At 38.9% G+C, this 115,343-nt stretch carries 104 protein-coding genes, 2 tRNA genes and 1 pseudogene (1 of these 107 cut by a window edge); 58 read left to right on the top strand and 49 right to left on the bottom strand.

The window, feature by feature from the left end:
• From rpsG to rpsJ, 3 genes are all read left to right on the top strand, one after another.
• Window positions 1–377, top strand: the 3' portion of a protein-coding gene (gene rpsG, locus B3600_RS12160; protein WP_046671863.1) for a 30S ribosomal protein S7. 91 nt of this gene lie to the left of the window's left edge; only the last 377 of its 468 coding nucleotides appear in the window; its start codon lies off the left edge, out of view; the stop codon is at window positions 375–377.
• 131 nt (window positions 378–508) lie between these two features.
• Window positions 509–2,632 (top strand): elongation factor G, encoded by a 2,124-nt coding sequence (gene fusA, locus B3600_RS12155; RefSeq protein WP_046671862.1) that lies wholly within the window; start codon window positions 509–511, stop codon window positions 2,630–2,632.
• Between the two features lie 78 nt (window positions 2,633–2,710).
• Window positions 2,711–3,016: a 30S ribosomal protein S10 gene (gene rpsJ, locus B3600_RS12150; protein WP_028070501.1), complete on the top strand. Its 306-nt coding sequence runs from the start codon at window positions 2,711–2,713 to the stop codon at window positions 3,014–3,016.
• A 132-nt stretch (window positions 3,017–3,148) separates the two neighbouring features.
• On the opposite strand, the gene B3600_RS12145 is transcribed toward rpsJ, so the two are convergent.
• The 3 genes from B3600_RS12145 to B3600_RS12135 all read right to left on the bottom strand — a co-directional run bounded on the left by B3600_RS12145 (window position 3,149) and on the right by B3600_RS12135 (window position 5,711).
• The gene (locus tag B3600_RS12145) at window positions 3,149–3,763 is read right to left on the bottom strand and encodes a porin family protein (protein WP_286753128.1); all 615 of its coding nucleotides are present in this window, start codon (window positions 3,761–3,763) and stop codon (window positions 3,149–3,151) included.
• A gap of 86 nt (window positions 3,764–3,849) precedes the next feature.
• Entirely contained in the window at window positions 3,850–4,986 is a 1,137-nt protein-coding gene (locus tag B3600_RS12140; protein ID WP_286753127.1) for an AI-2E family transporter, read from the bottom strand.
• 116 nt (window positions 4,987–5,102) lie between these two features.
• Window positions 5,103–5,711, bottom strand: coding sequence for a porin family protein (locus tag B3600_RS12135; protein ID WP_286753126.1), 609 nt, complete (start codon window positions 5,709–5,711; stop codon window positions 5,103–5,105).
• A 457-nt stretch (window positions 5,712–6,168) separates the two neighbouring features.
• Between B3600_RS12135 and B3600_RS12130 the strand changes: the two genes are divergently transcribed.
• Together B3600_RS12130 and B3600_RS12125 are read left to right on the top strand one after the other, a co-directional pair.
• Window positions 6,169–6,239: transfer RNA gene (locus tag B3600_RS12130), tRNA-Cys, on the top strand.
• A gap of 33 nt (window positions 6,240–6,272) precedes the next feature.
• Window positions 6,273–6,452 carry a spore protein gene (locus tag B3600_RS12125; RefSeq protein ID WP_286753125.1) on the top strand — a complete coding sequence of 60 codons (180 nt, stop codon included), beginning with the start codon at window positions 6,273–6,275 and terminating at the stop codon, window positions 6,450–6,452.
• Window positions 6,453–6,485: 33 nt separating this feature from the next.
• On the opposite strand, the gene B3600_RS12120 is transcribed toward B3600_RS12125, so the two are convergent.
• Window positions 6,486–7,232 (bottom strand): copper homeostasis protein CutC, encoded by a 747-nt coding sequence (locus tag B3600_RS12120; protein ID WP_286753124.1) that lies wholly within the window; start codon window positions 7,230–7,232, stop codon window positions 6,486–6,488.
• Between the two features lie 159 nt (window positions 7,233–7,391).
• Window positions 7,392–8,408: a hypothetical protein gene (locus B3600_RS12115; protein ID WP_286753123.1), complete on the bottom strand. Its 1,017-nt coding sequence runs from the start codon at window positions 8,406–8,408 to the stop codon at window positions 7,392–7,394.
• A 245-nt stretch (window positions 8,409–8,653) separates the two neighbouring features.
• Between B3600_RS12115 and B3600_RS12110 the strand changes: the two genes are divergently transcribed.
• Window positions 8,654–9,073, top strand: coding sequence for a hypothetical protein (locus B3600_RS12110; protein WP_286753122.1), 420 nt, complete (start codon window positions 8,654–8,656; stop codon window positions 9,071–9,073).
• A gap of 45 nt (window positions 9,074–9,118) precedes the next feature.
• Entirely contained in the window at window positions 9,119–9,412 is a 294-nt protein-coding gene (locus B3600_RS12105; RefSeq protein ID WP_286753121.1) for a hypothetical protein, read from the top strand.
• Between the two features lie 42 nt (window positions 9,413–9,454).
• On the opposite strand, the gene B3600_RS12100 is transcribed toward B3600_RS12105, so the two are convergent.
• Window positions 9,455–10,435, bottom strand: a complete 981-nt coding sequence (locus tag B3600_RS12100) for a 3-keto-disaccharide hydrolase (RefSeq protein ID WP_286753120.1) — start codon at window positions 10,433–10,435, stop codon at window positions 9,455–9,457.
• A 1,096-nt stretch (window positions 10,436–11,531) separates the two neighbouring features.
• Here B3600_RS12100 and B3600_RS12095 point away from each other — a divergent pair.
• Window positions 11,532–13,907, top strand: coding sequence for an ABC transporter permease (locus B3600_RS12095; RefSeq protein ID WP_286753119.1), 2,376 nt, complete (start codon window positions 11,532–11,534; stop codon window positions 13,905–13,907).
• Window positions 13,908–13,952: 45 nt separating this feature from the next.
• Here B3600_RS12095 and B3600_RS12090 read toward each other — a convergent pair.
• Window positions 13,953–14,026, bottom strand: a tRNA-Pro gene (locus B3600_RS12090).
• A 342-nt stretch (window positions 14,027–14,368) separates the two neighbouring features.
• On the opposite strand from B3600_RS12090, the gene rplS reads away from it, so the two are divergent.
• The 5 genes from rplS to B3600_RS12065 all read left to right on the top strand — a co-directional run bounded on the left by rplS (window position 14,369) and on the right by B3600_RS12065 (window position 20,601).
• Window positions 14,369–14,716, top strand: coding sequence for a 50S ribosomal protein L19 (rplS, locus tag B3600_RS12085; RefSeq protein ID WP_046671854.1), 348 nt, complete (start codon window positions 14,369–14,371; stop codon window positions 14,714–14,716).
• A gap of 295 nt (window positions 14,717–15,011) precedes the next feature.
• Window positions 15,012–16,097 (top strand): carbohydrate-binding family 9-like protein, encoded by a 1,086-nt coding sequence (locus B3600_RS12080; protein WP_286753118.1) that lies wholly within the window; start codon window positions 15,012–15,014, stop codon window positions 16,095–16,097.
• A 123-nt stretch (window positions 16,098–16,220) separates the two neighbouring features.
• The gene (locus tag B3600_RS12075) at window positions 16,221–17,831 is read left to right on the top strand and encodes a CTP synthase (protein WP_046671852.1); all 1,611 of its coding nucleotides are present in this window, start codon (window positions 16,221–16,223) and stop codon (window positions 17,829–17,831) included.
• Window positions 17,832–17,870: 39 nt separating this feature from the next.
• Window positions 17,871–19,697 carry a membrane protein insertase YidC gene (gene yidC, locus B3600_RS12070; RefSeq protein WP_286753117.1) on the top strand — a complete coding sequence of 609 codons (1,827 nt, stop codon included), beginning with the start codon at window positions 17,871–17,873 and terminating at the stop codon, window positions 19,695–19,697.
• A 118-nt stretch (window positions 19,698–19,815) separates the two neighbouring features.
• Window positions 19,816–20,601 (top strand): META domain-containing protein, encoded by a 786-nt coding sequence (locus B3600_RS12065; protein ID WP_286753115.1) that lies wholly within the window; start codon window positions 19,816–19,818, stop codon window positions 20,599–20,601.
• A 112-nt stretch (window positions 20,602–20,713) separates the two neighbouring features.
• On the opposite strand, the gene B3600_RS12060 is transcribed toward B3600_RS12065, so the two are convergent.
• The gene (locus tag B3600_RS12060) at window positions 20,714–22,063 is read right to left on the bottom strand and encodes an acyl-CoA dehydrogenase family protein (RefSeq protein WP_286753114.1); all 1,350 of its coding nucleotides are present in this window, start codon (window positions 22,061–22,063) and stop codon (window positions 20,714–20,716) included.
• A 328-nt stretch (window positions 22,064–22,391) separates the two neighbouring features.
• Here B3600_RS12060 and B3600_RS12055 point away from each other — a divergent pair, with 328 nt between their 5' ends.
• From B3600_RS12055 to B3600_RS12040, 4 genes are all read left to right on the top strand, one after another.
• Window positions 22,392–22,616, top strand: a complete 225-nt coding sequence (locus tag B3600_RS12055) for a hypothetical protein (protein ID WP_046671848.1) — start codon at window positions 22,392–22,394, stop codon at window positions 22,614–22,616.
• Between the two features lie 145 nt (window positions 22,617–22,761).
• Entirely contained in the window at window positions 22,762–22,986 is a 225-nt protein-coding gene (locus B3600_RS12050) for a hypothetical protein (protein ID WP_286753113.1), read from the top strand.
• A gap of 125 nt (window positions 22,987–23,111) precedes the next feature.
• Window positions 23,112–24,461, top strand: coding sequence for an adenylosuccinate lyase (purB, locus tag B3600_RS12045; protein ID WP_070563043.1), 1,350 nt, complete (start codon window positions 23,112–23,114; stop codon window positions 24,459–24,461).
• A gap of 72 nt (window positions 24,462–24,533) precedes the next feature.
• Window positions 24,534–25,088, top strand: a complete 555-nt coding sequence (locus B3600_RS12040) for a NifU family protein (RefSeq protein ID WP_070563046.1) — start codon at window positions 24,534–24,536, stop codon at window positions 25,086–25,088.
• Between the two features lie 124 nt (window positions 25,089–25,212).
• On the opposite strand, the gene B3600_RS12035 is transcribed toward B3600_RS12040, so the two are convergent.
• Entirely contained in the window at window positions 25,213–27,630 is a 2,418-nt protein-coding gene (locus B3600_RS12035) for a glycoside hydrolase family 3 N-terminal domain-containing protein (RefSeq protein WP_286753112.1), read from the bottom strand.
• 170 nt (window positions 27,631–27,800) lie between these two features.
• Here B3600_RS12035 and B3600_RS12030 point away from each other — a divergent pair, with 170 nt between their 5' ends.
• From B3600_RS12030 to B3600_RS12000, 7 genes are all read left to right on the top strand, one after another.
• Window positions 27,801–28,649, top strand: coding sequence for a transketolase (locus B3600_RS12030; RefSeq protein ID WP_070563052.1), 849 nt, complete (start codon window positions 27,801–27,803; stop codon window positions 28,647–28,649).
• 1 nt (window position 28,650) lies between these two features.
• Entirely contained in the window at window positions 28,651–29,604 is a 954-nt protein-coding gene (locus B3600_RS12025) for a transketolase family protein (protein ID WP_046671842.1), read from the top strand.
• Between the two features lie 21 nt (window positions 29,605–29,625).
• On the top strand, window positions 29,626–30,171 hold the full coding sequence (locus B3600_RS12020; protein WP_046671841.1) for an RNA polymerase sigma factor: 546 nt from the start codon (window positions 29,626–29,628) through the stop codon (window positions 30,169–30,171).
• A gap of 33 nt (window positions 30,172–30,204) precedes the next feature.
• Window positions 30,205–31,161, top strand: a complete 957-nt coding sequence (locus B3600_RS12015; protein ID WP_286753111.1) for a hypothetical protein — start codon at window positions 30,205–30,207, stop codon at window positions 31,159–31,161.
• Window positions 31,161–31,580, top strand: a complete 420-nt coding sequence (locus tag B3600_RS12010) for a hypothetical protein (RefSeq protein ID WP_231585177.1) — start codon at window positions 31,161–31,163, stop codon at window positions 31,578–31,580. The genes B3600_RS12015 and B3600_RS12010 overlap by 1 nt, the downstream gene beginning before the upstream one ends.
• Window positions 31,581–31,641: 61 nt before the next feature.
• A complete protein-coding gene (locus tag B3600_RS12005; protein ID WP_112375506.1) occupies window positions 31,642–32,829 on the top strand; it encodes an aspartate aminotransferase family protein in 1,188 nt (395 codons plus the stop codon).
• Between the two features lie 34 nt (window positions 32,830–32,863).
• On the top strand, window positions 32,864–33,625 hold the full coding sequence (locus tag B3600_RS12000; RefSeq protein WP_115046669.1) for an SGNH/GDSL hydrolase family protein: 762 nt from the start codon (window positions 32,864–32,866) through the stop codon (window positions 33,623–33,625).
• 69 nt (window positions 33,626–33,694) lie between these two features.
• Here B3600_RS12000 and B3600_RS11995 read toward each other — a convergent pair whose 3' ends face one another.
• A complete protein-coding gene (locus B3600_RS11995) occupies window positions 33,695–34,891 on the bottom strand; it encodes an MFS transporter (protein ID WP_286753110.1) in 1,197 nt (398 codons plus the stop codon).
• Window positions 34,892–34,956: 65 nt separating this feature from the next.
• Entirely contained in the window at window positions 34,957–36,144 is a 1,188-nt protein-coding gene (locus B3600_RS11990) for a class I SAM-dependent rRNA methyltransferase (protein ID WP_070563065.1), read from the bottom strand.
• A gap of 226 nt (window positions 36,145–36,370) precedes the next feature.
• On the opposite strand from B3600_RS11990, the gene B3600_RS11985 reads away from it, so the two are divergent.
• The gene (locus B3600_RS11985) at window positions 36,371–37,144 is read left to right on the top strand and encodes a hypothetical protein (RefSeq protein ID WP_139144922.1); all 774 of its coding nucleotides are present in this window, start codon (window positions 36,371–36,373) and stop codon (window positions 37,142–37,144) included.
• A 15-nt stretch (window positions 37,145–37,159) separates the two neighbouring features.
• On the opposite strand, the gene thrC is transcribed toward B3600_RS11985, so the two are convergent.
• From thrC to thrA, 3 genes are all read right to left on the bottom strand, one after another.
• Window positions 37,160–38,467, bottom strand: coding sequence for a threonine synthase (gene thrC, locus B3600_RS11980; RefSeq protein ID WP_115046666.1), 1,308 nt, complete (start codon window positions 38,465–38,467; stop codon window positions 37,160–37,162).
• 152 nt (window positions 38,468–38,619) lie between these two features.
• A complete protein-coding gene (locus B3600_RS11975; protein ID WP_046672011.1) occupies window positions 38,620–39,558 on the bottom strand; it encodes a homoserine kinase in 939 nt (312 codons plus the stop codon).
• An 87-nt stretch (window positions 39,559–39,645) separates the two neighbouring features.
• Window positions 39,646–42,093, bottom strand: coding sequence for a bifunctional aspartate kinase/homoserine dehydrogenase I (thrA, locus tag B3600_RS11970; RefSeq protein ID WP_070563074.1), 2,448 nt, complete (start codon window positions 42,091–42,093; stop codon window positions 39,646–39,648).
• Window positions 42,094–42,628: 535 nt separating this feature from the next.
• On the opposite strand from thrA, the gene B3600_RS11965 reads away from it, so the two are divergent.
• Window positions 42,629–43,210, top strand: coding sequence for a C40 family peptidase (locus B3600_RS11965; RefSeq protein WP_046671999.1), 582 nt, complete (start codon window positions 42,629–42,631; stop codon window positions 43,208–43,210).
• A 105-nt stretch (window positions 43,211–43,315) separates the two neighbouring features.
• Window positions 43,316–43,828 carry a phosphoribosyltransferase family protein gene (locus tag B3600_RS11960; RefSeq protein WP_070563077.1) on the top strand — a complete coding sequence of 171 codons (513 nt, stop codon included), beginning with the start codon at window positions 43,316–43,318 and terminating at the stop codon, window positions 43,826–43,828.
• Between the two features lie 9 nt (window positions 43,829–43,837).
• Here the strand turns inward: B3600_RS11960 and B3600_RS11955 are convergent, their stop codons facing one another.
• The 5 genes from B3600_RS11955 to B3600_RS11935 all read right to left on the bottom strand — a co-directional run bounded on the left by B3600_RS11955 (window position 43,838) and on the right by B3600_RS11935 (window position 49,706).
• Window positions 43,838–45,304, bottom strand: coding sequence for a LysM peptidoglycan-binding domain-containing protein (locus tag B3600_RS11955; RefSeq protein ID WP_286753109.1), 1,467 nt, complete (start codon window positions 45,302–45,304; stop codon window positions 43,838–43,840).
• A 183-nt stretch (window positions 45,305–45,487) separates the two neighbouring features.
• On the bottom strand, window positions 45,488–45,685 hold the full coding sequence (gene tatA / locus B3600_RS11950; RefSeq protein WP_046671996.1) for a twin-arginine translocase TatA/TatE family subunit: 198 nt from the start codon (window positions 45,683–45,685) through the stop codon (window positions 45,488–45,490).
• A 93-nt stretch (window positions 45,686–45,778) separates the two neighbouring features.
• The gene (locus B3600_RS11945) at window positions 45,779–47,083 is read right to left on the bottom strand and encodes a murein hydrolase activator EnvC family protein (protein WP_286753108.1); all 1,305 of its coding nucleotides are present in this window, start codon (window positions 47,081–47,083) and stop codon (window positions 45,779–45,781) included.
• Between the two features lie 108 nt (window positions 47,084–47,191).
• Window positions 47,192–47,995 carry a DUF4292 domain-containing protein gene (locus tag B3600_RS11940; protein WP_070563085.1) on the bottom strand — a complete coding sequence of 268 codons (804 nt, stop codon included), beginning with the start codon at window positions 47,993–47,995 and terminating at the stop codon, window positions 47,192–47,194.
• Window positions 47,985–49,706: a tetratricopeptide repeat protein gene (locus tag B3600_RS11935; protein WP_286753107.1), complete on the bottom strand. Its 1,722-nt coding sequence runs from the start codon at window positions 49,704–49,706 to the stop codon at window positions 47,985–47,987. The genes B3600_RS11940 and B3600_RS11935 overlap by 11 nt, the downstream gene beginning before the upstream one ends.
• Before the next feature lie 235 nt (window positions 49,707–49,941).
• Here B3600_RS11935 and rplM point away from each other — a divergent pair, with 235 nt between their 5' ends.
• The 6 genes from rplM to B3600_RS11905 all read left to right on the top strand — a co-directional run bounded on the left by rplM (window position 49,942) and on the right by B3600_RS11905 (window position 54,644).
• Window positions 49,942–50,385, top strand: a complete 444-nt coding sequence (rplM, locus tag B3600_RS11930) for a 50S ribosomal protein L13 (protein WP_046671993.1) — start codon at window positions 49,942–49,944, stop codon at window positions 50,383–50,385.
• A gap of 11 nt (window positions 50,386–50,396) precedes the next feature.
• Window positions 50,397–50,783 (top strand): 30S ribosomal protein S9, encoded by a 387-nt coding sequence (rpsI, locus tag B3600_RS11925; RefSeq protein WP_070563091.1) that lies wholly within the window; start codon window positions 50,397–50,399, stop codon window positions 50,781–50,783.
• An 18-nt stretch (window positions 50,784–50,801) separates the two neighbouring features.
• A complete protein-coding gene (gene rpsB / locus B3600_RS11920; RefSeq protein WP_070563093.1) occupies window positions 50,802–51,599 on the top strand; it encodes a 30S ribosomal protein S2 in 798 nt (265 codons plus the stop codon).
• A gap of 195 nt (window positions 51,600–51,794) precedes the next feature.
• On the top strand, window positions 51,795–52,631 hold the full coding sequence (gene tsf, locus B3600_RS11915; RefSeq protein ID WP_070563096.1) for a translation elongation factor Ts: 837 nt from the start codon (window positions 51,795–51,797) through the stop codon (window positions 52,629–52,631).
• Between the two features lie 188 nt (window positions 52,632–52,819).
• Window positions 52,820–53,683 (top strand): SDR family oxidoreductase, encoded by an 864-nt coding sequence (locus B3600_RS11910; RefSeq protein WP_286753236.1) that lies wholly within the window; start codon window positions 52,820–52,822, stop codon window positions 53,681–53,683.
• Window positions 53,684–53,822: 139 nt separating this feature from the next.
• Window positions 53,823–54,644: a helix-turn-helix domain-containing protein gene (locus tag B3600_RS11905; RefSeq protein ID WP_083295829.1), complete on the top strand. Its 822-nt coding sequence runs from the start codon at window positions 53,823–53,825 to the stop codon at window positions 54,642–54,644.
• On the opposite strand, the gene B3600_RS11900 is transcribed toward B3600_RS11905, so the two are convergent.
• Complete coding sequence (locus tag B3600_RS11900) at window positions 54,641–54,901, bottom strand: hypothetical protein (RefSeq protein WP_286753106.1); 261 nt, start codon at window positions 54,899–54,901, stop codon at window positions 54,641–54,643. The genes B3600_RS11905 and B3600_RS11900 overlap by 4 nt on opposite strands.
• Window positions 54,902–55,097: 196 nt before the next feature.
• Between B3600_RS11900 and B3600_RS11895 the strand changes: the two genes are divergently transcribed.
• From B3600_RS11895 to B3600_RS11885, 3 genes are all read left to right on the top strand, one after another.
• Complete coding sequence (locus B3600_RS11895) at window positions 55,098–55,481, top strand: hypothetical protein (protein ID WP_070563107.1); 384 nt, start codon at window positions 55,098–55,100, stop codon at window positions 55,479–55,481.
• A 158-nt stretch (window positions 55,482–55,639) separates the two neighbouring features.
• The gene (locus tag B3600_RS11890) at window positions 55,640–56,416 is read left to right on the top strand and encodes an ABC transporter ATP-binding protein (RefSeq protein WP_070563110.1); all 777 of its coding nucleotides are present in this window, start codon (window positions 55,640–55,642) and stop codon (window positions 56,414–56,416) included.
• Window position 56,417: 1 nt separating this feature from the next.
• Window positions 56,418–58,097 carry a hypothetical protein gene (locus B3600_RS11885; protein ID WP_286753105.1) on the top strand — a complete coding sequence of 560 codons (1,680 nt, stop codon included), beginning with the start codon at window positions 56,418–56,420 and terminating at the stop codon, window positions 58,095–58,097.
• 94 nt (window positions 58,098–58,191) lie between these two features.
• On the opposite strand, the gene B3600_RS11880 is transcribed toward B3600_RS11885, so the two are convergent.
• Window positions 58,192–60,108 carry a peptide-N-glycosidase F-related protein gene (locus B3600_RS11880; RefSeq protein WP_286753104.1) on the bottom strand — a complete coding sequence of 639 codons (1,917 nt, stop codon included), beginning with the start codon at window positions 60,106–60,108 and terminating at the stop codon, window positions 58,192–58,194.
• Window positions 60,109–60,673: 565 nt separating this feature from the next.
• Here B3600_RS11880 and B3600_RS11875 point away from each other — a divergent pair.
• From B3600_RS11875 to B3600_RS11860, 5 genes are all read left to right on the top strand, one after another.
• On the top strand, window positions 60,674–61,051 hold the full coding sequence (locus B3600_RS11875; protein WP_070563117.1) for an START-like domain-containing protein: 378 nt from the start codon (window positions 60,674–60,676) through the stop codon (window positions 61,049–61,051).
• 102 nt (window positions 61,052–61,153) lie between these two features.
• Entirely contained in the window at window positions 61,154–62,638 is a 1,485-nt protein-coding gene (locus B3600_RS11870) for an LptF/LptG family permease (protein ID WP_070563119.1), read from the top strand.
• A 71-nt stretch (window positions 62,639–62,709) separates the two neighbouring features.
• Window positions 62,710–63,924, top strand: coding sequence for a bifunctional 3,4-dihydroxy-2-butanone-4-phosphate synthase/GTP cyclohydrolase II (locus B3600_RS11865; RefSeq protein WP_070563122.1), 1,215 nt, complete (start codon window positions 62,710–62,712; stop codon window positions 63,922–63,924).
• Between the two features lie 141 nt (window positions 63,925–64,065).
• A complete protein-coding gene (locus B3600_RS25590; protein ID WP_353681989.1) occupies window positions 64,066–64,461 on the top strand; it encodes a thiol-disulfide oxidoreductase DCC family protein in 396 nt (131 codons plus the stop codon).
• A gap of 77 nt (window positions 64,462–64,538) precedes the next feature.
• Window positions 64,539–65,972: an NAD-dependent succinate-semialdehyde dehydrogenase gene (locus tag B3600_RS11860; protein ID WP_286753103.1), complete on the top strand. Its 1,434-nt coding sequence runs from the start codon at window positions 64,539–64,541 to the stop codon at window positions 65,970–65,972.
• Window positions 65,973–65,993: 21 nt separating this feature from the next.
• Here the strand turns inward: B3600_RS11860 and B3600_RS11855 are convergent, their stop codons facing one another.
• The 6 genes from B3600_RS11855 to B3600_RS11830 all read right to left on the bottom strand — a co-directional run bounded on the left by B3600_RS11855 (window position 65,994) and on the right by B3600_RS11830 (window position 70,813).
• Window positions 65,994–66,887 carry a DUF4476 domain-containing protein gene (locus tag B3600_RS11855; protein WP_070563131.1) on the bottom strand — a complete coding sequence of 298 codons (894 nt, stop codon included), beginning with the start codon at window positions 66,885–66,887 and terminating at the stop codon, window positions 65,994–65,996.
• Between the two features lie 76 nt (window positions 66,888–66,963).
• Window positions 66,964–67,503 (bottom strand): CopD family protein, encoded by a 540-nt coding sequence (locus B3600_RS11850; protein ID WP_070563133.1) that lies wholly within the window; start codon window positions 67,501–67,503, stop codon window positions 66,964–66,966.
• 171 nt (window positions 67,504–67,674) lie between these two features.
• Window positions 67,675–68,712, bottom strand: coding sequence for a uroporphyrinogen decarboxylase (gene hemE / locus B3600_RS11845; protein WP_070563136.1), 1,038 nt, complete (start codon window positions 68,710–68,712; stop codon window positions 67,675–67,677).
• A complete protein-coding gene (locus B3600_RS11840; protein WP_236560284.1) occupies window positions 68,712–69,230 on the bottom strand; it encodes a hypothetical protein in 519 nt (172 codons plus the stop codon). Before B3600_RS11840 ends, hemE begins: the two co-directional genes overlap by 1 nt.
• 10 nt (window positions 69,231–69,240) lie before the next feature.
• Entirely contained in the window at window positions 69,241–69,948 is a 708-nt protein-coding gene (locus B3600_RS11835) for a response regulator transcription factor (RefSeq protein WP_070563139.1), read from the bottom strand.
• Window positions 69,938–70,813: a sensor histidine kinase gene (locus B3600_RS11830; RefSeq protein WP_070563141.1), complete on the bottom strand. Its 876-nt coding sequence runs from the start codon at window positions 70,811–70,813 to the stop codon at window positions 69,938–69,940. The genes B3600_RS11835 and B3600_RS11830 overlap by 11 nt, the downstream gene beginning before the upstream one ends.
• A gap of 213 nt (window positions 70,814–71,026) precedes the next feature.
• Between B3600_RS11830 and B3600_RS11825 the strand changes: the two genes are divergently transcribed.
• Window positions 71,027–71,731 (top strand): YjjG family noncanonical pyrimidine nucleotidase, encoded by a 705-nt coding sequence (locus B3600_RS11825; RefSeq protein ID WP_070563144.1) that lies wholly within the window; start codon window positions 71,027–71,029, stop codon window positions 71,729–71,731.
• A gap of 32 nt (window positions 71,732–71,763) precedes the next feature.
• Here B3600_RS11825 and B3600_RS11820 read toward each other — a convergent pair whose 3' ends face one another.
• The 3 genes from B3600_RS11820 to B3600_RS11810 form a co-directional block, all read right to left on the bottom strand.
• Window positions 71,764–72,573, bottom strand: coding sequence for a 3-keto-disaccharide hydrolase (locus B3600_RS11820; RefSeq protein ID WP_083295832.1), 810 nt, complete (start codon window positions 72,571–72,573; stop codon window positions 71,764–71,766).
• 67 nt (window positions 72,574–72,640) lie between these two features.
• On the bottom strand, window positions 72,641–75,082 hold the full coding sequence (locus tag B3600_RS11815) for a TonB-dependent receptor domain-containing protein (RefSeq protein WP_286753102.1): 2,442 nt from the start codon (window positions 75,080–75,082) through the stop codon (window positions 72,641–72,643).
• A gap of 99 nt (window positions 75,083–75,181) precedes the next feature.
• Entirely contained in the window at window positions 75,182–75,463 is a 282-nt protein-coding gene (locus B3600_RS11810; protein ID WP_046671971.1) for an ATP-dependent Clp protease adaptor ClpS, read from the bottom strand.
• A gap of 78 nt (window positions 75,464–75,541) precedes the next feature.
• Here B3600_RS11810 and B3600_RS11805 point away from each other — a divergent pair, with 78 nt between their 5' ends.
• Window positions 75,542–76,588 (top strand): 3-oxoacyl-ACP synthase III family protein, encoded by a 1,047-nt coding sequence (locus B3600_RS11805; RefSeq protein WP_286753101.1) that lies wholly within the window; start codon window positions 75,542–75,544, stop codon window positions 76,586–76,588.
• Window positions 76,589–76,654: 66 nt separating this feature from the next.
• Here the strand turns inward: B3600_RS11805 and atpG are convergent, their stop codons facing one another.
• The 9 genes from atpG to B3600_RS11765 all read right to left on the bottom strand — a co-directional run bounded on the left by atpG (window position 76,655) and on the right by B3600_RS11765 (window position 84,863).
• Window positions 76,655–77,554, bottom strand: a complete 900-nt coding sequence (gene atpG, locus B3600_RS11800; protein ID WP_070563149.1) for an ATP synthase F1 subunit gamma — start codon at window positions 77,552–77,554, stop codon at window positions 76,655–76,657.
• A gap of 77 nt (window positions 77,555–77,631) precedes the next feature.
• Window positions 77,632–79,206 (bottom strand): F0F1 ATP synthase subunit alpha, encoded by a 1,575-nt coding sequence (gene atpA / locus B3600_RS11795; protein WP_070563151.1) that lies wholly within the window; start codon window positions 79,204–79,206, stop codon window positions 77,632–77,634.
• Window positions 79,207–79,260: 54 nt separating this feature from the next.
• Window positions 79,261–79,803 (bottom strand): ATP synthase F1 subunit delta, encoded by a 543-nt coding sequence (gene atpH, locus B3600_RS11790; RefSeq protein ID WP_201640117.1) that lies wholly within the window; start codon window positions 79,801–79,803, stop codon window positions 79,261–79,263.
• 29 nt (window positions 79,804–79,832) lie between these two features.
• A complete protein-coding gene (locus tag B3600_RS11785; RefSeq protein ID WP_112375495.1) occupies window positions 79,833–80,333 on the bottom strand; it encodes a F0F1 ATP synthase subunit B in 501 nt (166 codons plus the stop codon).
• Between the two features lie 96 nt (window positions 80,334–80,429).
• Window positions 80,430–80,618, bottom strand: a complete 189-nt coding sequence (atpE, locus tag B3600_RS11780) for an ATP synthase F0 subunit C (protein ID WP_021188666.1) — start codon at window positions 80,616–80,618, stop codon at window positions 80,430–80,432.
• Between the two features lie 34 nt (window positions 80,619–80,652).
• Window positions 80,653–81,849 carry a F0F1 ATP synthase subunit A gene (gene atpB / locus B3600_RS11775; protein ID WP_070563159.1) on the bottom strand — a complete coding sequence of 399 codons (1,197 nt, stop codon included), beginning with the start codon at window positions 81,847–81,849 and terminating at the stop codon, window positions 80,653–80,655.
• 106 nt (window positions 81,850–81,955) lie between these two features.
• Complete coding sequence (locus B3600_RS11770; protein ID WP_046671964.1) at window positions 81,956–82,342, bottom strand: hypothetical protein; 387 nt, start codon at window positions 82,340–82,342, stop codon at window positions 81,956–81,958.
• Window positions 82,339–82,554: an AtpZ/AtpI family protein gene (locus tag B3600_RS25585; RefSeq protein WP_070563162.1), complete on the bottom strand. Its 216-nt coding sequence runs from the start codon at window positions 82,552–82,554 to the stop codon at window positions 82,339–82,341. Before B3600_RS25585 ends, B3600_RS11770 begins: the two co-directional genes overlap by 4 nt.
• 83 nt (window positions 82,555–82,637) lie before the next feature.
• Complete coding sequence (locus B3600_RS11765; RefSeq protein ID WP_286753100.1) at window positions 82,638–84,863, bottom strand: helix-turn-helix domain-containing protein; 2,226 nt, start codon at window positions 84,861–84,863, stop codon at window positions 82,638–82,640.
• A gap of 197 nt (window positions 84,864–85,060) precedes the next feature.
• On the opposite strand from B3600_RS11765, the gene B3600_RS11760 reads away from it, so the two are divergent.
• From B3600_RS11760 to B3600_RS11745, 4 genes are all read left to right on the top strand, one after another.
• On the top strand, window positions 85,061–85,558 hold the full coding sequence (locus B3600_RS11760; protein WP_046671961.1) for a cupin domain-containing protein: 498 nt from the start codon (window positions 85,061–85,063) through the stop codon (window positions 85,556–85,558).
• Window positions 85,559–85,796: 238 nt separating this feature from the next.
• The gene (locus tag B3600_RS11755; RefSeq protein WP_286753099.1) at window positions 85,797–86,543 is read left to right on the top strand and encodes a hypothetical protein; all 747 of its coding nucleotides are present in this window, start codon (window positions 85,797–85,799) and stop codon (window positions 86,541–86,543) included.
• Window positions 86,544–86,553: 10 nt separating this feature from the next.
• Window positions 86,554–87,663: a hypothetical protein gene (locus tag B3600_RS11750; protein ID WP_112375490.1), complete on the top strand. Its 1,110-nt coding sequence runs from the start codon at window positions 86,554–86,556 to the stop codon at window positions 87,661–87,663.
• A 34-nt stretch (window positions 87,664–87,697) separates the two neighbouring features.
• Window positions 87,698–88,693, top strand: a complete 996-nt coding sequence (locus B3600_RS11745) for a hypothetical protein (protein ID WP_286753098.1) — start codon at window positions 87,698–87,700, stop codon at window positions 88,691–88,693.
• Window positions 88,694–88,765: 72 nt separating this feature from the next.
• On the opposite strand, the gene B3600_RS11740 is transcribed toward B3600_RS11745, so the two are convergent.
• Both B3600_RS11740 and B3600_RS11735 read right to left on the bottom strand, forming a co-directional pair.
• On the bottom strand, window positions 88,766–89,875 hold the full coding sequence (locus tag B3600_RS11740; RefSeq protein ID WP_286753097.1) for a zinc finger domain-containing protein: 1,110 nt from the start codon (window positions 89,873–89,875) through the stop codon (window positions 88,766–88,768).
• A gap of 23 nt (window positions 89,876–89,898) precedes the next feature.
• Entirely contained in the window at window positions 89,899–91,053 is a 1,155-nt protein-coding gene (locus tag B3600_RS11735) for an SPFH domain-containing protein (protein WP_286753096.1), read from the bottom strand.
• Window positions 91,054–91,220: 167 nt separating this feature from the next.
• Here B3600_RS11735 and B3600_RS11730 point away from each other — a divergent pair, with 167 nt between their 5' ends.
• The 3 genes from B3600_RS11730 (at window position 91,221) to B3600_RS11720 (ending at window position 95,816) form a co-directional block, all read left to right on the top strand.
• Window positions 91,221–93,074: a DNA topoisomerase IV subunit B gene (locus B3600_RS11730; protein WP_070563183.1), complete on the top strand. Its 1,854-nt coding sequence runs from the start codon at window positions 91,221–91,223 to the stop codon at window positions 93,072–93,074.
• A 37-nt stretch (window positions 93,075–93,111) separates the two neighbouring features.
• Complete coding sequence (gene purU, locus B3600_RS11725; protein WP_112375486.1) at window positions 93,112–93,954, top strand: formyltetrahydrofolate deformylase; 843 nt, start codon at window positions 93,112–93,114, stop codon at window positions 93,952–93,954.
• 83 nt (window positions 93,955–94,037) lie between these two features.
• Entirely contained in the window at window positions 94,038–95,816 is a 1,779-nt protein-coding gene (locus tag B3600_RS11720; RefSeq protein ID WP_286753095.1) for a hypothetical protein, read from the top strand.
• Between the two features lie 79 nt (window positions 95,817–95,895).
• On the opposite strand, the gene B3600_RS11715 is transcribed toward B3600_RS11720, so the two are convergent.
• The 3 genes from B3600_RS11715 to B3600_RS11705 form a co-directional block, all read right to left on the bottom strand.
• Window positions 95,896–96,801: a class I SAM-dependent methyltransferase gene (locus B3600_RS11715; RefSeq protein WP_070563192.1), complete on the bottom strand. Its 906-nt coding sequence runs from the start codon at window positions 96,799–96,801 to the stop codon at window positions 95,896–95,898.
• Window positions 96,802–96,908: 107 nt separating this feature from the next.
• Window positions 96,909–97,667 carry an ABC transporter ATP-binding protein gene (locus B3600_RS11710; RefSeq protein ID WP_070563195.1) on the bottom strand — a complete coding sequence of 253 codons (759 nt, stop codon included), beginning with the start codon at window positions 97,665–97,667 and terminating at the stop codon, window positions 96,909–96,911.
• A 9-nt stretch (window positions 97,668–97,676) separates the two neighbouring features.
• Entirely contained in the window at window positions 97,677–98,411 is a 735-nt protein-coding gene (locus tag B3600_RS11705) for an MlaE family ABC transporter permease (RefSeq protein WP_046671950.1), read from the bottom strand.
• Between the two features lie 246 nt (window positions 98,412–98,657).
• On the opposite strand from B3600_RS11705, the gene B3600_RS11700 reads away from it, so the two are divergent.
• Both B3600_RS11700 and ispG read left to right on the top strand, forming a co-directional pair.
• Window positions 98,658–99,605 (top strand): LiaI-LiaF-like domain-containing protein, encoded by a 948-nt coding sequence (locus tag B3600_RS11700; protein ID WP_112375482.1) that lies wholly within the window; start codon window positions 98,658–98,660, stop codon window positions 99,603–99,605.
• Between the two features lie 45 nt (window positions 99,606–99,650).
• Complete coding sequence (ispG, locus tag B3600_RS11695) at window positions 99,651–101,666, top strand: (E)-4-hydroxy-3-methylbut-2-enyl-diphosphate synthase (RefSeq protein ID WP_286753094.1); 2,016 nt, start codon at window positions 99,651–99,653, stop codon at window positions 101,664–101,666.
• 114 nt (window positions 101,667–101,780) lie between these two features.
• On the opposite strand, the gene B3600_RS11690 is transcribed toward ispG, so the two are convergent.
• Window positions 101,781–102,215, bottom strand: coding sequence for a T9SS type A sorting domain-containing protein (locus tag B3600_RS11690; protein ID WP_070563202.1), 435 nt, complete (start codon window positions 102,213–102,215; stop codon window positions 101,781–101,783).
• Between the two features lie 259 nt (window positions 102,216–102,474).
• Between B3600_RS11690 and B3600_RS11685 the strand changes: the two genes are divergently transcribed.
• Window positions 102,475–104,421: a KUP/HAK/KT family potassium transporter gene (locus B3600_RS11685; protein ID WP_046671947.1), complete on the top strand. Its 1,947-nt coding sequence runs from the start codon at window positions 102,475–102,477 to the stop codon at window positions 104,419–104,421.
• A gap of 77 nt (window positions 104,422–104,498) precedes the next feature.
• The gene (rlmF, locus tag B3600_RS11680) at window positions 104,499–105,410 is read left to right on the top strand and encodes a 23S rRNA (adenine(1618)-N(6))-methyltransferase RlmF (protein WP_070563205.1); all 912 of its coding nucleotides are present in this window, start codon (window positions 104,499–104,501) and stop codon (window positions 105,408–105,410) included.
• An 89-nt stretch (window positions 105,411–105,499) separates the two neighbouring features.
• Here rlmF and B3600_RS11675 read toward each other — a convergent pair whose 3' ends face one another.
• Window positions 105,500–107,194, bottom strand: coding sequence for an amino acid permease (locus tag B3600_RS11675; protein ID WP_286753093.1), 1,695 nt, complete (start codon window positions 107,192–107,194; stop codon window positions 105,500–105,502).
• A gap of 80 nt (window positions 107,195–107,274) precedes the next feature.
• Window positions 107,275–107,958, bottom strand: coding sequence for an ACP phosphodiesterase (locus tag B3600_RS11670; RefSeq protein WP_070563210.1), 684 nt, complete (start codon window positions 107,956–107,958; stop codon window positions 107,275–107,277).
• 103 nt (window positions 107,959–108,061) lie between these two features.
• On the opposite strand from B3600_RS11670, the gene tyrS reads away from it, so the two are divergent.
• Window positions 108,062–109,345: a tyrosine--tRNA ligase gene (gene tyrS / locus B3600_RS11665; protein WP_070563213.1), complete on the top strand. Its 1,284-nt coding sequence runs from the start codon at window positions 108,062–108,064 to the stop codon at window positions 109,343–109,345.
• Window positions 109,346–109,466: 121 nt separating this feature from the next.
• Here the strand turns inward: tyrS and B3600_RS11660 are convergent, their stop codons facing one another.
• Window positions 109,467–109,976, bottom strand: coding sequence for a GNAT family N-acetyltransferase (locus B3600_RS11660; RefSeq protein ID WP_286753092.1), 510 nt, complete (start codon window positions 109,974–109,976; stop codon window positions 109,467–109,469).
• Between the two features lie 275 nt (window positions 109,977–110,251).
• Between B3600_RS11660 and B3600_RS11655 the strand changes: the two genes are divergently transcribed.
• A complete protein-coding gene (locus B3600_RS11655) occupies window positions 110,252–112,987 on the top strand; it encodes an FtsK/SpoIIIE family DNA translocase (protein ID WP_286753091.1) in 2,736 nt (911 codons plus the stop codon).
• Between the two features lies 1 nt (window position 112,988).
• Entirely contained in the window at window positions 112,989–113,642 is a 654-nt protein-coding gene (locus B3600_RS11650) for a LolA family protein (RefSeq protein ID WP_112375477.1), read from the top strand.
• Between the two features lie 97 nt (window positions 113,643–113,739).
• Here B3600_RS11650 and B3600_RS11645 read toward each other — a convergent pair whose 3' ends face one another.
• Entirely contained in the window at window positions 113,740–114,552 is an 813-nt protein-coding gene (locus tag B3600_RS11645; RefSeq protein WP_112375476.1) for a lytic transglycosylase domain-containing protein, read from the bottom strand.
• Window positions 114,553–114,794: 242 nt separating this feature from the next.
• On the opposite strand from B3600_RS11645, the pseudogene B3600_RS11640 reads away from it, so the two are divergent.
• Window positions 114,795–115,343: pseudogene (locus B3600_RS11640) on the top strand (hypothetical protein); the annotation flags it as partial.

Here is a 115,343-nt window from a genome sequence, read left to right as displayed (position 1 = left end):
TGGATGGTAAAAAATCTATCGCTTATTCTATTTTTTACGATGCAGTAGAATTAGTAGAACAAAAAACACAAGAAAGCGGTTTAGAAGCTTGGAAAAAAGCTTTGAACAACGTTATGCCTGCTGTTGAAGTTAAATCACGCCGTGTTGGTGGTGCTAACTTCCAAGTTCCTATGGAAGTTCGTCCAGATCGTAAAATCGCTTTGGGTATGAAATGGTTAATTTCATACGCTCGTAAACGTGGTGAAAAAACAATGTTCGAAAAATTAGCAGGAGAAATCATTTCAGCTTCTAAAGGTGAAGGTGCTGCTGTTAAGAAGAAAGAAGATACGCACAAAATGGCGGAAGCTAACAAAGCGTTCTCACACTTCAGATTCTAATTTTGAAGACATTCAAAAAAATATGATTACACCGACCTCCGATAAAAACAATCTTTTATCAAGGTCGGTGTACTTATTTAACATTACATTTAAACACATAAGACCATTAAGGTCCGCTGCTTAAAAATATTATGGCAAGAGATTTAAAATTCACTAGAAATATCGGTATCGCTGCCCACATTGATGCTGGTAAAACTACAACAACTGAGCGTATCCTTTACTACTCAGGTGTAAACCACAAAATTGGTGAAGTTCACGAAGGTGCTTCTACAATGGACTGGATGGAGCAAGAAGCTGAGCGTGGTATCACGATTACTTCTGCTGCTACAACAGTATTCTGGAACTACCGTAACAACAAATACCAAGTAAACGTAATCGATACTCCTGGACACGTGGATTTCACGGTTGAGGTAAACCGTTCATTACGTGTACTAGACGGATTAGTATTCTTGTTCTCAGCTGTTGATGGTGTTGAGCCTCAATCTGAAACAAACTGGCGTTTAGCTGATGGGTATAAAGTACCTCGTATCGGTTTCGTTAACAAAATGGACCGTTCAGGAGCTGACTTCTTGAAAGTTGTAAAACAAGTTAAAGATATGTTAGGTTCTGATGCAGTTGCTTTGCAATTGCCTATCGGTGCTGAAGATAGTTTTAAAGGTGTAGTTGACTTGATCAACAACCGTGGTATCGTTTGGAACGAACACGACAAAGGAATGACTTTCACTGAAGTTCCTATTCCTGATGATATGTTGGACGAAGTTGCTGAATACCGTGAGAAATTATTGGAAGCAGTAGCTGGTTATGATGAGACTTTGATGGAGAAATTCTTCGAAGATCCAGATTCATTGACTGAGCGTGAGATCTTAAATGCATTACGCGCAGCTGTATTGGATAACTCTATCGTTCCTATGGTTTGTGGTTCATCTTTCAAAAACAAAGGTGTTCAAACTATGTTGGATTTGGTCATGGAATTATTGCCTTCACCGCTTGATGTAGAAGCTGTAAAAGGTACTAACCCGGATACAGGTGAAGAGATTTTCCGTAAACCATCTGTAAACGAACCTTTCGCAGCTTTAGGTTTCAAAATTGCGACTGACCCATTCGTAGGTCGTTTATGTTTTATCCGTGCTTACTCTGGTAAGTTAGATGCAGGTTCTTATGTATTGAACACACGTTCAGGAAACAAAGAGCGTATCTCTCGTATCTTCCAAATGCACGCAAACAAACAAAACCCGATCCCTTTCATCGAGGCTGGTGATATCGGTGCTGTTGTAGGTTTCAAAGACATCAAAACTGGAGACACTCTTTGTGACGAAAAAGCACCTATCGTTCTTGAATCTATGACTTTCCCTGAGCCAGTAATTGGTTTGGCGATCGAGCCTAAAACTCAAGCTGACGTTGATAGATTAGGTATTGGTCTTGGTAAATTGGCTGAAGAGGATCCTACATTCGTTGTAAAAACTGACGAAGAAACTGGTCAAACAGTTATCTCTGGTATGGGTGAGCTTCACTTAGAGATCTTGATCGACCGTTTGAAACGTGAATTTAAAGTAGAGGTTAACCAAGGTGCTCCTCAAGTATCATACAAAGAGTCTATCAACGGTACTACTGAGCACCGTGAGGTATTCAAAAAACAATCCGGTGGTCGTGGTAAATTCGCGGATATCAAAGTTGTTATTTCTCCAGCGGACGAAGATTTCGATTTAACAAAATCACCGCTTCAATTCGTTAATGAAATCGTTGGTGGTAAAATCCCTAAAGAATTTATCCCTTCAGTTCAAAAAGGATTTGAAACTTCAATGAAAAATGGTGTATTAGCAGGATTCCCATTATCAGGAATGAAAGTTCGTTTGATTGATGGTTCATTCCACGCTGTCGATTCAGATTCATTGTCTTTCGAATTAGCTGCTCGTCAAGCATACCGTGAAGGCTTGCCTAAATGTTCTCCAGTGTTAATGGAACCAATTATGAAAATAGAGGTTTTAACACCAGAAGAAAACATGGGTGATGTAATGGGTGACTTAAACCGTCGTCGTGGTCAAATGCAAGGTTTGGATTCACGTAACGGTGTACAGGTAATCAAAGCATTGGTTCCACTTTCTGAGATGTTCGGTTACGTAACGCAATTACGTACAATCACTTCAGGTCGTGCAACATCTACGATGGAATTTGATCACTTCGAAGAAGCTCCTCGTAACGTTGCTGATGAGGTGATTGCAAAATCAAAAGGTAAAATCAAAGGTTCTGTAGAATAATATAGAACTCAAAAATAAACCGACCGCTGGTTGTTAATAGCTCTAATCAGCGGTCATTTTTAAATAATATCATATACTATGAGCCAAAGAATCAGAATTAAATTGAAATCTTACGATTACAATTTGGTTGACAAATCAGCTGAAAAAATCGTAAAAACAGTAAAACCTACAGGTGCAGTTGTTAGTGGTCCTATTCCATTGCCTACTGAGAAAAAAATCTACACGGTATTACGTTCACCACACGTTAACAAAAAAGCACGTGAGCAATTCCAATTATGTGCTTACAAAAGATTGTTGGATATCTATTCATCAAACGCTAAAACTGTTGACGCATTGATGAAACTTGAATTACCTTCAGGTGTTGAAGTAGAAATCAAAGTGTGATAGATTTCAATCACTGAAAAAAAGAAGGGGCCTTTCGCAAGAAAAGCCCTTTTTTATGTTTGTGCAAATATTACCAGAGAAACCAATAAAATCCAAAACATGGCGATGGGAGTATTTTTCACCCAGCCAAGATTATAGCTGATAACCTATACCAATTGAAAATACACGATTCTTTAAAGAACCTCCTTCAGCCCCAGCCATATCAACTAGTCCCAAGCCGTATCCACCATTAATCAAAAAGCCATTTGATAGACGATACCCCGCTAAAAAGTTAATTCCGGCATCAAAACGTTTCAATTTATTATCTCCGAAACCGACGTCGATTTTTACATTTTCTGCTTTGGCTTTTGCGGACAGCCCCAATCCAGCATATGGTCCAGCTCCTAAGAAAACGCTTCCGGAATTTCCAGTAGGAATACTGTATACAAAATTTACAGGTAACTCTAGATACATTAAGTCTAATTTCACCTTATTCCCCAATTCTTCAAAGTCAATAAGTGTCAATCCTTTCCCCCCTTTCCCTTGTAACGATAAACCAGGTTGGATAGAAAAATTATTTGCTAAAGGAGCATCTAAGTATCCCGTCAAATAAAACGATGTAGATGATTCTGTCGAAACAGATACACTTCCTAGTGACGCCGTCATTTTAGGAAAAGTTGCACCAGCCTTAAAACCATAGGAAATCTGTGCTTTTGCTCCAGCAATAAAACATAGTACTGCAGCGATTGAGAGTAACTTTCTTTTCATTAACAATAAATTATATATAAGACGAAAATACGATAAAATTTTAATCTATTAATATTTTTCTTATTACACCTTCGATTCTACGAAAGTTATGACTTCAGCTCGTTTTCTTCTATAATCTTCTTTTCAACTGGATTTAACGTATCGAATAAATCCTTATACACCTCATCTTTACTATCCTCTTCTCCCAGCAGGAACCCCCAAGGCTTAAGCTCTTTAATACGATCCATCACAATCTTAACGATAGCCAGAATTGGAATAGCCAAAAACATACCTGATATACCCCAAATCATCTCACCAATAATAATGGAGAGCATCGCAAACAGGGAATTGACTTTCACCTTAGAACCCACAATCTTCGGCACGATGAAATTACTGTCAATCATGTGTATAATAATTATTGCTATGATAACGAGAACAACATGGGTAAAAGAGGATGTCGCGAACGTCAGAATGGCAATGATAAGCATCGAGGAGAAAATACCGACATAAGGCAATACATTAAACACTCCTGTTATCAAGGCCAAAAGCAAACTATATTTTACCCCTATTAATGACAGGACGATAAAGACTAATAGGGACACCAAACTCATTTGGATCAATAAGCCAATCAGATACTTCTTGACGACATACTGAACCTGTTTTATTACATCTACAACAATTGGCCTGTCCTCAACACGGTTGACAAATAAGAGAAATTTAACGATATGTCCTCTATATATAAGCAAGAAAAATGTGTAAAGAAAGGTAAAGACAAATAAAATAAACATCGATGAAAGGGAAACCAAGGCTGTTCCCAAGAATAAAGTTCCCGAATCCACAGACTTAGATGCTGTTTTATTGATAAAATCAATTTGATCTTTATGTTGGATTCCAAATTGGTGGCTCACCCAAGTCTGCAAATTGCTCACCCCATCCATGATCTGTTGTTTAAAAGCCGGAAAATCCTCTTTAAGCAGTGTGAGTTGAGATGCTAACAGAAAAAGCCCATAACCAAGAACGCCGAAAAATAAAATAACACTTAATATACCAGCCAATGTTCTAGGAAAATGGAGTTTCCGTTCCATAAAACTGCTCAGCGGAATCAATAGTAGCGAGAACAGTAAGCCCAAAATCATCGGAATCACTATCGTATCTCCAATTTTTGCTAAATACCCCAGTAGAATGATACTGATGAGTACACAGGCCAACTTAACATAAAAGGGTAAAGGGAGAAATCTTTTCATGCAGCAATCTTTTGAATAAAAATAACAATTTCGGCTGACTTAAGTTTAATACAATAAAAAAGTCCCTACAAATGCAGGGACTCTTTCCTCATAATAAGTTTAAGTACTTATATTTCTTATAGTCCGAAGCCAATGCCAACAGACCAAACACGGTTTTTGATCGAGCCACTGTTAGGCGCTAAGTTGGTTAAACCTAAACCATAACCAGCATTGATCTGAAAACCGTTCGTTAGTTGATAACCTGCTAAGAAGTTTACACCAAAATCAGTTGTTTTCAAATCTTTACCTTCGCCACTTCCAAATTTTAGATCTCTTTCTCCACCCGAATCGCCAAAATTCCCTTTTTGCTTACCACTTAAACCAAACCCTACATAAGGACCTGCACCAACAAAGAAGTTACCGGATCCACCCGTAGGTAATTTAGCCACTAGGTTAACGGGAATATCCAAAGACATTACACTCTCCTTTAATTCACCGTTGGAAGTTTCAAGCCATTTTGCCCCTTTATTTTGTAAAGATAACCCTGGCTGGATGGAAAAATATGGTGAAACGGGAGCATCTAAATAACCCGTTACGAAGAAACCTGTATTTGATTTGGTATCTCCCAGACTTGTCGAATATTTAGGAATGTTTACACCAGCACGTAATCCATATCCCAATCCACCTTGTGCAAAAGCTCCTAATGAACCAAATAAAATTGCTGCAGATAATAATAGTTTTTTCATGTTTCCTAATTTAATTTACTTTCTTCTTTCCTCAAATAATCTCATAATTTCCTGTACGAGATTTATTACAATCCCATTTGCAATATCTATTCCAAAATACATAAGCCGTTAATTTACATAGCGAAACATTAGGAAAAAGTCCTAAAACAGGGCTTTTCATTGTCCTTTAAAAGATACAGTCAACTGAATACTTTTCAACTTTGCACACTTAACAACACGGTTCAATACGATGTGAATAGCCTATTGTTAATCGCGGGTAGCCATCAAAAATCTCTAGGCTATCTTTGGAGCAAGACAGCAAGGATTATTATCAATGACAATTCGCTATCTGTCCCGCAATGAAAATACTTGCTTGGTTTTCAGATTAATGCCCAAAAACATAAAAGTTTTATCATAAAGATTTTTTAATTCCAATTATAAGTTTTATTTTTGCAGACCTTCAAAAGGAAAAAAATAGGGTCGGATGGCCGAGTGGCTAGGCTGAGGTCTGCAAAACCTCCTACAGCGGTTCGAATCCGCTTCCGACCTCGTTTTATTTTAAACAATAAAAATATTATCAAAATGGGAGTTACACGTTTAAAAAGAAAAGATAGAAGAAATAAAACTGTTTCACGTGTTGAAGTTCAGTTCTTGAAATTAGGATCTAATGTAGAGTTAGGTTCTAGATCAAAAATGAAAGCTAGCAACCAAATCGTTAAAAACGATGCTATCTTAAATCAATTAGCTTCAGAAGCTAAATAGTAAGAAGAATTTAAAAGCCTTTAAAGTACTACTTTAAAGGCTTTTTAATAGGTCCACCATTTGGTGGACTTTTTCTTTTGAGCTCATCCACTGTGCCTCATCCATTCCATTAACCTGAATCTGGTTAAACTCCATCTTCGAAACATGCTGCTCTTTCGCCGAGCTGTGTATGGCAACTGCGCCAGTTTGCTCTAAAATGTGAACTATATTAGCTGCATCTACACCTGCACCAGGCATAATCACAACACGGCCATTTGCTTGCTGTACCAATTTTCTGAGCAATGGAGCTCCAGCTAAAGCAGAGTTTTGCAGACCAGATGTCAAAATACGATCTATCCCCAATTCAATAACATCTTCCAAGGCCTGAAAAGGATCTTCCACGCGATCAAAAGCACGATGAAAGGTAACATGCATGGGACGCGCAGCTTCCACCAATCGCAAAGTATTTTCTTTATCCACTGTACCGTCCGCCTTCAGTATACCTATCACAACACCATCTATCCCCAATTCCTTGCACAACTGAATATCAGCTATCATTTCCAAGATCTCGGTCTCTGTATAAAGAAAATCACCTCCACGTGGCCTGATAAGCACATGAATACCAATATTCACCAATCCTCGCACCAACTTCAACTGACCAAACGACGGTGTAGTCCCGCCATTTTCCAAATTTTGACAAAACTCGACTCGGGTCGCTCCACCTTGTTCGGCTTCAATTGCTGATGCTACGGAATTTGAACAGATTTCTAATTGGTAATTTCCAATTGCCTTTTCCTTCATTCTAGTATATTTTAAGCTATTTTTCGTTTACGCGAATAACGTAAAAAAAAAGCAAATAACCTACTGCCCTCCCTCCGGTCAAAACAGTACAAGCGTTAGAAAATACTATAGGTAAAAGATATTTTACCAGCGTTGGAAATTTTGCTCGCAGACGAAGATCTACAGCTTTAGCTTATAACGAGGTACATCCACTTTTTTCCACTTCCAATCCGGTCCTTTCGGAGTGCTCGTCTGATCTTGCAGATCCTTTGAAGAAGGTGGATCTAAGAAACGCTCTCGTTTGATATAAGCTGGTAATTGGAAGCCAGGCGATGCATTTAGCGTTTCAAAACATTCCCGCGCAAGTTTCACGATGTCATTCCGATTTTCTGTATTGCTTTCAATTTGACTTCCTATATAAGACGCCGGACCGTACAATTGCTCATAAATAGCCGAATCTTCAAAAGGTTTGAATTTCAGGCGCATCATTATTTGCACCAATAGAGAATACAGATCATTGTCCGCTGGTGTCAAAACCAACTTATCCAACACCTTTGGTATCAACTCCCACATCATCAATTCAACCACTAAATCTTTAGTGTTCTCACCAATGAAATCGAGTGTAGGCCACATCTGCTTCACATATTGTACAACGGAATCTCTATTGACATGCAAAGCAACCAATTGTCTATCGCTCCAATATTCCAGCGGTATGTTCCTTCGATAAAAGACTCCGAATATGTGTTGGCCTTTCAACCGCCCCAAGGAACCACAATTTTGCATCTCAAACTCACGGACAAGCATACAGTAACTAAACATATCACGTGTATTTAGCGATTTAAATGTCTTTACCGAAAGTGGATTCCATAAAGCATAATAATGTTCCCTATTCAAACTATCTTCTCCTGACACCAATCTATTCACGTAATAGTCTTTCAGTAATATCCGCAAGATTGCTTCACGACCACCGAGGGGATAATTTCTAGACTTAATCTTCCCCATTCTTCCGAGATACCTAGGCAACTGATCATTTATAAATTTTGTAGAATCTTTAAGCCTGTATTGGCCATGGCACATGGGTAAGCTGGTTATTAGCAATAAAAGAAGCATATAAAATCCCTTCTTCTTAAAGAAATCAACAAAACCAGATGCTACCATAGTTAATACATTCACACTGTATTGACTCCAATACAGCATATTAAATATACTTAAAATGAAATAATATTAATTAAATAGGTTTCAAAAAAAAATCGACCATTTGAACCTGAACCAAAAATAGAAAAAACTTAGGTCCATTTTAGTTTCCATCTTTTCTTTTGTATTCAAAAGTCATAACCGAATTTTAGACAGGTAAAACATTCGGCTTATCTATTTGTATATACCTTACATGCTTTTATTTAAATAACTAAAAACCAAGTTCATACATTTTTAAGTAAAATATCATGGCAATTATATCAAAAAACATGGAGACCCAAGAAAAGATCATCAGTACTTTTGAAGAGCTCCAAAAAACTATATATGATCTGAAACATCAAATTGTAGAATTTGAATTGCTTTTTAATCAGGCTTGCAACAGACATATTGATTCCAATTTCCAGAAGGAATGGTTGCTGGACCGAATATCTTCACGTCATGATATGATTACACTTCGACATGATGCCATGCTGCTTATTCGGGACACTGTGTCTGCGTTCCGGGATTTTGACGGTTATTTTCTAGATCTCAAACAGCTCCTCCAATCGATCGAGTTACTTATGCTCAATCATGCCGATGAGGAAGAATATGAAATTGCAGCTATTATCAAAAAATGGCATGAAAAATTTGCCCAAGCGATTTATTTCGTTGGCGACTTAATCTATTAAGTCGCACTTTTATTCTACTTTTGCAGCATTGTAAAATATGGAAAAATGCGCAAACCACCAGCTATCGTTGACTTACACACCGACACCTTTCTTGAAGATTGGGAAGATTATTCGCCAGAGGAGCTCCTACAAGAATCCATGGATTTTATGCGTTCTAATCTAGATGCAGCTATTTATTGGGAGATGAACGAAATAAAGTTTATTCATGGCAGGGGAAAAGGAATGTTAAAAAAATTGGTTTTTGAAGAGTTGCAAGAGTACAAGGCTCAGGGTGCTATTGAACGATATTATACTTCTTACCAGAATGAAGACATTGTAGTCGTTGTGATAGGGATTTAAAAAAGGCTACCTTTTTGCAGATAGCCTTTGCATGATGTTATGCTATTTAATAGCTGGTGTAATAATCACTTTTCGGAATTCCACTGGACCGTGATCCCCCTGGAAATAGATTGGTCCCGGCTCTGCCTCTTTGCTATCCAATGCACCACCGGTAATACCCGGAATTTCCTGATTACTGATCACCGTCTTACCGTTTGCAACAACTGTTACAAGACGGCCCACCAATGTGATATCATAGGTTTGCCATTCTCCAGCTCCTTTGTTGACCATTTCATTTGCAGCCAAGAAACCGTATACCCCTGCAAAAAGTACGGCATTAGGATGTGCGTCTTTAGGACTATCTTCTATCTGAACCTCATATCGGCCTCTCAAGTAGACACCACTGTTACTTCCCGCTGGAATTTTAAATTCAACATGCAATTTAAAATCTTCAAATTTTTGTTCAGAAACCAAATTAGAACCAGATTGCGGACTGGTCAGGATACCATTTTTCACCACCCATTGATTCGTTTTACCAGTAGCTTTCCATCCTGTCAGATCCTTGCCGTTGAACAGCTGAATAGGCTTACCCCATTTTACTGCAGCTGTTCGCTTCAGCTCTGGAGCACGAACACCTTTAAAGCTATATGTTTTTCCATCAGGTTCTATTATCGTCCCTTGCAATACACCATTAACAATCTCGCCTTCCACGCTTAGGTTCATCTTTCCCCCCTCCCATTGTGGCGGGATGGCAAATTTGAACTTCCCTTTCTCATAAAACACCTGAGAAACTGGCCGAGCACTTCCGGAAGTACTCACATAATGACCTACTAAAGTTCTATAGCCCGACAATTTAACTTCCAGCCAAGATGGCGCAGGAGTACCATTAATATCCACTTCGATATCCCATCGACCAATCAGCTCTTTGCCTTCTACGTCCTGTTGATAATGAATAGATTCTCCAATGGAATGGTTAGCAAAGGTAACTTGCGGTAATGCACAAGAGGCCAAAATTCCTAAAAGAAATGCCGCTTTTCTGTTCATATTATTTATGTTTATATTCTAGTTGACAATAAATTTCAAGCAATTTAACTGTTTAACAGCGGGTTTACAAGGATATAATGTTAAAAAACATAAAGAAAGCCAGAAACAAAAAAAAGCCCTAACTTTCGTTAGAGCTTTTCTAGTCGGGGTGGCAGGATTGACTCAGCCCCACATTTCCCAAACACAACCCTGAGCCTCCTACGGATCGAACCTCTTAGTATCTTAAAGGTCGCAGGTTCGCACCCTGCCCTAAAACAAAAAAAAGCCCTAACTTTCGTTAGAGCTTTTATAGTCGGGGTGGCAGGATTCGNNCTTTGTTTTGTGTGGCACAAAAGTAAACTAAAAATATGTTTTTTTCAAAAATATTCTTCACAAACCACCTAACAGATTGACTTATTGCAAAATAATTTACAAATAAGATTAAAAAGCAGCTCATTTTATAAAGGAAAATGAAAAATCCCTTTTATTACACCTAGTGAAGCATTAGAACAATTTCGGTTTAGCGCAAAATAGCCCCCAAAAAAACCGAAGCTCTTACGGATCGAACCTCTTAGTATCTTAAAGCTCGCAGGTGCACACCCTGCTCTGAAACATAAAAAGCCCTAACTTTCGTTAGAGCTTTTCTAGTCGGGGTGGCAGGATTNNGGCTACGCTACACCCCGAAAAAGGTATCACCTTTGTTTTGTGTGGCACAAATATACGGTTCTTACAAATTATTTGCAAATGAAAAACACAAAATAAAACTAACAAGTTGTTACATTGCGACATACTCTTCGCCAGACGGCACATCGCTCTCCTCTATACAATCAAAGCCAATGCTGTTCCCGCTATTTATTATTTCGATAAAACACTCACCTGTCAATTAAAATCTTTTGACCTCTCAACCGCAACATGTTCGGATATGAACATGAAGTGTTCGAATACAAACACTTAGATCACATAAAGATAATACACAACAAATTGATTGTAAACAACTTAACCCTTTGGCCGTTTTTTTGAAATTGATCCAATGAACATTTTTAAAAAAATAGAATTACGCTATCCTTCAACGGGATTGATTACCATAAGTTCAAAATGAACACTTATAACGAAAAGTATGATAAAGAACTATTTCCAAATTGCCTGGAGAAACCTGATAAAGAACAAGGTTTTTTCCTTTATCAATATTCTTGGCTTAACAATAGGCATCACCGTCTGCGCAATGATATTTCTATTTATCGCCAATCAGTTTAGCTTTGATAAGTTTCACAGCCAAGGCGGTCGCATCTATCGGGTCATGCGTGGTTTTGACAACACCAAGGACCGTGCACCTTATTTATCCGCACCCTATGCCACGGCCTTATTAACCGATTATCCCGATGATATCAAAAAAGCTGTACGGGTAATGCCTGCCAATGGGTTATTCTCTTTTGGCAACATTGCATTCAATGAAAAGAAACTCTTTATTGCAGATGACGATTTCTTTGAACTATTTAGTTTTCCGCTAATCAAAGGGAATCCAACGACTGTTTTAAAAAATCCAACAAGTGTTGTGCTCACGGAAACAACTGCGAAGAAATATTTTGGAAATGAAAATCCTATCGGTAAAATACTGCAGCTTGATAAAAATAAACAATTAACCGTTACTGGGATCGCTAAAGATCTTCCGGTCAATTCACATCTGGATTTTGATCTCATTATCCCCTTATCCAATTATCTCGATACCGAACCATTTAAAGCCTGGCAAAACAACAATTTATTCACTTACATCTTACTTGACGAACATAAGGATGCTAGGCAATTGGAAAAGCAGTTTCCTGATTTCATGAATAGGCATATGAAAGCAGTTTCTACCAATATGGGCATTCATTTTGATCTTGCGCTTACACCGCTACGAGACGTCTATCTTGAATCCCACAGCGCATTTGACAGCGCAAAACATGGCGACAAAAAGGTTATTTACATTTTTCTTTCCATCGCCATACTTATATTGATTATCGCCTGCATCAATTTCATGAATCTCTCAACAATACGTGCAGTTGACCGATCGAAAGAAGTTGGTTTAAGAAAGGTGCTTGGCGCACAACGTCTTCAATTAATGGGACAGTTTATCGGAGAATCCATTTTATTAACCAGCATATCCTGCGCGCTCGCCATGTGTCTACTGCAACTACTTATGCCTGTATACAATCAACTATTGGGATACAGCCTAACAGTCCCATGGAATTCATGGCCGATCTATATTTTTTTGATTGCAGTTATCATTATAGTAGGTCTATTAGCGGGAAGTTACCCCGCATTATACCTTTCGACCTTCTCCCCTATACAGGCATTAAAAGGTAAATTACGCTTAGGCAAGGGCGGCACACTGTTCCGCCATACATTAGTGGTGTTCCAATTCAGCATATCTATTTTACTGATCATCGGTACATTGATTATCTCTAAGCAGATGAAATATGTAAAAGAACTGGGACTTGGCTATGACGACCAACAGACAGTGGTTATTCCAATAGACAATGAAGAACTGTATAACAACCTGCGTACATTCAAGAACGAATTATCTGCGAGCAGCGACATTGCATCGGTCTCCTTTATGTCCGGTGAACCGGGCGGCTTCTTCGATAACCACACATTCGAGGTCGAAGGAAAAAACGGTGAGAAGTGGAAGTCAAGGACAGAGTTCACTGATTTTGACTATGTAAGTACGTTGAAACTCAAAATAATAGCAGGCCGAAACTTTTCAATACAACACCCGACCGACTCCACTAGGGCTGTATTAGTCAATCGTACTGCAGCATCGATGCTTGGATTTACTCCCGAACAGGCCATTGGCAAATGGATAAAAAATACGATCCGCGATCAATCCCCCCGGACAATCATTGGTGTAATTGATGATTTTAACTTCCTATCCCTAAAAGAAAACATGGATGCATTAGTTGTTGCCCCTTCTGATGATCTAAGGGTAGCCCTTATCCGCTTAAACACAAAAGATTTCCCTGAAGCTCTAAAAACTATCAGAACCGCATTTGGGAAAGTAGCCCCATTATATCCGTTTGAATACAGTTTTTTGGACCAGAAATTCGATATGCTGTACAAAACTGACCTTAGGCAACAACGTATACTCAGTCTTTTTTCTGGATTGGCCATATTTATCGCGTGCCTAGGCCTCTATGGTTTAGCCTCATTTACGGCTGCCAAACGAAACAAAGAGGTCGGAATTCGCAAGGTGCTTGGCGCTTCGGTATCGGGTGTCACTACATTATTGTCCAGAGATTTTATAAAACCCGTATTAATTGCCTTGATAATCGCCTCGCCGATCGCCTGGCTAACCATGAACAAATGGCTGGAAGACTTTGCTTACCGCATCGAGATCCAATGGTGGATGTTTGTGCTGGCGGGACTAGTAACAATAGGTATCGCATTAATTACAGTAAGTTGGCAGGCTATCCAAACAGCCATAGCTAATCCTATAAACAGCTTACGGGACGAATAAAAATAGGATACAAAAAAAGCTCTAACTTTCGTTAGAGCTTTTAAGTCGGGGTGGCAGGATTCGAACCTACGACCTCCACATCCCAAATGTGGCGCGATACCGGGCTACGCTACACCCCGAAAAGGTATCACCTTTGTTTTGTGTGGCACAAATATCGAATCATTTTTTGACTTTGTCAACACCCTATAGAAAATTAATCACTAAACAACTGATTGATTGCATAATATTTTTATCAAAACAATATATTCTATTGAATTTAGCAATCAAAAACCCGCTCCATATAGTCTACAAAGGAATATTCAAAATATCTTTAGATTATCCATTTCATTTTCATATCTTTGCATCCGATTTGAATATCAGTCAATAGTTTTTTAAAAAAGTATTTTTATATTCAGAAAATAAGTCGTAATATTGCATTCCGATTTTTACAGGATATAAATCGTTAATAATTACTCGAAATCATGGATTTAGTAAAATTTGTAGAAGAACAAGCGGTAGTAAAGAATGAAATTCCCGCTTTCAAAGCTGGAGATACCATCAGCGTTCATTATAAAATTCGCGAAGGAAATAAGGAGCGTGTACAGGTGTACCAAGGTGTAGTAATTCAATTAAACAGCGAAGGTGCTAACGCTACTTTTACCGTTCGTAAAATCTCAAACGGTGTAGGTGTTGAACGTATTTTCCCTGTAAACTCACCAAACATTGAAAAAATTGAAGTAAACAGCTACGGTAAAGTTCGTCGCGCGAAATTATTCTATTTACGCGGCCTTACTGGTAAAGCTGCTCGTATTAAATCGAAAAGAATCTAATTACGACTACCACGGCATAAAAAAAGGCTTTGAAATCATTCAAAGCCTTTTTTTATGCCCTACCACCCGTAGCTTCCAAAACGCATGTCATACAAACCACTGCTTCTGTAATAAATTTAGGACAATTATATATTGTTTCCTAAAATCACCCCCTCCTCTTTGCCGCGCTAAAACATTTTACTTACTTTTAGCTTCGTATCTGAAAGGTAGAATCGTAGATGATCACAATAGTTAAAAACATCCTAATTTTGTTCCATCTTCACTTTGCTGCCGTTAAAAATCAAACTGTATCTTGATGAGAATTATAGCTTTTATCCTTGCTTTTATAAGCTATCCGACCTTTACTTTTGCACAACGGAATCTGAATGAATTTCTTCAGTTACAGTCGCGCCCTGAAACCTATTATGTACACCCAGCAACAGATGCAATCACGATTGACGGAAAGGACGATGAGGCTTCCTGGTCAAAAGCGCCATGGACAGACTCTTTTAAGGATATTGAGGGATTAAATAAGCCTGTTCCTACTTTTAAGACGCAAGTCAAGATGCTTTGGGATAAAGAAAACCTTTATCTTTTTGCCAAGCTTCAAGAACCTCATATCAAAGGATATTTAAGACAGAAAGATACAATCATCTATCATGACAATGATTTTGAGATCTTTCTCAAGCCAAATCTATTCTCTCCGGAATATATAGAGATTGAAATAAATGCATTAAATACAGTTATGGATCTTTTGATGACTAAACCTTATCGCTTTGGCGGTAGGGCTAATCTAAATTGGGACACAAAAGATATTGAAACTGCAGTCTATCATGCCGGGTCCATCAACAATCCACAAGACAAGGATGAATTTTGGACTGTGGAAATGAAAATACCTGTAAAAAGTCTAAAATACTTTGGCGAAGGAAATCAGATCAAAGCAAATGAAACCTGGAAGATAAACTTCTCACGCGTTCAGTGGCATTATGACAATACCGAAACTATCTATAGCAAGAGAAAAGACAACACGGGTAAGACGCTCGCTGAAGAGAACTGGGTATGGTCTCCAATCGGCCTCGTTAATATGCATTACCCTGAGCGATGGGGATATATAAAATTTGTTAACGACACAAACCATCAACCTATCGATGAGCAATTCCTCGCGCTCGAAAAAGTTACCTGGAATATCTTTTACCTGCAACAGATCTATCGAAACGATAAAAAACGCTATGCAACGTCAATTCAGGAGTTAAGCAAATTATATCCTGAAATTATAAATGAGCACAAAAATTATGAGATTGTATTTTCAAATAGCACTAATTTCTATCGTATTGAAATTAAGTCAAAAGCACAGCCTACACTAAAGACAACAATCGATAGCCAAGGTAACATCTATTTTTAATTTAATTATTCGAGCGATCTTCAATTCTGATTTTGAATAAAAATTGCTATCTTTGTATCCCGTACATAAAGCAACTATTATTGGTCATTTTGACCACATAAAATTGAAAATCCTTTAATTGTTATGACTAAATATATTTTTGTTACGGGCGGCGTTACTTCGTCGTTGGGGAAAGGTATTATTGCTGCCTCCCTTGCTAAACTTCTCCAAGCGCGTGGCTATAAAGTTACCATTCAAAAATTCGACCCTTACATTAACATCGACCCAGGAACATTAAATCCATATGAGCATGGAGAATGTTATGTTACGGAAGATGGTGCTGAAACAGACCTTGATTTAGGTCATTACGAACGCTTCCTGAACGTCCCTACTTCACAAGCAAATAACGTCACGACAGGCCGCATCTATCAACACGTTATCCAACAAGAACGTGAAGGTGCCTATTTAGGAAAAACCGTTCAAGTCATTCCCCATATCACCGATGAGATAAAACGCAGAATGCAACTGTTGGGTGAGTCTGGTGAATATGATATTATCATCACTGAATTGGGTGGAACAGTGGGCGATATTGAGTCCTTACCATTTGTGGAAGCTGTAAGACAACTTCGCTGGGAATTAGGAGCCAATAATTCGCTGGTTATCCATTTGACTTTAGTCCCTTACCTAGCCGCTGCTGGCGAGCTTAAAACTAAACCTACGCAACATTCAGTAAAAACATTATTGGAATATGGTGTACAACCAGATATTCTAGTGTGTCGTACTGAACATAAATTATCACAGGAAATCCGTAAAAAATTAGCGCAATTCTGTAATGTCAACATCAACGCCGTCGTAGAATCTATCGATGCGTCGACGATTTATGACGTTCCATTACTGATGTTGAAGGAGAATCTTGATAAAACAGCATTAACAAAGCTAAAACTTTCCAACAAAAATGAGCCAGATTTAGAAAATTGGAAGAACTTCCTTGGCAAGCTCAAAAACCCAACTAGTGAAGTGAATATTGCCTTAGTCGGAAAATATGTTGAACTACCAGATGCTTACAAATCCATTATTGAAGGATTTATCCATGCAGGTGCAACAAACGAATGTAAAGTAAAAGTAAGTTATATTGCAGCTGAAAGTGTTACAAAAGAAAATGTTGCTGAAAAGCTGAAAGGTATGGATGGAGTCTTGGTTGCTCCGGGTTTCGGCGAACGCGGTTTGGACGGTAAGTTAAATGCTATTCAATATGTTCGTGAAAATAATATTCCGTTCTTCGGTATCTGTTTAGGTATGCAATGTTCGGTTATCGAGTTCGGAAGAAACGTATTGGGTCTGAAAGACGCTAATAGTTTCGAGATGGATGCCACCACGAGCAATCCGGTCATCAATTTGATGGAAGAGCAAAAAAATATCACCAATATGGGCGGTACAATGCGTTTAGGTGCTTACGACTGTGAAATTAAAAAAGGAACTAAGGCCTTTGCCATTTATGGTAAAACAAAAATTTCTGAAAGACACCGTCACCGTTATGAATTTAACAATGACTATTTAAAACAATATGAAGCTGCTGGAATGATTGCTTCAGGATTCAATCCGGAGACTGGATTAGTTGAAATTGTCGAATTGAAAAACCATCCATTTTTCGTTGCCGGACAATTTCATCCAGAATTAAAGTCAACTGTTGCAAATCCTCACCCACTTTTTGTTAGCTTTGTAGCCGCTGCTTTGGCCAACAAAAAATCAAAGTAGTAATAGAAGGATACAATTAATTAAGTTTAATTATTAAAAATGGATAGAAATACCCTAATTGGTTTGGTCCTGATGTTTGCTATCATCACTGGTTCATTTTACCTGATGAAGCCTTCAGAATCGGAAATCAAACAAGAACAAGCGAGACAAGAGGCTAAAGCGCGTACCGAAAAAGGACTGCCTGCCGAAAGTGACTCTACCGCTAAAGCCAAAGCAGCACAAACAGCAGTGATTGCTGATTCGGCGGAATTGAAAAAACCTTTTGGCGCGACAAAATTTGGAACGGAGAAAGTCATTACGATTGAAAACGAGAAAATCATTGCCAAAATCAGTACAAAAGGTGGTAAGGTTAAATCCGTAGAACTAAAAGGCGAAAAGAATTTCAATGGAAAACCGTTGATGCTTTTTGATGGCGACGACAACAAGTTTGGTTTTCAGTTTAATGCAGCTGGTCAAAATGTATCAACAAATGATTTATACTTCAATACAGAATCTTCGGATATCCAAGTTTCTGCTGAAGGTAAACAATCTGTAAAATTCCGACTAAATTACAGTGCCGATCAATATATTGAATATGTATACTCGATTGCTGGCAAAGGTTATAATGTAGGACTGGACATTAACACAAAAGGGATACAGAATTTAATTCCGCAGAGTCAAAAAACGTTGACCCTGAACTGGAACACCACGTTGAGACAGAAAGAGCAAAACATAGAATCGGAAAGACAGAAATCTACCCTGTATTATAAAGAAGATAATAAAGTAGATCACCTTTCCGAATCAAAAGATGCTGATGAAGCATTGGAGAAAAAAGTACAATGGATTGCATTCAAGCAGCATTACTTCTCTAGTATCCTCAGCACTAAAGATGGCTTTGTCAATGCAAAAGTGGATGTAAAACATGCGTCAGAAACCGATATCGTTAAATTCTACAACACAAACGCGGAATTAGCATTTGATAACCATAAGGACAATAATTATTCCCTAAACTTCTTCTTTGGACCAAATCAATACAATGTATTGAAGGCTGAAGGAAATGATTATCAATCGATTATCAATATGGGTTGGGGGCCTATGCGTTGGATCAACCAATGGATTACAGTACCTGTATTCAACTTCCTGGATGGTTTCCATATGAGCTATGGTATCGTTATCCTTTTATTGACATTGATGTTGAAGTTGATTCTTTCCCCAATGACCTACAAGTCTTATGTCTCTATGGCCAAAATGCGTGTTTTAAAACCGCAGCTGGATGAGATCAAAGCAAAAGTGGGTGAAGACAATCAAATGTTGATGCAGCAGGAGCAAATGAAACTGTACAAACAGGTCGGTGTGAATCCACTTGGCGGATGTCTTCCTCTCGTCTTACAAATGCCATTTACCATTGCGTTCTTCTACTTCTTTCCAAATTTATTTGAATTGAGAGGACAAAGCTTCTTGTTTATGAAGGACATGTCAACTTATGATACGCTATTCACATTTGCACCTATTTTTGGATCATTCAACCACATCTCGTTGATGTGTATCTTGATGACATTGACAACACTGTTAACGACCTGGTATAACAACGCTACATCTGGTGCTACAGGACAAATGAAATACATGGGCTATATCATGCCGTTGATTTTCTTCTTTGTTTTGAATAGCTTCCCAGCAGGTTTGAATTACTACTATTTCTTAAGTGCATTATTTACGTTCTTAACGCAGTTGGTTATTCGCACTATGGTGAATGATGAGAAAATCTTAGCTAAATTGGAGGAAAATAAAAAGAATCCAAAAGCAGATAAAAAATCGAGCTTCCAAACGAAAATGGAAGAAATGATGCGTGCACAACAACAAGCACAACAAAATAAAAACAAATCGTAAGATTTATCCTACTGATAAAGAAGGCTTCCAAACTGGAAGCCTTTTTTGTTTGTGAACTTTTGTAGCATTTTGTCAAACCAAACGTTAAAAAGGGTGTTAATAGGTTAAAATTTAAAATATGAACTTTAAAAACATCGCCATACTGGCCATCTTAATCGTTAGTCTTGGAAGTTGCTCTGTGATGAAGAAAAACGCGAATGAGCAGAACACAGAAAGTAGCCTGTCGTCAGTAATTGGAAAAAAATGGCAATTGATTGAAATCAATGGACAGCCAGTAGCGGCTCAGATCAACGGTAAAATGCCTTACCTCCAGCTAGACGAAAAAAGTTACAGTGCAAGTGGGGGATGTAATGGCATCGGTGGAGAATTGACTTTATCAAAGAATGGAAAGGTTAAATTTGCTCAGGGTATGTCTACGATGATGGCCTGTCCGGATATGTCTATTGAACAAGCCTTATCCAAAAACCTGATTGCTGCAGATAACTATACGGTTAAGGATGATATTCTTAGCTTGAACAAAGCGAAAATGGCTCCCCTGGCAAAATTTAAGTTGATTCAGGACAATAAGCAACAACTTAGTGGAACTTGGGAACTTGATTATATATCCGGCCCACGGATTGCTTTCGATGGCCTATATCCCAATCGTAAACCAACCATGATATTTGATGTTTCCAGTGGTAAAGTAAACGGAAATAGCAGCTGTAATAATTACAATATGACTTTTAAAACGAATGGAAACACCATTAATTTTGGCCCCATTATGTCGACAAAGATGGCCTGCGAAGGTAATGGCGAAGCAACCTTCTTTTCGACCTTAGAAAAGGTAAATACCTTTAGTATAAGCGAGAATACGTTGACATTTATCATGGGTGACATTGCTATTATGCGATTCAAACGGAAATAGAAAATTAGATTTTTGCTCCAAATGAAGTAAAAAGGGCGTTGTTACGAAACAATGCCCTTTTTATGTATTAAGCGATATTTTGCAACAGGATGCCAAAGACTAGCCAGATACCCTAAACAAAGGCGCTAAATCCAGTTATACTTCTGCCAACAATGAGTGAATTGATTTCTTTTGTCCCCTCATAGGAATAAATGGCTTCAGCATCGGCCAAAAACCGTGCGACATTATATTCCAACAGAATACCGTTTCCGCCCATGACCTCTCGAGCCTTGGAAACAATATCCCTGGTACGTAAAGAACAGAAGACTTTGGCCAGCGAGGCATGTTCATCTCTTAGCTCACCCTTATCCTGTAATTCAGATAATCTGAAGACAAGCGTTTGCATAGCCGTTAAATTGGACAACATTTCAACCAGGTGATTTTGAATAAGCTGAAAAGAGGCGATTGGTTTACCAAATTGCCTCCTTTTACGCGTATAATCCAAGGCATTTTCATAGGCGCCTCGCGCACATCCTACGGCCATCCAAGCGACACCTGCTCGCGTCATCTGAAGAACCTTTCCTGTATCTTTAAAAGAATTTGCATGTTGCAGGCGATCACTTTCTGGAACGATGCAATTCGCTAAAGTAATAAGACCATTCTGTACGATACGCAAAGCCATTTTATCTTTAATTTTCTCAACGGAAAAACCTGGATTATCCTTTCGTACAATAAACCCCTTAACTTCGCCATCATCAAGATCCCTAGCCCAAACAATGGTTATATCCGAAAAAGTGGAGTTCCCGATCCATTTTTTCTGACCATTTAACACCCAGCCTTCGGCGGTCTTCTTACAGGTTGTTGTCAATCCGCCCGCTGCTCCCGACCCTACTTCGGGCTCGGTTAGACCAAAAGCACCAATCACTTGCATTTTCTGCATGTTGGGCAACCACTCCTGTTTTTGTTCTTCGGATCCGCATATATAGATTGATCCCATAGCCAAACCACTCTGTACGCCAAAAAAAGTCGCTACAGAAGCATCAACACGAGCTATCTCCGCTGCGATGATCCCCTCCATTAAAGAACTGCCCCCCATACAGCCATACCCATCGTAGGTATAGCCACAAATATTTAAAGCGGCTAGTTTCGGTATAATTTCAAAAGGAAATTCATCTCTTAACCAATATTTATTGACAATTGGCTTGACTTCATTCTCCATAAATTCCCGCACCTTCAATTGCAATGCACGATCTGAATCGTTTAATTTGCTATCCATAGCATAGAAATCACCATTAATAGGAGGTAATTCCTTTTTTTCTTTTCCTGCACTCAGCATTTTCATTAAACCATGAAGCTGCTTATCATCCATTTTTGATACGGCATCCATTACTGCTCCCAAATCCACTTTCTTCGATATTTCTTCCAATTTGGCAAAGTCTATTGATTTTGCCAAATCCATTATATTCTTTACTTTATCAAACATAATTGCAATTACTTTTTAAGTGTTTCCTTTTTAAAATAAGAAAAATAATCGAAAATTGTTTGGAAACGGCATGATACAAATTGACACTATGGAATTATCCGGTAAACAAACGAATGGACAGCAACTTAACTTTTATCGCACGATATCTTATCAATAAAATATTGGAATCAGGAACGTTTCGAATAAAACACATAACTATAAAACACTTAAAAACAGCTTGTTAATAATATTTTCAAAAAAAATATTATTTTTTGGGTTACCTTTTTTGGTTACGTGTATTAAGAGATGAAAAAGAAAATTATTTCAATTTAAATTAGAAAATTAGAAAATGAAAAACGCATTAAAATTCGGTTTCTTAGGTTTAGCTTTAACTGTAGCTTTCGCATCTTGTAACAATTCAGAGAAAAAAGCTGAAGGTGCTGCAGATTCAGCTTCTGCTTTAGTTGATTCAGCTGCTAACACATTAGATTCAGCTGCTACTAAAGTTGATTCAGCTGCTGCTAAAGTTGATTCAGCTGCTGCTAAAGTTGATTCAGCTGCTACTAAAAAATAATTTAGGACTGAATAGAGCTTTTGGAAGGCCTTTTTACGAAAGGCCTTTCTTTTTTTTCAAAAAAAGAAATACAGGGGTTACCTTTTTTGTTTAATGGTATTAACTCCTAAATAACAAGATTTAAAAATATTTTAATTTTAATAAAATGAAAAACGCATTCAAATTCGGTTTCTTAGGTTTAGCTTTAACATTGGCTTTCGCATCATGTGGTGAAACTGCTAAAAAAACTGACGCTGCTACTGATTCAGCTAACGTTGCTTTAGATTCAGCTAACACTCAATTGGATTCAGCAAAAACTGCTGTAGATTCAGCAAAAACTGCTGTAGATTCAGCTGCTGCTAAAGTTGATTCAACTAAAGCTGCTCACTAATTCTCTGAAAAGAATTTACACCGTATAGAAAGCTTCCTTCAGCAAGGAGGCTTTTTTTATATCTACACCAATTAAATTGCTAAGCTCCAAGCATTTTTTTACCTTTGCCAAAAATCATTCAATCTATGGCTTTATCATCTTTAACAGCAGTTACGCCTATTGACGGACGCTATTACAATAATACTAATGAACTTTCAGCATTTTTTTCCGAATTTGCCTTAATAAAATATCGTGTACGCGTAGAAGTCGAATATTTTATTGCATTAAGCGAGTCTGGTATCGCTCAATTGCAACAGTTTGACAAAACACTAAATGAAAAATTAAGGGATATCTATAGGAATTTTTCTGAAGAAGATGCCATTTGGATCAAAAACACGGAGAAAGTTACGAACCATGATGTTAAAGCTGTTGAGTATTTTCTAAAAGATCAATTTGAAAAATTAGGATTACAGGACTACCTTGAATTTATTCATTTTGGTTTGACTTCACAAGATATCAATAACACAGCCATTCCACTTTCCTGGAAAGAAGCAATTAAAGAGAGCTATACACCTGCAATCGAAGAATTGCTTCATGAATTGAAATCTTTGGCAACTTCGTGGTCAGAGATCCCGATGTTGGCACGTACCCATGGACAGCCAGCATCTCCAACTCGTTTGGGCAAAGAGTTCTATGTTTTCATTGAACGTATTGAACGTCAATTGCAACTATTACAGCAAGTACCGTATTCAGCTAAATTTGGTGGAGCGACTGGTAATTTTAATGCGCATCACGTTGCATATCCAGCGACAAATTGGATCGATTTTGGAAATAATTTCGTCAACAATATCTTGGGTTTAGACCGTTCACAAACGACCACGCAAATTGAGCACTACGATAACTTTGCGGCAAGTTGTGACGCCTTAAAACGGATCAACAATATTGTCATCGATTTATGCCGTGACATTTGGACATATATTTCGATGGAATATTTTAAACAAAAAATTACTGCCGGTCAAATCGGTTCTTCGGCTATGCCACATAAAGTCAACCCGATAGACTTTGAAAATGCAGAAGGAAATTTAGGTATTGCAAATGCAATTTTCGAGCACCTTGCAGCGAAGTTACCTGTTTCCCGTCTTCAACGGGATTTAACAGATTCTACGGTATTACGTAATATTGGTGTTCCATTTGCACATACCCTAATTGCTATTAAATCAACTTTGAGAGGGTTACGCAAATTGATCTTAAACGAACAGGCATTAGCCAATGATCTTGAAAATAATTGGGCTGTTGTTGCGGAGGCACTACAAACTATACTAAGAAGGGAAGGTTATCCTAAGCCGTATGAAGCTTTAAAAGACCTAACACGTACCAACACACATGTTACGAAAGAAACGATAGCGACATTTGTTGATAATCTAAATGTGTCAGCGGAAGTTAAGGCGGAACTAAAAGCAATCAGTCCTTCGAACTACACAGGTATTACTTTATAAGCTTTTACTTATAGATGACCTTAAGAAAGCTTCTTTTGACCTATATTTGCTTGGAATAAAAATAGATAATACATGGCTACGATTAACGTATATACAGAGTCTACACCCAATCCTTCTACAATGAAGTTCTTGGTCAACAAATTGTTGATCAACGGTAGTGTAGATTATCCAAATAAAGAAGCAGCACAAGATTCACCGTTTGCACTTGAATTATTCAAATTTAACTTTGTCAATGGGGTATTTTTTGCAAGTAACTTCGTGACCATTACCAAAACTGAAGATGCGGAATGGGAAGACATTGAAGCTTTGCTAAAAGACTTTGTAAAAGGTGCTGTAGAGTCTGAACTTGCTGTAAAAACGGTACACCACGATACAGAGGTTAATTTTGAAGGTACTGAAACTGAAGTGAAGATACAACAAGTATTACATGATTATGTGAGACCTGCTGTTGAACAAGATGGTGGAGCAATCCATTATAAATCCTTCAACGAAGGTATTGTGACAGTTGAACTAAAAGGTTCTTGCAGTGGTTGTCCATCCTCGACAATCACATTAAAAGCAGGAATTGAGGGATTGTTGAAACGCATGGTTCCAGAAGTGACTGAAGTAGTGGCAGAGGCCATGTAATCACAGCTATTCGATACAATAAAAAAAGGATTCAGTAGTTAATTTTGCTGAATCCTTTTTTTTATCCCCTAAGTCCTAAGGAAGGACTGCCATCCGTCATCTATTTGGTCTGACAATTTTAAACCTAATTGACTACTTCAAATGAATCCTTAAGCGGAAGATTAACAGAAGAATTACCGATAAATAGTTCAAATTTGCCAGGTTCAACTGTCCAGTTATTGTGCTGATCCAAAAGTTCCAGGTGGGCAGGTAGTATTGTAAACCGTATGGTCCTTTTCTCCCCTGGATTAAGTTCAATTTTTTCAAACCCACGCAAATCCATCTCATATGTCGTTACCGAAGACAGCACATCTTTGATATAAAGCTGAACAACTTCGGCGCCTTTCCTCTTCCCTATGTTTTCAATATCAACCGTAACTGTAAGGGAATCCGTTGGTCTGATCTGTTTCTTCGTGAGTTGTAAATTTGAAAAACTAAAATCTGTGTAGCTTAATCCATATCCAAAAGGGTATAAAAAGCCAACAACCCGACTATTTCCCCACCCATTGGGTCCGACCCCGGGTTGCCCCGCCTGTGCAGCGGGCTTGGTCGGAAAATTCATCTCAACCTGTCCTACAGACTTTGGAAATGAAATGGGCAATTTTCCACTAGGGCTATACCCTCCAAACAGCATTTCGGCAAGAACATTTCCCGACTGATTACTAAGAAACCAACTCTCCACAATTGCAGGTAGATACTTATTTTCCCAATTGACAGTAAGTGGACGACCATTGACAAGTACCAGCACAATAGGTTTACCTGTTTCTTTCAATTTCATTAAATAGTCGCGTTGCTTGCCTGGCAAATTTAGATCTGACCTCGATCGACTTTCACCGACTTCCCGTTCCGACTCGCCCATTACCGCTATGATTAGGTCTGATTCTTTACCGAGACGGACACCTTCGGCCATCTTTTCCAGCTCCTCACTTGACAAGTCTGTTGGAATAATCTCACTCTCAGGCCAGTTTTTATCCACGACATCTACCCCTTTTGCATAATCAACCCGAAGTGCCTTTGTTTTTCCATAGTTTATAATCCCATCTTTGATGGTTGTGATTGGGTTATTGGATGGCCCGTATCGACTTGTCGTATAATTTGTTGCTTCTGCCATTGGTCCCGTAACCAAAATTCGTTTGTATTTATTCACGTCTATTGGAAGAAGATTCTGTTCATTTTTCAACAGAACAATAGACTCCTTATTCATTTGAAGTGATACTTCTTCATCTGCGGGGGTATGCACCTTTTTATCGGCTATCGCTATATCTTCTCTCAATGGATGATCAAATAATCCCAATTTAAATTTCACCGTCAGGACTTCGAGAACCCGCTGATCCAATATTTTGGTATCCAGCCCCCCTTCCTCTATTAGTTCCATTAACGGTGTTAGATAGGTACTCGGTGGATCAAAATTTGTCCGCACATTCAAACCCGCCTCCAATGCCTGTTTAATAGCCTCTTTATAGTTTGCAGCAACATGGTGTTTGTTGTAAATAAACTCTAGGGCCTCGCTATCAGAAACTACATATCCTTCAAACCCATATTCTTTGCGGAGTAAGTCCTGCAAAAAATAACTACTGGCAGATACCGGCACGCCATCATAATCATTATAACTACTCATGACTCCTAAAGGTTTGGCTTCCTTTATGACCCTTTTAAATGGATAGAGGTGAAGCGAATGCATCTCACGAAAGCCAACATGCGGATCCGTTCGTGCATTGCCATCTCTCCCCCCTTTGGGCACAGAATAGACCGCATAATGTTTCAATGTGGATGCGACGCCATTTTTTTGAATCCCCAAAACAACTTGTTTTCCCATTTCGGCAATATGAAACGGATCTTCTCCATAGGTTTCAACCACTCTTCCCCATCGTGGATCTCTAGAAACGTCAAGAATAGGCGTATAAACATTTGTATAGCCAAGATACTTGGCTTCCCTACCAATTATATCACCAGCTTTACGTACCAGCGCAGTATTCCATGTACTTCCAATATTGATTGGCGCCGGCAAGGAGGTAGCCCGATCATGGTTGAGTCCATGAATTCCTTCATTGGTAAAATCAACCGGAATACCAAGTCGTGTATTTTCCACAAACCATCGTTGAACATTATTTAAGGCTTGAGCGTGGCGGCTGAAGGGATACGAAAATGAACTTTTTGCCGACTTATTATAAGCTAAGCTATTCAACATTTCGTCAATATTGGCCAAGCCGTATTTCCAAATCTCTTTGTCCCAAGCGGCAGTGGGCTGTTCATCCTTCAAAACCCGCCCATAACCGTAAAGTGTGACAGTCTGATTGGCCTTTTCTTGAACAGTCATTTGGCGCAACAAATCTTCCACGCGACTGGCTATTTTCTGATTGGGGTCTTCATAAATATCCTTTTTTCCATTTTTGTTAAAATCGATCCAATCCTTATGATAAATGTTGCTGTGCTGGGCAGAAGAATGCAAATATAGGACTGAGAGCGCTGAAATAAAAACGCAGCTTTTGAGTTGATTAGGCATTATGCTGAAAATTGTTGGTTTTATAAAGTGAAGCAAGGTACAAAAAAAATAAAAATCTGCAGACCAAATACATCGTCAGTCTGGAATAAGTCAATATAAATTCATTTTTTAACAAGCATCTAGCTTAAAAATAGTTAACTTTACGACCAATTGTGAAACCAACAAAAAAAATGAGTGCAGATATTAACAAACTAGAACAAATTGCATCACAGGTAAGACGTGATATCGTACGTATGGTACACGCTTGTCAATCAGGACACCCAGGTGGTTCGTTAGGTTGTACAGATTACTTTGTGGCGCTTTATTTCAATGCAATGAAACGCAATCCTTCCTTTGACATGGATGGAAAAGGAGAAGATTTATTCTTCCTGTCAAACGGACATATCTCTCCTGTATTTTACAGTACATTGGCACGTGCGGGATATTTTGAAGTGAGCGAATTAGCAACGTTCAGAAAAATCAATTCCAGACTTCAAGGTCACCCAACAACACACGAAGGCCTTCCAGGTATTCGTATTGCTTCGGGATCATTGGGACAAGGATTATCTGTTGCAATTGGAGCCGCACAGGCAAAAAAATTGAATAAAGACAATAATCTAGTTTATGTATTAATGGGTGATGGAGAATTGCAGGAGGGCCAAGTTTGGGAAGCTGCAATGTACGCGCCACACAACAAGATTGACAATTTAATTGCTACTGTTGACTATAACAAAGCACAAATTGACGGATCTACAGATCAAGTATTATCTCTTGGGGATCTTCGTGCAAAATGGGAAGCATTTGGCTGGGATGTGATGGAAATTGCTAAAGGCAATGATATGAATGCTGTTGTTGCAGGTTTAGCAGAAGCTAAGTCACGCACAGGAAAAGGTAAACCAGTCATTATTCTGATGCATACTGAAATGGGTAACGGTGTTGATTTTATGATGGGTTCTCATAAATGGCATGGTGTTGCTCCAAATGACGAACAATTGGCGTCGGCATTGAATCAGCTTACAGAAACTTTAGGAGATTACTAGAATGAAAAAATATACTTATACAGAGTCAAAAGATACACGTTCAGGATTTGGTGCGGGATTACTAGAAGCAGGAAAGCAAGATGAGAATGTAGTTGCATTATGTGCTGATTTAATTGGTTCGTTAAAAATGAACGATTTTATCAAAGAATTTCCAGAACGTTTTTTCCAAATCGGTATCGCGGAAGCTAATATGATGGGAATTGCTGCCGGACTTACGATCGGTGGTAAAATACCATTCACTGGTACATTCGCAAATTTCTCAACAGGACGTGTTTATGATCAGATTCGCCAATCGATTGCATACTCGGACAAAAATGTAAAAATTGCAGCGTCGCATGCTGGCCTAACCTTAGGTGAAGATGGTGCAACTCACCAAATCTTAGAAGATATCGGCTTGATGAAAATGTTGCCAGGAATGACAGTGATCAATCCTTGTGATTTCAATCAAACAAAAGCCGCTACGATTGCAGCAGCAAAATATGAGGGACCAGTTTATTTGCGTTTTGGCCGTCCCGTAGTTCCTAACTTCACTCCTGCTGATCAAGAATTTGTGATTGGTAAGGCGGTATTATTAAATGAAGGAACGGATGTTACGATCATTGCTACAGGTCATTTAGTATGGGAAGCTATCCAAGCTGGCGAGAAATTAGCTGAGTTGGGTATCAACGCTGAGATTATCAATATCCATACCATCAAACCTTTGGATGAAGAAGCTATTTTAAAATCTGTTGCGAAAACCAAATGTGTCGTAACGGCAGAAGAGCATAATCGTCTTGGCGGTTTGGGTGATAGCGTTGCTCAAGTGTTAACAAGAGAGTTACCTACTCCACAAGAGTACGTTGCCGTAAATGATAGTTTTGGAGAATCAGGTACTCCTGCTCAATTGATGGAAAAATACGGTTTGAATGCTGCGGCTATTGTGGCTGCGGTTCAAAAAGTAATCAAAAGAAAATAACAAAACTACGCAAGTCAATATATGGATGACGCTTTAATTATAGCAAAATTCGCCGAAGAGAGTACGCGAGAAGAAGCTTTCCGTTTATTGTTGAAGAAATATCAACAGAAGATTTATTGGCATGTGCGAAGAATGGTCATCGATCATGACGATGCGGACGATGTTGTTCAAGATATCTTTGTCAAAGTATGGAAAAACCTTGGGAATTTCCGTGAAGACTCACAATTATACACTTGGCTTTATCGTATCGCAACAAATGAATGTATTACCTTCTTAAATAAGAAAAAGCAAAAGCAGAACGTGTCGTTGGATGACGACACGACTGCTTATTTGGCAGAAACGCTTGCTGATGGCAATTATTTTAACGGTGATAAAGCTCAAATGAAATTACAACAGGCTTTGTTGACTTTGCCAGAAAAGCAAAAATTGGTCTTCAATATGAAATATTTTGAAGATATGAAATACGAAGAAATTTCAGAAGTACTCGGAACAAGTGTCGGAGCGCTTAAAGCCTCTTATCATTTAGCTGTCAAAAAAATAGAGGCATTTTTTAACAACAACGATTAAACCTTTTAGCGAAATTAGGTTCTAACAGATACTATGAAGGAAAATGGCACATATCATGATGGGCTGGAGCCTACAAATCTTCCAGCATCGTTGCGTGAAAATCCATTTGGCTTACCTGAAAATTATTTCAGTGATTTAGAATCAAAAATAATTACGCAAGTCAAATTGGTTGAATGCAAGGAAGAATCCATCTTTGAGGTTCCAGAAGGATATTTTAATAGCTTATCTGACGCCATTATGTGTAAGGTTGCGGAAGATAGTTTAAAAAATCAGGTTACTACAGACGGCTTTGAAATTCCTGAAAATTATGCTTCTGAACTATCTTCAACTATCTTCAACCGAATTTTAGAAGACAAATTAAAAGAAACGATTGCATCGGATGGCTTTACCATGCCTTCTGCTTATAATCAAACCCTTGAAGACTCCATCTTCGCCCGTTTAGCGGCGGAGAAATCGAAGGAAACAGTTCCGACAGATGGTTTTACAGCTCCTGTTGGCTACGAAGAAATAGTTGAATCGACAATTTTTGCTCGTATTGCTGAAGAAAAACTAAAAGAAACGATTGTGACTGCAGGTTTTGATGTACCACAACATTATTTTGAGATTCTTTCGGACAGCATCATTGATCGTGTTCAAATGCTTGAAAAGGATAATACACCGATCCGTCAGATTGGGAAACCTAAAAAATGGTACGCTCGTTATGCGGTTGCGGCATCCTTTGCGGCTATGTTGAGTATAGGCGGATATTGGGGTTATCAATATCAACAGCAAAATACGACTCCTGTAGAAGCTGTTGCAGAAGAGCAGTTAAGCCAGCATTTGTCAGAAATTCCTAAGCAGGAAATCATTAATTACCTTGCGGAGTCGGCTTCTGGTGACGATATGATCTATATGGCCCAGTATACTGACGAAGCAAATCTCCCTACTAAGGGATTTGGAAGTAATATATCTAAACAAGAAATAGAAGATTATCTAAATTATACCTTATAATGATGTTCAATAAAAAATACATATGGATAACATTGTTCTTTAGTATATTTTCTATTGCCTTGGGCTTTGCGCAAGACAAAAATCGATTTCAAGCTATAGAAAATGAAAAAATAGCTTACATTACTAAAGAACTGGATTTAACTCCGAGAGAGGCTCAGCAATTCTTCCCGCTCTATAATGAATACAGCCAAACGCTTTGGGATATCAGGAAAGAAAAATTGAATGGTGCTCCAAAAAATAGTTTTAGAGGTGGCTCCAGAGACGTCTTACAGTATGATGCTAAAGAAGTGGAGATCAAAAAAGAATATCGGGCCAAATTTGCCAAAGTTATTGGCAATGCGCGAGCATCGCAATTTTTTGAAGTAGAACAGGAATTCAGGGAACATCTATACAAATCCCTGCAGAATAGAAGAAAATAATCTCGAAAATAAAAAAGAAGTCTTGAAGACTTCTTTTTTATTTTCGGACATTTGTAAGATCATGTTAAGCAACAGAGAATTATTTTTAATGAATACCGCTCAAACATCTAGCTCACCTAGATTGGTTGAAGTAGTTAAGGCTGAAGGTGTCTACCTTTATGGCCCAAATGGAGAAGAATACATGGATTTGGTCTCTGGCTTCAATGTCAGCAATATAGGCCATCGTCACCCGAAGGTTTTGGAAGCTATAAAATCACAATTGGACCAGTACCTACATGTCACCGTTTATGGTGAATTTGTGCAGGCCCCACAGGTGCAATTTGCTACAGAATTATTAGCAGAACTTCCTCCTAATTTTCAATCGGTTTACCTCACCAACAGTGGAACGGAAGCCGTAGAGGGATCAATGAAAATAGCAAAGAAATATACCGGTCGCAGGCAGATTATCGCTGCAAAAAAGGCGTACCACGGCAGTACACAAGGCGCGCTCAGTCTTATCGGAAACGATGCGTACCGTAAAGCGTATGCCCCCCTCCTTCCCGAAATAGATTTTATCGAGTTTAATGATCTGGACGATCTAACAAAGATTACGGAACAAACTGCTGCTGTCATCCTCGAAGCTATTCAGGGGGAAGCGGGTGTCCGAGTCCCGGATATCGCTTACATGCAAGCCGTCAGAAAACGCTGTAATGAAACAGGTACCCTACTGATCTTTGATGAAATCCAAACTGGTTTTGGCCGCACAGGCCGTCTCTTTGCTTTTGAGCATTTTGCTATCGTCCCAGATATCCTGATGCTTGCCAAAGGAATCGGTGGTGGCATGCCCCTAGGCGCATTTGTTGCAGCCAAAGAAGTGATGGATGTTATTAAGGATAATCCCATGCTTGGGCATATCACGACTTTTGGGGGCCACCCCGTAAGTTGTGCCGCAGCACGGGCTTCACTGGCTGTTATCAAGGAAGAAAAATTGGTAGAACAGGTCGAGCGAAAATCGCTTTTATTTAAAGAAAAACTCCGACACCCTGCAATTAAAGAAATTCGAGGATTAGGTCTTATGATGTGTCTGCAATTGGATTCCTTTGATCAGGTTTACAACGTGAGTAAGTATTGTGCTGAAAACGGGGTTATGATCGATTGGTATCTGCATTGTGAAACAGCACTGCGTGTCGCTCCTCCATTGACTATTACAGATCTGGAAATTGAAAAAGCGTGTAACATCATTATAAAAGGTTTGGAAAAGTATGCTTAAAGTATGTAACTTTAAACATAACAAAAACCTAATAATGAACACAAACCGCAGATCATTTATCAAAAAAAGCATTATTGGTTCCGGTCTATTGACTGGTGCCAATATACTGGGAAACGATGTATTCGCTCACGAATCCACCGCCAGTTCCTCAAAAATCAGTTTAAATAACGACGACATCATTTTATTTCAGGGCGATTCCATTACGGATGTGGGCCGAGATAGAAACAATAGAAATGCCAATGATACCGCAGCACTTGGACATGGTTATGCTCTATTGGCTGCCAGCCAGCTCTTAAATAAATATTCGGCAAAAAAACTAAAGGTATATAATACAGGTATTAGTGGAAATCGTGTGCCCGATCTTCAAAAGCGCTGGCAGGAGGATACACTGGCAATAAAACCCACTGTATTGAGTATTTTGATCGGTGTGAACGATTTCTGGCGAACAATCGACCGCGGAGCACAGACAACGGTTGAGGAGTATAAATCCCAATACCAACAGTTACTACAGGAGACATTACAAAAGCTTCCAAACGTCAAATTGATCATTGGAGAACCTTTTGCAGTAAAGGGCGTAGGTCACATTACTGAAGCGTGGTATCCAAAATTTTTGGCCTACCAAGAATCCGCTCGTGAGGTCGCCAAAGAATTTGGCGCAATTCTAATTCCCTATCAAAAAATATTCGACAATGCCCAAAAGAATGCTCCTGGTGCCTACTGGGCAGCAGATGGTGTACACCCTACCCTTGCCGGCGCACAGATGATGGCCTCAGCCTGGATGGACTGCATTAAATAATAACAAAAAAGAGCGGATATTTTATTGAAATCCGCTCTTTCTTGTTTAACATGCGCCTATATGCCAAATCTAGATTTCTTTGTAAGGTGTTTTTTGTAGATTGGGAAGAAAATAAGCCACAATACCCATCAATGGCAAGTAGGAACATAGGTGATAAATAAACTCGATGGACGTATGATCTGCCTGCCAGCCAAGTACAGCGGATCCAATCCCTCCCATTCCAAATGCAAAGCCGTAAAATAAACCTGAAACCATGCCCAACTTCTTAGGCAATAGTTCTTGTGCATAAACAATAATTGCTGGAAAAGCTGATGATAAAATCAATCCAATAATCACGATTAGTATTCCCGTCATCGTAAGTCCGACATAGGGTAATGCTAATGCAAATGGTGCAACGCCCAAGACGGAGAACCAAATGACATATTTGCGACCAAATCGGTCCCCGAATACTCCGCCCAGTAATGTTCCCACCGCAACAGCTATCAGAAAATAAAATAGATAGACTTGTGCTTCCACTTCATTAATCCCAAATTTCTTGATGGTATAAAACTGGAAATAGTTTGTAATACTTGCTATATAGAAGTATTTTGAAACAATCAGTAAGAGGAGTATAACAACGGTCACGACGATTCGGCTATTGGGTAGATCAGGCACGCGTATTGTTTTCTTCGTTGATTTGGCAAAGCTTTGAAGTCTCTTTTTATACCAACTACCAATATAATAAGATATAAATTGGCCAAGAATCGTAAATAAGCACATCCAGGCGATCGCCTGCTGCCCTCTCGGTAATACCAAAAAAGCGACAATGATTGGGGCCATTGCGGTCCCTGCATTTCCTCCAATCTGAAAAATAGATTGTGCCATACTTCTTCTCCCTCCCGATGCCATATAAGCTACACGAGAAGATTCAGGGTGAAAGATTGAAGAACCAATCCCGACCAGAAAAACAGAAAATAAGATCCATTCATAACTATGTGCTTTCGAAAACAAAAGCATACCGAGAAGGGAAAAAGACATCCCAATGATCTGAGAGTATGGTACAGGATGTTTGTCCGTAAATGAGCCTACAACGGGCTGGAATATTGAAGCTGCTATCTGATAAACCATTGTAATCATCCCAACCTGAGAAAAGCTTAGATGATGCTCTTCTTTGAGCAAGGGATAGGTTGCCGGTATCACTCCCTGAATCATATCGTTCAAAAGATGCACCATGCTCACGGCAAACAAAATAGAAAAAATAGGTCTACTCGTCTTCTCTTGTATCATGACGTTGTTCAAAAATTAAAAAGGTTGATTTGTTAAAATCAACCTAAACTATCTTCATATAATAATTACAATACGCGCACCAACAATCCTTTCAGATACTCGCCTTCTGGGAACGATGCCCGGACAGGATGATCTTCAGGCTGATGAAATTGTCTGATAAACTGAATTTCCTTACCGGCATCCAGTGCAGCCCAAGCGAGCACTTGTTTGAACGTATCCATGTCCATCGCACCTGAGCAAGAAAATGTCGCTAATAAACCACCACTATTTAACAACATCAATCCGCGGCGATTGAGGTCTTTATACGCCCTTGACGCTCTTTCCAATGCAGATCGAGAGGGTGCATATTTCGGTGGATCCAAGACAATAAGATCAAATTTTTCCCCTTCATCAATGAATTTACGCAATTGCTTGTTTACATCAGACAATATTGCGCTATGTCGACTAAGTTCAAAACCATTTTCAATAATATTCTTTTCCAGGGTTTCAATAGCCAGTGCAGAACTATCTACAGATATAACTTCTGCCGCCCCACTTTTCAAGCTATTTAACGTAAAACCACCGGAATAGCAAAAACAATCTAGGACGCGTTTATTTGAAACGTAATTGGCCGTCAGCTGGCGATTTTCACGTTGGTCGCAATAAAATCCCGATTTTTGTCCATCAATAATGTTCACCTTATAATGAATGCCATTTTCGATAACGTCGACAAATTCAGATGGAAGTTCTCCAAACAAAAGCCCATTGGTATCAGGTAAACCTTCATGTTCGCGAGATTTCAGATCACTACGCTCATAAATTCCTTTGGGTTGCAGCAAAGCATTCAATTCATCGATAATAACTGATTTGACTTTTTCCACCCCAACTGAATGAACCTGAATGGATATAAAATCCGCGTATTTGTCTGCAATAAGTCCAGGAAGAAAATCTGCTTCAGCAAAGATTAAACGAACCGTATTGGTGACACCTTCTTGCAACAGATGCTGTCTTGCTGCTACAGCCTTCTGAACGCGTGCACGCCACCAATCTGCATCAATCTGTGCTTGAGGGTTCCATTCCAATAAACGAATGGCTACACGCGAGCTATTGTGAAATAGACCATAGGCAATAAATTCACGTTCAGCATTGTAAACGCCAACAACTTCGCCATCTTCAATCTTATCGGACAATGATTTAATTGCTCCAGAAAATACCCAAGGATGCAATTGCCAGGCAGCTTTATCCTTACCCTTATTCAAATAAACTGATTTCATTGTTGCAAAATTAACGTATTAATTGTAAAACCCTGCTTCTTTATTTGTCAAAAAATAAATGAAACAATTATTCTTGTATATTTACAAAATGAATTTAAAACACTTATTATTAACCACAACATTTATTTGTTCGCTTTTTTCGTGTAAAAAATCAGATTCTGAACTCACAATTAAAAATGAGGAAGATCTTGAGCTTGTCGAGTTGTCTAGATTTGAAAAAACAGAAATGAAAGTCAGCCAAGCAATTAAAGCTGAACCATATTTTATGGTAGGCTATGGATATGATGCAAAAGAAAACCTACTTTTTGTCAATAAGGGGCTACGTGCAAAAATCATTGATACCGAAAAATTAAAGGAGTCTTCCTATATTTCTAGAACAACGGGCTTTTCAAGTGGTGGTGCATTTAGCGAAGATATTAATAAGGAGGGACTATTGAGAAGTCTGAGAATACAATTTGATCATTACGGGGAGCAACTCGTTACAACGGAAACAGATGCATTGGCACGCATTCCCTCGGACCAGAAAATGCAACTAACCAACTATTATTCTGAAGGATTTCAATACAGCATGCTTTTCTTTGCAGTAAAAGATCCGAAATTTCAAAATCAAGACTTCATTAATTTTGTTCAGAACAACAGTCCAGAACTTATTGTAAAAAAGTATGGCACACATCTCATTTTGAGTTGCACCAAGGGGGCGTCCGTAAATCTTATAAAATACCTGGACAAAAAAACTGTGCTTGATGACAAAGTCATAAAAGATTGGAAAATTGTAGCGTTTGTTTCAGGTGCCAATCTCCGATTATTTGATATGCACCCGATAAAAAATACCATTGATGTCAGTGCATGGTTAAGTTCATTGACGGAAGAAAATGGAGATTTCATAAGATTTGGGCGAGAGCAACCTATCCCCATCTATGACTTAATCTTAGATAAGGATAAAAAACTTGAATTAAAGAATTATATTGATACTTATCTTGGTATAAAAAAGGGCTCCTAAAGGAGCCCTCAACGTTTAGTTATGGTTGATTAAATATTTTTTGAAGGCTTCGAAATCAACTTTTAAAAGTTCCGCTAATTTTTCTTTTCCTTGCAATGTTTCTGCACCGGCAGGCAACACTATTTTTCCAAATACATCTGCTGCTATTGCGTCGGGGAATTTGCAGGGATGTGCTGTCGATAAGAAAACCGAAGCGTAATGACCTGGATGCTCCTTTGCATAAGCACGAGCGCCAAGCCAGGCGATTGCTGTATGCGGACAGGCGATATAGTTCGATTCTTCATATAATTTTTGCATTCCTTCTTTTGTTTCTTCATCTGTAAATGTATAAGAAGAGAGCATATTTTTTAATTCCTCCACATTTCCGCCAAAAAGATCCTGTATACGCACCCAGTTGCTGGGATTCCCAACATCCATGGCATTGCTTAAGGTTTGAACAGAAGGCAATGGTTCATATTTGCCGGAAGAAAGGAATCGAGGAACGGTATCATTGACGTTTGTTGCAGCTACAAAATGCTTCACTGGAAGTCCCATTTTATAGGCCAATAAACCAGCCCCGATATTACCAAAATTACCACTCGGCACTGTAAACACGACCTCATTGATTCCTTGTGACTTCAATTGTGCATACGCATAAAAATAATAAAATGTCTGTGGGATCAGCCGTGCTATATTGATTGAATTAGCGGAGGTCAAACGCAATACAGCATTGAGTTCTGCATCACTAAAAGCTTGCTTTACTAATGCCTGACAATCATCAAAAGTTCCTTCAACTTCAATAGCACGAATATTTTGTCCATTGGTGGTCAATTGTAGTTCCTGAACTTCCGAGACTTTACCTTTAGGATATAAGATCGTCACACGTGTTCCTTCTACGCCCAAAAAGCCCAATGCAACAGCTCCTCCTGTATCGCCTGACGTCGCAACAAGCACGTCCAGTAATTTATCGTCAGTCTTTGAAAAATAGCCCATAACCCTGCTCATAAACCGAGCTCCGAAATCTTTAAAAGCATAAGACGGCCCATGAAATAGTTCGAGCACAGCCGTGCTGTCGGTCAAGAATCTTACAGGAGCATCAAAATTGATGGCATCGTTCACAATCTGTTTTAAATCGCCTTTGGGAATATCTTTTCCCAATAGTGTAGAAGCTACTTCGAAAGCAATCTCCTGCAAGGAATACTGTTGAATATTCTTAATGAATAGCGGGTCCAATTGTGGAATCTCTTCAGGCATATACAATCCTTTGTCTGCAGGGAGAGAATTGAAGACCGCATCTTTAAAGGAGACTTCTAATGTTTTATTATTTGTACTATAAAATTTCATATGTAAATAATTTTGTCAAGGCCATATAAAATATCCTGTTATTTTGATTCGTATTCACTTTAGAATGCGGATATTTCATTTTATTATCTTTTCTGAGCCAATTATCAATTGACCTGAGATTTATAAACCTCGTTTCTGTCCGTAAATAATTTTTAATCTAAAACCCTGGGTCCTTCGACATTGACACGGGAAACATAGCCAAAACTGTCAATTTCATTTTCTTTGAGATGAGTTTGAATTTTGTCGGCGATATCCTTTGCTATTTTTTCGTCCCGTGTTATTGCAACGACAGAGGGGCCTGAGCCAGAAATACCAAAACTCAAGGCACCATTTTTCAAAGCAATCTCCTTCATTTCATAAAACTGGGGAATTAAAATTGCACGTGTTGGTTCAATGAGGATATCTTTCATGCTTCGTGCAATGAGATCGTAATCTTCTTTGAACAATGCAGCGACCAATCCCGCGATATTTCCCCATTGTGTCACGGCGTCTTTCAACAGCACTTTATCCTTTATGAGTTGTCTTGCGTCACGTGTGGGAACATCGACCTGTGGAAAAACCACTGCTGCTACGAGTTCTTTTGGGGAAGGGATAGAAATAACATCCAAAGGTTCATTTCCCCGGATTAATGTGATGCCTCCATAAAGCGCTGGAGCAACATTATCGGCGTGGCCTGTACCGCAAGCCAAACGCTCACCTTCAACACAAAATGGTAATAATTCTTCTTTTGTCAAAGGGTTTCCGAGCATGGTATTGATGGCAAAAAGCCCAGCTACGGTGCTTGCTGCGCTGGAACCTAGTCCAGATCCAATTGGCATATGTTTATGCAATTCGATTTCGACACCTACCTTTGATGAGATATTCAGGGCTTGTAATAGATATTGCACACAGGCAGATACGGTGTTCTTACCGGGATCGAGCGGCAGTCTTCCATCGTCTCCAGTTATTTCCCGAATCGTTACTCCAGGTTGTTGCGTACGTCGCATCACCACCTCATCACCGGGTTGCTCAACAGCAAAACCCAATATATCAAAACCGCAGATCATATTTGCGACAGTTGCAGGTGCAAAAACACGAACTTCCGACAGCATGCTGTCTAAATTTATCACCTTATCTTTCAGATACTCCACATTTAAATTATTGGCCATCACGTAATTTTTATTTTCCTTGAATAGTTTTTATGCTCCGACATTTACCAAATCTGCAAATACACCGGCAGCTGTCACCTCAGCTCCCGCACCAGGACCTTTTACGACAAGGGGACGTTCTTTATAACGCTCTGTTGTAAACGATATAATGTTATCGCTGCCTGATAAAGCATAAAAAGGATGGTTTTCATCAACAAACTGAATCGCAATGGATACCTTTCCATTTTCCAATTTCCCGATGTAGCGGATTACTTTATTTTCATTGGCTGCTTTCTTCTTCATTGCTTCGAAATATTCATTTTCCTGTTGCAATTCTGTATAAAAAGAATCTACTGTATCTGCTTTCAAACATGCTGGAGGTAATATTGCACCGAGGTCTACATCTTCGGCCTCAACAGCATACCCCGCATCTCTCGCCAGGATGAGCATTTTACGCATAAAATCTACACCACCTAAATCATCCCTTGGATCTGGCTCGGTGTATCCCAGCTCCTGAGCCTGTTTGACGATATCATAAAAAGAAGCATCTGCTTTAAAATTGTTGAAAATATACGAGATTGTCCCTGAAAGAATAGCCTCTATCTTCAGAATACGGTCACCGCTCAGCATCAAGTCTTTGAGCACCCTGACGATAGGCAATCCTGCACCTACATTTGTTTCATAAAAGAAATCTACACCGTGTCGATGAGCAGTATCGCGTAATGTTTTATATTGCTCGAATTTACCTGAATTCGCAATTTTATTGCAGGTGACGATTGAAATATTGGATTTAAAGATATCTTCGTAGTAGGTTGCAGGTAATTTGCTTGCAGTATTATCGATAAATACACAGTTCGGCAAATTCAGCGCTTTCATTCGATCTATAAACAATGCCAGGTCTGATTCAGTTCCATTTTTAGCAAGTTCATCCGACCAATTATTTAAATCAACACCTTCGGTATTGAAAAGCATTTTACGGCTATTGGAAATTCCAACAACTTTAATTTCGATATCATTTTTATCCAATAGGAAGTCATGTTGATTTTCCAATTGTTTAAATAAAGTTGCACCAATGTTACCGGTACCGATATTAAATACATGCAGCGTTTTCTTTAGCTCTGCAAAAAACGCATCATGTACGGCATTAAGTGCCTTCGCTAAATCTTCTTTACCAATAATTACAGATATATTGTATTCGGATGATCCCTGTGCAATAGCACGGACGTTGATACCGTTGCGTCCTAATGCTGCAAATAACCGACCGGCCATGCCGGGAGTTTTTTTCATATTTTCACCAACGATAGCTAAGACCGACAGGTTTTCTTCGATCGCAGGAACGACCAGTTTATTTGCCTGGATTTCAAGCTCAAACTCCACTTCGATCAATTGTATAGCGCGTTTGGCATCCGATGGATTGACAGCAAATGTGATGCTGTGTTCGGAAGATGATTGCGTGATTAGCACAACATTGATCTGCTCTCGAGCCAATAGCGTAAAAAGCCGCCCGCTAAAACCCGATTTACCGATCATCCCTGATCCACTCAGGTTGATGACAGAAATATCCGAGATCGAAGAAATCCCCTTGATTGGCAGCGCAGTTTTTCCACTATCAAACTGAATCACTGTCCCTGAAAAATCAGGCTCAAAAGTATTTCGAATAACTATCGGTATTTTCTTTAAGAAAGCCGGAATCATCGTTGGAGGATAAATCACCTTAGCACCGAAGTAAGATAACTCCATTGCCTCTGTGTATGATAATACAGGCAAGGAAAACGCTTTCTTCACAATACGTGGATCGGCAGTTAACATCCCATTCACATCTGTCCAAATTTCAATGGCTGTTGCGTCCAGTATCGACCCGAAGATCGCTGCGGTATAATCTGATCCACCTCTTCCCAAGGTGGTAATACGTCCATTTTCATTACTTCCGATAAAACCGGTGACAAACAGTAGTTTATCACCATGCGTGATATACAATGATTTCACCAATTGCTCCGTTAGCATTTCATTTAAATGTGCATTACCAAAATTTGAATCAGTTTTCACATAATGGGATGCATCTACAAATAGAGACTCGGGAATATATTGTTCCATCACCTTAGATACCATATAATTTGAGCAACGCTCACCGTAGCTAAGGATCAAATCTTTACTTTGATTACTCAGCTCCTTTAGTGCAGAAATTCCTTGCAGGAGATCTTCTATCTCATTAAAAAACAACTTTAGCTTTGTAAATACAGGATTTTGATATTTCACAGCCAAGAGCTCTTTGACAACCGTAAAATGCTTATCTTCCAAGGACTTTAGACCATCCGAAAAGGACTTTCCTTCGGCAGCGTCCTCCGCCAGTTGGGTAAGTAAGTTTGTTACACCTGACATAGCTGACAACACAACCAATGGTTTTTCCTTTGCATCGTAAGATTTTTTTACAATGCTTAAGACCGCCTTTAGACTTTCTACCGTCCCGACCGATGTGCCTCCAAATTTTAAAACTTTCATACTGTTTTATACTGTTTGTTTAGATTGATGATTTTTATGCTAAAAAAGAAGCGCTTTCCTTTGTCGAGGAAAGCGCTTCTAAATATTGTGTCTACAATTATATACAACGAAACTACTTCCTCCTGAGTTTTATCCCGGTGGTAATAATAATCGATGTAATAATTGTATTTGTGTTCATTGCTTTTGCTTATGTTTTGTAAATATAGAACAAATATTATCACTTTACCAAAGAAAATTAATATTTTTTTTAAGATTTACAATGAGACATATAATCAAGTGGCATTCTAACATTAGGGGACCGTTTTTTACTCGAACAGGTGGTCGAGGCACTGTAGTTGATCGTTGACAGAATTATTAAAGTACAATATGCCCAAATGGGCGTTATGAAGATGTTAAAATTGTTAAAATTTCGTTAAATACCTTAAAATAAATTTGACCCTAAACTGATATTGTATTATATTCGCAACAGTGCTGTCCAAAATAGATGACAGTGTTAAATTTTTAAAAGTTAAATGTTGTACAAAAAAGCGATTTAATGAAAACAAAGAAATTTATAGCGTCAATGCTATTTATCGGCTTATGTCTAGTGTCGCAGGCACAAACCAACAGAAACTCCAAACCAGAATCAGATCCTGATAATCTAGCGAAAGAATACTTTTCACAAATCATGGGAGTTGCAGTCTCAGCAACAACAAATACCAAACTTTATCAATTTGTTTACGAATGGTTGGGAACTCCATACCGCTTAGGAGGAGATTCAAAAAGAGGCATTGATTGTTCTAAATTTTCTTATGAATTATACGACAAAGTATTTAACACTTCGTTAGGATATAATAGCAGAAATCAATATTCTCAAGTCAAAACTGTCGAAAAAAATGAGCTAAAAGCAGGTGATTTGGTATTCTTCAAAATTAGAAGTAAAAGTATTACCCATGTAGGTGTTTATATCGGCGATAATAAGTTTGCACATGCCTCGTCCAGTAAAGGAGTTATGATTAGCAATTTAGATGAGCCATACTGGCGACGTTATTATTACAATGGTGGTCGTTTACCAGAAGATAATAGATCGCTTACAGCAGAAATATTAAAAGCGGAAAAAGATAATAAATTGAATTAATAAGATTGATTCAGTCTCGAAAAGTCCAAAGCGTTTAACTCGTTTTGGACTTTTTTTATACAATATAATATCCTATTTTTACCCTATAATCATTGGAATACTATTATGTCTTCAAAGAAAACGCTCATCTTAAATAAAGAACAAATAAAACAAAAATCTATTCGGATTGCCTATCAAATTTTGGAAGACAATTTTGAAGATGAAACACTTGTATTGGTAGGAATTGCTGACCGGGGTTATGTATTTGCACAACGCCTTCAGGCGATTTTACAGGAGATTTCAACGAAGGAAATCCTGCTGATTAAAGTTACTATGAAGAAAACGAGTAGATCGTTGAGTGCAAGCACAGACATACCTGTTGATATTGCAAAAGATAAGACCATCATCTTAGTCGATGATGTACTGAATAGTGGTAGAGCCTTAGCCTATGGACTAGGTGTATTCTTAAACGTTCCATTGAAGAAAATGAGAACGGCTGTATTAATTGATAGAAGCCACCATAAGTTCCCTATATTTAGTGACTACTATGGTACGAAGCTTTCAACGATATTAAGAGAACATGTTACCGTTACTCTTGAAGAATTTGACAAAGAAGAAGATGCAGCATGGTTAATTTAAACCATGCTGTTATTTTTTTGAGACTTTCAATTTCATCCCCGGTTTTATCCGGCTTCCATTTAAATCATTTTCACTTTTAAGTCGACCGACTGATGTGCCATTTTTATCTGCGATCTCAGATAATGTATCACCTTTCTTAACGACATAGTAAGCTGTACGCGTGGCGCTAGCGGCACGTTGTTGGTTTTTCTTTGAAGACCTTTCTGTGTTACGAGCTAATTTCGCATTGACGAAATCATCCTCCTTTTTTATCAGTAAGTTTTGTCCAGGGACAATCTGATTTCCACGCAGGTTATTCCAAGATTTTATATCCTGTACGGTTACTTCAAACTTGTCAGCAATGGAAGCGAATGTCTCACCAACTTTCACTTTATATTTCCCATTCTGTAAAGGCTCGCTTGGATTTTCTGTCTGACTAGGATTTGCCGAAGATATTGGCGTATTGAGCGCTGCATACAATTCCTCTGCGGCAATCTTTTTATCCAATACAGGTAAAACTAATCGCAATGGGGACTCTTCAGTGCCATTTAACACATTTCTTTTAAAACTAGGATTCAATGCACGTAATGTCTCTTTTGACACCTGTAAAGCATCCGCTATTTGGTTCAATGAAATACGCTTATTGATATCCAATGCTTGAGTTCTCAGTGAAAGTTCGGTATCCGCAGCATTGATATCATTTTCGTCTGCGTATTTCATCGCATAGGTCATTGCGATGAACTTAGGGATATAGTTTTGGGTCTGTTGCGTTAGATATGGAGCGATATCCCAAAAAGTAGCATTCTCCTTTCCCGAACGTTGGATCGCACGGCTAACCGCTCCTTTACCGCCATTATAGGATGCTATCGCTAACAACCAATCGCCATATTCATCATAAGCTTCTTTTAGGATTTTTGCAATAGCATAGCTCGAAGCGATCGGATCCATACGTTGGTCGGTATAACTGTCCACCGTAAGATGATAAGTTTTGGCTTCATAATACATCAATTGCCATAATCCTGTTGCTCCGGCACTAGAGATATCACGTGGATTTAATGATGATTCGACTACACTTAGATATTTGAGTTCCCGCGGCACTCCTACTTCATCCATGATTTTATCAAACAATGGGAAATAGTATTGTCCTAGTCCCATCATCCTACACATATAGGGATTATAATTATCCGACGTGTATTTGGCAATCAGATCTTTCACTCGTGGTGAGTAGTCCAATGGAACCTCACGTTCTATTGCCTTTAATTTCCGTACAAGCTGTATATCTTCATCTGTAATTTCAGCATCATGCTGTCGGTTACTTCCGGAAGATTTTATACTGTCCAGGTACTGGTAAATCTCTTGTTTTTCTTTTTCGATGCTTTTTTGAAAGAAGGTATGGGCAGCTTCTTTCATACCTTCTACAGCGCTTTCTTGGGCCATGAGTGGTAGTACATAGCATACCCCTCCTAGTATTGAAATTAACGTCTGTTTTCCGATCATAAATTTACTGTTAAATCCGAGTTTGATTCATCTACTGAAAAATCAACAATAATCTAAACGATTAGAAATGGATTTTAGTATAAAATGGTTTTCGTCCTATTTCGCTATAGGTCGCGTATAAAACAAAATACGATTTTGTTCTTCACAAAATCGTATCCATGCTATATGGGATCAAAACCTCCCTTATTTGTTATCTTCTACTTCAGATTTTTTTTCAGGTGAAGACTCATCTTTTTGGCCTTCTTTAAATTCCTTTACTCCTTTACCCAATCCGCGCATCAATTCAGGAATCTTCTTGCCACCAAATAATAGTAACAATATTACTACAATGACAATTAACTCTTGCCCCCCGATTCCCATGATTAATAATGATGTTGACATAACTATAATTTCTTGTTTTTCAATTCTTTTAAACTAAAACTTCTCTCTCTATTTACAAATGTAATGATAATTATTAAATATAGTAATTATTTCTTATCTCGCCAACCATGACATCGGATTCAGTGGTGTTGACCCTTGATAAACAGAGAAGTCAACCATTGGCACACCTGTATCGGAGTCCACATCCGCCGTTCCTATAGTTTGACCCGTGCTTACTTTTTGCCCTTTAGAAACACTTACACTTCCCATATTATTGTAGACAGTATAGTACTCACCATGTTTAATCATTATGATACGTTGACCATACATTGTTAAAACACTACTTACCTCTCCTGCGAAAACAGCTTTCACAGCCGCACCACTAGAAGTTTGTATTTTCACGGATATATGTTCCACATTGACATTTCTTCCGACACTTTCCCCTCCAAAATCTTGCATGATCTTCGCATTGGAAACAGGCCAAGGTAAACTACCGCGGTTAGATCTGAAGTCATTTGAAAGTTTAACTGCTTCTGGTGTACTACGGAGCACCTCAGATTCTGACATCTTCGAAGTACTCGTTTTTGTATTGTTCTTACCCTTTGTAGTTGATGTGGACTCATTCGCTTTGCGATTCCGTTCAGCAGCAGCTTCCGCAGCACGACGCGCCGCCTCAGCTCGTCGACGTTCAGCCTCAATTTCTCTTCTAATGATCTCCTTGATGGCCGCATTAATACGACGCTCCTCTTTTTGCTTTTGGGTAATATCTTTCTTCACGCCGCGCTCTGTAACAATCAATTCACTCAATTGTCCAGAATAAACAGATCGCTGTTGAGATATGGTTTTTTTCTCATTTTCCTGCTCTTTCATCAAGGCAACCTGTTTGTTTCGGTCCGCCTGCAATTGAGCAATTTTTTGTTCAATCTGTTTCTTTGTATTTTCGATATCGGCGGCTTTCAGCTTTCTAGAATCGTTAAACTGTTGTAAGTACTTAACCCGTCGGAACCCCTGATTAAAATCCTTGGATGCAAAAATAAACATCAATTTATTATAGGCATTCCGGTTTCTGAACGCAAACATCACCATCTTCTCATAGTCACGTTTCATCTTCTCCAATTCGGCCTTTAACTTATTTACGGCAGCGGTATTGGAATTGATATGTTTGTTAATTACAGCTACTTCCGAAGTAATGGTATTTATCTTCTGCTCGCGCAAATTAATCTGCTTACTCAATGCTGTCACTTGTTGTTGAGTAAGTGATTTTTCCTTTGCAATCTCTTTGACCGTATTCTGTAATTCAGCAATTTCACGATTGAGTTTCTCACGCTGTTTTTCAAGTTCAGCCCTAGTCTGCGCCGATGAAATCCCAATCATGAATAGGAAAGCAGCTATACCAAGTATTGTCTTTTTAAAGTTCATTTACAGTACTATTTTTTTGTGTTTGCCATCTTTCTATCCTATTAATTCACCCCATACTTTAGCAAACTAATTGCGAAAGTAATAAATCTAAAGGAAATAGACAGCTTCTCATCGGATTACTTTGTAACGTGACGATACTGAAAAAGGCATTTCGACTGGTTCATTAAAAGTCACTTTGTTAAAATTTATCTCTGTTTTTATCTCTTGACGACCATCAGAAATGATCATTTTTAAAAGCATCGGAAATTCTTGTCCAGAGGCCATGGCATATTCACCGTAATTGGCCTCCAGCAATTGTTTTTTTGAAAGTTGCGCTAATCTAAACTGATAAGGCCTATTGTTATTATTTAACTTATATAAAAAATCTAGTTCATTCAGTTTGCCATCCAACTGGACAGACATCGAGTCCTGTTTAAAATTAACCTGATCAATATCGGACAATAGATTCACCGAAAGATTGGCTAGCAACAAATCCTGTAGATTTCCGAAAGTTAAATCCGGACTGGCAAAACGATATAGGTAGTCAAATGGCTTAACCATATATTCGCTCTGAAACTTATTTAAAATTTGTACACTGTCTGGAGTGATCAATACCCGGGCAACCTCTATACCCAGTGTAGCAGAAATGGAAATCCAGATCCTTTTATCTTTCTCTATTCGAATAGTAGAAGTGACATCATAATTGTCCTTCCCAAGATCGAGACGCATCTTCGCTTTTCCAGAAAAAGTAGAATAATTCAAATTGGTCAAAAAAAGATCACGTAAGCTATTCTTTTTCGCCTCCCTTGTATTATCTTTTATGGTCAACTCGTTTTCAGCTTTAAGGTCAGCACCTTTTAGTAGTTTCTTCTTAGAACTACAAGAAGAAAGCAGCAACACAACAGCACTAACCCAAACAATTTTATTCCACATAGCTTTTAGTCTCAATCTTCTTTTTCAATTTCAGCTTACCCTCCTCCGTATCAGCTCCCTTTTCTAAAGCGAGGTTCCACTGCTTAACGGCATCCGTTGTTTTCCCTAACTTAATCAAAATGTCGCCATAGTGTTCCAGTAATACCGCCGTTTGCGGATTTGTATTTTTTAACGCTTTTTGAATCCATACTAGTGCGTCATCATATTTTCCATTTGCAAAAAGTACCCAAGCATAGGTATCTTCAAAAGTTCCATTATTGGGCTGCAATTTCGTCGCCATTGCGGCATACTTTGTAGCTTCATCAAGTCGTTCTTTTCTTAACGACAAATAGTATGCTAAATTGTTCATCGCCGTCACATTTGTACTATCCAATCGAATAGCTTCGATGTAAGCCGCGTCAGAGGCTTTATACATCTGAAGTGAATTATAAATATCACCTAATCCCCCATAAATATTTGCTTGTAGAAAAGGCGATTCATCCTGTGCATTATTAAGTGCAGCCTCCATAAACTTTCGGCTATTTTCCATGTCTTTTTTCATCAAATAGGCCATACTCGTAAAATAGAGTATGGTCGCATTATTGGCCACATAGTGTAACGCTTCCCCACCATGTGCAATGGCTTGATCAAATTCACCTTTGTCCATATCCAAACTCATCAGCATCCGCCAAGCATCGATCTGGTAGGGGTTCATACTCACGGCTACCGCTAGTGAACTTTGAGCAGCGGACTTATCGTCTCTCAACCATAACACTTGTCCCTTTGCCATATGGCTTTCGGCAATACGTGGATGAACTTCAACCAAGATATTCACCAATTCCAAAAGTTGGTCTTTTGTATAGGGACCTTTCGGATTCAACAAGGTCATTATAATCCGATTCTTATCTGCAAAATCAACTTTCTTAGATTGAAATCCTTGCTTAAGTGCATCGAAAGATAATTTCAGCTTTTTATCAAATCGATAGAGATCAGCCAAATCGAAATAAAGAAAATCCTCTTTTGTCGTCTGAATTCCTTTATTAATGTAGTCCAATGCAAGCTTCGAGTTTTTGGAAAGATTATAGGCTTGCGCTAATTGTCCATACACTTGAGCCAGCGAAGTCCCTTTGTCTGCCCAGGGCTTCAAAAGATCAATGACAGCCTTATAATTACCGGCATCATTTAACAACACACTGCCAACCATGTCCAATGTATCAGAAGCGACAGCGATCTCTTTGGTTTTATAGAAATACTCCAAAGCCACATCCTTGTACCCACCATTGAAAAGGAGCATGATACGCTCCCGTTTTAGTGAGGCAGTATTATTGTCATCTCGATCTATCAACTTATCGAGATAGATTAAAGCACTATCCGCGTCGTTTTTACTTTTAAATGCATCTACAGCAAAACTTAGATATTCCGGCTTCGACTGAATATTCAGCGCTTCTTTTATAGCTTCGATCGCTCCATCTTGATTTCTCATCTGCGCAAGAAGAATTGCCTTTGTAAAATAGATGTCATCGGCTTGTGGGTAATCTGCGATTATAGCATCCAAAGAATCCATCCCGGGGCCAATTTTTCCTTGCTTCAATATTTCCTGTACGTTTTTGAGTCGTGCATCGTAAGGTTTAGGCTTATTATCCGAAGATTGTGCCTTTAATGAGCCCAGTGCTACTAGGAGTAAACCAATAAAACTTAAAAAAAATCGTTTATCTAAAAAATTCAATCTCATCTACTTCCGCTATAATAATTTAAAAATTCTTCCTGCAATATACTAACTAATGTAACAATATTCATTCGAGGAAGTTGTAAAAATATTGAGATTAGTGGGGCTCGCTTGAAATTCAACTCGTTTTCAACAAAATAAGCAAAATAGATTTTAAAATATAGAATAATAGATGTACCTTTGCAGACCCTTGAGATAAGGGGAAGAAAAATTTTTTAATAAATTATTTAAACAAAAGCAAGTGAATACGTTAAGTTACAAAACTGTCTCTGCCAACAAGAACACCGTTAACAAAGAGTGGATCGTTGTTGACGCTGAAGGAGAGATTTTGGGGCGTTTGGCGAGCAACATCGCGAAAGTAATTCGTGGTAAGCATAAGCCTACATTCACCCCACACGTAGACTGTGGAGATAACGTGATTGTTATCAATGCAGACAAAATTAAATTGACAGGAAACAAATTAGGCGACAAAGTTTACGTACGCTACACTGGATACCCAGGTGGTCAACGTTTCGTTTCTCCTAAAGAGTTAATGGCTAAATTTCCTGAACGCATTATTGAAAAAGCTGTTCGTGGTATGCTTCCTAAAAACCGTTTAGGTCGTCAATTGTTTAAAAACCTTTACGTTTATGCTGGTACTGAGCACAAGCATGAAGCACAAAATCCAAAACCAGTTAAATTTTAAGGAGAATCGTCATGTCAACAACTAACACTTCAGGAAGAAGAAAAACTGCTGTTGCCCGCATTTACTTAACTGCTGGTAGCGGAAACATTATCATAAACGGTAAAGACTACAAAGAGTATTTCCCAACATTACCTTTGCAATACATCGCTACACAGTCATTGAACGTAGCTGGTGAATTAGCAAACTTTGATGTAAAAGTAAACGTTAACGGAGGTGGTGTTAAAGGTCAAGCAGAAGCTGTTCGCTTAGCGATCGCAAAAGCTTTGGTTGAGCTTAACCCAGAAGTTAAACCTGCATTACGCGCTAAAGGTTTAGTAACACGTGATGACCGCATGGTTGAACGTAAGAAACCAGGACGTCGTAAAGCTCGTAGAAGATTCCAATTCAGTAAACGTTAATCAAAGGAGGATCAAAAAATGGCAAGAACTACTTATCAAGATTTATTGGATGCAGGTGTGCACTTTGGTCACCTTACACGTAAATGGGATCCGAAAATGGCTAAGTACATTTTCATGGAACGCAACGGTATCCACATCATTGACTTGAACAAAACTCTTACGAAATTAGAAGAAGCTGCTTCAGCTATCAAACAAATCGTAAAATCAGGTCGCAAAGTTTTATTCGTCGCTACGAAAAAACAAGCAAAAGAGATCATCGCACAACAAGCAAAAGAGGTTAATATGCCTTTTGTAACTGAGCGTTGGTTAGGTGGTATGCTTACAAACTTCGCTACAGTTCGTAAGTCTATCAAAAAAATGTCTAACATTGACAAAATGCAAAAAGATGGTACATATGATGTATTGTCTAAAAAAGAGAAGTTGATGATTCAACGTGAGCGTATCAAATTAGAAAACCTTTTAGGAGGTATCGCTGATTTGAACCGTTTACCAGCTGCTTTATTCATCATCGATGTGAAAAAAGAACACATCGCTGTTTCTGAAGCAATGAAATTGAACATCCCTACTTTTGCAATGGTAGATACAAACTCTGATCCTTCAAACATTGATTTCCCAATCCCAGCAAATGATGACGCTAGTAAATCTATTAGTTTAATCGCCGGTATCATTGGTCAAGCAATCCAAGAAGGTTTGGACGAGCGCAAACGCGACAAAGAAGAAGAAGCTGAAAAAGATGCTGCTGCTGCTAAAGCAAAAGTTGATAATAGTGATGCTTCAGAAGCTAAACGTCCTCGCAAAGCGAAAGACGGAGAATAATATTTTTATTCCAAACCGGATGGCGTAGCGTTAGTTTCTGGAAAAGTTTACTTTTCTTGAACTAGCCTCTCTGTCCGGTTTTTTGGTTTAACAATACTCGTTTATCAAGAAATGTTAAACTTCATATTAGCTTAACATGTTTTAAGTTAATATTGTACAAATTTCAGTCGTAAATAATAATAAAAAGAAATAAACATGTCAGTACAAATTTCTGCATCAGATGTGAACAAATTGCGTCAACAAACTGGCGCTGGTATGATGGATTGTAAAAAAGCTTTAGTTGAGTCTAATGGTGACTTTGAAGCTGCTGTAGATTACTTGCGTAAAAAAGGCGCTAAAGTAGCTGCTAGCCGTCAAGATCGCGACTCTAACGAAGGTGTTATCATCGCTAAAGCTACTGCTGATGGTAAATCAGGTATCGTAGTTGAAGTTAATTGTGAAACTGACTTCGTAGCTAAAAACGCAGACTTCGTTGCTTTCGCTGAAAAAATTGCAGACGTTGCATTAAACAGTAAACCTGCTTCTTTGGAAGAATTAAAAGGTTTGGAACTTGATGGCAAAAACATCGCTGATTTATTAATCGAGCAAACTGGTGTAATTGGCGAGAAAATTGACGTTTCTAAATACGAAACTATCACTGCTGAAAAGGTTATCGCTTATATTCACGGTAACTACCGTTTAGGTGTATTAGTAGGTCTTTCTGCTGATGCTGCTGGTGCTGAAGAAGCAGGTAAAGATGTAGCAATGCAAATTGCCGCAATGAACCCTATCGCAATTGACAAAGATGGTGTTGATCAAAACACAATCGAGCGTGAAATCGCTATTGCTAAAGAGCAAATCATTGCTGAAGGTAAACCTGCTGAAATGGCTGAGAAAATCGCTCAAGGTAAATTGAATAAATTCTTCAAAGACACAACTTTGTTAAACCAAGAATTCGTAAAAGATTCTTCTAAAAACATCGCTCAATTCTTAGATTCAGTTTCCAAAGGATTAACTGTAACTGCTTTCAAACGCGTACAATTGGGCGCATAAGCATAATTTATTCTATTACCAGAATTGGAAATTTTTAAAACAGGAGCTATTCTTCGAATGGCTCCTGTTTTTGTTTATATCTCTTCCTTCATTTATTCCCGAACTATTTTTCACCGCTGGCCTTGGCTTTTATTTTATCCCAAATTTGTGTAACTTAAGGATACATAAAAACTGGACAGCATATGGGTATGTTAAAGGAAAACGCGTTAACAGGAAAACGAATTTTGATTACGGGTGGTGGTACAGGCCTCGGAAAAGCCATGACAGATTACTTTCTCGAGCTTGGCGCCTCTTGCCTGATCACGAGCCGTAAAGATGATGTTATACAGCATACAGCGAACGAATTGTCGGAAAAATATCAGGCGAAATGTCTTGCAGTAGCTGGAGATGTCCGAAATTATGAGGATGTCGAGCGCGTCGTTTCCTTTGGATATGAACATTTTGGCGGGATAGATATACTCATAAACAATGCTGCCGGAAATTTTATCTCCCCTACCGAACGTTTAAGCCACCGCGCCTTCGAATCTGTTATTGGTATCGTTCTCCAAGGTAGTATAAACTATACCCTAGCACTGGGCAAGCGTTGGATTGAGGCCAACGAACATAATAAAGCTATACTAAGTATCGTCACAACCTATGCTTGGACGGGTTCTGGCTACGTTGTTCCTTCTGCAACAGCTAAAGCCGGAGTTCTTGCATTAACTCGATCGTTAGCCGTTGAATGGGGAAAAAAAGGGATAAGACTCAATGCTATAGCTCCGGGTCCATTCCAAACTTCAGGTGCCATGGAACGGCTACTTCCAGGTGAATTAGGCGAACTTCTCTCGCCTGCCAAACGTATCCCCTTGGGCCGCTTGGGCAAACTGGAGGAATTGGCCAACCTCGCGGCCTATCTGGTATCCGATTACGCCAGTTATATCAACGGTGATGTTATCACGATAGATGGCGGCGAGTGGCTTAAGGGAGCAGGTGAGTTCAATGGATTGGATATTATTCCTGAAGATCAATGGGATGCTATTGAACAGATGACCAGAAATGCAAAAAGCACCTGATAATCGTTTAAAATAACGAATGATTTATTTTATGGTGAATACGCAACTGTATTACATGCCGGTTTAAAAGAGGAAATAGCAAGGTCTTTAATCCATTTTTCTTAGGTTTGTAGCGATTATTCCAATAGACTCTGTACATATGATGAATTTATCTTTCGAATCTCAAAAAATCAAGCATAAAGAAAAATTAGAACTCAATAAAACGGGTTTTGATTTTGCGTTAGTTTATATAGCCGAAGGCACACTCGTATCGAAAGGGAATAATTTAAAATTTTCCAAAGAGAATTTACTTTTTTTGAATAAAGATTTCGAAACACTTGAGACAAAAAAAGATACAACTGCATTTGTACTCTATTTCTCCAACTCCTACTTTAAAGATCTGCACTTTATACAACAAAATTTTAGACTTACTCACAACCCGGTTGATATCTTTAACTCGAAGACATTGTTAAATAAGAGCCTATCCCTTAAAAAGGAAAATAAAAAACTGATCGAGCGGGTAATCTCGCTAATTCAACAATATGAGAGTGAAGATGAAGCGGCATCAATTTTTATATTCCACCAGACAATGTCCCTTTTCGCTTTAGTAGAAAATATATTGACAGATCTGGAGCTACCTATTAACGAGTCTTATGAATTGTCTCAAGAGATCGAGCAATACATACAGCAAAATATCTATTTCCCGGATAAATTACAAATCAAGTCGATTGCAGATCAGTTCCAAATTTCAGCAAATTATTTTGGGGCCTTTTTTAAAAAAAGATATTCAAAAAGCTACAAAGTGTATATAGACGATATTCGTATTAAACTAATTGAGGAGCGACTAGCATCCAATAGATACACGATGAAACAAATTGTAGAAGAACTCGGATTTAATGATGAAAGTCACCTAACCAATTTCTATAAGAAGAAAAGAAATATTACACCCAGCTCTTATAAAAGAGCTAAAAATAGTGCTTAATTGTCGAGTTGGATTACACCATTAAGATCGTGATTTAAAGAGCGTTGAATGGCTTCATCCAAAATAAGAATCTTCTTTCCTTGAAAGGTCCCTGCATCATGACTGTCAAAATTTGAGCCACTGGAATTAAAAGATTCCAATTTCATTGGGAAATAAATTGGGTTCTCATCTTCAGCCCGACCAATGGTCAATAAAATATTGTAGCCTTGTAGGCGTAAACTCTGTAAAGTCTGATAATTTAAACGCTTGAAGATCATAATTCCTATTTTAAAATAAAACAAACATATAATTATATTGTTTTACTGCTTTAACCATTTTTTGGATTTTTATCTTTCCAAAAGAATCTTCACATTCCTGACCTCCTAGTGGCACTGGAACATTCGCTTTCACAGATAAATCAAAAACTTTTTTTTACGGGAACTGTTTTACAGATAAATAAAAATTAGCAGGATTATGTCGAAAAAAGAAAGTAAAAATGGGAAAGTCGAAGAAGACTATCCAGATAAAGAGCAGGACCTTGCTTTTAATGAAGAACTTGACAGTTATGAAATGGATGTCGATGACAACGATCCAGACTACGATCACCCGGCTGACTACGATACAGTAGCTGAAGGTGCAATTGATGATGATTCAACATACGATGACTCTAATCCTTTTGTCGGAGATGAGTATGCAACACAAGATGAACTCAAAGAGGAAGATCTAGATAATGCTAACATGCGAATCGAGACTTTTGATCATGAACGTTTATCTCCTTTGGACAAGAAATTAGCCGAGAACGAAGAAGATTTGAGAGATGATCTCGATGAAGAGGGATATCCTAAAAACGATAGATAGTTTTTCCGAAAATAACATAGTTTTTGAAGGGACCGGAAGGTCCCTTTTCCATGGATTAAAATAAAGACTTTCTTCTCAAAATTAGGAATCATATACTTTTCAATTGGAAACTATAACTCCAATTTTTTATGTAAGTTTACTTTGAAGATTATAATGATATGGAAAGTATATTACCTCTCATCCGGATTGTTGACCTAAAAAAATCATACGGAGAAAAAGAAATATTGAAAGGAATCAACCTCGACATATTCCCAGGTCAAGTTATCGGATATATTGGCCCAAATGGTGCCGGCAAATCCACTACTGTTAAAATATTAACAGGACTTATCGAGGACTTCACAGGCACTGTAGAAATAAATGGCATCAATATTCAAAAAGATCCACTTGCAGTAAAAGCATTATTGGGATATGTTCCCGAAAACGCAGAATTATATGATGTACTGACTCCCATGGAATACCTGGATTTTGTAGGTAAACTCTATGGAATGGAAGATAAAGTCATTCAGGAACGTTCCTTAAAACTGTTAGCGGCGTTTGGCCTTGAATCTAATGTAAATAATAGGATGGATACCTTCTCCAAAGGAATGCGTCAAAAAGTACTTTTAATTTCAGGAATTATTCATAACCCACAAATTATCGTGCTGGATGAACCATTATCTGGACTCGATGCTAATGCTGTTATCTTTGTTAAAGAACTTATCTCATTACTTGCAAAAGAAGGGAAAACAATTTTCTATTGTTCACATATGATGGACGTTGTTGAAAAAGTATCTGATCGAATCTTACTGATAAACCAGGGGAGCATCATTGCGGATGGTACGATTGAGGAACTAAAAACAGATCCTAACGAATCATTGGAGCATATATTTGCTAAATTAACCAATACGGGCAGCAGCGCATTGGACGCTTCCAATATCATTACAGCAATTCAATAACATGGAAAAATTTATCTTAAAATTTATCCTTCTTTTTCGTGGGGTTTGGAAAGGCTTAGGCATCAATTATGAACAGTTTAAGATCATCTTACAAACCAAAATAATCCTAGATAATCGAAAGCCTATTAGCTTTCGCAAACGTAGCTCGGGAAAATCATCTTCGTCGTCATCGATTTTACAATTCTTATTGTATCTCATCTTTGGCCTGATATTCATGGTCATTATTTTGTCGATTCCAGATAGGTACTTAGCCATTTCGATCATGCTACTCAGTTTCATTAGCATGTTAAGTATTACACTGGTGTCCGATTTTTCGCCCATACTATTAGATACTCGGGATCAGTATATCATTATGCCCAGACCAGTTAATGATAAGACTTTAGCTATTTCCCGAATAACTTTTATTTCAATCAAGCTTTTTAATCAAGTAATTGCGTTAACCTTACCTGTGCTTATTTATGTATCTTTCAATTGGGATATCGTCTCCGTCCTTCTTTTATGTCTGCAGCTTATACTAAGCACATTGATCGCGCTGATATTTGTCAACGGATTTTATCTGATTAGCATCAAATATCTCCCCATACAAAAGTTTAAAGATGTAATTACTTATATACAGATCGGTCTCTCACTGGTTCTTTTCCTATCCTATTATGTTGGCCCTAATTTGATTCAATCTATTGTAGAATCTCATTTAACGATGGAACAACTCAGATTTCTTTGGATATTCCCAAGTACCTGGATTGCATCATTTCAACCATTACTCTTTGGCAGCCACAGTGTACATATGGTCGTCTTATCAACATTAGGAATACTAACTCCTCTTGCTGGTATTTACGCTTGTACTAAGCTATTTTCACGTGGATTTAATGCGAAAATAGCTGCACTTGCAACCGCCGATAGCCTTCCTGATGAAGCTTCACAATTAACTCGAAATAATCCATCCCAATTACCTTTATATAAAAGAATTTCCTCGAAGGTTTGCTCATCCCCGGTTGAAGAGGCAGGATTTAGCATTGTATGGCTGATAAGTTCTAAAACGAGAGAATTTAAGCAACAGCTATACCCTTCGTTGGCTTATTTACCTATTTATTTCGTTTTTTTATTTCTACGTACAGGAGATGATCTCCCAATAGCTGGCAAAATAGCGAAGCTTCGTGATTCAGGCTTGTATATAATTATGTTTTATCTTTCGTTATTAACCATACTAACCGTTTTCCAGCTTATTACGCAAAGTAATAAATATAAAGCGGCCTGGGTCTACCATGTGACTCCCATACAAAAACCAGGACAACTGATGACTGGAGTTCTTAAAGCATGTCTTATCAAATATGTTTTACCGTTCAACATTCTGTTTCTTTCTATCTGTGTACCACTATTTGGTCTCAGTTCTATTAATGATCTGCTATTATCTTCCGCTATTGGCGGTATCGAAAGTATTCTGATTATGCTTTTTATTGTCAAAAGCTATCCGTTTTCGAAGGCTAGTCAATCCAATTCAAAAGCAATAACTAATCTACTGATATTAGGTCTATTGGGTATTTTGGGATACTTACATAAAATCATTTTCCACTATGAAACACTAATTTGGATCTTAGCTGGACTTGCATGGTTCATCTTCTTTTTAATGCTGAAGTACTTACAGCGAGAAGACTGGAAAGGCTTAGCTTACGACGACAATTAATTAAACAGATGAAAAAAAGCTCCATAATGGAGCTTTTTTTATCAAATTCTTCAAAATCTAAGCACAAAATATCTTCACGCTTTTCTTTATCCGGTTATCTTTTATTTATTCGTCCTTTAAACTGGCTAATACCATCCATCAAAACTTCTACGATTATTCTTCCTGATGGTAAATGACTCACATCATAATTCAGCACAGCCTGTTGAATGGATTTGTATTCGTGTTTTTGCCACAAAACGCCATCAACCATAAAAAGCACAGTCATCTCACTCGGTTCATTGGAGACTACGCTTAGTTGAGTCTTATCCACAACCGACCTTGGATAAAGCGAGAAGGCATATTGCGTTGAACTTAGACCCGTCTCAAATCCACGTTTAGCATGGAAACTAAACATTTCGCCATTTCCACAATCGCTTTCAAAAGCATGAATAAGGTTTCCTTTCAAATCGAAGATTCGTAAATGGCCATCACCATTTTCAGGTTGTGCCCAAAACTGCAGTCCGTTACCTGCGGTATCAGCCAAAGAGAGTGAGTGGTTTCCCTCATTAAGGTGTAAAGTATCTCTATACATCGTTGCCGCAGCCAGTTGGGCGCCATTTTTGCGAAAGACCGTATCCTGCTTTGCATTAATTAGAAATATACGATTATCCGCCGGTTTATTATTGGTCATAAACTCCAAAACAAAATCAGTGGGAAATCGCTGCAGCGCGGTAAAGACGCTTTCCGCCTTATTGTCTATAGGCCACGCATCCGACTTGCCATTCGGTTTTAGAAGTGATACCGTAAATACATTCTCCTGATCTCTTTCTTGTATTTCTCCAGGCAGTATAACTTCTACAACCTGATTAAAAGAAAGATTACCTTTCCAATGAAAAGTTCTGGCAGGGAATCCCTTCGTGCCATAAACAATTTCTAGGGTACGAATCGGCTCAGCACCTAAATTTCTGAAAGAGATCCTTGGGCCAACACTCGCCGGATTTAATCGAGAAAAACGCTGTTCATCACTTGGAACCATTATTGACTCAACGGCAACATCAACTTTTTGCTTAGGGGCAGAATATTGAAACAAGTAAGCGGATATATTTTCGACAGCCTGCACATTATCAGTCGCTGTATAAGGTTCCATCTGTAAGGCAATTTGATGGGTACCAACTTTAGTAAATACATCAATAAAATCAGGCTGCTGTAAATCTCCAGGACACCAATATGCGCGGTCATGTACCCAGGTCCCGCCTTGTGGATAAAGTGGATTACCCCCACATTTCTTCCACATATCACGTTTGTCCACAGTCTTTCCATCGAAGGTTAGTTCGCGCCACCGGCTACAGAATTCGCTACAGCCACGTGGTTTATCCATACCATGCCCTGTATGCTGAATGCGTATTCGGCTCAATGCTGCTCCCGCACTCGAGGTATATGTTATTGGCAGTAGATTTTCTGCTATCTTTTCGTTGACATCCCCATATTTATAGGCTTTATTCCACAGCGTTGTTATTCCCAATGGGGTAACAACTGGTGGACCTGATAAAATTTCAAAATCTACGGTAAGTGCCCATCCCACAGTCTTGTCCTCAAAACCAGAATGAGTATAGACAATTTCCACGCTATCCCTTAAGAAAGGAGCAAAATCAGTTACATCGACCTGCCACTTCCAACTCCATCCCTTATTGTAAATACTACCATATGGCGTAAGCATTCTTCCTAATTCATAATTTAGTGCTGGTCCATTTTCCCCTCCTTTACGACGTAATACGATGTGATCCAAATAGTCCCAATGCGCCGTGCGCAAACTATCCGGGCTCCCCAGCGTAACAAACATAGTAACCTTTCGTATAGGATAATTTTCTTTTGGAAATACTCCCCAAGCCGGGTAAGAATTCTCGCCTTTCTGTGCATCACATAGAATGGTTTTCCGTTGATGTGTAACGACGTGGCTTTTTGTGCCTTGTTGTGCAAAAACATGATGGCAGATAAAAAAGCAAAATAGGGTTAGTATAGGTCTTATATTCATTATTTAAATATTATCCATAAAACAATACAAAGATAGATGTAATCTTGCCGGCAGCGAAAGGAAATGCGATAAAAAGGAAATACATGCAATCATAAAAAAGCATCAATCTTGTTAAGATTGATGCTTTTAGTAGCGGGGAGCAGAATCGAANNAACCATCTGAGCTACCCCGCCGTTTCGGTATGCAAATATACCACTTCGTATGTCAATTCAAAAGATTTTTTTATTTTTTTACTGATTCTGGCCTATTTAAAACTTGTATTAAACACAACAAACTCATTTTTAACTCAATAAATTTAGCACTGAAAAATAGAAAATGAACTTAAAAAAATTGACAGCCCAAAAAACATAAAAAACGGGAGCAACTTTTTACAAAAAAACTTGCAATAACAAAATAAATATGTATTATTACAAATAATAAGTTGATGCAATAAAAAGCAATTTTGGAAGAGATTTGTAGCGGGGAGCAGAATCGAANNAACCATCTGAGCTACCCCGCCATTTTTGGGAATGCAAATATAGCTTATTTTTGATTTAAACAAACTAAAATTTAAAAAAACATTTTTATGGCAGATAAAATAAAATTCCAACTAGAATATATCATCAACTCTTCACCTAGAATTTTATTTCCGTATTTGCAAGAACCAAACGAATTGGCACAATGGTTTGCAGATGATGTAAACTATAAAGACACCGTTTATACTTTCATTTGGGATGATGAACCTCACCGAGCAAAAATTGTAGCATCAAAAGAAAATAAATCTGTACGCTTTAAATGGCTAGATGATGATCCCTATTATTTCGATCTGGAGATCGATCAAGACGAGCTAACGAATGATGTTGCTCTTAAGATAACAGATTACGCTAAAGAAGAAGACCTTGAAAATAGAAAGTTAATTTGGAAAAATTCAATAGTCTATCTTCAAAGTGTTATAGGTGCATAAAAAAGCCTATCTTTGCAATATATTTCCACTAGGGGCTCCAGCAGGAGCTTCTTAGTTGGGAGATGCCTTAATGTAAAGGCATCAATTTGCTTTGCGTCACGGATGAAAAAGGTTCATTTACTTATTCTTCAAGCTTTCATAAAACCATTTATTGTCACATTCTTTATTGTGATGTTTGTCTTATTGATGCTTTTCCTATTCAAGTACATTGATGATTTGATTGGAAAAGGATTTGAATGGTATACCATCATGGAGCTAATTGGATATCAATGCGTTGTTCAAATCCAAATGGCAATGCCTTTATCCATGCTCCTTTCCTCCATTATGACTTTCGGAAATCTGGGTGAAAGCTATGAATTAGTTGCAATCAAGGCTGCAGGCGTATCTTTACGTAAAGCAATGACCCCGCTATTTATACTCGTTGCAATTTTCGCAACAAGTTCTTTTCTGTTCTCCGATTATATTCTCCCCGTAGTGAACCTAAAAATGGGTACGCTACTTACTGATGTACGTAATAAAAAGGCAGATTTCCTCATCAAACCCGGAATCTTTAACAACACCATTCCAGGTTACTCAATCCGCGCTAGAGGAAAAAACAAAGCGGGAACAATTCTCTATGACTTGATGATCTATGATCATCGTGGCGGTAATACAGCCAATAATGTACTTATGGCCAAAGAAGGGTATATCTATAACTCTCCTGACAACAATTATATGATCCTTAAACTTAAGGATGGTATCCGCTACGAGGAAGCACGGACTAAAAACTCCAAAACCTACGATCCACGCCAGCAATTTACGCGGTTTAAGTTTAAGGAAACAGAGCAAAAGTTTGATATGGGAAGTTTTCAACAGGGTAAAACGGATGAAAACCTCTTCAAGAGCCACCATGCCATGTTAAACCTGAAACAGTTAGACATGTACATCGATTCCAATCATATCAAAATAGACAGCATGGGAAAGGCAATCGTCCGTACATTAGACACCCGATATAATATCTATTCGAAATATTTTAGTGTGAATCAACCCGGACAGCCAAAGGTCAAAGAGGCTAAGATCAAACCTTTTAAAAATTTGCTTACCGATCTCGTTCCACAAGAACAACGAGCACAAATCACTATGAATGCGCTGAACCAGTTGAATTATTTAAAGGAAGATCTAAACGGCCGTACACTTGAATTTAAAGATTACAAATCGAAAGATATCCGTTATCGTATTGAATGGCATCGCAAGTTTACCCTAGCTGTCTCCTGTCTCTTACTATTTGCAATTGGAGCTCCACTAGGAGCCATTATCAGAAAAGGTGGACTTGGTCTTCCTGTGGTGATGGCCATCATTTTCTTTCTGATCTATCACATTATCTCTACAGTAGCAGAAAAAACAGCTAAAGATGGTGCCATATCATCAGCCGTTGGCATGTGGATGGCCATTATTGTCTTAACACCATTGGCCGCTTTTCTAACATACAAGTCAACGACAGATTCCGCGTTATTTGATATTGATCAATATAAATTAAAAGTAGAAGCCGCTTGGAAATGGATTAAGGAAAAGCTTGCAAAAAAGAATAAATTGAAAGAATCACATTAGATTGTGACAACGCTATTATAAATAAATTTAGATTCTACACTAACTTTGTACCAATTACAATATATCAATAAATGGATTTCAAATTAAACACGATCGAAGAAGCGATCGCTGATATACAAGCAGGAAAAGTAGTAATCGTCGTGGATGACGAAGATCGCGAAAATGAAGGAGACTTTGTCACAGCTGCCCGCAATGCAACTCCCGAAATCATCAACTTTATGGCGACTCATGGTCGTGGACTAGTGTGTGCCCCAATTACAAAAGAAAGAGCAGATGCATTACATCTGGATCTAATGGTGGGACAGAATACAGCAGTATATGAAACAAACTTTACAGTTTCCATTGACTTACAGGGATACGGTTGTACAACCGGAATTTCTGCGTCAGACCGCTCGAAAACAATTAAAGCAATGATTGATCCTAATATTCATTATGAAGAATTAGGTAGACCAGGACATATTTTCCCGCTAATAGCAAAAGATGGTGGCGTATTACGTCGCACAGGACACACTGAAGCTACCGTTGACCTTGCTCGATTAGCAGGATTTGAACCAGCAGGTGTATTGGTTGAGATTCTAAAAGAAGATGGTGAAATGGCCAGACTTCCAGAACTAATAGAGGTTGCTAAAAAATTTGATTTAAAGATCGTTAGTATTGAAGATCTAATTGAATACCGTCTTAAGCACGATTCTTTAATCAATGAAGAAGTCACTGTTAATATGCCAACGCAATTTGGTGATTTTAAGATGAAAGCCTTTACACAAAAAGACACTGGCGAACAACATTTAGCGCTTTACAAAGGGGAGTGGAATGAAGATGAGCCTATTTTGGTGCGGGTGCACAGCTCTTGTGTTACGGGTGATATTTTTGGTTCTTGCCGTTGTGACTGTGGTCCTCAACTGCACAAAGCAATGGAAATGATCCAGCAAGAGGGGAAAGGTGTTATTGTCTATATGAATCAAGAAGGTCGCGGTATTGGACTGATCAATAAGCTACATGCTTACAAGTTACAAGAAAATGGCTTGGACACGGTAGATGCCAATGTACAATTAGGATTTAAAGCAGATTTAAGAGACTATGGTGTCGGAGCACAGATTCTTCGAAATCTTGGTGTCACAAAAATGCGTCTTATGTCAAATAATCCGACAAAACGTGCTGGCCTAGTAGGTTATGGTCTTGAAATTATAGAAAATGTACCTATTGAAATAACTGCAAATCCCTTTAACGAAGAGTACTTAAAAACCAAAAGGGATCGTATGGGACATACAATCATGAAAAACCTATAAAAAGGAATTAAAAAAGGCGGTGTTTCCAATAGAAACACCGCCTTTTTTACATGGAGGACTAAACTCGGTTAATGATAAAATCTCTCCCTTTTATGATCTTGTTGTGGCAGTACTTTCAATAAATAGGAGTAACTTTATAATATGGAACAACAAGGGAGATATATCATCTTTTTCGATGGTGATTGCTTGATCTGTAATCGCTTTGTTCAACTATTATTAAGAATAGATCGCAGAAAGAAATTCTTATTTAGTTCTTTGCAGTCTGAATTTGCCCGGACCACACTAACAAATATTCCCAAAAATACTGACTCCATCGTTTTCCTATCTCCAACCGGTATCTATCTCAAAAGTGAAGCTGTTTTAAAGATTTGTAAGCAATTGGGCTTCCCCTACATGACATGTTATTTACTGAAGATTTTACCACTCAAATGGAGAGATACGCTCTATGATTATTTTGCTAAAAATCGCTATCGATGGTTTGGAAAAAATGAGTTTTGTACAATACCGTCAAAATCTGAGCGAGAGAGATTCATTTGAACAAACAACGATCATATTGAAGTGAAGTTTAGTTCAGAAATCTTCTAATTATACTTGTGACAATTAAATTTACATCGATGAAAAATACACTTTTAATTGACAGTGCCTATATCAATGGGAAATTTATCAAGTCAAAACACACCTTTGATGTGGTAAATCCTGCAACAGGGAAAGTTATTGCTTCGTTGCCAGATCTAAAAGTAGCTGACTGTACTAAAGCCATAATTGATGCTGACAAGGCGTGGAAAAGCTGGAAAAACACAACTGTACTGGAACGATGCAACACCGTCCGAAAGTGGTACGATCTTATTCAGCAATATAAAGACGATCTAGCGGAAATCATGACCTTAGAAAGTGGCAAACCCCTTAGCGAATCGAGGGTAGAGGTTGACTACGGTAGTTCCTTCGTAGAATGGTTTTCAGAAGAAGGAAAAAGGGCCTATGGTGAGACGATACCTTCTCAAAAAAAAGGAACTAGAATGCTTACAATTAGGCAAGGGGTCGGAGTTGTTGCTGCAATTACACCCTGGAATTTCCCCTTAGCGATGATCACCCGAAAGGTTGCTCCAGCTTTGGTATCTGGTTGTACCATTGTGCTAAAACCGGCATCTCAAACACCATTTTCTGCTATAGCTTTGGCTAAACTGGCTGAAGATGCTGGGATTCCAAAAGGCGTTTTTAATGTGATTACTGGAAAAGATAGTGCTGGTATCGGCAAAGAACTCGCTACGAACAACCTCATACGAAAACTATCTTTCACAGGCTCAACCGAAGTCGGAAAAACACTCATAGAACAATCAGCCTCTAACATTAAAAAAGTGTCTATGGAGCTTGGTGGTAATGCTCCTTTTTTGGTTTTTAACGATGCGGATATTGATGCTGCAGTCGAAGGAGCTATTGCCGGAAAATTTAGAAACTCAGGGCAAACTTGCGTTTCCATCAATAGGTTTCTAATCCAAGAAGAAGTCTATGATGAGTTTTCGATGAAACTTAGCCATGCTGTCAGTAAATTGAAAGTTGGCAATGGACTTGACAAAGGCGTCCAGGTAGGTCCATTAATCAATACAAAAGGGCTAGAAAAAGTGCAGCATCATGTGCAAGACGCGTTAAATCATGGTGCCGAATTGGCTACAGGAGGAAAGGTCATCAAAGACCTATTTTTCCAACCAACTGTCCTGACCAACGTCCCGAAAGAAGCACTTATATTCCGCGAGGAGACTTTTGGTCCTATTTGCGCTCTTTTCAGTTTCAAAACAGAAGATGATGGAATAGCAATGGCCAACGCTACTGAATTTGGCCTAGCCTCCTATTTCTATAGTACAAATATAAATCGCTGTTTTCGTGTTGCTGAACAGCTAGAAGCTGGCATGGTAGGTATTAACACAGGTCTTATTTCAAATGCAGCAGCTCCTTTTGGTGGAGTAAAACAATCTGGTGTAGGTCGTGAAGGTTCTAAACACGGTTTGGATGAATATATGGAATTAAAATATATCTGCTTCGGCGGTGAATAAAAAAGGAGCAAAATGCTCCTTTTATTTTTTTAAAAAATCCACTAGCTTCTCCCGGGTTGAACTGAACGATAAGGCATCCCCTACTCTCTCATAATGCTGTTTATCCACACAGGTCGGATAAGCATATTTGGCAAAAGCCAGTTTATTATCATCTCGTATAAAAAGTTCCATTAAATCAACAATTTCAGTAACACTTAGGCGCATACTTTTTAATTCCTGAGCAGCTACAGCAAGCCTATCCTGATCGTTTTCCTTCTGATTCAATAGATCGTTCAATCGATTAGAATTCGTCTTATTCATTACTCCGTTATCAGACTGATCATTATCTTCATTTTCAGCATATCCTCTTTGATTCGCTACACCGTCGCGATAAACCTTATCGTCTCCTGATTGCCTATATCGATCATTATTCCATCCTTTGTTATATCCTTCACGATTATTGTCTGGCAAATCGTCACGATCTTCTGATTGTCTGTATCGATCATTACCTTGTTCATTGCGATATCCGTCCCGGTTAGTATAAGGTAAATCCTCACGATAATTACCGTTGTTATACCGATCAACAGGATTCATGGACTCCAAGATAATCCCCCTATTTCCACGTCTGCTACTGACAGAAAATACAACATTCATATATTGTCCATTTCTATTGACAAGTTGCACGCCGCTACCGTTCAACGTTCGTTGCTGCCTATCAGCAAACACAATACGCAGATCATAACGACGACTCGTCAAATTGGGGACCCTGATATCCGTGGAAGCTCTATTGTTATACAAAACGTTGTTGATATAAAGAAAAAATGGAACATCAGTAGAATAGATATTTAATGCTCCTCCAAAAGGTCTGTATCGCTGCGCGAACCCAGCCGTTGCGACAATAAGCAACGAGACCGTCACCAAAATTTTCCTGTACATAATCCGATTCAATTTATAATCTTTCGACTACACAGCATAAAAAAGGATTAAGAAACCAGACGAATTTAACATTTTGTTATGCTTTCTTGTTCCGGTACTTCTTATAAAGTTTTACGGCCATCATTAAAGCGATGGATAAAATTAAGAGCCCCAAAACACCAAATATCCAATTCAGGGCTGACTTTAAGACAACAGTAAAAACAATCGCAAATAATAAAACTGTCGCGACCTCATTAAACAAACGGAGTTTTGTTGAGGTTAATTTGGATTCTTGACGGCTTAATTTGAACATAATCTTCTGGCAGGTAAAATGATAAATTATCATTCCCAGAACGAATGTCAGTTTTACATGCATCCACCCCATGGATAATAAGCCAGGAGAATACCATAACATAACTAGTGCAGAAAAGACTGTGATGTACATCGCAGGAGTAGTAATTACCCACCACAGTAATTTTTCCATCTTACTGAATTCTTTATGCAAAACATCAAATGCTTCCTGACTCTTGTCCTTAGCTTCTGTATGATATATAAAGAGTCGAGGCATATAGAACAGACCTGACATCCAACAAATCACAAAGATAATATGAACTGCTTTTGCATATAAATAGACCATAGGTACAAAAATAAGAAAAGTTAAGAGCAATCAATACGTCCAAACATCAATTGCACAAATCTTACATCCATTATACAAAAGAACACTATCAAAAACACGAGATTGTAGCATGTAACAACAAAAACGACCTGCCAGAGGCAAGTCGTTTTTGTTGTTGAAGTGGATAGCAAACTAATAGCTAAATTCCTTTACAACCTCAATGGCATATTTTACATTATCAAAAGGAATATCCGGCATAATACCATGACCCAAATTGAAAATAAAACCATTTTCACCTCTCATGCGCTCAAATAGTTCGATAATCTTCTTTTTGATAACAGGTTTATCTGCATACAAAACAAATGGATCCAAATTCCCTTGAACAGCAATACCCTGCGGCAGAGATTGTTTAATATTTTTTAAATCTGCATTCCAATCGATAGAAACAACATCAGGTTGCGCTTCGACCATCATTGGTGCAAAAACAGAAGATCCTTTGCAAAAGGAAATGACTGGAATATCCTTACGGTTCAACTTCGCAATAATCTGCTTATTATAATAATGCGAAAAATCACGATAATCATTCCAAGATAAGGCCAAGGCCCAGCTATCAAATAATTGAATTGCATTTACTCCGGCTGCAATCTGCATGTTAAGATATTCAACCGTTACATCTGCAATCTTTTGAAGGATCAGATGTGCTAACTCAGGCTGATTGTTCAACATCAACTTCGTTAACTTAAAATCTTTTGAAGATCCACCTTCAACCAAATAACTTAAAATTGTAAATGGTGCGCCCGCAAAACCAATCAAAGGGATGCGGCTGTCAAGACGTTGTTGAATGACCTTGATTGCATCAGCAACATACTGCAATTTATCCAAACAGTTGGTAGACAAAGCTTCAGCATCCTTTACAGAGCGAACAGGATTAGAAAAACGAGGACCGACACCTTGCTCAAAGGACAGATCCCCTCCCATAGCTTCAGCTGTAACTAAAATATCAGAAAATAAAATAGCGGCATCAATGCCTAGCAAATCTACTGGGAGCATAGTGACATCCGCAGCAATTTCTGGTGTTTTGCACATCTCCAAAAAGGAATATTTATTCTTGATATCCCAATATTCCTTCATAAAGCGTCCAGCTTGACGCATCATCCACACAGGAGGTCTTTCCGTTTGCTGCGAGAACGCAGCTCTAATCAATAAGTCGTTTTGTAAAGTAGTACTCACTATAAATGTTTTGAAATTTCGTTTTCTATTTTTGTAATAATGCTGTTCTGCCTAGCCGTCAGATGTAGCTTATTGGCAACATCTGTATAAGCTCTAGCTCTTTCATAATCCAACTTTCGCAGCGCTATATTTGCTAGATTAATCATAACCATACCCTTTTCATTATCTTTTTTCCAAGGCAGACGCGAAGCTAGCTGAAAATGATATTCAGCCTCATCGACGCGTTCCTCTTTAAGCGCAATGTTTCCCATCATAAATTCATAGAAATTGCGCCTGCCTTTACGAAGTGCATCCGGATTCTTTATCTCAGCAAGTAAGTTTTTTGCCTTTTCATAATCTTGTCTATGAAAAGCCTGCGTTGCCAAAAAAACGGACCCTTCTCTAAAATGACTCCAAATCAAGTAGCCTATTCCACCCGCTATCAGCACAGCAGTTTGATAATGCCCCTGGTATAAGCCATAGCCTAAAAATAATGCAGCAATAAAAATAACGGCTATTCTAGCCTTGATTGTCATCATCTCTTTCTACCTATGCGTTATTGTCGGTAAACTTATAACCAACACCTCTGATAGAATGGAAATAAATCGGATGCTTTTGATCTGGTTCGAAATATTTTCGGAAGGTTAAGATAAAATTGTCGATGGTACGCGTAGATGGATAAACATCGTAATTCCATACGGTCTCCAATATTTGTTCCCGTGATACTGCCTCATTACGTCGTTCAATCAACAGTTTCAACAGCATAGTCTCCTTCTTTGTCAAAGAAGTGATCGTGCCATCCGCATGATGTAGCTCATACGAATTAAAATAGATCGTTTTATCACCGATTTGATAAGAATTTAGTTCTTTCAAATCATCCGGTTTCATGCCACGACGCACCAAATTTCCAACGCGAAGGATCAATTCTTCTAAGTTGAAAGGTTTTACCAAATAATCATCCGCCCCTTTCTTAAGACCCGTAATTCGATCCTCACTGCTATTTTTCGCAGTTAAAAACATGATAGGAACTTCAGTGTTTTGCAGTCGAATAGTTTCAGCTACTTGGAATCCATCTATTTCGGGAATCATCACATCCAAAACCACCAAGTTGAAACGTTCCTCCTTGAAGACTTTTAGTGCTTTTTTTCCATCGGTAGCCGTAGTAACACGGTAACCTTCCATTTCGAGATTCAACTTGATAGCTTCTAACAAGTGTTCTTCATCTTCGACAAGTAATATTCTTTGTTTACTTTGCATTTCTTTCAAATGTTACTTCAAAAATACTCCCTTTAGGAGTGTTATCTTTAACTTTTATGGTCGCGTCGTGCTTCTGCAATACGGTTTTCACGATATATAACCCCAAACCTGTACCTTTGGTTTTTCGTGTTGCCTCACTTCCCACGCGATAAAACTTATTAAAGATAAGTTTTTTCTCTTCATCACTGATACCGATACCATGGTCAGCAACAGAAAAAATTATTTTATTATTCTCCGTATATAATTTCACATCCACCATAGCACATGCCGGTGAATACTTAATGGCATTTTCTATCAGATTAGTAACCACATTACTAATCGCAAACTTATCAGCATGAATAATGATATCCGACTCCAAATAAGGTTTCAAGACTTGCGAACTACAGGAATTCTTTTGAAGTCTATCCACAACCTGTTCTACCAAAGCAGTAAAATTAAAATCCTCTTTCGGCATACTGTAGTTACGGCTGTCCAACTTGGTTGTCATCAATACATTTTCAACCAGATCATCCAAACGCTCGATATCCTTCAGCGAATTTCTCAAGAACGTTTGTTGTTGCTCCTTGTCAAGATCACGTCTCAAAATCGTTTGAATATACAATTTGACAGAAGCCAACGGCGATTTAAGTTCATGTGTGATAGCCAAAAGAAAGTTCTGCTGTTGCTGCAACAGTTTCTGCTCCCTTTCAACCAGTCGCTTCAATCGCCATGCACCCCACAAGAAAATAATCAAGAAGAATATTCCCTCCCCTATGATCATGTTCTTTTTACTCGGATCAAAACGAATAAACATCACCCCCCACCATATCAGTTGCATAACCGCATAGAACAATAGAAAATAAAAGAGTAACAGCGCTTTCTTCATGTGACAAAAATAGGTATTCACCTATGTATTCGGAAATATCCGGAGGATTATGACACAAAGAAGAAAATTAACCGATTCGCAATAAGACTAAAATCACCAAACAGACTCATATAAACCATCGGAGACCCGATAGCGCTAAAAGTGACCTTTAATTTCATCACTAGCTAACCCAACTGACTTGGAATTTAAAATTAATTTGTTTTAATTTTGTATATGTTTAATCACGAGAAAAAAGACATTTTCTTCGACCTGGATCATACCATATGGGATTTTGATAAAAATGCCGAAGAAAGTCTGCACGAGTTATATTTTAAATACAAGTTTGATCACTTGTTCAATCAAGAGTCATCCACTCGTTTTATAGAAACTTATACGGTTAACAATCATCGCCTTTGGGGGCTCTATCATCACGGAAAGATATCAAAACCAGAACTCAGGAAAGCACGCTTTGCCGACACCTTTACTGAGCTCGGTGTCGATCCGGAGTTGTTTCCTGAAGAATTCGAACTGGAATACCTCGCTATCTGTCCCAAAAAAACAAATCTGTTTCCACATGCACATGAAACCTTGGCTTATTTGGGTGACAGATACAATCTTCACCTGATATCGAATGGTTTTAAAGAGGCCTGTGAGACCAAACTGGAAAAGAGCAACCTCAGCAAATATTTCAAACATATTTTTATTTCGGAAGTCATCGGCGTGAATAAACCGGACCCCCGAATATTTGAGTTCGCTATGACGACTGCTCAAGCTCGGGCGCAGCAATCACTGATGATTGGAGATAACCTGGATGCCGACATCCGTGGAGCCGTAAATGTAGGCATGGATGCCATTTTCTTTAACCCAAATGTTATTGAAAAACCGGACGATGTATCACATATGATTATCGACTTAAAAGAGTTACAATCGATACTATAGCAAATAGAAAAAGCAGCTTAAAGCTGCTTTTTCTATTTTAGAACCTTAACGGTAATATTCTTAAACCAGACATCATTTCCATGATCCTGAAGACCGATAAGCCCTGATTTGCTATCGCCACCAACATGGCTCAACAATTCAAAAGCCAAAGGCCATTTTTCTTCACTGAATTTACTTTTTTGCAATAAATCAATCCACGACTTATCCCATAATGTATATTCAACAACCTTTACACCATTTTGAAAATGCTCGACCTTGCCATTGTTTACTCTGATCTTAACCTTATTCCACTCGCCATACGGTTTACCATTCTGCGGCTTGGCAGGAATCATATCGTACAATGAAGTCGATTTACGGTTTCCATCTACCCCCATTTTAGCATCAGGATGGTTTTCATTGTCCAGGACCTGGCATTCTGGAGACGAGATATAAATCGGCTGTCCTTCCACTTCCTTCGCTAAAAAGAAGATACCCGAATTTGCTCCTTTAGCAACTTTCCATTCCATCTCCAATTCGAAATTCTTAAAATCATGAGCAAAGACCAAATCTCCGCCTTCTTCTTTACCAACATTAGCTTGGCTATCAAATTTGATCGCCCCCTCATTAATTACCCATCTTTTCGGGACTACGGTCTTATCATATCCTCTCCAGCCTTCCAGCGAAGTACCATCAAAAATAACATAGGCTCCAGCTTTATTCTTTTTAAATTTCTTGATATCTACACGAGGTAAATCTAAGATTTTGTAAGCAGGAACCTCTTTTTTTGCTTGCGCTACGGCAGTATTAAGATGTGCTGAAAAAGCAATCACCGATACCGCAAGAACTGTTTTTAATAACTTCATTCTTTTTAGTTTTAGGTTTGTTTTAAAATTAAATTTAAGCATTTGAGTGTATAAAGAGGAATATTTTTTAATATTCCTCTCCACCGCCCATTTCATTTGTATTTGACTCTTTCTTCTTTGATTTGTTTAAATCTTGGCTACCAAACCGATAGGAAAGTGATAAAGTTACCATCCGCTTCATCCAACGGTGCTCAAAATTGGATATAAGTTGAGAGGTTTCTGTCACACCATTCATTTTCCGCGAATTAAATACATCTCTAACATTCAACATAATTGAAGCTTTCTTCTTAAACACATCTTTTTTCAAGGCCAGATCCATACCTTTCATTGCATTCATCTGTCCCTGAGCCATTACACGGGAAGAATTATACTCGCCGCGCACTTGTGCAGAAAATGTTGGCGTAAAACGATAATTAGCGGTCAGATTAGCATTATAAGCGAAATCCTTTCGTTCTTTAATATCATAGTCCGGGTTTGCATTATACTGAATGTGGATCAAATTGAGATTAAATGTAAAGTCAAAATCCTTCGTTGCGTTGATCTTTGAAATAAACTCAAAACCCGAAAGATTACGACTGGTCATATTCTCCCATCTACTGTATGTTCTTCCATCCTCTATCTTGTAAACAAATGGCTGAATAACCTCACTTGCGTGATTGAAATAAGCCGAAGATATGAGGTTTACTTTACCAAAGGTTTTGGCAAAGCTCATTTCCAAACTGTGCACATCTTCCGGTTTCAGATTCGGATTTCCCTGACGATAATTCAAATCATCGGATACGTTTAAAAATGGGTTAACTTGCCAACCACGAGCCCGTTGAACACGGCGCGAGTAGCTAAATTGAACTTTATCCCCATTTTCACCAACATCGTAGGTTAAAAACAGTGTTGGATATAACCTGAAAAATTTCTGTTTAGCATTGGATTCCGTTTCCACAGCAGCTGGATCCTTGGAGAAATAGGTAGACTTCAGCTCAAATTGTTCTCCACGTAGTCCGATTTGATAGCCAATTTTATCCGTTAATTTATTTTGATAATTCGCATAGATCGCATGGACTGTACTCGTGAAATCAAAATCGTTGCTGATTCTATAATCTGGCACATAGTTACCTATAGAATCGAGTGATCTGGAAAACTGGGTATCAAATGACTTTCTGATTTGAGAACGGTAACCCGCCTCAAATTTGCTTACTTCAGAGAAAGGTAAAACATAATCTAATTGAAGGTTGATATTCTTGCCATCCTCAGACGTAACATTCTTCCGTGAAGTGGCCTTCCGTCCATCGGTATAATTTTGAGAAAAATCATTTGTACCATCTTCCTTGTCTCTTCCATAACTTGCATTCCCCGTCAACTCCTCTCCTTCTCGCTTAAATTGATGTTTAAAATCAGCATTTAATTCATAACCCAGATCGTCCTCAAATTGCGTTGAATTTCGAACACTCGTTCCTGTCATCTGCGATTGCTTAAAGAACTCATAATTCAAGTCCTCTATTCGCTTGTTATCACGTATACTTAAATTACCCGAAAAACTCAATGAAGTTCGATCTGACATATTATAATCAAACCCAGCTTTTACCGTATGGCTATTGCCCTTTCTTGACGATTCGGATTCGCTATAATTACGCGTGCTATCACCAAAAAACGTGTTGTCCGTTTTCCCACTTCCCAACATGTTTCGTTTATTGAAGTTATAGGATCCGAAGTAATTGAATTTCCGATCACGATAATTCAATGTTATACCAGCCATATAATTATCATAAGAACCAGCGGATGTATTTATCGATCCGTTCAGCCCTGTTCGAATATTTTTCTTTAAAACAATATTGATAATCCCAGTTTGGCCCTCTGCATCATATTTAGAGGATGGATTTGTGATGACTTCAACTTTTTCAATTGAATTGGCAGGTAGACTCTGAAGCAAAGAAGTTACATCATTTCCTGCTAAAGCAGACTCCCGGCCGTCGATTAAAATCTTCACACTACTTGATCCACGCAAACTGACCGATCCATCCTGATCAACTTGCAAAGTGGGAACATTCGCAAGCACATCAGTCGCTGTTCCACCCGCGCTGACCAAACTCTCACCTACATTGAAGGTTTTACGGTCTATACCAATCTGCATGGCTGGAGCTCTTCCTTCAATAATAACTTCATTCAACATATTACCCGTAGGTTTCAAAGCAATTCGACCTAAGTCCTTACTTTTACCCCCTAAGACCGCAATACTATCTATAGTTTGTGTCTCGTAGCCAACATAAGTGATACGGACATTATATTTACCAGGTTTAATATCAGACAACAAAAGGAATCCTTGGGATACAGACTGTCCCCCCTTAACAAGAACGTTACTATGGGCGTCCAAGAGCGCGACACTAGCCGATGAAATAGGTTTAGAGGTTTCGCTATCAACTAAAATAGCTTTGATTTGACCTGTTTGAGCAAAAAGGACAACAGGTAAAAAGAATACAAATAAGAAAGATTTAAACGATTTAGCGTAAAAAAACATGCTTCAGCTTAGTTTATAAGTTATAGTGCAAAGAAAACTAAAACTTATAGACAAAATTGAAGCGTAACCATATTATTACGGTAACAAAAGAATAGTAAATTACTCCACAGAAACAGTCAATCCCTCGGCTTTCAGAATTTTACGATAGATTTCCATCTCCGTATAGGTGCCTTCCAATACAGCACATTTCCCCTCAGTGTGTACTTTCCAGGCAATCTTCTCAGCTTGCTTCTCGGTATATTGTAAATGATAGATGAGACAATGAATCACATGTTCAAACGTATTGGTTTCATCATTCCACAAAATGAGTCGATTAGACTCTTTCACAGAGGCTAATATCTCTTCTAACGTAAAGGTTTCTTCAGCAGTTTGGGTACCCATGCTGCAAAAATAGAATATTTTTTTCTAAATTAACGATAATATAAAAGGGAAGAATACAATCAATTAGAGGAATTTATTATGTTACAGTCAAAAATTGCAGGAATTGGCTATTACGTTCCAAAAAATGTATATACCAATAATGACCTAACACGCTTTATGGATACCAGTGACGAATGGATTCAAGAACGAACTGGCATTAAAGAACGTAGATATGCAGACCGAATAGGCGAAACCACCACCACTATGGGGGTCGAAGCCGCTAAAATTGCCATCGAACGAGCCCATATTACACCTGAAGATGTCGACTTCATCATCTTTGCCACCTTATCGCCAGATTATTATTTCCCGGGCTGCGCCGTTCTACTGCAACGGGAAATGAAGATGAAGGAGGTCGGGGCGCTGGATATTAGAAACCAATGTTCAGGTTTTATATATGCACTTTCTATTGCCGATCAATTTGTCAAAACAGGGATGTACAAAAATGTGCTAGTGGTTGGTTCGGAGAAACACTCTTTTGCACTTGACTTTTCTACGAGAGGACGAGCCGTTTCTGTTATTTTCGGCGATGGTGCCGGAGCAGTGGTTGTGCAACCCACAACCGAAAACGGCAAAGGAATCCTGAGCACGCACTTACATTCAGACGGAGACGATGCCGAAAAGCTAGCTATGTATTATCCCGGTGCATCCAGTGGAATTTGGCTGGATAAAATGCCCGATTGGCCGGACCAAGAATTGGGAGGATTATTGATGACCAAGGAGATGCTCGAAGATGGGACTGCGTTTCCAAATATGGATGGACAGGCCGTCTTCAAAAAAGCTGTTGTCAAATTCCCTGAGGTTATTCATGAAGCACTAGCAAAAAATAATTTAAAAACTAATGATATCGATTTATTAATTCCACATCAGGCCAATCTTCGCATTTCGCAATTTGTACAGAAAACACTTGGATTAAGGGAGGATCAGGTATTCAACAATATTCAGAAATATGGTAATACCACTGCAGCCTCTGTACCGATAGCACTATGCGAGGCTTGGGAAGAAGGAAAGATTAAAGACGGTGATCTCGTATGTTTGGCAGCTTTTGGAGCAGGATTTACGTGGGGTTCAGCCTTAATTCGATGGTAAAAAATAGCATATATAAAAAAGGTGATAATNNATTATCACCTTTTTTATATATTTCCAAATAAAGGATTATCCGTTTGATAATGCCGCTGCACCAGATACGATCTCCGTCAATTCTGTTGTAATTGCAGCTTGACGTGCCTGGTTGTAAGATAGCTTCAGTGATTTGATTAAGTCACCGGCATTCTCTGTAGCTTTATCCATTGCCGTCATACGTGCTCCATGCTCAGAAGCATTCGAGTCTAAAACAGCTTTGTATAATTGAATCTTGATTGCTTTAGGAATCAATTCCTCGATAATCTTCTCTTTGGAAGGCTCGATGATATAATCCACCTCAGCTTCTATTTTTGCTTTATGCGTATGTTGTTTGTTTTCTTCCGCAGGTAATAATGGTAAAATCTGTTCTGCAGTCAACTCTTGAACTGCAGCATTTTTGAACTGATTATAAACCACTTCAACACGATCAAAATTACCTTCTTTGAATTGCTCCATGATAAATTCAGTCACCACAGATACAGAACCAAAATTTAAATCAGAAAACAAATCAGAGTGATTAGCTACCACATTGAAGTTACGTTTCGAGTAGAAGTCATAACCCTTTTTACCAATACCAATGATACTCAAATTGCCCTTAGCATGTTGCTCAGCATATTTGTTAAAGATCAAGTTATTAGTCGTTTTGATAACATTTGCGTTGAATGCTCCAGCCAAACCTCTATTAGAAGAAACAACAACGATTAATACCTTATTTGGCTCGCGATCCACTGTAAAAGGAGAGTTACTTCCCTCAACACTCGCAGAAACATCCGCCAAAATATCTCTTAGTTTATTCGCATATGGGCGCAATTGTAAGATAGCGTTAGTAGCGCGCTTCAATTTAGCAGCCGAAACCATTTTCATAGCTTTCGTGATCTGCTGTGTTGATGATACCGAGGTAATCCGGTTTCTTACTTCTTTTAAATTTGCCATATTTGTTTTAAGTATTAAGTACCTAGTATTGAGTATTGAGCCTAGTCAATAGACTCAATACCAAATACTCATTACTATTAATATTTTGATGCTAAATCCTTAGCTACTGTTTCTAACACTGCAGTTAATTCATCGGAGAACTTATTAGCTTTGAAAGCTGACAATACTTCTGGATGACGTTGTTCCAATTGAGTCAAGAATTCTTCTTCAAATTCTCTCACTTTATTTACAGGAACATTACGCAATAAACCTTTAGTTCCGATATAAATAATCGCAACTTGTTTCTCTACAGAAACTGGAGAATATTGACCTTGTTTCAAGATCTCAACGTTACGAACACCTTTATCTAAGACAGATTTAGTAGCAGCATCTAGATCAGAACCGAATTTCGCAAAAGCTTCCAATTCACGGTACTGAGCTTGATCTAACTTTAATGTACCAGATACCTTTTTCATCGGTTTGATCTGCGCATTACCACCTACACGAGATACAGAGATACCTACGTTGATCGCTGGACGAATACCTGCGTTAAACAAGTTAGACTCCAAGAAAATCTGACCGTCTGTAATTGAAATTACGTTGGTTGGGATATATGCAGAAACGTCACCAGCTTGGGTTTCAATGATCGGAAGGGCTGTTAATGAGCCACCGCCTTTCACCAAGTGTTTGATCGATTCAGGTAGATCATTCATGTTGCGCGCGATATCATCTGAAGAGTTGATTTTCGCTGCACGCTCCAACAAACGACTGTGTAGATAAAATACGTCACCTGGGTATGCTTCGCGGCCCGGTGGACGACGTAACAATAAAGAAACCTCACGGTAAGCTACAGCTTGCTTAGACAAATCATCATAAACGATCAATGCTGGACGACCTGTATCACGGAAAAACTCACCGATAGCAGCACCTGACATTGGTGCATAAAACTGAAGTGGAGCTGGATCAGCAGCAGATGCAGCCACAACTACTGTATAAGCCATAGCACCTCTTTCCTCCAATGTACGCACGATATTCGCAACTGTAGAATTCTTTTGACCTACGGCAACGTAGATACAAAATACAGGTTCTCCTGCATCATAGAATTCTTTTTGGTTCAAGATTGTATCGATACAAACAGCTGTTTTACCTGTTTGACGGTCACCAATAACCAACTCACGTTGACCACGACCTACTGGAATCATCGCATCAATCGCTTTAATACCTGTTTGTAATGGTTCAGTTACCGGTTGACGGTAGATAACACCCGGAGCTTTACGCTCGATAGGCATTTCATACAAATCACCTTGAATAGGTCCTTTACCATCGATTGGTTGACCTAAAGTATTTACAACACGTCCCAACAAGCCTTCACCAACTTTGATGGATGCAATACGGTTGGTACGTTTAATAGTATCTCCTTCTTTGATTTCATCAGAAGGACCTAAAAGTACAACACCGACGTTGTCTTCTTCTAAGTTTAATACAATACCTTGTAATCCGTTATCAAATTCAACCAACTCACCGGACTGAACTTTAGTTAAGCCGTAAATACGAGCAATACCGTCACCTACAGCAAGTACGGTACCCACTTCCTCTAGTTCGGCTTCTGATTTAAAGCCCGACAATTGCTCTCTTAGAATTGCCGAAACTTCATCTGGTCTTACCTCTATCATTTTAATTATTATAAGGGGTTTTTTGATTTATTTTACTTCAAGTATCAGAACAAATTAATTATTCTGATTCAAATATCTTTCCAATTTATTCAACTTACCAGCAATACTTGCATCAATTTGGCGATCGCCGATATTGACTACAAATCCACCGATCAAACTATGATCAACTTTATTGATCAATATCACTTGAGCGTTGGTTTCCTTCGCAAGTACATCTTTCATCGCTGCCAAATTAGCTTCAGAAAGTGGCGCTGCAGATGTAACTGTAGCTTTCACAATTCCTTTTACCTCGTTATACTCACGAATAAATTCTTGAGCAGTGGCATATACAATCTCGCCACGACCTTTGTTGATCATGATCTTAAAGAATGCCAAGATATTGGGATTGATCTTATCTTTAAATAGCGCATCCAATATGTTTTTCTTCTTGTCCAAAGGAACAATAGGATTGGCAAAAACAGCTTGCAATTCTGTACTGGATTTTAAAACAGCAATGAATGAATCCATATCCGCCTTGACTGTCTCCAGTGAGCCTTGCTCGCTAGCCAAGTCAATTAATGACTTAGCGTATCTTGATGCTACTTTAAATACTGACATAATTCTATTTCGTAATTTGAGTGACCGGATTAGTTCAATTTAACGTCATTAAGCAAATCTGCTACTAGAGCTTCTTGCTTTCCTTGGTCCTCAAATTCTTTGTTTAACACTTTACGAGCAATATCCAAAGACAAAGAAGAAACCTGAGACTTAACCTCAGCCAAAGCTTTGTTCTTTTGTTCGTTGATCTCGATTTTTGCTTGTGCAATCAATTTTGCACCTTCAGCCTGTGCTTGCGTTTTTGCCTCAGCTACAATCTTATCTTTAAGTTCTTTTGCTTCCTTAAGGATAACATCGCGTTCTGCGCGAGCTTCTTTTAGTAATTGTTCGTTCTCATTTGTTAAACGAGCCATTTCTAATTTCGCTTTTTCAGCAGCCTCTAAAGCACCTGCAATACCTTTTTCACGTTCGTCTAGGGCATCAACAATTGGTTTCCAAGCGAATTTACCTAATAAAAAGATAATAACCACAAGGACGATGACCATCCAAAAAAACAAACCGTACGAAAACGAATGTATTAATTTATCCATTGTTATACTATATAATGATAATTCTTATTTTTTAAGATTCAGGAATAATATAACCTGCAACCAACCGTTGCAGGTTATACTATAAAACCGTTGTGACTATTTACCTAATAATAAAGCACCGAATGCTAAACCTTCAAGTAAGGCACCAATGATAATCATTGCAGTTTGGATTTTAGATGCTGCTTCTGGTTGACGAGCGATAGCTTCCATTGCAGAACCACCAATTTTACCTAAACCTAAACCTGCACCGATAACGATTAAACCGGCTCCAATTAAATTGTACATAATGTATGATTTGAATAATTAAAAAATTTACTAATTAATGATCGTGATGTTCTTCAACAGCCATACCGATAAATAAGGATGACAACATCGTAAAAATAAATGCTTGTAAGAATGCTACCAATAATTCGATAACCATCAAGAAGATTGTCAAGAACATGGAAACACCGATACTACCCACTACAGTCAATTGGTGTTGCAATAAATAAACAATTGCAATCAGTCCCATTACGACAGTGTGACCAGCTGTAATATTTGCAAACAAACGTACCATCAACGAAAATGGTTTTGTAAACAATCCCAATACTTCAATTGGTGCTAAAACAAATTTAAATGGAACCGGAACACCTGGCATCCAAAAAATATGCTTCCAGTAGTTTGCGTTTGCTTTGATATTGACAATTAAGAATGTAAAAAGAGCCAAACATAAAGTTACTGTGATGTTTCCTGTAACGTTAAACCCTAGTGGTGTCAAACCAACCAAATTCAAAATCCAGATCAAAAAGAATACAGACAATAAATAAGGCATGAATTCCTTGTAACGATGACCAATGTTTGGAATAGCCATCTCATCACGTACATAGATAACCAAAGGCTCCAATACACGTCCAACACCTTTTGGCAAATTGTTAGCACCTTTTTTATACGTTTTAGCCAAACTAATAAATGCCCAAAACATTAAAAATGCAGCCAAAAACAAACCGACAACACTTTTAGTGATCGAGAAATCTAAAGGCATCGCTACAGATGGATGAAAATCAACAGCATCATGAATTTCATGAGAACCAATCACATAAGAAGTTTCAAATTCCTTTTTCTCTTCTTTTCCATCTTCATTTATAGTCATAACATAACTACCATCAGCATTTTTACGATACTCATGACCAGCCAAATTACCGGCAGCATCAGTCTTATAAATTTTTCCGTGGTACAATGCATAATACTGACCGTCAACCTCAGCAACTTTATTACCGTGATCGAATGCTGAAGCCATAAAAACTTTCAAGCCATTATCGATCAAAATAACGGGCAATGAAAAACCATAATGTTTACCTGTCTCTTCATCCGAAAAGAAGCTAAAATAATAATCATCTTGTAAGTGATGCTCAATATGGCTATTGATTTCCTCAGCCTGCGATTTTTCTCCGTGTGCATTCTCATTCGCCTTTGTTAAAAATGGCGCAACTGCAAACAGAATAACTGCTAAAAATTGAAGTGTTCTTTTAAGACTCACGATACTACTATTATGTTATTTAAAATTTTTTGCGAAAATACTATATATAAAGCACAAAAGCTACTTTAATATTACATTTTTTTGAAAAAACTATCGTTTTTCTCCCTTAGGATTTGTTTAAAGCCTTGTAAGCAAATATAACATCGTAAAAAAGGAATAAAACGACAACGATCAAATAGTTATATTTTAAAATATCAGCCTGCGGTTTTGCCAACCCATTATGGATGTATACATAATTTAGGACAAACTTTAAAGTCAATAATCCCAAGAAAACAAAACCAACATACTGCGGAAATTTCTGCGAACAGTAACTTATCCCCACCATGATGATCACGGATAATATCAGTTGAAAAATATAAATTTCATACAATGGAAAATGTAGATCTTCCAAGGAATGAATACCATCAAAAGATTTTAATAAAAAGAAATGAACGGCAAAAATCAAAACCGCAACAAAAAATAAAATAAGGGTCTGCTTTATATATACTATCATCTATCGTTTAATCGATTCACTTGTCTAATGACTTGATATAGAGAAATTCCAATCCCGCCAAGGGTACAGATCTTCATCCATAGTTGGTTCTCCGCATGAAACTTACCGTCCAGCCAATCCCCTAATAAATAAAATACATAAATGGTAAAAACCATCTGGGTTGAAATAGTCGTCAGCACAAGCCACTTGTTAGGATCTTTCTTGTCTTCCATAAGCAATCTTAAGGTTATCAATGGGCTTTCAACAAACTATATCACACAATTTGTTACAAATATACGCTATAAATTTTTATTGCCTACAATCCCAAAACTTTTTGTCCAATTTTAATATCCGGATAATCAATATCCACGCCCAAAAGCATCTTAAGTTCCGAAGAGGATTTATCCGGATTTGCACGAATAACACCAAGAATACGATCCAACTTCTCCTGCTCGATCAACTCTGTTGCTTCCACTTCCGTACCAACAAAATTAATTAAATGTCCATATATCGTACCTGCGACCATCCCGCGCTTAACCGCTATATCAGCAATGCTCATACCATCTTTAAACATTTCTAAGGAAATCTCCTTTGTATCCAACTTCTTCGGCCCTTCTTCATCTGCACTTTGCGCAGCCAATTCATCTTTTTCTTTGGTCTTCACACTAGCAGCAACATCGAGCATCGCTGTTTGAAAATCTTCCCGTTTTGAAAGCGTATCAGCAATAAGTAGACAATGTTGCAACTGCTCGCGTTTTCGCTTGTAATCAAGCAATAATGCTTTTAACTCATCAATATATTTCTTCGTACGTTTTCGTATCTGGTACTCCTCAATATGTTTGGTTAAAGCCTCAATCAGATCTACATCCATTTTCGGTAAAAACCAATTGACCGCAGCAGTAGAACGTTCACAGATGACGTCATAATCGATTGCGTTTTTATCCCGCAACAAATCATACAGTACAACAATAAATTTATGTGCAACTTTCTCTTGGTTCTGAAGGTGCTTGACCAATTGTTGGAAAAATAATACGGCTTGTTCCTTTCCATCAATATTACGCTCTTCAAGTGATTTCAGCAGCTCCGAAGTCTCGGCCAATAGTCCGTCCCAACGGAAACCGTGCATTAAAATCTGACCAAGATAATTCCGTTGGCATTGCTCCAAAATCTCATTGACGTCCGCCTGCCCCTGAGCACGCTGTGCAAATTCGACCACTTGGTAATCGGTACGGATGGCATAAGAAGGGATAATGGATTTTAATACAAGTCCATCTAAACTCGTTAAACGGCTCAATGCAACGTACACCTGTCCCGCGGCAAACGAGGTCCCTGCGTCAATGATCGCTTTTTGAAAAGTTAAACCCTGACTTTTATGAATAGTGATAGCCCAAGCCAATCGAAGTGGAAATTGCGAAAATGTACCCAATATCTCCTCTTTAATCTGATCTTGCCCCTTATCGTAATTATACCGAATATTCTCCCAGGTCTCCCTTTTTACCGTTACAGATTCCGACCCATCAGGAAATGTAACCGTTACCGTGCCCTGCACCGTATCGATGTCCTTTACCGTACCGATCTTTCCATTGTAATATTTACGTTCATCACCGGAATCGTTTCGAATAAACATCACCTGAGCCCCTATCTTTAAGGACAACGTTTCTTCAGCAGGATAGGAGCCCTGCGCAAAATCGTCCTTTACAACTGCTTTAAGATTTAACATTTTACCCGATAATGATGCCAGCTTGGCTCCATTTATTTCATCCGCATTTCGATTATGGGAGGTCAATGTAATATACTGTTCCTCTTCATTTGGAACAAAGTCCTGTTGATAATAACCATTTAAGGTCGTGAGCATGTCACTTGTACACTGATTGTTTCGTATGGCATTCAAAATTGAAATAAAACCTTCATCTTGTTGACGATAGATTTTATTGAGCTCTAACATCACCAGCGGATTATCCCTCAAAATTTTAGCATTAAAGAAGAAAACAGAAGAATAATGATCCCGCAAAACATTCCATTCGGCATCTTTCACAACTGGCGGCAACTGGTACAAATCTCCGATAAACAGCACCTGTAATCCACCAAAAGGCCGCATATCGCGACGAACAGATTGCAGAATTACATTAATCGCATCTAATGTATCTGCACGGACCATCGAAACCTCATCAATCACCAAAAGCTCTAGCTCCTGCAAGATGGCCCGACGCTGCTTGGTCAATTTAATCGTGCTGAATAAACGTGATTTATTGTAGATATGACTATCCTGTTCGTCCCAACGTAACTCATAATCTTCAATAAAAGTCCCAAAAGGAAGCCAAAATAAAGAATGTAAAGTTGTTCCGCCCGCATTCATCGCCGCAACACCTGTAGGTGCAGTAATAGCCATCTTTTTGTAGCTTTGCTCACGGATATACTTCAAGAAAGTCGTTTTTCCGGTACCCGCCTTTCCTGTAATAAATACATTCTGGTTCGTTTGGTTAACAAAAGCAACAGCCTGCATAAATGCAGTATTTTCCCGATCGACTTGAAAGTTTGACATATCCTGAAATTAGATTGATCACAAAATTAGCAATTTCATTTTTAACTTCACGCGATATAGTATAGCTTAGGGTATCTAACGCAGCTCCATTATAAAGGATTTAGATTAAGCTAAAACGGTTAACTTAAAATATTAAATGGATTTTTTTTATATTTAGCAACTGAATTAACGAATAACAAATTTTTAGAATTTTTAATATGGCTATAGATAAAATCGCATTGTTTGAAAAAGTACAGGAAATGCTGACATCCAAAGGTTTTCGTATTGATAAATCAGATGCTGCACGCCCTTGGGGAGGATTTTTCGTAATCGACGAATCCCAAGCGCAAGAATTTGCCGATGAGTACTTCGGCGGAATGGATGTACAAGAATTAAGAATCTCAGGAAAATTAAGTCCAAAAATTTTAATTGTTGCACCAGAAAAAAGACTTTCATGGCAATATCACCACCGTCGTGCCGAAATATGGCGTGTTATCCAAGGTAACGTAGGTGTTATGGTTTCTGACACCGATGAAGAATCGGTTGTTTCAACCTTGAAAGAAGGCGAAACAATTAGATTACGCCAAGGACAGCGTCACCGTTTAATTGGATTGGATGGCTTCGGTATTCTAGCCGAGATCTGGCAACACACCGATGCCAACAACCCTTCTGATGAAGACGATATTGTTCGCGTACAAGATGATTTTGGCAGATAGTAGTCCCACAGGACCATGACCACCAAAACAAAGATTCCCAATCAACAATTGGGAATCTTTGTTTTTATCCCTAACATAAAATGCGATAGCAGCTGATTCACTCGCCCTACAGGTCCATTTCATCGCTTCTATCCAAGCTCCTATACCTCCTGTATCCATTTCAGGTATTCCATAGCGCAATTCATTAGAAGAGAATATTAATTTTTATTATTTTAGTAGAGATATAATCAACTATGACATGATGAGCAACGACGATACTAAAAGAGGATCCAGTATATTAAACAGTCTAAAGAAATTAATTTTTGAGGACGATCAGCCGCAGCAAACTCCGCCGGTACAAGCCCCACCGGCTCCGACCACTAATGCCGCTCCTGAAAGACCGCAGGTACCTCCGGCATATTCATCGCCGACGGCCCAGGCTCCAACTGGAAAAACACCGCCCCCAATCCCTATAACAGCCAATGATGGAACAACCGATCTCAAAGAAATGAAATTAAAGGTCTATGCCATTCTTGAAAAACTCAACGAACAGGGTGTCGATTTTTTCGAAGTATGGAACGCTGCTGCTGCAATGGGAAAAGTAGAGGAAAACACATTAAAAGCCGCCTATACTTCACTGAAATTTGTAGACAGTTCGTTGACCAAAGATAAACTGGTTGTAACTGGCACAAATTATGCTAATAAATTGAAAGAAACCATTGCCAAAGAATCGGAACAAAAACAGGCTGAAAAGAAAAAGACTGAACAGGACCGAACCATGGAGATTGCAAATCTGAACACTGAAATCAAAACAATAACGGAGAATATCGCCAAATTGCAAGATGATCTACAGAAAAAACAACTCGCTTTGGCACAAATTAATGAAAAGTACGAACCAAGGATTAAAGATATCGAACAAAAAATAAACATCGGCAACGCGGCCGTTGATGAAGTGGTCACCGAAATCAACACTGCATTGCGTATGATTAATCAATCAATAACATAAAAACAAATCAATGGAAAGAAAAGATCAGTATGTTAATATTCCAGCTGAGATAAAGACGCAACTTCCGATATTTCAAGTACTGGGCGATCATCTGCCTGCACAATTAAAATCACCAGAAGCGAAGAAGACAGCTTCGTCGATCTTCTTTTGGGCACTTTTACTTGGTGGAGCCTTTGCTTTTTTCAAATACTTACCGATTATGCTGGAATATGCCGGAAAAAGTATACTTTTTGTGCTATTCAGTATAATCCTGATTACCTTATTATTGCTAGCGCCAAAGATCATTGCGCTATTGCACAGATTGGGAACCGTCCTACTTTTTAAAGGTGAAAAATCCATCATTAGAAATAACCCCATAGAAACCTTACAACTGTTATCAAGAGATGCAAAAGACACCCTGAAACGTGTGAAGGAAAAAATCAGCAATGTAGACGGTGTCCGCATCGACATGATTCAAAGCGGTGAAACTGCTCAAAAAACAGCCGAAGAGAAGTACACCTATGCGAAACGTTTCACCGCAGAAGCGGCTAATCTCGACGAGAAATCAAAGGAGGAAACGAGCAAAAATAATGCAGAGAAGGCCAATGCTTATGCAAGAGATGCCAAAGAAACACGCACCAAAGCATTTCTATTGGGGAAAGAAGGTGAATCTGAAGAGCAAAATGCGCGCAGTTATGTACAATATGCCAATCAATTTGCAAAAGTATTGGAAGTCCTAAAAGATAATGAAAGCGCAGCACGTATCTATGTCAGCACCTTGGATAGCAGCATTTCCATTATTTCCAAGAAGCTGGAAGCAACGCAAAAGATGAAAAATGCCACCGATGGCCTAGCCGATGTGTTCAATATTAAAGATGGCTGGGCATTTCAAGAGGCCATGAATGCAGCAACAGGTGCCATCAGTCAAAATATTGCCTCTATCCGATCCAATCTTGATTTCTTGGATCAAAACAACAATATCACAGTGGGTGGTACACCTACTCAAGGTGAACTGGAAGAGTTTATCCGAAAAGTTGACGAACGTAATCTAAATGTATTAAACGTAACGCAAATGGCCGATGCCAGCTATGAACTCAAACCCGAAGAAAAAGTAGATAAAGGATTTACATTACTCGATTAATATTAACTAAAATCAAACTTACTATACGAACATTATGGAAGAAAAATCAACATGGGCAAGATTAAGATGGCCAATCAAAGCAATTATCATCGCCTTACCTATTCTCGCAATCGGTTATTGGGCCATTCAATCAGGCAAATTTGATGCTAATTCGACAGTCCAAACAACAGATTCAACAAGCAATAATGGTCATGCGGCCGCACCTTCATCAGGCTCAGAAACGACTCGTTCATTCAACTATCAACCCGAAAAACCAGTCGACGGCGAATACAAGGGTGTCGTTGAAGTGGGCGCTTCGGGTTTCAATTCCTTTGTCGTCAATATGGACAAAGAAAATCGCTGGGAGATCATTTCCAAAGACTTTGGAAAGTCATTTGCATACGAAGGATTGGCAAATACGGAAGACATCCGTAAAGGATTAAAAGATTATATAGGCATGATGCTCGATAAAGGCGTCAAATCCAAAAACATACATTTCGTTATTAGCTCCGGAGCTCAAAAAGAACCTAAAACTTCAGTTATCAGTGCTGAACTTAGAAAAATGGGCTTTGTGGTCAACCTAGTTACAGCAGAGCAGGAAGGAAAATTAGCGTTAAAATCGGTTCTTCCGAAAGCTTACGAAGACAATTCATTTGTTGTTGACATTGGCTCCGGTAACACCAAAATCTCCTGGATCGACGGTGACACAAAATCGGTAGAAGCACCTGGTGCGAAATATTATGAAAAAGACCTTAAAGATGATGCGGTCTATACAGAAGTAAAAAAATTAGGCGAAAAAATTCCTTCAAATAAAAGAGAGGTTTGTTTTATTATTGGCGGGGTTCCTTTTGAATTAGCATCGCAGACACGCCAAGGTGAAGAGCGTTTTACAGTTTTGAACGATCCAGCATCTTACAAAGCAGATAAAGTAAAAACAAAGAGCGGTGTCAACATCTATAAAGCAATTAAAGATGCAACCAATTGCGACACCTTCGTATTTGATTGGGATGCCAATTTCACGATCGGATTCCTACTTTCGCTAAACAAATAGTCAAGACGATTAGCATAAAAAAAGCGCTGTTCTCAATAAAAGAGAACAGCGTTTTTTTTATAACCGTTTTTGTTATCCCATAAAACTCAATAGATACAACACAATAATGATCGCCAATACCAAAAAAGCAATTTTCCAAAAGCTATAAGGTCGTTGTCCATAAACTTTACCGTTAAAAGCATTGACCATGATCTGATAGCTCTTTCCTTTGTACTGATAAGCAGATAACCATACAGGTAAAAGAATGTACTTCAATTTAATGGATTTAAAATCGCTATCAATAGAATCAATATCCTGTGTATCACCACCGATGTCATGCTCAACCTGACGTTCGATTTCCCGATCCATAATAGTCCGGGCAGTCTCCCCCGCTTTTACATGATCCACGCTAAAAGTTTCAGCGATAAAGCCACTTAAATATTGCTCATTGAAAGGTTTTAGGTAACCCAAATTCCAAGGTCCAATTTTATCAGAAAACTTTTCGGGAAGAGATGTTGATCCCGATATAACAATATCCTTAAATTGGCTATAGATACTTCCTGAAGCCGGATACCAGTTTGTGCGTCTTTCTTCGTATTCTTCCGTCTCGCCATCCGAATTGCGTCTTGTACGCGTCACATAATAATATTCTCCACGTGATCCTACGTAATCAGATTGTACATCTGCATCATATGACCAAAATGGCACATACACCCCTTTTAAACGATCATTTCTTGAATTAAAAATTCGCTTGAAGTCATTCGGAGCGAACCATATCTTACCCGCCCATTGTGTCAATAGCCCAAAAGCATTTTTGTAATCAACGGAAAAGGGAACAAGACCATGTGGCTTCACAATACGCTTTTGTTGATGGTCAATTACCAAAGGTGAAGCACAAAAAGCACATAAATCTGCCGTAACATGTGGATTCAAACGCGAGTTTGCACCACAGTTACTACAATGCACAACTTCAGCCAAATAGCTATAGCGCTCATCGGCGAGCCCCTCCATTGCTTGTCCAAAAACTTTATAATCTGTAGATTCAATATGCCCATCTTCCGGTAGCTGATCCGCTATTTCATTCCTGGTTCCACAATAGGAACACGCTAAATAGGACGTACCGGGCTGATAAGTCAAAATAGCACCACAGCCCTGACATTTTAACCCCTGCTCTATTTCGGAGGTTTTTTCTTCAAAACTCATAAAACTCGGTAATGCATTTTACCCTAAACTCCTGGTATCGGTGGCGGGTTCTGCGAAAACAGATCCTTTAATTCGACTACCTTTTCAGCCTCAATCCAGTTTTCAAGTCCCTCTTTCCAGACCAAGGTAGCAAGTGTCATCGTCCCCTCTTTTATCAGAGCGCGCAACTGTTCCGAATCAAAGGGCCCTTCCTGTTTACCTTTAACGGCCAGGTAATAAGCGACCGTTTTGGGCAATGGAGGAGGTCCAATGGCCCCTGCCGACGAAGCCGCAGCAGCTGATCCCGTACCAGTAGGATTATTCCCATCAAAACTATTTTGCTGAAATACATTACCCATTTGACCAACCATTCCTGCTCCCAGCCCAGCACCAAATCCAGCACCTACAATCCCTCCACTACTGGGATTCTCAGCAGCTTTCTCCATTGAATTTGCGGCTTGGAATTGGGCATAGGCCCCCAGATTACCAACGACCCCCATACTGCTTCGCTTATCAAGGGCTTTCTCGACTTCTTCTGGGAATGAAATATTTTCAATTAAGAACTTCGTTAAGCTCAAACCCAACTCATCAAAATCAACCCCAATTTTTTGCTGTATCAAGGCCGAAACTTCATCATAGTTGGATGCAAGATCCAAGGCCGGTATCTTCGACTCAGCAATAGCATCCATCCCCCGCGATACCGCAATGTTTCGAAGCTGCTCTGTGATATCTTCAACTGTAAATACAGGCATCGTCGCAACAAGCTGTTTCATAAAAACAGTAACGTCCTTCACCTGAAAAGAGAAATTACCGAAAGCCCGAAGTCGAATGGGACCAAATTCAGGATCCCGCAACATAATCGGATTTTTAGTTCCCCATTTCTGATTGACAAATTGTCGAAGGTTGACAAAATAAACATCGGCTTTGAATGGACTATTGAACCCATATTTCCAACCTCTGAGGGTTGTCATGATCGGCATATTCTGGGTCGTAAGTTCGTAACGACCAGGCTGAAAGACGTCCGCAACCACGCCTTCATTCAAAAATACCGCAGCCTGCCCTTCTCGCACAGTCAACTGTGCCCCCATTTTTATTTCATTCTGATACCGTGGAAACTTCCACACAATCGTATCTGTGCTATTATCGACCCATTCGATAATATCGACAAACTCATTCCTGATTTTATCAAATAATCCCATAAATTATTCTCTTTACAATTACTTACACTAAATGTAAACATTTCCCCGCAAACCGGCAATTTTCTCCAGCAGTACGCAAACTAGCGATATCTAAAAAATTTAGCCTTTTAAACTACTTATCGTAGTTTATTTTTTTTACTTTTGTTAGCTAAGTTCTACATTAATTTATGAGTACATACAACGAAGACAGCATTAGGTCCCTGGATTGGAAAGAGCATATCCGCCTCCGTCCGGGAATGTACATTGGAAAGTTGGGGGACGGTTCGGCCTATGATGATGGTATCTATGTTTTATTGAAAGAGGTCGTTGACAACTCAATTGATGAGTTTGTTATGGGTGCCGGTAAAACTATTGATATCACGGTAAACGAAAATAAAGTTTCCGTACGCGATTATGGACGTGGTATCCCAATTGGTTCTGTGGTTGATGTTGTTTCTAAAATCAATACGGGTGGCAAATATGATAGTAAGGCTTTCCAAAAGTCCGTCGGTTTAAATGGTGTTGGTACAAAAGCCGTAAATGCTTTGTCCAGTCAGTTTACCGTCCAGTCATACCGTCAAAATATAACACGCATTGCCCAATTCTCTAAAGGGGAATTAGTCAATGATGAACAAAAAGATACGACGCAACGGAATGGTACATCTGTAACATTCTATCCAGACGATTCTATTTTCAGAAACTACAAATACCGTCCCGAATTTGTAGAGAATATGATCTGGAACTATGTTTTTCTAAACTCAGGTCTTACGATCAACTTTAATGGGCAAAAGTTTATTTCTGAGCACGGACTAAAAGATCTATTGGAACGAAATATTGATGCCGAGTCCATGCGCTATCCAATTATCCACTTACGGGGGGATGATATTGAAATCGCGATGACTCACGGCCAGCAATATGGAGAAGAATATTATTCTTTTGTCAACGGTCAGCACACCACACAGGGTGGAACACACCAGGCAGCCTTCCGTGAAGCACTAGTCAAAACAATCCGCGATTTTTACAGAAAAGAATTTGACGCATCGGATATTCGTTCATCAATTATCGGTGCCATCGCCATCAAAGTGCAGGAACCCGTTTTTGAGTCACAGACCAAAACAAAGCTAGGATCTCAAAGTGTAGGCCCAGAAGGCCCTACTGTAAGAGGATTTATCAATGACTTTGTTAAAAAAGCATTGGATGATTACTTACATAAAAATCCGGCTACGGCAGATGCTCTTCAAAAACGTATTCTTCAATCGGAACGTGAACGTAAGGATATCGCCGGTATCAAAAAACTCGCCAACGAAAGAGCGAAGAAAGCCTCTTTGCACAACCGTAAACTACGTGACTGTAAAGTGCACTTCAGCGATAAAAATGAACGTAACCAAGAAACAACGTTGTTTATCACCGAGGGGGATTCTGCATCTGGTTCTATTACCAAATCGCGGGATGTGCAGACTCAAGCTGTTTTCAGTCTGAAAGGAAAACCGTTAAACTCCTACGGTATGTCCAAAAAGATTGTTTATGAAAACGAGGAATTTAACCTCTTACAACATGCGCTTAATATTGAAGACGGTCTCGATGGATTACGCTACAACAATATCGTAATTGCTACCGATGCCGATGTCGACGGCATGCACATCCGCCTGTTGCTATTGACATTTTTCTTGCAGTTTTTCCCAGACCTTGTCAAAGCTGGCCACGTTTCCATCTTACAGACACCACTTTTCCGTGTCCGCAACAAAAAGGAAACGATCTATTGCTATTCCGATGAAGAACGACAAAAAGCAATCGCAAAATTAGGCGCTAAACCTGAAATTACCCGATTCAAAGGTTTGGGTGAGATATCACCTTCCGAATTTGGATTATTTATCGGAAAAGATATCCGTCTTGACCCGGTTATCTTGTCCAAAGACAATAAAATTCAACAGTTATTAGAATATTACATGGGCAAAAACACACCAGATCGACAAAAGCATATTGTCGAAAATCTGCGTGTTGAAGTTGACCTTGAAGAAGAACTAACAAAAAAAGCGGGTTAAAATAACCCGCTTTTTTAGCAACCTACAACCACCTTTCATGCACAACCAAACCTTAATTCTGATCCAATGTCAAGATGCCGTTGGATTGGTCGCCAACATTTCAAATACGCTGGCAAAATATCAACTCAATATTGTCACCATGCGTGAATATGTGGATGAAGAAGCCAACAAATTCTTCGTGCGTGTCGTGTGTAACGGTATCGTGCCTGAGCAGAAACAGCTTTCGGATTCCCTTGCCGAAGTACTTCCCCCATCTGCTCAGATACAGATAAACCCCAATAACCGCAAAAAAATCGTCGTCCTCGTGACCAAAGAGCATCACTGCCTTGCCGATATCCTGGTACGTCAACACTTCGAAACATGGGGAGCCGAAGTACAGGCCGTAATTGGTAATTATGAATCATTACGCTCCTTTACGGAAAAGTTTGATATTCCTTTTCATTGCATCTCACATGAAAACCTGACAAAGGAAACATTCGAAAAACAACTGATCGCACAAATCCAAAACTATAATTTCGATTACATCATTCTGGCGAAGTTCATGCGAATCTTGTCTCCTCAGTTTGTCAGTACCTTTGAAAATAAACTGGTCAACATACACCATTCATTTTTACCCGCTTTTATTGGTGCCAACCCGTACAAGCAGGCTCATGCAAGAGGCGTTAAGATCATCGGTGCCACAGCGCATTTCGTTACCGACCAACTCGATGAAGGCCCCATCATCGTACAGGATATACGACATGTCAATCACACCTATACTGTAAAAGATATGGTAACTGCCGGCAAAGAAATAGAAAAGGCTGTTCTGAGCAGAGCAATTCGTCTGCTTAGTGAAGATCGTGTGATGCGCAACGATTACAAGACAATTGTATTTGAATAGTGATTACGATCATGTCCCGATAAAACAATCATTACTTTTTTTCAGCGTTATTCTCCATTATTTCGTAAAAGAAATATTTAAGAATGACGCATACTTTTCATATCCCCGTATTAGGCTTAGCTTTCTCCATCGACTCCGCACTTAAGGTCGCACAATATGGTATCTCCACCGTAATGTCTATTGTTGACGATGAACTCATCGAGCGCATGCGCCGCTATTACTGCGGACAATATCAAATCGTCTATCATCCGATCACTAAAACAGAAGAAGATTACCGGGCAAAAAGAATTACGGCCTATCTCAATCTCGTACAGTTTGTGGTCAATAAGCAAGTCGTGGCCTTGAAGCGTCAGCCCTTTACCGAAAATTCAGAACTTACCAAATATTTTCAGCTTTTACCTGAGTCACATCCTTCAAAACCGATTTATCACGCGATGGAAATGGAAACCAATCGCGCGATTAAAACCGAGCTGCAAGATCTATTGATCAATTATCTCAAACCGGGAGACATCGATGTTAATATTATGTCCAAAGTAGATAAAATGAATTACCAGGATGGTAACCTATTGGATCAGCGTTATTCTGATGCTTCAGCAGCCTTACGTGGTTTTGCAAATTCCAACTTGCATTCCTCCCTTATCCTTTCCGCAGGGATGAATCCACACCTATACGCTTACCTCGCTGAATTACCGGCTTTCTTCCCCAATAGTGAAGGTCTATTTGACAAAAAAGTCGTTTTGAAAGTAAGTGACTTTCGATCGGCGCTCATCCAGGCAAAATATCTCGCTAAGCGTGGTGTATGGGTATCTGAATTCAGAATAGAATCCGGTTTGAACTGCGGTGGTCATGCTTTCGCAACCGATGGTTTTCTTCTGGGACCAATCCTTCAAGAGTTTAAAGAGAAAAAAGAAAGTTTGAAAACCGAACTTTTCGAGATATACCACGCATATTGGGTTTCCCAGGAGCGCTCATTAACAACTCCTCCCAGCATCAAATATACAGTTCAAGGAGGCGTGGGAACAGCTTCAGAACATCAGTTCTTATTAGACTATTATGGATTCGATGCCGTAGGATGGGGATCCCCATTCCTGATGGTTCCCGAAGCAACCACAGTAGATCAAGAAACCCTGAAAGCATTGGAACTTGCCAAGAAAGAAGACTTCTACTGTAGTGGAGCATCTCCATTGGGAATTCCCTTTAATAATTTCAGACAAAGTGGCGCAGAGTACCTACGGTTGGAACGTATAAAAAAAGGGCGCCCCGGTAGCCCTTGTAAAAAAGAATACCTTATTTCGAACACCGAGTTTGGTGATAAACCGATCTGCACTGCATCACGCGTCTATCAACATCAAAAGATCCAGGAACTACAAAAACAAAATCTGTCCGCTGCGGAATACGATAAAGCCTTTGACGCCATTACAGAAAAAACCTGTCTTTGTGAAGGGCTCGCAGCACCAGCTTATCTTAAGTACAATATCCAAAAGAGCAAAGAACAGACCGCTGTATCCATCTGCCCAGGCCCGAATCTTGTCTGGTTCAAAAAACAATATTCTTTGCGGGAAATGATCGACCACATCTATGGCCGTATATCAGTTTTTGAAAATGACAACAGACCTTTTGTTATGATCAACGAACTCAACCTGTATATCGATCATATTCAAAAATATGTCACAGACAACAAAAATATCATGAACGATAAAAAGATAAAATATGTAGCTAGATTCAAAGCACAATTACAAGCTGGAATAGCTTATTACAACGAACTTACCCAGCACTTATCGCTTATTCCACAAAATATCAGCACAGCGATACCCAGACAGCTTGAACTGGCATCACTACGTTTAAAAGACATCCATATGTAACCTCCTAATATAACTTTAAACAAACACGGGGCGCTTAAATAAGCGCCCCGTGTTATTATCAGGAATCTTTTGACAAGCCTTACTTCGCTATTTTGCGAAATTTACCAAATACCCCAAGTGGAAGTTTCGGTCCTGCAGTTGCTTGTAAGAACAACTCGCCTATTTCCAAGTTTTCCACTTTTGGGAAAGCTGTCTTAATTAAATTTTCAACAATAACAGAGGAAAACCCTAATGAATACGTATTCAAAATCAAGAAATGCTCTTTAGGATCCAATAGTTGAACGACTTCAGTCATCATTTCCATAATGTGATCTTCCAATTTCCATTTCTCGCCCTTTGGCCCATGCCCATATGCGGGTGGATCCAAAATAATCCCATTATACGTATTACCTCTTTTCAGCTCACGCTTTACAAATTTCAAAGCATCTTCAACCACCCAACGAATGTTATCCAAATTGGAAATTTCCATATTTTCATTTGCCCAGGTAACAACCTGTTTAATCGAATCTACGTGAGTCGTATCCGCGCCCGCAGCCTTTGCTATTAAAGATGCTCCACCAGTGTATGCAAAAAGATTTAGAACCTTCGGTCTTTCCGTCTTAAATGAACGTACAGATTCCGAAATATAGTCCCAATTTACAGCCTGTTCCGGAAATATCCCGACGTGTTTAAAAGATGTCAAGCCCAATCTAAATTTGATGGCCACATCCTTATTTTTATATTCGATATGCCAACGGTCTTGGGCCTTAGGATTTTTCTTCAACCATTCTCCTGAAGTAGCCGAACGACCTTTGAATTTGATATGATAACGCTTGTTCCACTCCGCATCAGTCAATGCCTTAGGCCATACAGCCTGAGGTTCTGGTCTGATTAAAATTAAATCACCAAAACGTTCCAGTTTTTCAAAATCACCACAATCAATGAGTTCATAGTCCTTCCAATGCTGTGGGGTCAATAGTTGTATATTTGTTGCTGCCAAAATCAAAATTTTCCGACAAAACTAAGCTAAATTTCAATATAAAAGAAATCTGCATGATGCTAACACAGATCAAACACATAAAATTACGCGCAATAAAGCCATGTTCCCAGCCCTTATTGCCCCATAGAAGCTTTCGCACTTTTCATTAATGGGCTTGCAAAAACAAAGTTGTTCAATTCCTCCACATCCGACCGCATCATATCCTTATTGGAACCTTCCCAGAATTTCTCTCCTTTATAGAGAAACAAAATATACTCACCAATTCCCATCACAGAATTCATATCATGTGTAACAACGACTGTCGTACATTTCAACTCTTGCGTAATTTTTAGTACCAATTCATCAATAACAATCGAAGTCTCCGGATCCAATCCCGAATTGGGTTCATCACAAAATAGATATTTAGGGTTCATACTAATTGCACGTGCAATTCCAACCCGCTTTTTCATCCCCCCCGAAAGCTCCGCAGGGAACAGTTTATTTCGTCCCTCCAGATTAACCTGTTCCAAACAATGATTTGCACGGTCTAATTTTTCCGCTTTGGACATATCCGTAAACATGTCCAACGAAAACATGATATTCTGTTCGACCGTCATCGAATCAAACAGCGCTGAATTTTGAAAAAGCATACCTATTTCTTTTCGAATAGGAACACGCTCTTCAAAATTCATCCGAGTAAAATCCTTGCCATCAAAAATTACCTTTCCTTTTTCCGGTTGGTGCAGGCCCACGATACATTTCAATAAAGTACTCTTTCCCGACCCCGACCCTCCAATAATCAAACTCACCTTTCCAGGTTCGAAATTTGCACTGATACCCTTCAGCACATGGTTGTCCCCAAACGACTTGTTAATATCTTCGATTTGAATCATAAAATCTTTTTAAAGCATTAATGCGGTTATCACATAATCCGCAGCAAGAATAGTTATGCAGCCAACGACAACTGCTTCTGTGCTAGCTTGCCCAACTTCCAACGCTCCGCCCTTTACATTATACCCTTTATAAGCAGATATCGAGGTAATAATAAACCCAAACACAACAGCTTTAACAAGGGCAACTGTCACCGTGAAGCCGTTGAAGCCATCTTGAATTCCTAAAATATAATCCGCCTGTGTCACAGCGCCCGAAAGGGATCCACCTAACAAACCGCCCACTAAAGCGCACACGATAGAAATAATCACCAACATCGGAATCATGGTGATACCCGCCAATATTTTGGGTAATATCAAATAACCAGGAGCATTGATCCCCATAATTTCCAAAGCATCAATCTGCTCTGTAACACGCATGGATCCGATCTGTGAAGATATAGACGACCCAATTTTCCCCATTAAGACCAATCCCGAGATCGTCGGTCCTAATTCCAAAATATTTGAATCCCGGTTGATCGAACCTATAATAGAATTTGGAATCAAGTCGGATACCATCTGAAAGGCAATTTGCATAGTCATAACAGCGCCAATGAAGGTGGAAATAATAACGATAAGCCCCAGAGATCCTATACCAATATCGGTCATTGCCAATACGGTTTCCTTCCAATAAATTCGCCCTTTCTCCGGTCTTTTAAAAACTGATTTCAGGAGTATGAGATATGCACCAATGTGATGAAAGATCATATTATCTATTTAATTTCAATGTATTACGCCAATTTAACGGCTATACTGAGCCAAGCTATCCATTAAAGGTAATTAATTCCAGCAAATATATAAACAAGCAAAAACCCAAAAAGTATACGAAAAACGAAATTACTTACCGATCAATTAGTCACATTTACCGATTTTTTATGTATAATAGCCTAAACATTCATACGGTATCTCCCAAAGCGACTTACTTTTGAGATATATTAACAAACGGAATTAGTTATGAATACACGAAGAATAACAACTGGTATCACCATTCTCTTTATAGGAGTTGTCTTATTATTATCACAGCTCAACACAATTTCTTTCAACTGGGTAGGTATTTTTAGATACTGGCCGCTGTTTATTGTGCTTGCCGGAATTCGTATGCTGGTACCCAAAGACCAACAGATTGGACAGTTTGTCGCCATCGGTTCTACCGTCGTAATTTTAGGTTTTTTGACTTACATAGGGCTGTCGACACCAAAGGAACCACTTTTAACACAGCTTTTAAAAAGTAAAGGCGTCAACATCAATGTCGACGATCCCAACGATAAAACAAATTATACAACAGAAAAATTAAACGTCCCGCTGGATGATAAAATCCATAGTGCTACCCTAAACCTCGATTTGGGGGCCACTTCATTAAGAAATGATAGTAGCACCACTTCAGAAATCTTCTCGGCATTTAACACATCAAAAGAATATCTATTGGGCATAACTGTACATGGAGAATCTGCAGACAAATTAGATATCAACCTAAAGGGAAAATTCAAAAACAAGGATTTTAACAGCAAAAACAACAATACGTTTATCGCATTAAACCCCAACATCCTATGGAATCTGAATTTTGATGTAGGTGCAATTGATGCCAGGTTAGATCTTTCACCCTACAAGATAGAAACATTGGATATCGATGCTGGAGCGACTAGTCTAAAGTTAAAATTAGGTCAACCGCTGGCAACAACTAAAATTTCTATGGATGCTGGAGCCTCCTCTATTGAAATCTCCATCCCCAAAAACGCGGCCTGTCGTATTACAAGCGACAATGCATTATCCTCGACAGATTATGAGGGCGATTTCCTAAAAAGTGAAGGCGAAGTAAAATCGACAAATTACGACTCTGCCGCTCAAAAATTCGATTTCGATATCAACGGTGGCATCGCGTCAATAAAAATTAGAAGATATTAATTGACACCCGATTTTTAGTCAAGAAAAGCTAACTTTGTGTTAGATATGGACACAAGTAATATGTTGACATTACCTGGAATCTATTGCAATTCCAAGGTAGATTATTCGAGATGGAAAACAAGGGAAATTCAGATCGGTGATATTCCCATGGGTGGCGATAATCCCATTCGTATTCAAAGTATGACTACGGTAGATACAATGGATACGATGGGCTCAGTTGAGCAGACCATTCGAATGGTAGAGGCGGGCTGCGAATACGTTCGTATTACCGCTCCAAGTATTAAAGAAGCACAAAATTTAGCTAACATAAAAGATGAACTTCGCAGAAGAGGCTATAAAGTCCCTTTAGTCGCTGATATTCATTTTACACCAAATGCTGCCGAGGTCGCTGCGCGCATCGTCGAGAAAGTAAGGGTCAATCCCGGTAACTATGCAGACAAGAAGAAATTTGATCAGCTATCTTATACCGATGCTGAATACAAGCGCGAGTTAGATCGCATCTATCAAAAATTCACTCCGCTCGTAAATATCTGTAAGGAAAATGGTACCGCCATGCGTATTGGTACCAACCACGGCTCACTTTCGGATAGGATCATGAGTCATTATGGTGACACTCCGGAAGGGATGGTCGAATCAGCCATGGAGTTTATCCGGATGTGTGAAGATCTGAGTTTCTACAATCTCTGTATCTCCATGAAATCGTCCAACCCGCAGGTCATGGTCAAAGCCTATCGATTGCTGGTCGAAAAAATGGTTTCCGAAAACATGAACTATCCCCTACATCTCGGTGTAACTGAAGCTGGAGACGGTGAAGATGGTCGCGTAAAATCTGCCGTCGGAATCGGAACACTGTTGGAAGATGGATTGGGCGATACGGTACGTGTATCGCTAACCGAAGAGCCTGAACGGGAAGCTCCGGTCGCTATAGCACTTGTCAATAGATATAGCAAAAGAAAGGCAAACATCGCGAGTCAGCCCAAACAAGAGATTGTTCAGCTCTCTCCGGAGACACCACATATTCCTTATGCCAGCCAAGAAGTAAATACCTTCATCGGCGGCTCTTTGGTACCTAGGGTTGTGGTCGACATTTCTAAGGAAAATCTAAAGGACGCTCAGATCCTTACCAAAGTAGGTTATCGCTACGATATCCTATTAGATAAATACCACATGGGTGAGCAGTCTGTAGACTTTGTTTATCTCGCAGACAGTTTACCATCCTTTACGATGCCGGCAAATCTGAAGCAAGTATATAACTATAATACCTGGTCAAAACTTACCGATCAAACCAATATTCATCCGCTCTTTACCTTAGAAGAATTCGTAAAGTCAAACAATAAGGATAAAGTCCTGAATATGGTCAAAATCTGTAATTCAGATTTATTAACCCCATTGTTTGAATCCTTACAGCTAGACAAAACAATCGTATTTATCGTAGAAACCGATTACTTGCACGGTATGGCAGATCAAAGACAGTTCTTTCGAAATCTGCAGGAAATCGGTATTGACAATCCTGTCATTATCAAGCGTTCTTATTTGGCGGAAGAATTCTCAGGACCCATTGGTGATTTTATGAATCCCGAAGAACCGATATCAAAAATACAGCTGTACGCTTCTACAGATCTAGGCGCATTATTAATCGATGGTTTAGGTTCAGGAATTTGGATTGACTCTCCGGCAACGGCATTGGAAAATATCGCCTCACTTTCGTTCGGAATTTTACAGGCGACACGATCCAGAATATCCAAGACAGAATATATTTCCTGTCCAAGCTGTGGCAGAACCTTATTTGATCTCCAAGAAACCACGCAGATGATCCGAAGCCGTACCAATCACTTAAAAGGCTTAAAAATTGGAATCATGGGCTGTATTGTTAATGGCCCTGGAGAAATGGCAGATGCAGACTATGGTTATGTTGGGGCGGGCCCTGATAAAGTGACATTATATAGAGGTCAGCAGGTGGTTAAGAAAAATGTGAGTTCAGCCCATGCCTTAGATGAATTGATCAAGATCATTCAAGATGATGGATTGTGGATCGAAGAACTACAACAAGACCAAAATTAACAAATCAAGCTATACATAAAACAGCAAAGGGGATCAAATGATCCCCTTTGCTGTTTTATGTATACGAATGAACGTACATTACAAATTACCTTTTTATCGAAAAATGTTACTTTCTTATCGAATAGAAAATCTTTTCACCACAGTTTCCGAACCTGCAACTACGCGTACAAAGTAAAATCCTGTCGTTAATTTTCCACCATGCTCAAAGGAAAGATTTTGAATTCCTGAATCCAGATTACCATTCATTAATTGGAGAATCTCATTGCCCAATGCATCCATTACTTTGATAGACACACTCGACGATTTTGCCAATTTAAAAGAAAGATTTATTTGTTCAGCAATCGGATTGTAGAAAACCTTCACATTATTGATAAGTTTCTCTGTCTCCTTGATGTTATTATCTTCTCCGAATGCCTCACTGCCGTCCCAAATATGTTGCGAAATAGTATGGTCATAAGGAGACTTTGCATACACCCGAGTCAACCCGCTACACAATGTCAGTGCGGATAAAAGTGTTAAACAAGCTGCTTTAAGTAGATTTCTCCCCATAGTGTTAAATTAGACTTCAAATACTGGTTACGGTTTAATCAAATATAACGCTAACTATTTGAATTATCAACAACAAAGTTAGTATTTTGTTTAAAAGTTTTTCAGCAAATAGATTCATTCTAAGTTTCTTTTAACAAATTTTAACAGCTCTTGCGCATGTCAAAGTAAATGCTAAAATTTGGCGCAGGAAATGTACCTACTTAAAGTACAGGCAAAAAGTATATTTTTGCAGTATATTTTGAAATAAAATAATTGATAAATGGCAGACAACAGTCATCACAACAGTATCAATAAGGTGAGTTTCGCCGGATTATTGATCAGTTTAGGAATCGTTTTTGGAGATATCGGAACTTCTCCATTGTATGTTTTCAAAGCAATCATGGGACAAGGAGCCATTCAAAAGGACTTAGTCTTGGGCGGGCTATCCTGTGTTTTTTGGACACTGACGCTCCAGACAACAGTAAAGTATGTTTGGATCACACTCCGGGCAGACAATAAAGGTGAAGGCGGTATCCTATCCCTCTATTCATTGGTACGCAAACGAGCCCCTTGGTTAATTTTCCCGGCGATGATCGGTGCAGCGACCTTGTTAGCGGACGGAATGATCACCCCTGCCATCACAATATCCTCGGCTATTGAAGGTTTGGATCTCAAATTCCCAGGATTACCTACAGTACCTATTGTAGTTACAATTATCTCCTTATTGTTTATTATCCAACGATTTGGAACATCTGTTGTAGGAAAGGTTTTCGGCCCATTGATGACCATCTGGTTTACAATCATTGGTGTAATCGGTTTATCTCATCTTCACCTCGCACCAGAAGTGATGAAAGCGATCAACCCCTATTATGCTTTCCATATTTTGATTACCTACCCCCATTCGCTATTACTGATCGGTGCAGTGTTTTTATGTACTACAGGTGCCGAAGCATTGTATTCGGATATGGGACACTGCGGTAAAAACAATATCCGCATCAGCTGGATCTACGTAAAAATCACACTTATACTAAATTATTTCGGACAAGGAGCCTGGTTATTGACACAGGAAGGACGTGTCCTTGGAGGTGAAAATCCGTTCTACTCAATCATGCCCGATTGGTTTATAGGCTACGGTATCGCCATCGCGACGATTGCAGCGGTCATCGCCAGTCAAGCCATGATATCCGGATCATATACCCTAATTTCGGAAGCAGTACGGTTGAATATATGGCCTAAGGTGGCTATCCGCTACCCCAGTGAACATAAAGGTCAGTTGTATGTACCATCCATCAATTTAATTTTATGGGTCGGCTGTATGATTGTCATCTGGGTTTTTGAAGAATCAAGCCGAATGGATGCAGCCTATGGTCTTGCGATCAATTTAACGGTATTGATGACCACGATTTTAATGGGATACTTCCTCGCCATGAAAAAAGTCAACCGTGTACTAATTGCGGTATTTTTGATTGCTTATTTTGTTATTGAACTAACTTTCTTAATAGGAAATGGTGTTAAAATAGCCCATGGCGGTTGGTTGACTCTTCTGCTTGCCACTGCGCTATATATAACAATGTATTGCTGGTACACAGCGCGAAAAATTAAAAATCGTTTTGTTAACTTCATTAACATCAATAAATATTACCCCATTATCTCCGAATTGAGCGAGGACAAATCGGTCCCTCCCTATGCGTCGCATTTGGTCTATCTGACAAGTGCAAATTTCAAATCCGAGATAGAGGCTAAAATTATTTATTCAATTATTAATAAAAAGCCAAAGCGTGCGGATGTATATTGGCTCGTCCACGTTGATGTGATGGATCATCCACATACAAAAGAATATTCAATCGATCAGCTTATCCCCGGTAAGTTAATACGGGTTGATTTTAAACTTGGCTTTAGAGAGGAACAGCGCATCAGTCTACTGTTCAGAAAAGTAGTTGAGGAAATGGTGAAAAAAGGTGAAATTGACATCACCAGTCAATACGACACCCTACGTAAACACAATATTCCTGGTGACTTTAAGTTTGTTGTTTTGGAAAAAGTACTCTCCAAAACCAACCAGATGACATGGATAGAAAAAGTAATTATGGACATCTATGGTTACCTCAAAAAAATGAGTTTGTCCGAAGAAAAAGGTTTTGGTTTAGATTCCAGCTTTGTTACAATTGAACGGGTTCCGCTCAATTTTCCACAGACTTCAGAGGTCCATCTCATACGGAAAGATTAAGACTCCTCAAGGTGATGCTCAAGCATCACCTTTTTTATTCAATAGAATTGCATTACTTTTGTTGCAAATAATACATCATGGCAGACGCTAATCCAAAAAAGAAATTACATCCTAGAAATAGACATCTCGATAACTACAATTTTGAAGAATTGAGCAAAGTGGAACCTTCGCTCAAAGATTTTGTTATAGAAAATGCGTATAAAGTAAAGTCCATCGATTTTAACAACCCCGATGCTGTTAAAACGTTAAACAAGGCACTTCTAAAAAAATATTACCACATTCAACACTGGGATATCCCCAAAGAGAATCTTTGCCCCCCTATTCCGGGCCGGGCAGATTATATTCATTATATCGCAGACGTTCTTGCAAGGGACAATAATGGTGAAATTCCAAAAGGCGGAAACATCCACGTCCTCGATATCGGTGTTGGTGCAAATTGTATCTACCCCATCATCGGACATCAGGAGTATGGATGGAGCTTTGTAGGGTCTGAAATCATCAAGAGTGCATACAAAAACGCCATCGAGATAACACGGACAAATATGAGCTTAAAAAAGAGCATACAAATCCGTCTCCAAAATAATCCCAAAGCCATATTTAAAGACATTATTCTTCCAGGGGAAAAATATGATGTGGTGATCTGTAATCCCCCATTTTTTAGTTCTCAAACCGAGGCTTTACAGCAGTCCATCCGTAAGACCACAGGTATCAAAGACGCTAAAATAGACGAAAAACCGGTCACACAGGCATTTTCTGGACAAGGAAGCGAGTTATGGTGCGATGGTGGTGAAAAAGCGTTCTTGTCACGCATGATCTTTGAAAGCCAATTTCACAAAGATCAAGTAAAATGGTTCACAACATTAGTTGCCCACCGCGAAGACATTCGCTTTCTACAACACAAACTAAAGAAAATAAACGTAAAAGAGACCGAAGTGATCCGCATGGAACAAGGTAATAAGGTAAGCCGGATCCTTTTATGGAGATTCTAATAAGTCCATGATATTCAAAAAAAAGGAGCTATCTTTTATGCAGATAGCTCCTTTTCTTTGATCCATTACTGTACGACGCTTCTCCTATACTAGGCTTGCGCCTGTTTATTTAACTTTGAATGTTTATAGCCATACATAAAATATACAGCCAATCCAATCACGAGCCAGATCACAAATATTATCCAGTTACTTGCCCCCAGCTCCGTCATTAAATACAGATTGATCAGAATACCAACGACAGGCAATAGGGAAAAGTTCATTTTAAAGCTATAAATCCCCAGTCCAAGCCAAGTTAACCAAAATATGATGACCAACATTTTATGTTCTAGAATTTCAAGGATGGTAAGCGATTTCCAATCCTGTATCGTTTCTTGCGCATAGCTAAAAATAAACACAATAGCAATCAGTAGCCCTGCACCAACCAAATACTTACCGTTGATGTAAGGAACTTTAAATTTGGATTTTGCCGATAAACCCGAATAATCCATATACAATACACCGGCGCACACAAGTATAAAGGCAAAAAAGGTACCGACGCTCGTTAAATCCACAAAGAAATCCATTTTAAAAAATAACGAAGGGATAGCAACCACCAAACCCGTTACAATAGTTGCAAACGAAGGTGTTTTATATTTTGGGTGAATGGTCGCAAACTTCTTCCACAACAAACCATCCCGACTCATCGTCATCCAGATTCTTGGTTGCGCCAATTGATACACCAGCAAGGCACTGGTGATGGCAATCACAGAGGTCACCGATATAATTCCGGCCATATGGTCAAAGCCCACATATTTAAACACGAAAGCAAGCGGATCCTTCACATTTAATTCGGTGTAATTAACCATCCCCGTCAAGACTAAGGTAATAGCAACATACAATACAGTACAAATCAATAGGCAATAGATCATCGCCTTAGGTAGATCGCGCTGCGGGTTTTTACACTCTTCGGCAGTTGTGGAGATCGAATCGAATCCGATAAAGGCAAAGAAAACCGCGGCCACACTTCCGAGTACACCTTTGAGGCCGTTCGGCGCAAAAGGTGTCCAATTTTCAGGTTTAATGAAAAATATACCCCCAAAAATTACGGCCAGGATAATCGCTACCTTGATCATAACCATAATCATACTCGCTTTCTGGGACTCTTTGATTCCGATATAAACCAACCAAGTAACCAAAAATGTAATGACACCTGCTGGTAAATCGAAAATAATAGGCAGTCCTCCTATTCGTGGTGCATTATTAAAAGCATCCAGACCATGTTGGTCGATTGCGGTCAGTGCAGCCGCACCATGTTGGTTCATCTTCTCTACAGCATCATAAGCATAGCCTGGCGCCATGGACAACCAAGCCGGTATGTGGAGTCCAAAGCCCTCCAGCATGGAGACAAAATACTGCGACCAGGAAATGGCAATAACCGTGTTGGAAACAGCATACTCCAAGACCAATGCCCAACCTATAATCCATGCAAACAACTCACCAAAGGCCACATAAGCGTATGTATATGCTGAGCCAGACACAGGAACTGTACTAGCAAATTGCGCATAGGCCAATGCCGTAAAAACACAGGCAAAAGCCGTAAAAACGAAGAGGAGTGATACCGCCGGTCCACCTTCATAACTCGCCAATCCAATTGTGCTGAAGATTCCAGCCCCTACAATAGCGGCGATACCCAACGAAACCAGATCTGTTACCCCCAATACCTTTGCAAGGCCCGTCCCCTCCTCTTTTTGAGTGTCATGCAGAATCTGATCAACACTTTTCTTCCGAAAAAGTCTATGTGACATGTAAATTTAGTTTTTGATACTTAAAATTATGCGAAAATAAATATTTTCAAGGTCTTATACTATTGGTATTTTCTGACAGACTAATTAAAGTCCACCAGCTCATATTGAATATACTGGTAAATTTCTTGATAATCGGTCATCTGCGTATGTAAATAGGAAATCAGCTGTTCTGTCAGAAGCTGTCTTTGCTCCACTGAAACTTCAAATTTCCACAATCGCTTACAAATATTGAAAAGCGCACCAGCAATTTTTTCTACCTGTGCATAGTCATAAATATACGCCCACTCAATAAACTGATGATAGAACTTTTCAAACTTAGGAATATCACTCAGCTGATTAATTTTCAAAAACTTCCGAACAGCATCTTCATTGACATGTACCAGTGCAGCGTAGAATTTATCGATGGAGACCGCTTTATTTTGTGTTAGGATATGATCCAACAATAGCTCCAACGCAATATGGGCCATAAAGGACGGACGGATAGGCAGCCCGGCTAAACTAGACTGGATTTTTAGTTTCAGCTGATGTGTATGATGAAAAAAGTAAGGTGAATTGTGAAATAGACGATCGACCTCGATATGACGGTTCCAGCCTATGTACAATTGTTCCAGTAAAGGATTGTCCAAGAGCTCATCTTCATACTGACGCGGTTTTAGCATAAAGGATTTATCCGCATTTTTTAATAGATCGGGTAACAATCCACCCACCATACGTTCGGGATTAGTTGCAAACCGTTCAAAATAGAAATGTGATAAAAAATTCATACCAGCTTATTAGCGTGTGCTTTTATGGGAAATTATTCGCTCAATATACGCTTAATCTCCTATCTTTGCATCTTGTAAATTAAAAAATTAAATCCATTTAACAATGAGCTTTGTAGAAGAATTACGTTGGAGAGGCATGTTGCAAGATATTATGCCAGGCACTGAAGACTTACTGAATAAAGAAAAAGTCGCTGGTTATATCGGCTTTGATCCCACAGGCGACTCTCTACACGTAGGACACTTGACGCAAATCATGACGTTGATCCATTTCCAAAATGCAGGCCACAAACCAGTTGCCCTGGTTGGAGGAGCAACAGGCATGATCGGAGACCCTTCTTTCAAATCTGCAGAGCGTAACTTGTTGGACGAAGCTACCTTACAGCATAATGTCGCTTGTCTGAAAAAGCAGTTAGGCAAATTTCTTGAATTTGGAGAAGGGGAAAATGACGCCCAAATGGTTAATAATTACGACTGGTTTAAAGATTTTAAATTTTTGGATTTTATTCGTGATATCGGTAAAATGATTACCGTTAACTATATGATGTCAAAAGATTCTGTAAAAAAACGTCTGGAAGGCGACAATGGTCTCTCATTTACAGAGTTTACCTATCAATTGATTCAAGGATATGACTTCTACTATCTTTGGAAGCACCACAACTGTAAAGTTCAAATGGGCGGGTCGGACCAATGGGGTAACATCGTAACAGGAAGCGAAATGATCCGTCGCCAAGATCAGGGAACAGCCTATGCCATCACGACGCAATTAATCAAAAAAGCCGACGGCCAGAAATTTGGAAAGACCGAATCTGGTGCCATATGGTTAGATCCAAAAAAAACTTCTCCGTATAAGTACTACCAATTTTGGTTGAATACGTCAGATGATGATGCTAAAAACTGGATCAAAATTTTTACACTCAAACCTCAGGAAGAAATTGAGTCCATTATTGCAGAACATGATGCAGCGCCACACTTACGTTTAGTTCAAAAAGCACTGGCAAAAGATATCACCATTCGTACCCACTCCGAAGAAGCGTACGAAACTGCGATCAAAACTTCTGAATTTCTTTTTGGAAATGGCTCTTTAGAATTCTTAAACAACTTAGATCACGACGCAGTTTTAGAGGTATTTGAAGGCATTCCGCAGTTTCAGGTCGCTAAAGCAGATCTCGCAGCAGGCATCAATATTCTTGATTTACTAGCTGTTCAGACACAGGTATTCCCGTCAAAAGGTGAAGCCCGCAAAATGCTTCAGGGCGGCGGCGTTTCTATCAACCGAGAAAAAGCAACCGATATTGAAGATTCGATTACGGACAATCACCTTGTAAACAATAAATATATTGTTGCACAACGCGGTAAAAAGAATTACTACTTGATTATTGCAGATTAATGATCAGCAGTATCCTGATTTAATAATCCATAAACATAAAAAAGTCCCTTTTGAACAAAGTAAAAGGGACTTTTTTATGAAATCCAATGTTATTCTTCCTCCGCAGAAGAAATCGGTTCGGTTATTTTAATAGTTTTTCAAATGCTTTGCGTGACGCTCCCCTAAAATGTACTTCCCCGCAATAGCGGTACCCTAACTTTTCGAACACATGCAGCATACCCCCATTGTCAAAATTAGTATCCACCTTAATACTATAAACGCCATGATCGATGGCTATCTCTTCCACCCCGGACATAATAGCCGTCCCCACACCTTTCATATGCGGATCCTGCGCCGAGGCCAGTCGGTGTATACCGACATAAGAACCATCACTTAACCATTTTCCGTCAATATCATTATATGCAGGTTCGACATCAAAAATAATAGCAACATAACCTACAATCCTACGCTCCACTTCAACGACATGCCCGTAGCCCTTATCAATATCCGACTGAACCACATCTTCATTCGGATAACCATCTTGCCATTGTCGGCTACCTTGTTCTTTCCTGAGGGCAATTGCTTGTTGTATAATTTCCCAAATCCGTCCTTTATCAGTTAATGTCGCTTTTCGTATTTCAAACTTGTTCATGCTATCTCTTATTTTATTCGTAAAACTACATATTTTAGAGCAACTCTAAAGAATAGGCAAAAACAGAAACAATCTTTAGCCATATCCCATATTCTTTAGCCCACCCCACTTGCAGGGCATAGTATTTGCTAGCCATTATACCTATCAAGCTTTTTAGCTACATCTAAATTTATTCATTCATAAAAAACGACAAACTTAAAATAATAGGCGATCAGCATCTTTAAAATACTATCAAAATAACTAAGTTTGTAAGCAGTATAATTGTGAGCTTTTCAATGTCAAATAAAGGAAATACATTTAGGCAGACAGGGAATTCAGTTTCCGGCAAACGTGCCCCTCAAAAGGAATCGACAACATTTAAAAAAGAAAAAAGTCAAAAAAACAGTGTACCAAGAGATTATTCTGATGCACAGCAAAAGGCTATCAAGATATTAGGGATTTTATTGATCTTACTTTCATTGGCATTTGCTACAGCTTTCGTCTCCTACTTATTCACTTGGGAAGACGATCAAAGTTATATTGCAAAAACCAATGGTGGATGGTCGACATTATTCCGATCCGCAGAAGAAATTCATGATGAAGCTGTTGATCTACCCGTTGTCGATAATAAACTAGGGAAATTTGGCGCATTGCTAGCCAACCAATTCATGTACGAATGGTTTGGCGTCGCATCTTTTCTTTTTATCCCCGTATTATTCATTTTAGGATATCGCTTGTTGTTCAAGAAATCATTACTTCCTTTGTACCGTACTGTAGTCTATTCTTTTGTTGCTATCGTTTTTATCTCGGTAACTTTAGGCTTCCTGCATGGATTTATGGCCGATACACCGCATATGCTCGAGGGTAAATTTGGCTTTTGGACCAATAAATTACTGGAAGCACAAGTTGGCATTGTCGGCGTTGGCTGTATATTGGCTTTTGCCTACCTGACGACATTGATCTTACTTTACAACCTCGATTTTAAATTTGTCCTATTCAGTAACAGGAAATCCAAGTCATTCTCTGAAGATACGGACGAAGAGGATGAGGATGAATACGCTCCACAAAATCTTAGAAACAAAATTCATATTGAAGATGATTCCATCCAGTCGGTGCGAGAATCTTTCCAACGGTCAACGTCAATCAATGAGCGATTTCAATCTGCTCGGGACAAAGAGGTACAGGAAGAACTTCAGCGTCCTGCCTTTACGCATCACCCTGTACCCGAAGTACAAATTGATCCGAAGGACAAAGTGGTGCTCACCTTCGACGATAGTCCGCTTGAAAGAACAGAGAATACACCTTCAATCAGTTTTACAATTGATCAGCCAAATGAAGAATTTGAAGCCGAAGACTTACCGTTAATCCAGGAATATCAAGCGCCGAAAATCGAAGCAGAACCCCAACGAGAGCCAGAAGCTATTATTGAACCCGATGCAGTACCCGGTCTGGTGGTCGAAGATATCAAAGAGGAAAAAGAAATTACCGCCAGTGATCTTGTGGCCCAATTCGGACAGTATGACCCAAAATTGGATCTTTCTGGCTACCAACATCCGGCATTGGATTTATTGAAGGACTATGGTGGTGGTAAAATTACCATCAATCAACAGGAACTCGAAGCGAACAAAAATAGGATTGTTGATACACTGAGAAACTATAGCATCGAGATCGAAAGCATCAAGGCAACGATAGGACCAACGGTGACTTTGTATGAAATTATACCAAAACCAGGTGTACGGATTTCAAAAATCAAAAATCTGGAAGATGACATTGCCTTAAGTCTTGCGGCCTTAGGTATCCGGATCATTGCACCGATGCCCGGAAAAGGAACTATTGGTATTGAGGTACCAAACTCCAGTCCGGAAATGGTGTCCATGCGATCGGTCCTTGCTACGGAGAAGTTTCAGAAAACAGATATGGATCTCCCGATCGCTTTAGGTAAGACAATTTCAAATGAAGTGTATATTGCCGATTTAGCTAAAATGCCTCACCTTCTGGTTGCGGGGGCTACCGGGCAAGGTAAATCAGTAGGTATTAACGCGATTCTTACCTCTCTACTGTATAAAAAACATCCAGCCGAACTAAAATTTGTCCTTGTTGACCCTAAGAAAGTGGAACTTTCTCTATTCAAAAAAGTAGAGCGCCACTTCCTTGCAAAATTGCCTGACGACGGAGATGCGATTATCACCGATACGAAGAAAGTAATCAACACCTTAAATTCCCTCTGTATAGAAATGGATCAACGTTATGATTTGTTAAAAAATGCGCAGGTACGGAATTTAAAGGAATATAATGCAAAATTTATCAATCGCAGATTAAACCCTGAGGAGGGTCATCGATTCTTACCATATATCGTTCTTATTGTTGATGAGTTTGCCGACTTGATGATGACAGCAGGAAAAGAGGTCGAAACACCGATTGCACGATTGGCACAATTGGCCCGTGCGGTAGGAATTCACCTGGTTATTGCAACCCAGCGTCCTTCTGTCAATATCATTACCGGTACAATCAAGGCCAACTTCCCTGCACGTCTGGCATTCCGTGTGTTGTCGAAAGTCGATTCACGGACCATTCTAGATACAGGCGGTGCAGATCAGTTGATCGGTCGGGGTGACATGCTTCTAGCGACTGGAAGTGATTTGATACGTATTCAATGTGCTTTTGTGGATACGCCTGAGGTTGAACAAATTTCCGATTACATCGGTGCGCAACGAGGCTATCCTTCGGCATTTATGCTTCCGGAGTACGTAGACGAAAACGGAGATGGTTCTGGTAGTGTAGATTTTGATCCAAAAGACCGCGATCAGTTGTTCGAAGAAGCTGCCCGATTGATTGTCATGCATCAGCAAGGCTCTACGTCATTAATCCAACGTAAATTAAAATTGGGTTATAACAGAGCAGGACGAATCATCGATCAATTGGAAGCTGCAGGAATTGTAGGTCCATTTGAAGGAAGTAAGGCCCGCGAAGTGCTTTATCCAGATGAGTATTCATTAGAACAATTTTTGGAGACGTTAAGAAAGGACAACTAAGATGAAAAAACAAGTATGGTTTATTGTAGGTCTGCTAATCATGGCATACAGCCAAAACAGTTATGCACAAAATGACGCTGCTGCCAAGGCGCTACTGACGAAAGTAAGCCAAAAGTACAATGCATACAAAACAATACAGGCCAATTTCTCATTAGATATTAAACAAGCTAATGGCGGCTCGCATACTGATGCCGGAACAATATACCTGGACAAGAGTAACAACAAGTACCAGCTCAATACCAAAAATCAAGTATTGATATCGGATTCCAAGACACAGTGGAATATCATGAAAGCGGAAAAAGAAGTTGAAATCTCAGAAGCAAGCAATTCGACCAACGAGATCAATCCAACAAATATATTCAGCTTTTATACCACCGGTTTTAAATATACCTTGACCAATACAGAAAAGGTAAAAGGGCTTACACTAAGTGTTGTTGAATTAAGTCCTCTTGATAGCAAAAAAAACTATTCAAAGATCAAGCTGCGCATTAACAAAGCAAGCAGTCTGATCTATGATACCACCGTATTTGATAAAAGTGGTAATCGCTATACGTATACATTAACTTCTCAGGAAGGTAATAAGGCGCTTTCCGGTAGTCTATTCGTATTCAACAAAAATGATTATAAAGGCTTCGACATCGTCGATCTGAGGTAAAAATAGAACAATACTACAGGTCTGATTAAAGACAGTACAATAAAAAGGGCTTTCCACTATGCAGTGGGAAGCCCTTTTTATTGTGAAGTACACTATTTTACAGCATGTTCGGTTCCTTATCCAACGTCTCACTTTCTTTATTGGCATAACGTGAATAGCCATGCTTCTGTGGATGTTCGATAATTTCCTTCATAGAAACAAGTTTGTACACATACGAACCCGTTTCATTATTCAATTTCAAGGCAAAATAGTCGTCCTTTTTTTGTCTTCTTATAGAACCTCTTAAACTGCCATCACCAACATTATACGCCGCAGCAACCAAGGTCCAGTTACCAAATTGGCCATAGAGGTATTTGAGGTATCTCGCTGCAGCATGCGTAGATTTAACAAGATCCTTTCGGTCGTCTACCGTACCATTGACTTTTAATCCATACAAACGGGCTGTTGCCGGCATAAATTGCCAATAGCCACCAGCTCCCTTCGATGAAACAACAGCTTTACTAAGGCCACTTTCCACCAATGGAATGTACTTGAAATCTTCCGGAATACCATGTGATTTAAGGATCTTTGCAATCATAGGCAAGTAGGTCTCTGCCTTTTTGTGCATATCGTACGATCCTGTTTTTTTAAACGAGAATCGACTGAAAAATTTACGCAATTTACTTTCCACAAGCGGACGATCCATCGGTAATGAATCTTCGGCAAATGTCAATGAATTCATATACGATTCAAAGGAATTGCTTTTTTCTTTTTTTTCTTCTTCATCCCCATGATGAACGGGAACTACTACGAGCTTCGGTTCAACGATCTTATCGCCGTTTGAAGCATTGTTGTGTGGGGTTGAGTATAACTTTGACAGCAATAAAGCAAACAAAATCAAACTACTACATAAAACTTTCTTTCTTATCATTCACTCCCTTAATGCTACCCTATCCACGACTGCAATCGATCAAAAAATAGCTTGGTTCAAATTCAAGGGTACAAAGGTAAACACTATTTATTTAAAAAACAAATAGTTACATTCTAGACAACTTAAAGCGGCTTTGTTAGCGTAAAAACGCAGCAAATTCAAGAAAAGACAAAAAGATAAGGATTTTTTCGCAAAACCCAAAATTATACCTAACTTTGTCGTTCACATTTTAGCAAAACACAATGCCATTCAGCAATAAAAGGAACAGTCGTGATGACAACTCCAGAAAGTCACGAGGCAACTCAGATAGTTTCAAATCTAGAGGCGATAAGAACAATAGTTTCGGAAAAAAATCATATGGGTCGAATGACCAATCTGAAAGAGGCTCTTTCAGAAAAGATGATAATCGTGAGAACAGATCATTCGGATCTAAAAAATTCTCAGACAAACCTTCCTTCCGAGGAGATAACAATTCCTTCCGTTCAAAAGATAATTCAGAAAAATCCTTTGGTAGAGGAGGCCGCTCATTTGATAAAAATGATTCTTCAAGATCTTTTGACAAAAAAGATTCCTTCAATAAATTTGATAGATCAGAACGTTCTTTTGACAAAAAAGATAACTTCAAACGTTCCGATAGAAATGACTCTTCAAGATCTTTTGACCGTTCAGAACGTTCTTTTGATAAAAGAGATAGTTTCAAACGTACAGATAGAAATGATTCCTCAAGATCTTTTGACCGTTCAGAGCGTTCTTTTGATAAAAGAGATAGTTTCAAACGTTCAGACAGAAAT

Origin of the sequence: Sphingobacterium sp. UBA2480 (genome assembly GCF_002341965.1) — a bacterium.
Taxonomy (GTDB): Bacteria; Bacteroidota; Bacteroidia; order Sphingobacteriales; family Sphingobacteriaceae; genus Sphingobacterium; species Sphingobacterium multivorum.
Note: the sequence above shows the minus strand (reverse complement) of the source record. Positions and strands in the feature narration are given on the sequence as shown.

Coding starts and splice junctions, on each gene's coding strand:
- B3600_RS12140 (WP_286753127.1), bottom strand. CDS start 4,986: ATGAAAAGATTTCTCCCTTTACCCTTTTATGTTAAGTTGGCCTGTGTA.
- B3600_RS11765 (WP_286753100.1), bottom strand. CDS start 84,863: ATGTCAAACTTTCAAGTCGATCGGGAAAATACTGCATTTATGCAGGCT.
- rpsI (WP_070563091.1), top strand. CDS start 50,397: ATGTCAACAACTAACACTTCAGGAAGAAGAAAAACTGCTGTTGCCCGC.
- B3600_RS12050 (WP_286753113.1), top strand. CDS start 22,762: ATGAAAAACGCATTCAAATTCGGTTTCTTAGGTTTAGCTTTAACATTG.
- B3600_RS12095 (WP_286753119.1), top strand. CDS start 11,532: ATGATAAAGAACTATTTCCAAATTGCCTGGAGAAACCTGATAAAGAAC.
- B3600_RS11860 (WP_286753103.1), top strand. CDS start 64,539: ATGAAAAATACACTTTTAATTGACAGTGCCTATATCAATGGGAAATTT.
- B3600_RS12020 (WP_046671841.1), top strand. CDS start 29,626: ATGGATGACGCTTTAATTATAGCAAAATTCGCCGAAGAGAGTACGCGA.
- B3600_RS12065 (WP_286753115.1), top strand. CDS start 19,816: ATGAACTTTAAAAACATCGCCATACTGGCCATCTTAATCGTTAGTCTT.
- B3600_RS11850 (WP_070563133.1), bottom strand. CDS start 67,503: ATGGTCTATTTATATGCAAAAGCAGTTCATATTATCTTTGTGATTTGT.
- B3600_RS11935 (WP_286753107.1), bottom strand. CDS start 49,706: ATGAGATTGAATTTTTTAGATAAACGATTTTTTTTAAGTTTTATTGGT.
- B3600_RS11825 (WP_070563144.1), top strand. CDS start 71,027: ATGTTTAATCACGAGAAAAAAGACATTTTCTTCGACCTGGATCATACC.
- thrC (WP_115046666.1), bottom strand. CDS start 38,467: ATGAAATTTTATAGTACAAATAATAAAACATTAGAAGTCTCCTTTAAA.
- B3600_RS11940 (WP_070563085.1), bottom strand. CDS start 47,995: ATGTGGAATAAAATTGTTTGGGTTAGTGCTGTTGTGTTGCTGCTTTCT.
- atpH (WP_201640117.1), bottom strand. CDS start 79,803: ATGTCAGTATTTAAAGTAGCATCAAGATACGCTAAGTCATTAATTGAC.
- B3600_RS11995 (WP_286753110.1), bottom strand. CDS start 34,891: ATGATACAAGAGAAGACGAGTAGACCTATTTTTTCTATTTTGTTTGCC.
- B3600_RS11890 (WP_070563110.1), top strand. CDS start 55,640: ATGGAAAGTATATTACCTCTCATCCGGATTGTTGACCTAAAAAAATCA.
- B3600_RS12025 (WP_046671842.1), top strand. CDS start 28,651: ATGAAAAAATATACTTATACAGAGTCAAAAGATACACGTTCAGGATTT.
- B3600_RS12110 (WP_286753122.1), top strand. CDS start 8,654: ATGGCAATTATATCAAAAAACATGGAGACCCAAGAAAAGATCATCAGT.
- B3600_RS12040 (WP_070563046.1), top strand. CDS start 24,534: ATGGCTACGATTAACGTATATACAGAGTCTACACCCAATCCTTCTACA.
- B3600_RS11670 (WP_070563210.1), bottom strand. CDS start 107,958: ATGAATTTTTTATCACATTTCTATTTTGAACGGTTTGCAACTAATCCC.
- B3600_RS11750 (WP_112375490.1), top strand. CDS start 86,554: ATGGAAAGAAAAGATCAGTATGTTAATATTCCAGCTGAGATAAAGACG.
- B3600_RS11760 (WP_046671961.1), top strand. CDS start 85,061: ATGGCTATAGATAAAATCGCATTGTTTGAAAAAGTACAGGAAATGCTG.
- B3600_RS12115 (WP_286753123.1), bottom strand. CDS start 8,408: ATGCTGTATTGGAGTCAATACAGTGTGAATGTATTAACTATGGTAGCA.
- fusA (WP_046671862.1), top strand. CDS start 509: ATGGCAAGAGATTTAAAATTCACTAGAAATATCGGTATCGCTGCCCAC.
- B3600_RS12120 (WP_286753124.1), bottom strand. CDS start 7,232: ATGAAGGAAAAGGCAATTGGAAATTACCAATTAGAAATCTGTTCAAAT.
- B3600_RS11700 (WP_112375482.1), top strand. CDS start 98,658: ATGAATACACGAAGAATAACAACTGGTATCACCATTCTCTTTATAGGA.
- purU (WP_112375486.1), top strand. CDS start 93,112: ATGCACAACCAAACCTTAATTCTGATCCAATGTCAAGATGCCGTTGGA.
- B3600_RS11685 (WP_046671947.1), top strand. CDS start 102,475: ATGGCAGACAACAGTCATCACAACAGTATCAATAAGGTGAGTTTCGCC.
- thrA (WP_070563074.1), bottom strand. CDS start 42,093: ATGAAAGTTTTAAAATTTGGAGGCACATCGGTCGGGACGGTAGAAAGT.
- B3600_RS11885 (WP_286753105.1), top strand. CDS start 56,418: ATGGAAAAATTTATCTTAAAATTTATCCTTCTTTTTCGTGGGGTTTGG.
- tatA (WP_046671996.1), bottom strand. CDS start 45,685: ATGTCAACATCATTATTAATCATGGGAATCGGGGGGCAAGAGTTAATT.
- B3600_RS11875 (WP_070563117.1), top strand. CDS start 60,674: ATGGCAGATAAAATAAAATTCCAACTAGAATATATCATCAACTCTTCA.
- B3600_RS11815 (WP_286753102.1), bottom strand. CDS start 75,082: ATGTTTTTTTACGCTAAATCGTTTAAATCTTTCTTATTTGTATTCTTT.
- rpsB (WP_070563093.1), top strand. CDS start 50,802: ATGGCAAGAACTACTTATCAAGATTTATTGGATGCAGGTGTGCACTTT.
- rlmF (WP_070563205.1), top strand. CDS start 104,499: ATGGCAGACGCTAATCCAAAAAAGAAATTACATCCTAGAAATAGACAT.
- B3600_RS11740 (WP_286753097.1), bottom strand. CDS start 89,875: ATGAGTTTTGAAGAAAAAACCTCCGAAATAGAGCAGGGGTTAAAATGT.
- rpsJ (WP_028070501.1), top strand. CDS start 2,711: ATGAGCCAAAGAATCAGAATTAAATTGAAATCTTACGATTACAATTTG.
- B3600_RS11855 (WP_070563131.1), bottom strand. CDS start 66,887: ATGTACAGGAAAATTTTGGTGACGGTCTCGTTGCTTATTGTCGCAACG.
- B3600_RS12145 (WP_286753128.1), bottom strand. CDS start 3,763: ATGAAAAGAAAGTTACTCTCAATCGCTGCAGTACTATGTTTTATTGCT.
- yidC (WP_286753117.1), top strand. CDS start 17,871: ATGGATAGAAATACCCTAATTGGTTTGGTCCTGATGTTTGCTATCATC.
- B3600_RS12080 (WP_286753118.1), top strand. CDS start 15,012: ATGAGAATTATAGCTTTTATCCTTGCTTTTATAAGCTATCCGACCTTT.
- rplS (WP_046671854.1), top strand. CDS start 14,369: ATGGATTTAGTAAAATTTGTAGAAGAACAAGCGGTAGTAAAGAATGAA.
- atpA (WP_070563151.1), bottom strand. CDS start 79,206: ATGATAGAGGTAAGACCAGATGAAGTTTCGGCAATTCTAAGAGAGCAA.
- B3600_RS11820 (WP_083295832.1), bottom strand. CDS start 72,573: ATGAAGTTATTAAAAACAGTTCTTGCGGTATCGGTGATTGCTTTTTCA.
- B3600_RS11690 (WP_070563202.1), bottom strand. CDS start 102,215: ATGGGGAGAAATCTACTTAAAGCAGCTTGTTTAACACTTTTATCCGCA.
- B3600_RS11805 (WP_286753101.1), top strand. CDS start 75,542: ATGTTACAGTCAAAAATTGCAGGAATTGGCTATTACGTTCCAAAAAAT.
- B3600_RS11865 (WP_070563122.1), top strand. CDS start 62,710: ATGGATTTCAAATTAAACACGATCGAAGAAGCGATCGCTGATATACAA.
- B3600_RS11900 (WP_286753106.1), bottom strand. CDS start 54,901: ATGATCTTCAAGCGTTTAAATTATCAGACTTTACAGAGTTTACGCCTA.
- B3600_RS25590 (WP_353681989.1), top strand. CDS start 64,066: ATGGAACAACAAGGGAGATATATCATCTTTTTCGATGGTGATTGCTTG.
- atpG (WP_070563149.1), bottom strand. CDS start 77,554: ATGGCAAATTTAAAAGAAGTAAGAAACCGGATTACCTCGGTATCATCA.
- B3600_RS11645 (WP_112375476.1), bottom strand. CDS start 114,552: ATGATAAGAAAGAAAGTTTTATGTAGTAGTTTGATTTTGTTTGCTTTA.
- B3600_RS12075 (WP_046671852.1), top strand. CDS start 16,221: ATGACTAAATATATTTTTGTTACGGGCGGCGTTACTTCGTCGTTGGGG.
- B3600_RS11770 (WP_046671964.1), bottom strand. CDS start 82,342: ATGATAGTATATATAAAGCAGACCCTTATTTTATTTTTTGTTGCGGTT.
- B3600_RS11650 (WP_112375477.1), top strand. CDS start 112,989: ATGAAAAAACAAGTATGGTTTATTGTAGGTCTGCTAATCATGGCATAC.
- B3600_RS11785 (WP_112375495.1), bottom strand. CDS start 80,333: ATGGATAAATTAATACATTCGTTTTCGTACGGTTTGTTTTTTTGGATG.
- B3600_RS12135 (WP_286753126.1), bottom strand. CDS start 5,711: ATGAAAAAACTATTATTATCTGCAGCAATTTTATTTGGTTCATTAGGA.
- B3600_RS12035 (WP_286753112.1), bottom strand. CDS start 27,630: ATGCCTAATCAACTCAAAAGCTGCGTTTTTATTTCAGCGCTCTCAGTC.
- B3600_RS11905 (WP_083295829.1), top strand. CDS start 53,823: ATGATGAATTTATCTTTCGAATCTCAAAAAATCAAGCATAAAGAAAAA.
- purB (WP_070563043.1), top strand. CDS start 23,112: ATGGCTTTATCATCTTTAACAGCAGTTACGCCTATTGACGGACGCTAT.
- B3600_RS11965 (WP_046671999.1), top strand. CDS start 42,629: ATGAAAACAAAGAAATTTATAGCGTCAATGCTATTTATCGGCTTATGT.
- B3600_RS11735 (WP_286753096.1), bottom strand. CDS start 91,053: ATGGGATTATTTGATAAAATCAGGAATGAGTTTGTCGATATTATCGAA.
- B3600_RS11830 (WP_070563141.1), bottom strand. CDS start 70,813: ATGAAGAAAGCGCTGTTACTCTTTTATTTTCTATTGTTCTATGCGGTT.
- B3600_RS12015 (WP_286753111.1), top strand. CDS start 30,205: ATGAAGGAAAATGGCACATATCATGATGGGCTGGAGCCTACAAATCTT.
- B3600_RS12030 (WP_070563052.1), top strand. CDS start 27,801: ATGAGTGCAGATATTAACAAACTAGAACAAATTGCATCACAGGTAAGA.
- B3600_RS12060 (WP_286753114.1), bottom strand. CDS start 22,063: ATGTTTGATAAAGTAAAGAATATAATGGATTTGGCAAAATCAATAGAC.
- B3600_RS11655 (WP_286753091.1), top strand. CDS start 110,252: ATGTCAAATAAAGGAAATACATTTAGGCAGACAGGGAATTCAGTTTCC.
- B3600_RS11675 (WP_286753093.1), bottom strand. CDS start 107,194: ATGTCACATAGACTTTTTCGGAAGAAAAGTGTTGATCAGATTCTGCAT.
- B3600_RS11985 (WP_139144922.1), top strand. CDS start 36,371: ATGAAAGTCAGCCAAGCAATTAAAGCTGAACCATATTTTATGGTAGGC.
- B3600_RS11960 (WP_070563077.1), top strand. CDS start 43,316: ATGTCTTCAAAGAAAACGCTCATCTTAAATAAAGAACAAATAAAACAA.
- tyrS (WP_070563213.1), top strand. CDS start 108,062: ATGAGCTTTGTAGAAGAATTACGTTGGAGAGGCATGTTGCAAGATATT.
- B3600_RS11755 (WP_286753099.1), top strand. CDS start 85,797: ATGATGAGCAACGACGATACTAAAAGAGGATCCAGTATATTAAACAGT.
- B3600_RS12010 (WP_231585177.1), top strand. CDS start 31,161: ATGATGTTCAATAAAAAATACATATGGATAACATTGTTCTTTAGTATA.
- B3600_RS12005 (WP_112375506.1), top strand. CDS start 31,642: ATGTTAAGCAACAGAGAATTATTTTTAATGAATACCGCTCAAACATCT.
- B3600_RS11880 (WP_286753104.1), bottom strand. CDS start 60,108: ATGAATATAAGACCTATACTAACCCTATTTTGCTTTTTTATCTGCCAT.
- B3600_RS11975 (WP_046672011.1), bottom strand. CDS start 39,558: ATGCTGTCGGAAGTTCGTGTTTTTGCACCTGCAACTGTCGCAAATATG.
- B3600_RS11895 (WP_070563107.1), top strand. CDS start 55,098: ATGTCGAAAAAAGAAAGTAAAAATGGGAAAGTCGAAGAAGACTATCCA.
- B3600_RS11910 (WP_286753236.1), top strand. CDS start 52,820: ATGTTAAAGGAAAACGCGTTAACAGGAAAACGAATTTTGATTACGGGT.
- B3600_RS11955 (WP_286753109.1), bottom strand. CDS start 45,304: ATGATCGGAAAACAGACGTTAATTTCAATACTAGGAGGGGTATGCTAT.
- B3600_RS12125 (WP_286753125.1), top strand. CDS start 6,273: ATGGGAGTTACACGTTTAAAAAGAAAAGATAGAAGAAATAAAACTGTT.
- B3600_RS11990 (WP_070563065.1), bottom strand. CDS start 36,144: ATGAAATCAGTTTATTTGAATAAGGGTAAGGATAAAGCTGCCTGGCAA.
- B3600_RS11840 (WP_236560284.1), bottom strand. CDS start 69,230: ATGATGACAATCAAGGCTAGAATAGCCGTTATTTTTATTGCTGCATTA.
- B3600_RS11705 (WP_046671950.1), bottom strand. CDS start 98,411: ATGATCTTTCATCACATTGGTGCATATCTCATACTCCTGAAATCAGTT.
- B3600_RS12000 (WP_115046669.1), top strand. CDS start 32,864: ATGAACACAAACCGCAGATCATTTATCAAAAAAAGCATTATTGGTTCC.
- B3600_RS12100 (WP_286753120.1), bottom strand. CDS start 10,435: ATGAACAGAAAAGCGGCATTTCTTTTAGGAATTTTGGCCTCTTGTGCA.
- ispG (WP_286753094.1), top strand. CDS start 99,651: ATGGACACAAGTAATATGTTGACATTACCTGGAATCTATTGCAATTCC.
- B3600_RS11710 (WP_070563195.1), bottom strand. CDS start 97,667: ATGATTCAAATCGAAGATATTAACAAGTCGTTTGGGGACAACCATGTG.
- B3600_RS25585 (WP_070563162.1), bottom strand. CDS start 82,554: ATGGAAGACAAGAAAGATCCTAACAAGTGGCTTGTGCTGACGACTATT.
- B3600_RS11835 (WP_070563139.1), bottom strand. CDS start 69,948: ATGCAAAGTAAACAAAGAATATTACTTGTCGAAGATGAAGAACACTTG.
- B3600_RS12055 (WP_046671848.1), top strand. CDS start 22,392: ATGAAAAACGCATTAAAATTCGGTTTCTTAGGTTTAGCTTTAACTGTA.
- B3600_RS11945 (WP_286753108.1), bottom strand. CDS start 47,083: ATGAACTTTAAAAAGACAATACTTGGTATAGCTGCTTTCCTATTCATG.
- B3600_RS11730 (WP_070563183.1), top strand. CDS start 91,221: ATGAGTACATACAACGAAGACAGCATTAGGTCCCTGGATTGGAAAGAG.
- B3600_RS11660 (WP_286753092.1), bottom strand. CDS start 109,976: ATGAACAAGTTTGAAATACGAAAAGCGACATTAACTGATAAAGGACGG.
- B3600_RS11810 (WP_046671971.1), bottom strand. CDS start 75,463: ATGGGTACCCAAACTGCTGAAGAAACCTTTACGTTAGAAGAGATATTA.
- tsf (WP_070563096.1), top strand. CDS start 51,795: ATGTCAGTACAAATTTCTGCATCAGATGTGAACAAATTGCGTCAACAA.
- B3600_RS11870 (WP_070563119.1), top strand. CDS start 61,154: ATGAAAAAGGTTCATTTACTTATTCTTCAAGCTTTCATAAAACCATTT.
- B3600_RS12105 (WP_286753121.1), top strand. CDS start 9,119: ATGCGCAAACCACCAGCTATCGTTGACTTACACACCGACACCTTTCTT.
- atpE (WP_021188666.1), bottom strand. CDS start 80,618: ATGTACAATTTAATTGGAGCCGGTTTAATCGTTATCGGTGCAGGTTTA.
- B3600_RS11745 (WP_286753098.1), top strand. CDS start 87,698: ATGGAAGAAAAATCAACATGGGCAAGATTAAGATGGCCAATCAAAGCA.
- B3600_RS11720 (WP_286753095.1), top strand. CDS start 94,038: ATGACGCATACTTTTCATATCCCCGTATTAGGCTTAGCTTTCTCCATC.